The following is a 111941-nucleotide window of genomic DNA, read 5'->3' as shown; positions in this document are numbered from 1 at the left end:
GGCGATCTATCGGGGATGAACGCCGTCGTGGTGGGCCGGTCGAATATCGTGGGCAAGCCGATGGCGCAGCTTTTGCTGCGCGACAGCTGTACCGTGACCATCGCCCATTCCCGCACCCGGGAGATCGAGGCGCTGTGCCGTGGCGCCGATATTCTGGTGGCGGCGGTGGGGCGCCCGGAAATGATCACCGCAGACTGGGTGAAACCCGGCGCAACGGTCATCGACGTGGGCATCAACCGCATCCCCGCCCCGGAAAAGGGCGCGGGCAAGACGCGCCTTGTGGGGGATGTGCATTTTGAAAGCGCGGCCGCCGTTGCCGGCGCGATCACGCCGGTGCCGGGGGGCGTCGGGCCGATGACGATCGCCTGCCTTCTGGCCAACACGCTGACCGCCTGCTGCCGGGCCAACGGCCTGGCCGAACCTGCGGGGCTGACCGCCTGAGCGGCCGGCGAGGGCTCATGGTTGAGCGGGCCGGTTTCCGGGCCGCTCTGGGTTGCAACTTTTATCTGCCCGTGCGATAGGCCCGGACCGTCGGACCGGCCGCCGCCCGGCCGGTGCCTGGCAACAGGTATTGAGCATTGAATATAAGGGGAAGCAGGGCGGTCTGCTCCCCGTGATGAAAAATTTTCCATCTGTAAGATATGTTTATGGTTTCTCTGGTTAAGGAATATAAGGCAGTACTCAAATCGCCCGTGCCGGTGCTGACATGGGCGGTGGTGACGGTTCTTGTGTCCTATGCCGGCCCGTTCGGTACGTTCAACAAAATGCCCTTTCAGCTGCGCCTGGCCTATTGGGCGACGGTGGTGGCGGTTTCCATCCTGTTGGGGCTGGCGGTGCGGCTGACGATCCGGCGGTTGATGCAGGGCTACGGTTACTGGCCGATGTCCGGGGCTATCGCGGTTGCCATGGCCGCGATGCTGAGCGGGCCGCTCACCTGGTTTTCCGCCCGTGTATCCACCGGGCAGAACCATAGCTCGCCCGCGTTGCCCGAGATGTTCTTTCTGGTCCTCGTGGTCAGCCTCGGGGTCAGTGCTGTCAGGCGGATCCTCGCGGGGAATTCCGTCGCGCCCGAGATGACCCCCATCGAGCCGCGGCTGATGCGGCGGATCGCACCGCCGCTGCAGGGGCGGCTCATCCGGTGTTCGGTGTTCGATCACTATGTTCTGGTGGTCACCGACAAGGGCGAGAGCAAGCTTTTGCTGCGGTTTTCCGATGCGCTGGATGAACTTGAGGGCGCCGACGGCCTGCAGGTGCACCGCTCTCACTGGGTGGCGACGGATGCGGTGACAGGGCATGAGATGGAAAAGGGGCGCCTGATGCTGTTGCTCGAGGATTGCAGCAGGGTGCCGGTCAGCCGCAATTACCGCGGCGACGTCGAGGCGCGCGGCCTGATCTGAGCGCGCGGCATCGGGATGGCATGCGCGGCCTTCCCCGTCAGCACGGCAATCGCCCGGTCATCCATCAGCGCGCAAAGCGCCGCGTCATCGCTGCGCAGCCCGCCGGTATAGGTGCCGTAGGCCGGCAGGATCACCCGCGCCGCGTCGATCAGGAAACAGGGCCGCGACAGGCCGCCAAGCCGCGCCTTGGGGTGGTAATGGCCGGACACCTCCGCGGCCGCGCCGGGGGCGGCGATGTGGCGGAAGGTCAACGGGGGCAGCCGCAGCTCGGCCAGATGGGTGCCGCCAAAGCTTGTCGGGCCGGGGTCGTGATTGCCCTCGATCCAGATCCAGCGGCGCCCGGCCATCAGCCGGGTCAGCCACAGCGCCTCCTGCTCGGGCAGGTTTTCCATCGCGGTCAGGTCGTCGAACGTATCGCCCAGGCACAGCACGGCGGCGGGGCGCGTCGCGGCGATATCGGCCTCCAGCCGCGCCAGCGTATCGCGCACCTCATAGGGGGGCAGCATCGTGCCGCCGCGCCGGGCCAGCCGCTCGGATTTGCCCAGGTGCAGATCTGAAACGGCCAGCAACCGCTCCGCCGCCCACCAAAGCGCGCCAGAGGGCAGGGCGGCCAGATCGGCGCCGTTCAGGGTGAAATCAAACCCGTTCATGCTTCGTTCTGATCGCATTCGGCGTGGAAATGCAAGGGGTCATGACAGGCCCGCCGCCGCCATCGCGCTGGCCGCCGCCTGCGCCAGCAGCCGTTCCGCGCCCGCTCCCTTGATCGGCACGCGGCCGACCTCCTGAAACAGGGGCGCGGCCAGCGGGCTGACGCGGGGCAGGGGCATATGGTCGATCCGGCCTTCGATACGCTCCAGCATCGCCTCGATCCGCCCGAAATCGACCAGGCCTTTCAGCGCCTCTTCGCGGGTGATCCGCAGCATCAGGTGGTGGGGGTCGTATTTGACCAGCGTGTCATACAGGATGTCGGAGCTGAAGGTCGCCTGCCGCCCCGATTTGCGCTGGCCCGGCACGTTGCGCTCGATCAGCCCGGCGATGACGGCGGCGCTGCGGAAGGTGCGTTTCATCACCGCGTTTCCGGCCAGCCAGGTCTCGAACCCGTCGCGCATGGCGGCGGCGTCGAACAGGGGGGCGGGGTCTGTCACCGGGTCGAGCGCCCAGATCAGCGTGGCGTAATCGGTGGCGACAAAGCCCAGCGGGTGCAGCCCGGCCTGCTCCATCCGCTGGGTCAGCAGCAGGCCCAGCGTCTGTTGCGCGTTGCGGCCCGCGAAGCCGTAGATGCAGCTATGCGCGCGCCCCTCGTGCGGGAAGGTTTCCACCAACAGCCGGTCGCGGCGCGGAAGCTGCGACACGTCGCGCTGCAGCGCCAGCCATTCGGCGGTGTGGGCGGGCAGGCCGGGCCATCTCTCCTGCTGGAACATCGCCAGAATGCGGTCCGAAAGCTGGGTGGAGGTGGCGAATTTGCTGCCAGAGAACACGGCGATCTTCGGGCTGCCAGAGGCGCGGCGGGTCACCTCTACCGTCATCTCGCGCAGCCCCTCATAGCGCACGATCTGCCCACCGATCAGGAAAGTGTCGCCCGGGGTCAGCGTGGCGGCGAAGGCTTCCTCGACCTCGCCCAGCGGGGTGCCCCCCCGGCTGTTCTTCAGCCTGACCTTCAGCAGATCGGTATCGACGATGGTGCCGATGTTCATGCGGATCTGACGCGCCGCGCGCGGGTCGCGCAGGTGCCATTTGCCGCCGGTCTGTTGCAACCGCTGCCAGCGGTCATAGCGGCGCAGCGCATAGCCGCCAGTGGCCGCGAAATCGAGGCAGGCATCGAATTCGGCCCGGCTGAGCCCGGCATAGGCGCCGGCGGTCGTCACCTCGGCAAAAAGCGCGCCGGCATCGAACGGGCCGGCGGCGGCGGTGATCAGGATGTGCTGGCACAGCACATCGCGCGGTCCGGGCGGGCGCGGGTCGCCATCCAGATCATGGGCGCGGACGGCCTGAAGCGCGGCGACGCATTCCACCACCTCGAACCGGTTGGCAGGCACCAGCAGCGCCTTGGACGGGGCGTTGTAGCGGTGGTTGGCCCGGCCGATGCGCTGTACCAGCCGCTTGACGTTTTTCGGTGCACCGACCTGTATCACCAGATCCACATCGCCCCAGTCGATGCCCAGATCCAGCGATCCGGTGCAGACCACGGCGCGCAGTTCACCGGCGACCATCGCCGCCTCGACCCGTTCCCGCTGTTCGCGCGACAGCGAGCCGTGGTGGATGCCGATCGGCAGGGTGTCTTCGTTGGCCAGCCAAAGCGCGTGAAAGAAAAGCTCGGCCTGGGCGCGGGTGTTGTGGAAGATCAGCGTGGTCTTGTGCCGTTTCACCTGCGCCAGAATTGCCGGGATCGCGTAGCGCCCGCCGCCGCCGGCCCAGGGCGGCGGCGCGCCGGTTTCCAGCATGGCGATGTCGGGATCGGGGCCGGGGTCGGCGTGTAGAATATCGCACGGATCGGGGTGGCGGGCCAGAAACCGGGCGATGGCGGCGGGGTCTTCGACCGTGGCCGACAGGCCGACCCGGCGCAGGCCGGGGCAAAGCGTGGACAGGCGCGACAGGCACAGCATGAGCTGATCGCCCCGCTTGCTTTCGGCGAGGGCATGGATTTCATCGACGATGACCCGTTGCAGCCCGGCGAAAATGCGCGGCGCGTCTTCATAGCTGAGCAGCAGGGCCAGGCTTTCGGGTGTGGTCAGCAGGATGTGGGGCGGGTCGGCCCGCTGGCGCCGGCGCTGGCTGTGGGAGGTATCTCCGGTGCGGTCTTCGATGCGGATGTGCAGGCCCATTTCTTCGACCGGGGCGCGCAGATTGCGGCGGATATCGGCCGCCAGCGCCTTGAGCGGCGAAATGTAGAGCGTGTGCAAGCCGGAATGGGTATCGCTCGCAAGCTCGTGCAGCGAAGGTAGAAATCCTGCAAGTGTCTTGCCACCGCCGGTGGGCGCGATCAGCAGTTGGGCGGGCGCCATGCGCCGTGCCAGAATCGCTTTCTGGTGCGGATGGGCCGACCAGCCGCGCGCGGCGAACCAGGCGGCGAAGGCAGGTGGCAGCTCGTTCATGCGGCTGAATGTAGGCATGCCGCCAGGGTTTGCACAGGTCGGGCCGGTCGCGGCGGCGCGGCCGGGCGCCGTCAGTGAACGATGGCTTCCTGCTTGACGAACATGTTGGCCCAGGCGCGGTCGATCAATTCGGGGGTCATCTGATAGGGGATGCCTTCGAATTCGCAGATCGCGATCATCTGGTCGATCAGGAAGACCGGCTGATAGTTCGCATATTCATTGGCGATGGTCGGGTATTTCTTCTGCAGCAGATGAACGATCGCCCGTTCATCCAGCGGGATCTTCTTCTTGCGGGCCACCAGGGCGAAGATCTTCAGGAAATCCTCTTTGCAGGGGCCATCGATCTTGATCTTGAAAAAGATCCGGCGCAGGGCGGCCTTGTCGAAAATCTCGTTGGGGTGGAAGTTGGTGGAAAAGATCACCAGCGTGTCAAAGGGGACCTCGAACTTCTCGCCCGATTGCAGGGCCAGAATATCGCGGCTTTCCTCCAGCGGCACGATCCAGCGGTTGACCAGCGCCTGCGGCGGTTCGGCCTGGCGGCCGAGGTCGTCGACGATGAAGACGCCGCCGGTGGATTTGAGCTGCAGCGGCGCCTGATAGGTGCGCGCGGTGGGGTTGTAGACCAGATCGAGCATCGACAGCGACAGCTCACCGCCGGTGACAACCGTCGGCCTGTCGCACAGCACATAGCGCGTGTCATAGCGGCCGGCAGAGCGGCGCAGGGAGTTGGGATCATCCACCTGTTCCTGGGCGGCGGTATGCACGATCGGGTCGTAGACGGTGATGACCTGGCCGGTATATTCGATGGCGCGCGGGATATAGATCTTGTCGCCGAGCGCATCCCGGATGCCGTTGGAGATGGAGGATTTACCATTGCCCGGCGGGCCATACATCAGGATCGAGCGCCCGGCCGAAACCGCGGGCCCGAGATGATCGAGAAGCGAGCGCGGCAGGATGAGGTGGCCCATCGCGGTGGTCAGCTGGTCGCGCGTGACCTGGATGTTGCGGATCGACTGACGCTTGACCTGCTCGCGATAGACATCCAGCGGCACCGGCATCGCCCCGTAATATTCCGACTGGCTGAGCGCGTCGAGCGCGCGGCTTTTTCCGGTATCGGTCAACTGATACCCCATCTCGCCGCCCGAATTGGCGTGCAGCGTGCCTGTTGCCTCGACCAGTTTCTGGGTGCGGGCCAGATCGACAAGCTCTTGCGTGACGGAGACGGGCAGGCAGATGGAGCGTGCGATTTCGGTGACGATTTCAACGTTCTGCCGGAACATCGTTTTCAGAAGGATATCGCGCATCATGACCATGGGCAGGCGCATCTGATCGAGGCTGCGGGGGGCCGGGGGCGCCAGAACCGGGGAGGATTGCATATTCATCGTTGTGCCTTAAAGCTGCTCGAATATCTTGTGACAGAGGGTCTGCCTGAGGGGGTTACGACAAGACGCGCCGCGACCGGCCGGGTCGAAACCACGCCTGGCGGGCGAGAACTGGCTAACACCCAAATGGGGCAAAAAAATGAGCAGACCCAATCCGATCTACATGGCGGGCTTCCTGCTGCTTGTGGTGGCGATCTATGGCGCCGCGGCCCTTTTGAAAGGCGGGCTTTACGTCGGGAATTATGAGGGCGATACGGCGCATCTGGTCGATCTGGTGCTGCGGCTGGCGGCCGGCGAACGCCCGCATCAGGATTTCATGACACCGCTGGGCATTCTGGGCTATGCGCCGATTGCTCTGTTCGTCCGGCTGGGGGCGGGCGTGGGCCACGCGATCATGCTGGGCCAGGTTCTGGTGGCGCTGTGCCTGGTGCCGGCGATCTGGTGGGCCGGGGTCAGCCGCCTTTCGGGGGCGTGGCCCTATCTCTTCGGTTTTTTCGCGCTGGTGCTGGTGCTGGCGCTCAGCCAGGGGCAGGTGTCGTCTGCCACATCGATCGCGATGTATTACAACCGCTGGGCCTGGGCGGCGGCCTATGTTGCGGTTCTGGTGGCGGTGACCGAGCCGCGGCACCGGCGCAGCGCGCTGGCCGACGGGCTTTCGATCGGGATGCTCATGGCGTTTCTGGCGCTGTCGAAGCTGACCTATTTCATCTCCTTCGCGGTGCCGCTGCTGCTGGCGCTGGCGCTGCGGCGGCAATGGGCGGTGATCGGCATCGCGGCAGGGGCGGGGGCGGGGGTTGCGGCCCTCGTTACCCTGGTGGCCGGGGTCGCCTTTTGGGGCGGCTACCTGGGTGATCTGATCACGGTCGCCAGTTCCGGGGTCCGCCCCTATCCCACCGCGCCGTTTCTCGAAACGCTGCGCCTGCCCACCCATATCGGCGGCACGCTGCTGATGTTTCTGTCGGTGATCCTGCTGCGGCAGGCGGGGCAGCGGTATGAGGGGCTGATCCTGCTGGTGCTGGCGCCCGCGTTTTTCTACGTGACCTTCCAGAATTTCGGGAATGATCCGCAATGGACGGTTCTGGCCGGGTTTCTGGTGCTGCTGATGCGGCCGGGCGAAGAGGTGAAAAACCCGTTTGGCTGGGATCTGCGTCAGGCACTGAACATGGCGGCGGTGGCGTTCTTTGCCATCGGGTCGCCTGCGGCGTTCAACATGATCTACAGCCCCGTCGTGCATTTCGGCGCGGCCGATGCCGATTACACGCCGTTCCTGCCAAACCGCCCCGACCATGCCGATCTGAAGGGTGAGCTTGAGCGCAGCTATCAGTTCAAGGTCTCCTCGGCGCCCGAGTATCCGGCCGTGGCGGCGCAGGCGCGCGCCCTGCGGCCGGTGGCGGAGAAGACGGTTCTGAACGGCGAGGTGCTGAACTGGTGCGAAATCGGCAACGGCCCGGTCGGCTGGTATCGCAGCATGGCGCAGGAGCTGGACGCGGCCGGCTATGGCGGCGAGGACCGCATCATGGTGGCCGATATTCTGAACGTGCTCTGGATGTTCGGCGATCTCAAGCCGCTGAAGGGAAGCGGGCCGTGGTATTACGGCGGCGCGCCGGGGCTGGAAAACACCGACTACGTTCTGGTGCCGTTCTGCCCCTACAAGACGTCAGAGCGGCGGCGCATCCTCAAGGCGATCGAGGCGCGGGGCGTGCCCCTGACCGAGGTGTATCGCAGCGAGCTGTTCATCCTGCTGCGTCGGGGCGCCATTCAGGGATAGGTGGCCGCAATCGCCAGATAGGCGATCAGCGCGGTGCCAAGCGCCAGGCCCATGGGGAAATCCCGCCGCTCCCACGATTCCCAACCCGGCGCGGCCCGTTTGACGGCGGGCGTGGCGCGGGCGATGCGATGCGCGAGGAAAGCGAGAACCAGCACCACCGAGAACAGCATGGCGAATTTGCCCGCATCGGGCAGCGCCACGAAGGGCGCCATGGCGGCGGCGAACTTGGCATCGCCGGCACCGATCATCCGGGCCATGTTCATCACGAAGCCGACCACCAGGATCACGGCCAGATGCGCCCAACGCCACAGGAATTCCTGCATCGGCAGCACCAGCACACCGGTGACGGCGAAGGCCAGCACAAGCACCCAGACCGATTTGTTGGGGATTTTCATCGTCTTCATGTCGCTCCAGGCGGCCCAGACGCAGATCGGGGCGGCGACAATCAGAAACCACAGGGCGGGATTGGCGGAAAGCAGCATCGGCGGATCAATTGACCGTTCTGGGATCGAGCGCGCGCAGCGAGCGCACGGCAGCCTCGAAATGCTGCGGATGGGTGTCGATCGCCTCTTCCAGCAGGCCCTTGCCGATGGCGACATCGCCCTGTTTCACCGCCGACAGCGCCAGCGTGTACAAAAGCTGCGCCCGTTCCACTTGGCTCATCTGGACCACCGGCATCTGATAGTTGCGCTGCGCGCCACGCGCCAGGATCAGGTTGTTCTTGGCGGTGAACAGGTTCGGGTCATAGACGATGGCATCGACGAACAGACGCTCGGCCGCGGAATAATCGCCGCGCGACAGTTTGGAATAGCCCCAGTTGTTCAGAACGCCCGCCGGTTTCGTGGTCAGGCCCACGGCGGTTTCATAGAAGCTGTCGGACCGGCCCCATTCCTTGTTGCTGTCGGCGACCATCGCCTCCAGCTTGTAGCGCTTGAAGGTTTCGATCGTGGGCGGAACACTGTCGAGGGTCTTTTCGGCCTCTTTCCACTTCCCGGCCCGGATCAGGGCATCGGCGTAATCGATGCGGTCGTCATTGGTGGCATCGGGATCGTCCACCACCTTGGCCCAGACGGTGACCGCCTCGGCGCTGTGCCGGGCGCGGATCAGCGAGCGGGCCAGGTTGCGCTTCAGGTCGATCCGGTCGGGCTGTTCTGCGGCGGCGCGTTTGAAATAGGCCACCGCCTCGTCGGGGTCGGCCACGGTCAGCATGATGTCGTTCAGGCTGCTTTCGTCAGAGGAGATCACGTCCTGCACGGCGCGCTCGACCTCTTCGTCGGATTTTCCGGTACAGCCTGAAAGCGCAAGCGCGCCGCCCACGCACAGCACGACAAAATAACGATGGCGCATTTTTGCGTCCTTTATACTGCTCTGTCCTCAGGGTGTGGAGAGAAGCAGGTAACGCCCGTCGCCCCGCCGCACCAGATCGAAATTATTATTATCACCCTCATCATACGCGGGATTTTCCGATTTTGCGATAGCCAAGCGCAGGTTTTCACGGATTTCATCGGATTGTGCGCTGTCCAGCGCGAAGGCGTTCTGGAACACCAGCCGCGCTTCGCCCGGTTTGCCCTGTTCCATCAGCACGACGCCCAGATTGTTCCAGGCCGGCACGAATTCCTCGTCCCGCTTGATGGCTTCGCGCAACAGGATTTCGGCCTGGCCCAGACGGCCCAGCCGCAGGTTGGCCGAGCCGAGGGCCGAGAACACATCCGCGTCGGTGCCGTTTTCGGCCGCGGCGCGCAGATAGGCTTTCAGCGCCAGCTCGTATTCCCCGGCCGCCATCAGCCTGTGCCCGACGACCAGCCCGTCAACCGCCTCGGTGATACGCGGCGTGCCGGGGGGCGGGGCAAGCCCCTTGTAGACAGGCGAAAGGCCGCCCGTCGTCTGACAGGCGGCCAGAAGCCAGACCAATGTGAATACCCCCGCCCGCGCCGTGATCATGCAATCAGAATTCTACGTTGCCCATCATTTGCGCAATACCATAAACCGAAGGTCCGATCAGAATAATCAACAAAGGCGGAAGCGTGAACATCATCGTACCAAGGGTGAGCTTTGTGGGCAACTTGTTGGCCTTTTCCTCGGCCCGCATGACACGTTTGTCGCGCATTTCACCGGCATAGACCCGCAGCGCATCGGCGATCGAGGTGCCGAAGGTGGCCGATTGCACCAGCACGGTCACGAAAGAGGAAATGTCCATCACGCCGCAGCGCTCGCCCATGTCCTTGAGCACGGTGATCTTGTCCTTGCCGGCCTTGATCTCGTAAGACACGATCTCGAATTCCTCGGCCAGCGCCGGAAAGCCGGCGCGCAGCTCCTTGGACACACGGATGATCGACTGATCGAGAGATTGCCCGGCCTCGACGCAGACAAGCATCATGTCGAGGCTGTCGGGAAAGCCGTTGGTGATCTGTTCCTGCCGCGATTGAACGCGCCGCTCGACCCAGTATTTCGGCAGGAAGTATCCCGCCCCGCCCGGCACCAGGATCGACAGAACCACCTTTTGCATCGACACGTCGCTGGTGGCCGACAGGATGACCACATAGAGCACCCCCAGGAACAGGAACCCCAGCCCGAGCGCGAATTGCGCGAAGTGGAAGGTGCGCACCGCCGATTTCGAGCGGTACCCGGCACGCAGAAGCTTCAGCCGCGACGCCGTCAGTTCCTCTTCATCCTGCGGCTCGAGAAAGGTGGCGAACTTGTCGAGCTTTTCGCTCGATTTGGAGCCGTGCCGCAGGCGCACCTCGTCCGCGTCCTTCTTCTGCGTCTTGGTCTGGCGCGCGGTTGCGCCCGCGGCCTTGAGCCGGTCGAGCGGGTCGGGCTTGCGCTTGAGCAGCATCGGAAGGGCCAGCGCGATGAAGACGACGCCCAGAATGCCAACCGCATAGAGCGGCCCGAGCGGGCCCAGTTTTTCCGTCAGCAGGCGGGTGAGTGTGTTGAACATTTCCGTGTCCGTTCTCGCTATACCTTGATGTTGACCATGATCTTCATGAAGACCACGTTCATCACCAGAAACACGCCCACGGCGATGGCCGCCGGAATAAAGACCGGGGTGTCGATTACATCGTCATAATAATCGGGCTTGAGGATGTTGATCACCACGATGGCGATGACCGGGAAGGCCGACAGGAACATGCCCGACCATTTCGATTCCGCCGTGATCGCCTTGACCCTGCGAAACAGCTTGAACCGGGCGCGGATCACCTTGGCCAGACCTTCCAGGATCTCGGCCAGGTTGCCGCCGGATTGCTGCTGGATCGTCACCGCCACCGCGAGGAAACGCAGATCCTGCATATCCATGCGTTCGGCCAGATCCTTGAGGCTTTCCGACACGTCGCGGCCATAGGCGGCTTCGTCGGCGATCATGCCGAACTCGGTGCCCAGCGGGTCGGGCACCTCTTTAGCCACGATACTGACCGCCGAGGAAAACGGATGGCCCACGCGCAGGCTGCGCACCATCAGTTCGACAGCTTCGGGAAGCTGTTCCTCGACCAGGCTCAGGCGTTTCTTGGCCTTGTTGCTGACCCAGACGAACACCGCCCCCACACCCATCCCGACAGACACCAGAAGCCGCGCCGGCAGCGATGCGCTGGTGCCCACGGTCAGGCCCAGGAAAGCCAGCACCGACAACAGCCCCATGATCATGATCAGCGCCTTGGGCGAAAAGGCGATGTTCGCCTTCTGCGCCTTGTCGGCCAGGATCGAATAGAGCGGGATGCCGCGGGCGTTCAGATGCTGGCTCATCTCCTTGCGGAGCTGCTCCAGAACCTGTTCACGGTCGGCGCCCTTTTCCAGCATGTCCAGCCGGCGGTTCACGCGGCTGTTCAGACTGATGGATTTGCCGAAGACAGTCAGATACAGCCCCTCGACCAGCGCCAGAACGCCGACGAAGATCAGGCCATAGATAATCGGTTCTGCGCTGAGCACCATGTGCGTTCACTCCGCGGCGATGGGTTCAAAGATGGTTGGTGGCAGGTCATAGCCCCATTGCTTGAAGCGCTGGGAATAGTGCGAGCGCACGCCGGTGGCGTTGAAGCGGCCGATGATCTTGCCATCCGGCGCCAGCCCGAGCCGCTCGTAGCGGAACACTTCCTGCATCGAGATCACCTCGCCCTCCATGCCGGTGATCTCGGTGATCGAGACCATGCGGCGGCTGCCGTCCTGCAGGCGGCTGGCCTGCACGATCAGGTTCACGGCGCTGGAAATCTGGCTGCGCACGGCTTTCAGCGGCATTTCGATGCCCGCCATCGCGATCATGTTTTCCAGACGCGATACGCCGTCGCGGGCAGAGTTGGCGTGGATCGTGGTCATCGACCCGTCGTGGCCGGTGTTCATCGCCTGCAGCATGTCGATCACTTCCTCGCCGCGGGTCTCGCCGACGATGATGCGGTCGGGGCGCATCCGCAGGGCGTTGCGCAGACAGTCGCGCTGGGTGACCGCGCCCTTGCCCTCGACGTTGGCGGGGCGGCTTTCCATCCGGCCGACATGGGTCTGCTGGAGCTGAAGTTCGGCGGTATCCTCGATCGTCAGGATGCGTTCGGAATTGTCGATGAACGACGACAGCGCGTTCAGCGTGGTGGTCTTGCCCGACCCGGTGCCGCCCGACACGATCACGTTCAGGCGGCAGGCCACGGCGGCCTGAAGGTAAACGGCCATTTCCTCGGTGAAGGCGCCGAACCTGACCAGATCGTCAATGCCCAGCTTTTCCTTCTTGAACTTCCGGATGGAAACCAGGCTGCCATCCACCGCGATCGGCGGCACCATCGCGTTGAAGCGCGACCCGTCGGCCAGGCGGGCGTCAACATAAGGATTGGATTCATCGACCCGGCGGCCCACGGCCGACACGATCTTGTCGATGATCCGCAGCAGGTGCTTTTCATCCTTGAAGGTGATTTCGGTGAGTTCCAGCTTGCCCGAACGTTCCACGAAGATCTGTTGCGGGCCGTTGACCAGGATATCGTTGACCGTGTCGTCCTTCAGAAGCGTTTCCAGTGGGCCCAGGCCCATCACCTCGTCGAACAGATCCTGGTTCAGCGCGCCGCGTTCTTCCTTGTTCAGAACGACGCTCATCTCGGCCAGCGCTTCTGAAGAGATCGACTGAATCTCGGCCTTCAGATCGGCCTCGCTCGCCCGTTCGAGGGCGGCAAGGTTCAGGTCTTCCAGCAGGCGCCGGTGCAGCTCGACCTTGATCTCGCCCAGCCGCTCCTTGCGCTTGCGGTCCTTGTCGCTCTGGACGGGCTGGGCCGGCGGCTTGGGCTTTTGCTTGGCCATGGTCGGGCGGGGCGCCGCGGCCTGGGGGGTGGGCTGCGCCGCCGCCTGTCCGGCGGAAGGCGGGGTTCCTGCGCCCGCTGCTGGTTTTTTATAACGCGAAAACATGGCTCGACTCTCTACCTGTTGCGGCGGGTCATCCCGCCGCCGCGGCCGCCTGCAGCGCATGCTCGTGCAGCGAAACGGCCAGTTTGTGAATTTCCTTGCGCAGAAGCGCTTTCGGCGCGCTTTCGGCCAGCGGCAGGCCGTGATCGGCGGCCTGGGCGACCGGTTTGCCGCCTTCGGGCAGCATGATCTCGATGTCGATATCCAGGTTTTCGGCCATGCGCTTGGCGCGGCTCTTTCCGGAAAGATCGGTGAATTTCGGCGCGCGGTTCAGCACGTAGCGCAGTTTTTCATACGGCAGCTCTTCGCTTTTCAGCGCCCGTATCATGCGCAGCGTGTTTTGTGCCGATCGCATGTCCAGCTCCAGCAGCGCGAAATAGACTTGGGCCTGGCTCAGCGCGGTTTCCGTCCACTGCACAAGAGTCTTGGGCATATCGATGATCACGAAGTCGAAATTCGCGCGGGCGGTGTCGATCAGCCGGGCGACATCCTCCGAGGCCAGAATTTCCAGCGGCAGCATGTCGGCCGGCGCGGTCAGGACATGCAGCTTTTCGTTGAAGGTCAGCATGGCCTGCATGAAGCTTTCGTTGTCCATCGACGCGGTGTCGGCCAACAGCTCGTAGACCGCTTCGCGGCGGGGCAGGTCAAGATAGGTCGACGCCGACCCGAACTGCAGATCAAGGTCAAGCAGGCAGACCTTGGGCGCGTCTTCCTTGGTGACGGTGGCCAGCTCCCACGCCAGGTTCACCGCGAATGTGGAGGCGCCGACACCGCCCGCAAGGCCGTGAACCGGCAGCACGATGCCGTTGCGATCCGCCACATGCCCGCGCGCCTTGCTGAACTCGCCGGGATGTGTGGCGACGGGCAGCGCGGGTTGCGGCGCAGGCGCAGGTGTGCGCAGACGTTCGATCGATTCATGCAGCGCGCCCTCGGGCAGGGGGTAGGGCACGAAATCATCCGCGCCGAGACGCAGCAACTGATGCAGGGCCATGGCGCCGACGTCACTGGCGATCAGGATCACGCGGATGCGGTTTTCCTTGGCGGTGCGGATCAGCTCTCCGATGAAGCCGAGCTGCTGCTCATCCCGGTTGTCCACAGCAATGGCCACGAATTCCAGCCCGGCGGCATCAGGTTGGGTAAAGAAGGCGGCGGCATCGTCAAATGACAGATCCCCCCAGCTTTCCCCCAGTTCGGCCTCCATATCCTCGATCAGAAGGTCGAAATCCTGCACATCCCGCGACACCGTACAGGCGACGATCGGCGCCGGCTCTGGCATTAGTGCTGCACTGCCCGTCATTGCTCATGCATCCTTCCGTTGCAGGACACCGCGGCGCGTTCGAGGGACGATCTCATTTTTTTCCGTTCCCCACACCACAGCCATCCCGATACGACTCAGCGCCGTATCTGCTGCTCACTCCAGGAAAAGATGGATGGTAATCTGGGCAACATTACGGCTTAAAAACCGAAATTGTTGGGTGATCGGGGCAGGTGGAAGGGCGGCGCAGAGCCGCCTTTCCCGCATGCCTCAGCGCTCTTCGGCGGCTGCATCCGGCTCAAGCGACACATCCGTGTTGATCTCGTTGGCGCTGCGGATGTATTCGTCATACTCGAACAGGGCGTATTTGCCGTCGAGCAGCTGTTCACGCGGCTTCAGAAAACCCGACACCTCGGTCACGGTGCGGCGGTTGCGGCGTTCGCGGCCTTCGGTCACGATCAGCGGCTGGGTTTCCCCGTAAGAGACGACCGCCTCCAGCCGATCTCGGGAAATGCCCTGCGCCACGAGGAAGTTCACCACTGTGCGCGCGCGGCGCAGGCCGAGCGCCTTGTTGTAGCCGTCGGAGCCGACCTTGTCGGTGTGGCCATAGACGCGGAACTTTGCCAGCGAATATTCCTTGATCCACGCGGCCTGCAACCGCAGGGCGGCCTGTGCGTCGGCGTCCAGCGCGGCGCTGTTGAAGGCGAAATTGACCGTGCTGGGCACTTCGGCCGCGAATTTGCGCGACAGGCTGACCGCGAGGTTCCGCGCGCCTGTCATCACCTGGATATTGTTCACGGTCGAGTTTCCGAAGCTGCCATCGTCCAGCGTGGCGCCGGCGGGCGAATAGAAGCTGATCGCGCTTTGCGGCGAACAGGCGCCCAGCGTCATGAGTGCGGCAGTCGTCACAAGGGCAAAGGGCGCGCGCATGGCCATCACTCCATCACATAGCCGTAGGAGCCCGAAAAATCCTGCCGGGCGACCTCGCCCGCGGGGCCGTTTCTGGGGCGGTTGGGGGCGGCGACCTGGCCGAACAGGAACAATTCGCTTTCGGTGGGGGGGCGCACACGGTCGGTCGGCAGGGCGAATGCCTCTCCGGTGGTCGGGGTCACCAGATGCGCGGTGACGATGATCACCAGTTCACTTTGCTGCCGGTTATACTCGGAGCTGCGGAACAGCGCGCCGAGGATCGGGATGTCACCCAGCCAGGGAACCTGCCCCTTGAGCGAAGAGAAATCATCCTGCAACAGGCCGGCGATGGCAAAGCTTTCGCCATCATGCATTTCCACGGTGGTCGCCGTCGAGCGCTTGGAAAAACCGGCGATCGACACGGCGCCGTCGGTGTAGCTGACCGAGGGGTCGACGCCGCTGACCTCTGCGTTCATGCGCAGGTTGATGTTCGGCCCGACCACGCGCGGCGTGAATTCAAGCACGATGCCGAATTTGCGGAAATCGACGCTGATGGCGCCGTTTTCATTGGCAACCGGGATGGGATATTCGCCACCGGCCAGGAATTCGGCCTTCTGGCCCGACAGGGCCGTGAGGTTCGGTTCGGCCAGGGTGCGCACGAAGCCCTTGGTTTCCAGCGCTTCCAGCAGGATGGCGAATTCAACATCACCGGCGCCGATGCCGAAGGAAAAAACGCCCGTGCTCTCGCCCGTGCGTCCCACGTTGGTGGCGCTGTCGCCGTCGAACAGGTTGAGCAGATTGTCGCCTTCGGTAAAGGTGCCGTTGCCGCCGGTATAGCCGATATCGCCGCCGCTGCCGATGCCGTTGACGGCCATGCTGGCCGACAGGCTCTTGCGGACCGAGCGGTTCATTTCGGCAAAGCGCACCTTCAGCAGCACCTGCTGGCTGCCGCCGACCATCATCAGGTTGGAGACCCGCCCCGGCGCATAGCGCTGCGCCAGATCAAGCGCCCGGTCGACCACGAGCGAAGAGGAAACGGTGCCCGACAGCACCAGGCCGTCATTGGCCGGGCGCACCTCGATGGCCTCGCCCGGGATGACTTCGCGCAGCCGCTCTTTCAGTTCGCTGACATCGGCGGTCACGCGGATCTCGACATTGGTGATCAGGCGGCCGTCCGGCCCGAGCAGCGTCAGCGTGGTGCGGCCCGGCTCCCTGCCCAGTACATAGATGGTGCGATCCGACAAGGTGGAGATATCGGCGATCGAAGGGTTGGCGATGGACAATTCGGCGAAGGCCACATCGCTTTCCACGACAACGGCCTGGTTCATCGGCACGCTGAGTTTGCTGGACGCGCTGCCCTGCATCACCCGAAGCGTTTCCGCGCCCGCGACGGGTGCGTGACCAAGATTCATGGCGGCGCCGAGAAGGGCCGCCTGAAAGAACGTCTTTAAATTCATGTGATCCTGCCTCTCCGATCACGCCTCAATGCGGGTCTTTTTTGCCCTGTTACCGCGCAGAATGCGGCAATTGTCGTTTTTTTGCAAGAATCAAGCGGTTGGGCGCGGATACTTATGTGGATAAGGCGCAACAGACGGGTTTTGCCACAGAACGGAAAAGCGCGGCTCCCCATCCGGTGAAGCCGCGCCAAGCTGTTGTTCTCAGGCGTTTAGTTGGTGCAGGGGATCGGGATTTCCAGCACCTCGGATCCGCGCCGCGTCCGGATGGTGCAGACCTCGGGTTTCGCTGCCTCGACGACTTTTTGCTCTTCCTCGATGCCCAGAAGCTGGTTCTGGTCGATCTCGACAGCCGAGGAAACCGTCTCGTCCTGGGCGCCGACCAGCGACAGCGAGAGCTGCCCGGTCGATTGGGCCTGCGCCAGGGCCGCGACCTGCCGCGGGCTGGCCTCGACCGTTACGGTGCGGGCGATGGCGGGGCTGGAGCGGTTTTCGTCGGCGGTCTGGTCCACGGCGATCAGGCGCACGCCGGCCTCGATCAGCTTGGTCACCTTGGCGCGTTCCCGGACAGAGCCTGTCCAGTAGACATCGACCCGGTCGCCGGGGCGCAGAAAGCCGGAGACGCCGGATTTCACGTCGACGCTGATGGCGAAGGCACGCATGCCCTTGCTCAGGCGCGAGGTGATGCCCGCGTCTTCGCCGGGGGCAGTGACCTTGATGGCCAGAAGCGGTTCGTTGGCTTCGATCGGGCGCAGCACGGTGCGGGCATTTTCGGCGCCTTCGGGGAAAAGCTCATCCTCGGTCGCGAATGCGCCCTCGGGCACAACCTCGGCCGGCCATTTGACCAGCGTCGCGTCTTCAAGCGTGAAGGTTTCGCCATAGGCCAGGGCGCGGTTGGCGACGTAGATCTCTGTCAGCTTGATCTGGTTCGCGCGCGCCGATTTCTCCTGCGCCAACGCGACCTGATATTGCGAGATATACCCCTGGGCCATGTAAACCGCGAACCCCGCGAGCCCCAAACCGACAAGCAGAACCAAACCAAATACCAGCCGCATGATACATTCACCCTCGTAATTTTCGCATGTCCGTCGCCCGTTTCAGGCCGGTCAAAGCGATGCTTGTTTGTCGATTAAACCCTGCCCTGAAATTGCGGCAAAAGCTTGGGCCCAACGCGGCCAAAGAAAGGACTTTTGCGAAACCGTGAACAGAGCGTTGTCCGTTCGCCCCTCAGGTGGCGGGCGATCAGTCTCCCGCCTTCACCGAAATCGCGCCGACCTTCGTGGCAAAGGTCGTGGCCAGGTTGGCCGGGCCGTTGTTGAAGATCACCATGACGGCAAAGGCCATGCCGACCACGGCCGCGGTCAGCACCACCCAATCGACGGTGACGGCACCGTCTTCGGCGGCTAGAAATGTTTTCAAACTGCTGCGCATTGCGCTCTCCATAGTGCTCTTGCCGCCACGCGATCCGGTCGCAGACCTTCGACGGACCTTGCGCCCACAACCCTCTCGGCGGCGACACTGCCTGCATATTGGGGCGAAAAAATGGCCATATCCTGCTGGTTGATCGGCGATTTGGGTTTTAGCGAAACTGTTTGTTTCAAAAGGAAAATGCCGCACCCTGAGGCGCGGCATTTGATTTTCGTCGGCGGATGCCGGGGCGCGCATTAGTCGCCGGCAGCAACCGTTACACCACCAACTTCGGTGGAGATGGCGGAACCCAGAGTGGTCAGGCCGCCCTTGACGGTGCCCAGAACAGCGAAGCCCAGGCCAACGACCGCAGCGGTCAGCACAACCCAGTCAACGGTCACGGCGCCGGATTCGTCATTGTGGAAGTTTTTGATCATTTCGAACAGTTTCATTGGAAGTCCCTCTCAGTTAAGATCGTTAGCTCGTTTCAGTTCGCCTCTTTGGATCGTCTCGGGCCGGCCTCTGTGTTGGCCCGATCCCCGCCGTGGCATGGCCCTAATAAGCCGTTGGATTGGGGCAGGAGTTGGGCGCAGTTAAGACAATTTTTGTAAGCCCGGAAAAGTCGGGGTGGATCTTTATAACATACTGATTATAAACGAAAAAAAGTGATAAGATTTTTTCCGAAGGTCCCCGAGGTACAGCTTTTCCGGGTCGGGAATCGTCTGTCACCTGCCGCAGCGTCATGCTTTTGGTGGTATCAAAAGAGGAATTTTGCGATAATTTTCCAAACAACGCCGGATTGGAGCAGGATCCGATAGATGCGCCGCACAGGTTCCGTCATTCTCATTGCGGCCGCGCTGGCCGCGACGCCGGGGCTGGGCGAGGCGCCGCCGCCGTTTCCGGAGTTCACGTTCAAACGGGCAAAGCCCCCGGCGCCGGGCGCATCGCGGCGGATCACGGTCCAGATCGCGCCCAAACCCTTCACGCCGCCGCCCGGCGAAGAGGCGGCAGAGGCACCCCCGGCTGGAGGGGCGCGCTACGGCTGGTACTGGGAGGTGGTCTCTCCGGCCCGGCAGGACAGTGCGCCCGGGCGGCTGGGCCCGGCGGTGGCAGCCTTGGCAAACGGGCCGGGCGGGGCGCGCGTTCATGCGCCCCGGCTTGGGGATCTGCAGCAGATCGCCCAGGAGTTCGGGGCGGAAATCCTGATCGCCACGGCGGGCACGCAGGTGTCGCCGGCGCTGGTTCTTGCCGTGATCGGGGTTGAAAGCGGCGGCAGCGCCGATGCCGTCAGCCCCAAGGGTGCGTCGGGGCTGATGCAGCTGATGCCCGCCACCGCCGCGCGGTTCGGGATCGAGGATCCGTCGGACCCGTCGCAGAACATCCGCGCGGGTGTGGCTTATCTGGACTGGCTGATGTCGGCCTTCGAGCGCGACCCGGTTCTGGTGCTGGCGGCCTATAACGCGGGCGAAACCGCTGTCAGCGACAATGGCGGCGTGCCCGATTATCCAGAGACGCGCGACTATGTTCCCAAGGTCCTGTCAGCCTGGACCGTGGCGCGCGGCCTGTGCGCGACCCCGCCAGAGCTGATCAGCGACGGTTGTGTCCTGCGGGCGCTTGATACGCTCTGATCCTGCTCAGCCCTGCTGCGTTTACAACGTTCCAAATTTCCACAGCTTATGTGCAGATTTGAACAAATTGCTGATAATGCTCACGCTTTTGTGCGTTGAAGGGAGGAGTCATCCCACCCAACTAAGGTTCACAAGGCGGGAATATCCCCGCCATGTCGAAATTCAAAAGGATGACCGAAATGAAAAAACTTGCTCTGACAACCGCTCTGCTCGTCGGTGTTTCCGCCCCGGTCTTTGCCGGTACGTTTGACGCCTCTGGTTATGTGAATGGCACGGCCGCGCGGATCAGCACGGATATCTCGCGCCAAAGCGACGATGGCAATGACCGGCTGTTCGCGAAATCCGGGGCCGTTCTGCCGACGACTGCCGGACACTCGGGTCCCGCCAGTCGGGGTGCCGTCAATTCCTCTGCGGCCGAGATTTTCGCCAACCTCAACGCCGCGAGCGATGATGGCAATGATCGCCTGTTCGTGGGCAACACCGGCACCGTGGCTGGCAATGGCATCGTCAACGCCCGCGCCGCCGCGATCTTCGACCAGTTGAAGAATGACGCCGACGGATAAACGGGGCGAAGGCACCCGTGAAAAAAACAACGAGGGCCGGTTGGCCCTCGTCTATCGTTCCGGCGTCTGGCCGATCAGCCGACGATGGTTGCCTCGGTGGCGGCGCGCAGTTCTTGCTCGGTGACGCCCTCGGCGGTCTCGACGATCTTCAGGCCGCCCTCCACCACATCCAGAACGCCCAGATTGGTGATGATCCGGTCCACCACGCCCTTGCCGGTCAGCGGCAGCGTGCATTCCTTCAGCAGCTTGCTGTCGCCATGCTTGTTGGTGTGGTCCATGACCACGACCACACGGCCTACGCCTGCCACCAGATCCATCGCGCCGCCCATGCCCTTGACCAGCTTGCCCGGGATCATCCAGTTGGCCAGATCGCCATTCTCGGCCACTTCCATCGCGCCCAGGATCGCCATCGCGATCTTGCCGCCACGGATCATCGCAAAGCTTGTCGCGCTGTCGAAATAGGCGGTCTGCGGCAGCTCGGTGATCGTCTGCTTGCCGGCGTTGATCAGATCGGCATCCACCTCATCCTCGGTCGGGAAGGGGCCCATGCCCAGCATCCCGTTTTCCGATTGCAGCGTCACATGCACGCCCTCGGGGATGTAGTTCGACACCAGCGTCGGAATGCCGATGCCAAGGTTCACATACCAGCCGTCTTCCAGCTCCTGCGCCGCGCGGGCGGCCATTTGATTACGATCCCACATGATACGCTCTCCTTATGCCGCAGGGCGCGTGGTGCGCTGTTCGATGCGTTTTTCGTGCTCGCCCGCGATCAGGCGATGCACATAGATGCCGGGCAGGTGGATACAATCGGGGTCCAGGCTGCCGGTCGGCACGATCTCTTCCACCTCGGCCACACAGATCTTGCCGCAGGTGGCGGCGGGCGCGTTGAAGTTGCGCGCGGTCTTGCGGAACACCAAGTTGCCGGTCGCATCCGCCTTCCAGGCCTTCACGATGGCCAGATCGGCGACGATACCCTGCTCCAGTATGTAGGTCTCGCCGTCGAAGTCCTTGTGTTCCTTGCCATCGGCGATCACGGTGCCGACGCCGGTCTTGGTGTAGAACCCGGGGATGCCGGCGCCGCCGGCGCGCATGCGCTCGGCCAGGGTGCCCTGCGGGTTGAACTCCAGCTCCAGCTCGCCTGACAGGTACTGGCGCATGAATTCGGCGTTCTCGCCCACGTAGGAGCTGATCATCTTCTTGACCTGCTTGGTCTGCAGCAGCAGGCCGATGCCGAAATCATCAACCCCGGCGTTGTTGGAGGCGAAGGTCAGGTCTTTGGTTCCCGCCGTCTTGATCGCGTCAATCAGAAGTTCGGGAATGCCGCACAGGCCAAAGCCCCCCGCCGCGATGAACATGCCGTCGAACAGAAGCCCATCAAGAGCCTCTGACGCCGAGCCGTAAACCTTTTTCATGGATGTCTCCCCAAGAGCGTAATTGTCGGATGTTTTGACGCCGGTGTTCCGCAGAGTCAATGAATTGGCCCTTCGTAATTCCGAACAAGCGGCGCCGGTCGCCCCCGCAAGGGCCGGCGGCACACGGGCAGGGGGCTATTTCTTCTTTCGCCCGCCCTTCTTGGCCGCCTTTTCAGCGATCAGCCCGACCGCCATTTCCATGGTCACATCCGCCGGCTCGACGTCCTTGGGCAGGGTGGCATTCACCTTTTCCCATTTGACATAAGGGCCGTAGCGCCCCTCCATCACATTGACCGCGCCGCCCTTTTCGGGATGCTCGCCCAACTCCTTCAGCGGCTTGGCGGCGGCGCGCCCGCGCCCCGTCTTGGCGGCTTTCTGGGCCAGCACCTCGACCGCGCGGTTCATGCCGACGGTGAAAACCTCTTCGACATCGGGCAGGTTGGCGTAGATGCGCCCGTGTTTGACATAAGGGCCATAGCGCCCGATGCCCGCCTCGACCGGCTCGCCATCCTCCGGGTGCGGCCCGATCTCGCGCGGCAGGCTGAGCAGCAGCAGCGCCTTGTCCAGATCGATCTCAGCCGGCTCCCAGCCCTTGGGCAGAGAGGCGCGCGGCGGTTTGGGTACCTCTTCGGTCGGCTCGCCGCGCTGCACATAGGGGCCGAAACGGCCCATGCGCAGGGTGATTTCCTCTTCGCCGTCATGGCCCAGGATCTTGCCATCCAGCTCGGCGCTGCCGTCATCGCCGTTGGGGGCCGACAGCGGCCGGGTATAGCGGCATTCGGGATAGTTCGAGCAACCGATGAACGCCCCGCCGGAGCGCGCGGTTTTCAGGTTCAGCCGCCCGGCGCCGCATTTGGGGCAGAGCCGCGGATCGGTGCCATCTTCCTTGGGCGGGAACAGATGCGGCGCCAGAACCTCGTCGATCTTGTCCAGAACCTCGGTGATGCGCAGATCGGCGGTTTCGGCGATCGCGGCCGAAAAATCACGCCAGAACCGCGCGAGGACCTCATGGTAATCGCGCTCGCCGGCGGAAATGTCATCCAGTTCGGATTCAAGATCGGCGGTGAAGTCATAGCCCACGTATTTGCGGAAGTAATTCTCCAGAAAGGCCGTTACCAGCCGGCCCTTGTCTTCGGGGATCAGGCGGTTCTGGTCTTTCTTCACATAACCGCGATCCTGGATCGTGGTCACGATCGACGCGTAGGTGGAGGGGCGCCCGATGCCCAGCTCTTCCATCCGCTTGACCAGCGTGGCCTCGGTATAGCGCGGCGGCGGCTGGGTGAAATGCTGCTCCGGGGTCACGCTTTGCTTGGCCGCGGGTTCGCCCTGCGCGATCTGCGGCAAGCGCTTGTCGTCATCGTCGACCACCACATCGTCGCGGCCTTCTTCGTAGACCTTCATGAACCCGTCGAACAACACGACCTGGCCGGTGGCGCGCAGCTCGACCTGGCCGTCGGCGCTGCCCACGTCGACCGTGGTACGCTCCATCCGGGCGGCGGCCATCTGGCTGGCCAGCGTGCGTTTCCAGATCAGATCGTAAAGCTTGCGCTGGTCGGGCTCCGACACCTTGAGGCTGGCCGCGTCGCGGGTCATGTCGGTGGGGCGGATACATTCATGCGCTTCCTGCGCGTTCTTGGCCTTGTTCTTGTACATGCGCGGGCTTTTGGGCACGTAATCCTCGCCATAGCGATCCTTGATCGCGTCGCGCGCGGCCATCACCGCCTCGGGCGCCATGTCGATGCCATCGGTCCGCATGTAGGTGATATAGCCCGCCTCATAGAGGCGCTGCGCCGTGCTCATGGTCTGGCGCGCGCCGAAGCCGAACTTGCGGCTCGCCTCCTGCTGCAGGGTCGAGGTCATGAACGGCGCGCTGGGGTTGCGGCTGGCGGGTTTCGCCTCGACCGATTTCACCGTCAGATCGCGGCTGTTGATCGCCTGCACCGCCAGTTCAGCGGCGGTTTCGTTGGCCAGATCGAACTTATCGAGCTTCTTGCCGCCCAGTACCGTCAGCCGCGCCTCATAGCTCTGGCCGCGCGGGGTGGTCAGGATCGCCTTGACCGTCCAGTATTCGCGGGCGCGGAACGCCTCGATCTCCATCTCGCGCTCGACGATCAGGCGCAGGCAGACCGATTGCACCCGGCCCGCCGATTTCGCGCCGGGCAGCTTGCGCCACAGCACCGGCGACAGGTTGAAGCCCACCAGGTAATCCAGCGCGCGGCGGGCCAGATAGGCGTGAACCAGCGGTTCGTCGACCTGGCGCGGGTTCTTCATCGCCTCGGTGACGGCGGATTTGGTGATGGCATTGAACACCACGCGGCTGACAGCGGTGTCTTTCTTGATCGCCTTGCGCTTGCGCAGGGTTTCCTCGAGATGCCAACTGATCGCCTCTCCTTCGCGGTCGGGGTCGGTGGCGAGGATCAGGGTGTTGTCGTCTTTCAGGGCGTCGGCGATGGCCTTGACATGTTTCTTGCTGTCACTGGCCACTTCCCATTTCATCTCGAAATCATGCTCGGTATCCACCGACCCGTCCTTCGGCGGCAGGTCTCGGACATGGCCGTAGGAGGCAAGCACAGTGTAGTCGGAGCCCAGATATTTATTGATTGTCTTGGCTTTGGCTGGGGACTCAACAACGACAACAGGCATGAATTTCCTTTCGAGTCGGGCAGGGGGCCCATGGCGGCGCAAGATGTGGCGCATGCGGCGAGATTGTCAATGCGTTGGCGACACTGCCACCGGGTGCGGCCGGCCGCACCACTATAGTGGTGAATATCGGGGCATCGGGGGCGCGGCGGGGTGGCCATCGCTGTTTTGCGGTGAAAGAGCGCTTGGCGCGCCATCTGGGCGCCCTGCCCGGAGCCGGCGTCTGTTTGCCGTGGGATGGCCCCGTGGGTGTTGCGCCCGTACTCTGCCGGACAGCCTGCCGTGGCCTATATCTCTGCCCGGCCGGGCGGGTTCAGTCGGCCCGCGACAACAGGCCGCCCGCCTGCCTGGTGATCCGCCCGTCCAGCTCCAGGGTCAGCAATTCAGGCGTGACCGCCCCGGCGGGCAGGTCCAGATCGCGGATCAGCTGATCCTCGGCCAGCGGCGACGGGCCGAGCCGCGACAGGATTTCGGCGTGAAGCTGCGGGATCTCTGCCGCCGCGCGGACGCGGCGCGCGGGCCCCGGCGGGATTTCGGGAAACCGGGCCGGCTGTGCGGGCGCGGCGGGTTCCGCGGGTACGCCGAGCGCCTCGAGCACGTCACTGTCGCCGCGCACCAGTGTCGCGCCGTCGCGGATCAGCATGTTGCAGCCCGAGGCGCGCGCGTCGAACGGGTGGCCGGGCACCGCCAGAACCTCGCGCCCCTGATCGAGCGCGTTTTTCGCGGTGATCAGGCTGCCCGAGCGGGCTGCGGCCTCGACCACGATCACGGCGCGCGCCAGGCCCGAGATGATGCGGTTGCGTTGCGGGAAATGCCGCGCCTGCGGGGTGAGCCCGACGGGCTGTTCCGACAGCAGCAGGCCCTGCGCGGCGATCTTTCCGGCAAGCTCGGTATTCTCGGCCGGATAGATGACATCAACCCCGCCGGCCATGACCGCGATGGTTCCGGTGTCGAGCGAGGCGAGATGCGCGGCCGTATCGACGCCACGCGCCAGCCCCGAAACGGTGACCATCCCGGCGGCCCCCAGCCCTTCGGCCAGTTTGCGCGTCATGCGTGTGCCGAGCGAAGAGGCGTTGCGCGCCCCGACCAGCGCCACCTGCGGGCGCCGCAGCAGATCGGCCCGGCCGCGCGCCCATAGCATCGGTGGCGGGTCGGGGATATCGGTCAGCGCGGCGGGGTAGCCGGGTGTGCCGAAGGCGATCAGCCGCGCACCGGCGGCGCGACCCGCCGCAAGCTCGCGCAGGGCATCGTCACGCGGGCAGGCGCCATAGTGTTCCACGCCGGCGCTGCGGGCGAGTTCGGGCAGGGCGGCGAGGGCGGCATCGGCGCTGCCATGCTCTGCCATCAGCCTGAAAAAGGTGGTCGCGCCGACACGGCGCGACCGAATGAGACGGAGCCACGCCACCAGGTCCTCTTCCTGGGTGGGTGGTGCGAGGGGGTGGGTGGAAGAATATATGTCCACTGGCTGCACGACTCCGCTCATTCACGAGGTCAGTGTTCCGCCAAGAGGGTTAACGGGTGGTGAATCCGCCGCTGTTCAATTCAAATTTTTTCGGTCAGGCGGTCATGCCGCCGACCCGCCCACCGTCAGCCCGCCGATCAGCAGCGTCGGCTGGCCCACGCCCACCGGCACCCACTGGCCCGCCTTGCCGCAATTGCCGATGCCGGGGTCCAGCGCCATGTCATTGCCGATGGCGCGGATCTTCTGCATCGCCGCAGGGCCGTCGCCGATCAGCGTGGCGCCCTTCACCGGCGCGCCGATCCGGCCGTTCTGTACCCGGTAGGCTTCGGTGCAGGAGAACACGAACTTGCCGTTGGTGATATCCACCTGCCCGCCGCCGAACCCCACGGCGTAGATGCCGTCCTTCACATCGGCCACGATATCCGCCGGATCGGCATCGCCGCCCAGCATGATGGTGTTGGTCATGCGCGGCATCGGGACATGCGCATAGCTTTCGCGCCGCCCGTTGCCGGTGGGCTCCATCCCCATCAGGCGGGCGTTCTGGCGATCCTGCATGTAGCCGACCAGAATCCCGTCTTCGATCAGCGTTGTCTTCGAGCTGGGCGTGCCCTCGTCATCGAAGGTGAGCGAGCCGCGCCGGTCGGGGATTGTGCCGTCATCCAGAACGGTCACGCCCTTGGACGCCACCCGCTGGCCGATCCGCCCGGCAAAGGCGGAAGAGCCCTTGCGGTTGAAATCGCCCTCGAGCCCGTGGCCCACGGCCTCGTGCAGCAGGATGCCGGGCCAGCCGGCGCCAAGCGCCACGTCCATCACGCCCGCGGGGGCCGGGACCGCCTCGAGGTTGACCAGCGCGATGCGCAGCGCCTCGCGCGCGGTGGCCTGCCAATGGGCCGGGTCGATCAGCCCGGTCAGGCCCACGCGCCCGCCGCCGCCATGCCCACCGCTTTCGCGCCGGCCATTCTGCTCGACGATGACGGAGACGTTCAGCCGCGTCATCGGCCGGGTATCGTGCAGCAGCGCGCCGTCGGGGCGCAGGATGTAGACTTCCTGCAGCGAGGCGGCCAACGTGGCGGAAACCTGCACCACGCGCGGGTCCATCGCACGGGCGAAGGCGTCGATCTCGCGCAGGGTTTCGATCTTGACCGGGAATTCCGCGTCTTCCATCGGGTCGGCGTCGGAATAGAGGCGGCGGTTGGTGTGCTGAGGGGCGGGGGCCAGAACCCCGCCGCCATCGCCCACCGCCAGCCGCGCGGTTTCGGCGGCACGTTTCAGCGCGGCTTCGCTGATCTCGGTGGAATGGGCATAGCCCGCGGTTTCGCCGCGCACCGCGCGCAGGCCGAAGCCTTCGGAGGCGTCGTAGCTGGCGGTCTTGATTCGCCCGTCGTCGAAAACCAGCGCCTCGGAGCGGCGGCGTTCCAGGAACAGCTCTCCGTCATCGGCGCCGTCGGTGGCGGCGCGCAGGGTGGCCAGGGCGCGCGCCTCGTCGAGCGCGTCAGAGAAAGGCATGAATCTCGGGTGGTTCATTTATGTGTCCCAGATACGTCTTTGACTTGGATCAAGTCGCGGCCCAATGCCGCAACAGATTTGCTTGTTTCATCCGACCTAATATGGTTTTTGGGGCCGGGAACACAACGGATGCTCGAAAATCAGCTTCCGTTCAGCGGCCATGGGTCGCACTACGTACAGGGAAAGAACATGCGGATTTCAACTTTGCTTTCCGGCCTCTGGGCCGCAGGTGCGGCTTCGATGGCGGCGACTTCGGCGATGGCGCAGGACGGGCTCGAGGGCCTGAAGATCATCGGTCAGCCAGAGCCGCGCGCCCTTGGATTTCAGCCCGCGGCGACGGAACTCGCCCGTGATCTGCAGGGGCTGGACCATCTGATCCTGATCATCATCACCGCGATTACCGTCTTTGTCGTGGCGCTGCTGGCGATCGTCATCCTGCGCTACAACAGCCGGATGAACCCCAAGCCCGCCACCTTCACACACCATTCCCCGATCGAGGTGGCCTGGACGGTGGTGCCGATTCTGATTCTCGTGTTCATCGGGGCCTTCTCGCTGCCGGTTCTGTTCAAGCAGCAGGAGATTCCGGATGCGGACGTGACCGTGAAGGTCACCGGCTTTCAGTGGTACTGGGGCTATGAATATCCCGATCACGAATTCGCCTTCGACAGCTACATGCTGGAGAAGGATGAACTGGCCGATTACGGCTATGACAAAGAGCAATATCTGCTGGCCACCGACACCGCCATGGTGGTGCCCACCGGCAAGACCGTCGTTGTGCAGGTCACCGGCGCGGATGTGATCCATTCCTGGGCGATGCCGGCCTTCGGCGTCAAGCAGGACGCGGTGCCGGGCCGTCTGGCCGAGCTGTGGTTCAAGGTGGATGAAGGCATGGAAGGCATCTATTTCGGCCAGTGCTCCGAGCTTTGCGGCCAGTCCCACGCCTATATGCCGATCACCGTGAAGGCGGTCAGCCAGGCCGATTACGAAAAATGGCTCGATGGTGCCATCGAGGAATATGCCGGCAAGCCGCGCGCCGTCACGGTTGCGTCTGCCGAGTAATGCCTTCGGGGGCCGGGCCGGCGCGCCCGCCCCTGGCAGGAGGACAGAATGACCGATACAACCGCCGTCTTTGATCAAAATCCCGAGGCGAGCTTCGGCGATTACGTGGCGCTTCTGAAGCCCCGCGTGATGTCGCTCGTGGTGTTCACGGCGCTGGCGGGGCTGGTCGTGGCGCCGGTTTCGGTGCATCCGATGGTGGCCTTCACCGCGATCCTGTTCATCGCCATCGGCGGCGGCGCGTCCGGGGCGCTGAACATGTGGTGGGATGCCGATATCGACAGCGTGATGCGGCGGACCCAGGGCCGCCCCGTGCCGTCGGGCCGGGTCGCGCCGGGCGAGGCGCTGGGCCTGGGGCTGACCCTTTCGGGTTTTGCCGTTGTGATGCTTTGGCTCGCGTCGAACTGGGTCGCGGCGGGGCTGCTGGCCTTTACCATCTTCTTCTACGCGGTCATCTACACGATGTGGCTGAAGCGCTCGACGCCGCAGAACATCGTGATCGGCGGTGCCGCCGGGGCACTCCCCCCGATGATCGGCTGGGCCGTGGCGACCGGTGGTGTCAGCGTCGAGTCGGTGTTGATGTTCGCGCTGATCTTCATGTGGACGCCGCCGCATTTCTGGGCGCTGGCGCTGTTCATGAAGGATGACTATTCCAACGCCGGCGTGCCGATGCTGACCGTCACCCACGGGCGCCGCGCGACGCGGGTGCATATCCTCGTCTACACGCTGTTGCTGGCGCCGCTGGCGCTGGGGATCGCGGCAACCTCGATCGGCGGGCCGGTCTATCTGGCGGCTTCGCTGCTGCTGAACGTGGCCTTCATCCGGGGTGCGCTGCGCATCTGGCGGCGCGACGAGAGCGCGGCAGAGGCGGATGGCTACGCGGTTGAAAAATCATTCTTCAAATTGTCGCTCTATTATCTGTTCCTGCATTTTGTGGCGCTGATGGCCCAGTCGGGGCTGGCGGCTTACGGGCTGGGAGGCTGGTGATGGCTGCGTTTCACGAAGAACACGAGTTGCACAAGCGCCGCTTCGGGCGCAATCTCGGGCTGTTGGCGGTGCTGTCGGCCTTTGTCGCCATCGTCTTTGGCCTGACGATCGTCAAGGTGTCCGAAGGCGGCAAGATAGAGGCGTTCGATCACGCGGTGCGCCCCTCGCTGACGGTGCCGGAGGGCGGCGAATGACCCTGACAGGCAAATCTCGGACGGTGGTACAGCTTGTCGGCGTCGTGGTGCTGATGGGCTCGCTCGCCTGGGCGGCGGTGCCGGCCTACAACCTGTTTTGCAAGGTCACCGGTTTTGGCGGTGAAACCTCGGTCGCGGCCGAGGGCAGCGACGAGGTGCTTGAGCAAACCATCAAGATCCGGTTCGACGCCTCGAAAGAGCGGGACTTCCCGTGGGAATTCAAGCCCGTGCAGCGCGAGATGGTGTTGCGCATCGGCGAGACGGGGCTGGCCTTCTACGAGGCCTACAACCCGACCGACCGGGTCATTGCCGGGACGGCCAGCTATAACGTCGCGCCCTATTCGGCCGGCGGGTTCTTCACCAAGATCGACTGTTTCTGCTTCAGCATGCAGGTGCTGCAGCCGGGCGAGCGGGTGCAGATGCCGGTAACCTTCTATGTGGACCCTGAAATCGTGGATGACCGCGAAGGAAAATATGTCCACACCATCACTTTGAGCTATACGTTCCACGAATCCGAACTTCCGGACGACGTGGAACAGACACAGGCGGCGCTGGCGACGGGAACCGCCGGTACCGCAACACAATGACGGAACGTCACGACGAGGGAGCGTAAGACGAATGGCGCACGAAAAGAACCACGACTATCACATTCTGGAGCCGTCGATCTGGCCGCTGCTGGCCGCGGTCGGCGCGTTCATCATGCTCTATGGCGCGGTGATGCTGTTCCACGACAACGGGCCGTGGATGTTCCTGATCGGCCTGGCGATGGTGGGCTATGTCATGTACGGCTGGTGGTCCGACACCATCACAGAAGACCGGGCGGGCGATCACACGCCGGTGGTGCGGATCAGCCTGCGCTATGGGTTCATCCTGTTCATCATGTCGGAAGTGATGTTCTTCGCGGCCTGGTTCTGGAGCTTCTTCAAGCATGCGCTCTATCCGATGGGACCGGAGAGCCCGGCGGTGGACGGTGTCTGGCCCCCCGCGGGGATCGAGACCTTCGACCCCTGGCACCTGCCGCTGATCAACACGCTGATCCTGCTGTGTTCGGGCGCGGCGGCGACCTGGGCGCACCATGCGCTGGTGCATGAAAACAACCGCAAGGACATGCGCAACGGCCTGATCATCGCGATCCTGCTGGGGATGCTGTTCACCTTTTTCCAGGCCTATGAATACAGCCACGCCGCCTTCGGGTTTTCGGGCAACATCTATGGCGCGAACTTCTTCATGGCCACCGGGTTTCACGGTGCGCATGTGATCATCGGCACGATCTTCCTGTTCGTCTGCCTGATCCGGGTGATGAAGGGCGATTTCACACCGGAACAGCATGTCGGTTTCGAAGCGGCCGCCTGGTACTGGCATTTCGTGGATGTCGTCTGGCTGTTCCTGTTCGCCTCGATCTATATCTGGGGCGGCTGAGCCGGTCGGTCCTGACGGACCGATGCCTTCGGCGAGAGTATTTTTGCCAAGAAGAGGAAGGCGCGGCGGAAACCTGCGCCTTTTTCGCGAGGGGATGAGATGACACGACGCATGATTGTGCCGGTTCTGTTTGGCGTGTTCGGTATCGCCGTTCTGGTGGGGCTGGGCCTGTGGCAGGTGCAGCGGCTGGCGTGGAAAGAGGCCGTCCTGGCCGAGATCGACGCGCGTATCAGTGCCGCGCCGGTGGCCCTGCCCGCCGCGCCCGATCCTGTGGCCGACCGCTATCTGCCGGTGCGCGCCACGGGCACGCTGTTGCCGCAGGCCGTGCGGGTGCTGAGCAGCGTCAAGCAGGTGGGGGCGGGGTACCGGCTGATCCATGTGTTGGAAACCGGGGGGCGCCGGGTGATGGTGGACCGCGGTTTTCTGCCGCTGGAGGCCGATCCGGGTGCGTTGCCCGCCGGTGCCGTGACCGTGACCGGCAATCTGCACTGGCCACAGGAGACCGACAGTTTCACCCCGGCGCCGGATCTGGAAAAGAATATCTGGTTCGCCCGCGACGTGGAGGCCATGGCCGATGTGCTGGGCACCGAGCCGGTGTTGATCGTTACGCGGGGCGTCGATCCGGCCAGCCCGGCGATCCTGCCGCAGCCGGTCGATTCATCGGGCATTCCCAATGACCATCTGGAATATGCGATCACGTGGTTTTCGCTGGCTCTGGTCTGGCTGGGGATGACAGCGCTGCTTCTGTGGCGTATCAGGCGGAAAACCGTTTGAGGGCAGGGCAGATGCGCTATGTTTCCACGCGGGGGCAAGCCCCGGTTCTGAGTTTCGAAGAGGCGATGCTGACCGGCCTTGCCCGCGACGGCGGGCTTTACGTGCCCGAGACCATCCCGGCTGTGGCGCCCGGCGACATCGCGGCGCTGGCCGGGCAGAGCTATGAGGAGGCGGCCTTCCGCATCATGCGCCCGTTCATCGGTGATACCTTCACCGATGCCGAGTTCCGGGCCATCATCGCGCGGGCCTATGAGGGCTTTGGCCATGCGGCCCGTGCGCCGCTGGTGCAACTGGGGGCGAACCATTTCCTGCTGGAGCTGTTCCACGGCCCCACGCTGGCGTTCAAGGATTTCGCGATGCAGCTGATCGGCCAGCTGTTTCAGGCGTCGCTGGAACGGTCGGGCAAGCGGGTGACCATCGTGGGGGCGACCAGCGGCGATACCGGTTCGGCGGCGATCGAGGCGTTCCGGGGGCTGGACAATGTCGATGTGTTCATCCTGTTTCCGCATGGCCGGGTGTCGGAGGTTCAGCGCCGCCAGATGACCACGCCGGACGAGGCGAATGTGCATGCGCTGGCGGTGGATGGTGATTTCGATGATTGCCAGGCCGCCGTGAAGGACATGTTCAACGATTTCGAATTCCGCGATGGGGTGGGCCTTGCGGGGGTGAACTCGATCAACTGGGCGCGGGTGCTGGCGCAGGTAGTGTATTATTTCACCTCCGCCGTATCGCTGGGCGCGCCGCACCGCGAGGTGAGCTTTACGGTCCCCACCGGCAATTTCGGCGATATCTTTGCCGGCTATGTCGCGCGGCGCATGGGCCTGCCGATCGCGCAGCTTGTGGTTGCCACCAACCAGAACGACATTCTGCACCGCGCGCTCAGCACCGGGGGCTATGTCACACGGGGTGTCACCCCGTCGATCAGCCCGTCGATGGATATTCAGGTGTCGTCGAATTTCGAACGGGCGCTGTTTGACGTTTATGACCGTGACGGCGCCGCCGTGGCGCAGCTGATGGCCGAGTTGAAAGAGCAGGGCGGGTTCCGGATCAGCCAGGGCGCGCTGCAGCGGTTGCAGGATACCTTCGCCTCGGGCCGCGCGTCGGAGGAGGAGACCAGCGCCACGATCCGCGGCACATATGCCGCCACCGGCGAGGTCTTGTGCCCGCATTCCGCAGTTGGCGTGAAGGTGGCGCAGGAGCATCTGTCGGGTGCCACGCCGATGATCACGCTGGCCACGGCCCATCCCGCGAAGTTCCCCGACGCGGTCGAAGCGGCCACCGGCATACGCCCCCCCCTTCCAAATCGGATGGCGGGCCTGTATGAGCGGACAGAACGTTTGTCGCGCGTCGCCAACGACTTGGCCGCGATCGAAACGCTGATCAAGGAAAGGCGTACCGCTTGAGCGTAGAACTGCACCGGCTTGCCAATGGTTTCCGCATCGTCACCGAGGCGATGCCCGGCCTGAAATCCGCAGCCCTGGGCATATGGGTCACGGCGGGGGGGCGCCACGAACGGGTCGAGCAGAACGGCATTGCCCATTTCCTGGAACACATGGCCTTCAAGGGCACCAAGCGGCGCACGTCGCTTCAGATCGCCGAGCAGATCGAGGATGTGGGCGGCTATATCAACGCCTATACCAGCCGTGAAATGACCGCCTATTACGCCCGCGTGCTGGAGGCCGATGTGCCGCTGGCGCTGGATGTAATCGCCGATATCGTGCTGAACCCGCTGTTCGACCCGACCGAGATCGAGGTGGAGCGCGGCGTGATCCTGCAGGAAATCGGGCAGGTGATGGATACGCCAGACGATGTGGTGTTCGACTGGCTGCAGGAAGCGGCCTTTCCGGAACAGGCGCTGGGGCGCACCATCCTGGGCCCGACGGAACGGGTCAGCAGCTTTTCGCGCGATGATCTTTACGGGTTCGTGCAGGAACATTACGCGCCCGATCAGATGATCCTGTCGGCGGCGGGCGCGGTGGATCATGACGAGATCGTGCGCCTGGCCGAGGCTCTCTTTGGTCATCTCGAGCCCGCCGGGCATACCGATGCCAGCCCCGCGCAATTCGCCGGCGGCGAGCGGCGCGAGGTGAAGGCGCTGGAACAGGTGCATTTCGCGCTGGCCTTCGAAAGCCCCGGCTATCGCGATCCGGGCATCTATGCCGCGCAGATCTATGCCAGCGCCCTGGGCGGCGGCATGTCTTCGCGCCTGTTTCAGGAAGTACGCGAAAAGCGCGGGCTGTGCTATTCGATCTTCGCCCAGGCCGGCGCCTATGCCGATACCGGCATGATCACCATCTATGCCGGTACCTCCGAAGGCCAGATCGCCGAGCTGACCGATCTGACCATGGCCGAGTTGGCCCGCGCCGCCGAAGACATGACCCCGGCCGAAGTGTCACGCGCGCGGGCGCAGATGAAGGCGGGCCTGCTGATGGGGCTGGAAAGCCCCTCGTCGCGGGCGGAACGCCTGGCGCGGCTGGTTGCGATCTGGGACAGGGTGCCCGAACTGGAGGAAACCATCGCCCGGATCGACGCGGTGACAACGGGAGATGTCAAGGATTTTGCCGGTGGTTTGGTGACCGGCGGTCAGGCGGCGCTGGCGCTCTACGGGCCGGTCGGCAATGCGCCCGATCTGATGGCCCTGCAAGGCAGGCTTGCCGCCTGATGCTCAGCCGGCGGCGAAAGGTCAGGATCGAGACCGAACGCATGACCCTGCGACCGCCGCAGCACACCGATTTCACGGCCTGGACCGCGCTGCGCCGCAACAGCCGCGATTTTCTGATCCCGTGGGAGCCGTCCTGGGCCGATGATCACCTGTCGCGCAAGGCCTTTACCAACCGGGTCTATTGGGCGCAGCGGGCCTTGTCGTCGGGCACTGCGGCACCGCTTTTCCTGATCCGCCGCAGCGACAGCGCCCTGGTGGGGGCGATCACGCTGGACAATATCCGGCGGGGTCCGGCGCAGGCGGGCACGCTTGGCTATTGGGTGGGCGCGCCTTTCGCGCGGCAGGGTTTCATGCGCGAGGCGATTCAGGCCGTGGTGCATCACGCCTTCACCCAGCTCGATCTCAGCCGGATCGAGGCCGCCTGCCTGCCGGAAAACGTGGCCTCACGCGGGGTTCTGGAAAGCTGCGGCTTTAAATACGAGGGCGTCTCGCAAAGCTATCTGCAGATCAACGGGCGCTGGCGCAACCATGTGCTGTATGCCAACCTGCGCGGCGACCGGCGCGGGCGCACCGATATCGGCTGATCCCGTCACTTTCTTGTGAGCGGCGATGGTGGTTTCCGGGCGGCGGAACCTGCACAGAATCGTGCTAGGCTTCGGCAAAAGGAGCGTTTGCCGATGATCCGCCTTGCCCTTTTATGCCTGGTCCTCTTCCCCGTCTTGGCCACCGCGCAGGAGCGCCGGCCCAGCCATTGCATCGCGCTGGCCAATGCCGCGCCGGGGCTGGAATATGTTCAACTCGCCGCCTACGGCGCGCCGCTGGATGAGCATACGGTGCGGATCAACTATGTGGATCATTCCATGTTCCTGATCGAGACGCCGGGCGGGCTGACCGCCGCCACGGATTTTACCGGGTTCATGGGGCCGACGACACTGATCCCCGACGTGGTGACGATGAACAACGCCCACAACACCCACTGGACAGCGGCGCCCGATCCGGCGATCCCGCACGTGCTGCAGGGCTGGGCGAAGGGCGGGGTGGCGGCCGACCACTATCTCGACCTTGGCGAGATGCTGGTGCGCAACGTGCCCACCGATGTGCGCGGCTATGACAGCGGATCGGTCCGCGAGAACGGCAATTCCATCTTCGTGTTCGAGGTGGCGGGCCTGTGCATCGGCCATCTGGGCCATCTGCACCACGAACCCGATGCCGCGCAATATGCCGCGCTGGGGCGGCTGGATGTGGTGATGGCGCCCGTCGATGGTGGCCGGACGCTGGATCTGCCCACCATGATCCGGGTGGTGACGCGGCTGCGCTCGTCCATCGTGCTGCCCATGCACTGGTTCAGCGGCCATTCGCTGGAGCGGTTTCTGGAGGGGATCGCGGGCGATTTCGCGGTAGAACGGCCGGGCAGCGGTTTTATCGAGGTGTCGTTGCGCAGCCTGCCATCGCGGCCCACGGTGGTGGTGCTGGAGCCGACATTGCTTCGGGATGCGGAGTGAGCGTCTGGATTGCGCTGCTGCGCGGGGGGAAAGTGGGCGGTGCCACAAGCTGTCGATGGCCGGGGCTTCCGGGCGCTGTTGTCGGCGCAGGGCTTTGGGGATGCTGCGACTTACATGCAGTCGGGCAATGCCGTTTCCCCGGCTGACGGCACGCCGGATGGGCTGTCCGGCAGCATTCGTGAAGGCCGCGCGGCGCAGTTCGGCTTTCGCCCCGACGTGATCGCGCTGTCCCTCGACGGCGCCCTTGCGGCCAACCCGTTTCCGGAGGCTGACGACGCCCCCAGCCCGCTCCACCTGTTTTTTCTCCGCAGGCCCGACACGCTGGATATCGCACCCCTTCAGGGGGGGGCGCCACGGCGGACGAGCGGGTGGCGCAACGGGGGGCCCGTGCTGTATCTGCACATGCCGAGTGGCTTCGGGCGTTCGAAGCTGGCGGAAAAGTTGGCGCGCCACTTCAGCAGCGGTCCCAAGACGGGGCGCAACCTGCGCTCATGCCGGAAGATCGCCGAACTGGCGCGCGGGATCGGCTGAGCGGCCTTGCGCCGTGACCGGCGGACGGGCAGGAATAGCGCATGATGTTGAACCCCGTGACCGACGCCTTCGCCGCCACCCTGCGCGCGCGCCTGCCCGAGGCGGCATTCCGCCCGCTGACACCGGCCTATCTGCAAGAGCCGCGCGGGCGGTTTCACGGCAGTGGCGGCCTGCTTGTCTGCCCGGGCAGCACGCCCGAGGTGGTGGTGCTGATGCGCGCCTGCGCTGCGGCGCGGGTGGGCATCGTGCCCTATGGCGGCGGCACCGGCCTTGTCGGCGGGCAGATCATGACCGACGGCCCGGCGCCTGTGATCCTGTCGCTGGAACGGATGCGTGCCATTCGCGGCGTCTTTGCGCAGGAAAACGCGCTGGTGGCCGAGGCGGGCGCGATTCTGGCCGAGGTGCAGGCGGCGGCGGCGGCGCAGGGCCGGCTGTTCCCGCTGACGCTCGCGTCCGAAGGGTCGGCGCGGATCGGCGGGTGCCTGTCGACCAATGCGGGCGGGGTGAACGTGCTGCGCTACGGCAATGCGCGCGACCTGTGCCTGGGGCTCGAGGCGGTGCTGCCCGACGGATCGGTGCTGAACGGGCTGACGCGGCTGCGCAAGGACAACACCGGCTATGATCTGCGCAACCTGCTGATCGGGGCCGAGGGCACGCTGGGGGTGATCACCGCCGCCGCGCTGAAGCTCTACCCGCAGCCAGAGGCCGAGGGCGCGGCGCTGATGGTGGTGGAGAGCCCGGCGGCGGCGCTGGCGCTGCTCTCGATGGCGGGGCGCCGGATCGGCGGTGGCGTGTCGGGGTTTGAACTGATCGGGCGGATGGGTTTGCAGTTTCTGGCCGAAAAGATGCCGGAAATACGCCAGCCTTTTGCGGAAATGCCGGGCTGGATGGTTCTGATCGATCTTGGCCTGGGCGCCGGGCAGGATCCGGCCGCAGCGCTGGAAGGGCTGTTTGCCGAGGCGGCGGAGGCCGGACTGGTCAGCGACGGGGTGATCGCGCAGTCGGTGGCGCAGCGCGCGGCGTTCTGGGACATCCGCGAGCGCATACCGGAGGCGAACCGCAAGATCGGCTCGGTCTCGTCGCATGACATCTCTTTGCCGCTGAGCGTGATCCCCGAGTTCATCGCGCGCGGGGGGCCGGCGCTGGCGCGGATCGGCGATTTCCGTATCAATTGTTTCGGCCATCTGGGCGATGGCAACCTGCATTATAATGTCTTTCCGGCAGCGGGCAAAACCCGCGCCGCGTATGAGCATCTGCGCGGCGCGGTGAAGCGCTGTGTACATGATCTGGTGCATGACATGGGCGGTTCGGTCAGCGCCGAGCACGGGGTGGGGCGGTTCAAGGTCGAAGACCTGGAGCGCTATGGCGATCCCGCGAAGCTTGCCGCGATGCGCGCGATCAAGGGCGCGCTCGATCCGCTGGGCATCATGAACCCCGGCGCGGTGCTGCGGCAGGGATGAGTGCCGTGCCCGCGGAAAAATCTTCACGAAGATTTTTCAGGCCAAAGAATTTTCGGGAAAATTCTTCTTCACGCCCCCTCGAACGCGCATAGCGCATGCACATCCATCCCCAGCTCTTCCAGCCGTTTGCGTCCACCCAGCTCCGGCAGGTCGATGATGAAGGCACAACTGACGATCTCGCCCCCCAGCCGTTCGATCAGCCTGATCCCGGCCTCGGCCGTGCCGCCGGTGGCCAGCAGGTCATCGACCACCAGGATACGCTCGCCCGGCTGGATGGCGTCATCGTGGATTTCCACGATCGCCTCGCCATATTCCAGCTTGTAGTCCTGGCTGATCGTGGTCCCGGGCAGCTTGCCTTTCTTGCGGATCGGCACGAAGCCGACGGTCAGCTGATGCGCGATGGCGCCGCCCAGGATGAAGCCGCGCGCCTCGAGCCCGACAACCTTGTCGATGGGCTGGCCGGCGAAGGGGTGAAGCATCTGGTCCACCGCCATGCGAAAGCCGCGCGGATCGGCGAACAGGGTTGTGACATCGCGGAACATGATCCCTTCATGGGGAAAGTCGACGATGGTGCGGATATAGTCCTTGACGGTCGGGCGGTTGATCATCGGTGGCGGCTTTCAGTAGCGGTCGGGCTGAAAACTGTTTGGCCGATGGGCGCCCCGCGCGCAAGAAGCTGCAGGGGGCGGGCACCGGATTTACCGGCGCCCGATGGTCATTTCTTCACGTTTCGGAACAGGCGATAGTTCCAATCGGGAACCCATGACAGATGCGGCTTGTGCCAATCCATCCGGTCCCGCACGAGCATGGTTTTTGCGGCCTGTAAAATCATTTCAATTTTTCCCTTTGTTGACTGTAATTATTTTGGTACTGCTCTTGCATAGGAAATGTATATACAACGCATCTCCAAATATCAAGTGCCACGGGAAGATCGCTGGTGAACAAGAAGACCGAAAAGAAATCCGCAAAGAAGAACAGCCAGCTCGTTTTGCGTCTGGACAAGGATGAGCGCGACGCGTTCGTTCAGCTTTGCAACCAGATGGATACAAGCGCCGCGCGGGAAATTCGCGGCTTTATCCGCCAGTTTCTGAAAGACCATCAGGCGGAGTGAGAGGGGGCGCTACAGCACCCGCCCCGCCACCGCATCCAGTTTCGCCACAACCTCGGGGTCGCGGGCATCCGGGCCGGTCAGGATGGCATAGTCCAGCGCCCTGTCGCAGCCATCGGAACAGGGCACATGCGCGCCCAGCAACGCCGGCAGGCGGGTGACAAGCGCGCGGGCCTTGTCGGCATTTCCCTTCAGCGTGGCGACAATATCGGTGATGTCGACCGCGCCGTGGTCGGGGTGCCAGCTGTCGTAATCGGTGATCATGGCGACGCTCGCATAGCAAAGCTCGGCTTCACGGGCCAGTTTGGCCTCGGGCATGTTGGTCATGCCGATCACGTCGCAGCCCCAGACATCGCGGTAGAGCCGCGATTCCGCAAGGCTGGAAAACTGCGGCCCTTCCATCGCCAGATAGGTGCCGCCGTCATGCATGGTGATGCCCGCGTCGAGGCCCGCGCTCAGGCAGGCGCCAGACAGCCGCGGGCAGGTGGGATGCGCGACAGACACGTGCGCCACGCAGCCGGTGCCGAAGAACGATTTCTCACGTGCGAAGGTGCGGTCGATGAACTGGTCGATTACCACGAAATCGCCCGGTGCCAGCTCCTCGCGAAACGATCCGCAGGCCGAGACAGAGACAATATCGGTCGCCCCCAGCCGCTTCAGCACGTCGATATTGGCGCGGTAGGGCACGGTCGAGGGGGAGTGCACGTGCCCCCGCCCGTGGCGCGGCAGAAACACCATGGCGGTGCCATCCAGCGTGCCGGTCAGAACCTGATCCGACGGCGTACCCCAGGGCGAGTGCACCGTCTTCCACTCCGCGTCCTGCAGACCGTCAATATCATAAACGCCCGAACCGCCGATTACCGCGATCTTCCGTGCCATGCAGACTCACCCCATGTTTTCCATTCCCCTCCGTTTTAGGGTGCGGGCCGGATTTGGGAAACCTTCCGGTTGAAGTTATGCGGTGTGGTCATGGCAGGCATGCGTAATCGGAGCGGTTTTCACAAAGCCCCGCGTCCGCTATGGACCTGTGGCGCATTCATCCGACCCCAATCACAGGATTCCCCCGTGGCCCGATCCCTTCTCGCCGCCTTTGCGGAGCGTTACTCGCCCGCCAGCCTTTCGATGTCGCCCCGCGGCCTGACGCCCGCGGGCGTGAAGACAGAGGTCCTGGCCGGGCTGACCGTGGCGCTGGCCCTGGTGCCTGAGGCGGTGGCCTTTGCCTTCGTGGCCGGGGTGCACCCACTGGTGGGGCTTTACGCGGCGTTTCTCGTCGGGCTGATCACGGCGCTGATCGGCGGGCGGCCCGGCATGATCTCGGGCGCGACCGGGGCGCTGGCGGTGGTCATGGTGTCGCTGGTCGCCGATCACGGGGTGGAATATTTGTTCGCGACGGTGGTGCTGATGGGCATCCTGCAGATCCTCGCCGGCATCTTCCGGCTGGGCAAGTTCATCCGGCTGGTGCCGCATCCGGTGATGCTGGGCTTTGTCAACGGGCTGGCCATCGTGATCTTCCTCGCCCAGCTCACCCAGTTCAAGGTGCCGGGCAGCGCCGAGGCATCGGGCCACGGCATGTCGGGCGGCACCTGGATGACGGGCTGGCCGCTCGTCACCATGCTGGCGCTGGTCGGCGCGACCATGGCGATCATCTGGGTGACCCCGCGGCTGACCCGGGCGATCCCGGCACCGCTGGCGGGGATCGGCATCGTGGCGGCGCTGGTCATCCTGTTCGGCATCGACGTGCCGCGCGTGGGTGACCTGGCCTCGATCGAGGGCGGCCTGCCCCGGTTCCACATGCCGGGCGTGCCGCTGAACCTCGAAACGCTGCAGATCATCTTTCCCTACGCGCTGATCCTGGCCGCGATCGGGCTGATCGAAAGCCTGCTGACCCTGAACCTGGTGGGCGAGATCACCGGCAAGCGTGGCGGGGCCAGCCAGGAATGCGTCGCGCAGGGCACGGCCAATGTGGTTACCGGCTTCTTTGGCGGTATGGGCGGCTGCGCAATGATCGGACAGTCGATGATCAACGTGAAATCCGGCGGCCGGATGCGCCTGTCGGGCATCTCCGCGGCGCTGTTTCTGCTGCTGTTCATCGTCGTCGCCTCGCCGCTGATCGAACAGATCCCGCTGGCGGCGCTGGTGGGGGTGATGTTCATGGTGGTCATCGGCACCTTCGCCTGGCAGTCCTTCAAGATCATGCGCAAGGTGCCGGTGGCCGATGCGCTGGTGATCGTGCTGGTGACGATCACGACGGTCTTCTACGACCTCGCCATCGCGGTCGTGGTCGGCGTCATCGTCTCAGCGCTGGAATACGCCTGGACCAATGCCAAGCGGATCCATGCCAAAACCTATGCAACCCCCGAAGGCGCCAAGGTCTATCAGATCCAGGGCCCGCTGTTCTTCGGCTCTGCCGAAGGGTTCGCCGAACTGTTCGATCCCGCCAATGATCCATCGCGGGTGGTGATCGACTTTGCCGACAGCCGCGTGGCAGACCAGTCCGCCCTGACGGCGATCGAAGGGGTGGCCGCGAAATACGAGGCCGCGGGCAAGCAGATCCAGCTGCGCCACCTCAGCCGCGACTGCCATCAGCTTCTGACCAAGGCGGGGCAACTGATGGTGGATTCCGATGACGACCCCGACTATCAGATCGCCACCAACTATTCCGTGCGTACCGGGGTGCTGGGCGGCGGCCACTGAACGGGCCTTCCGAAAAAGAGCGCCTGTGGCGCATTCCATTTGTTACGGCCCTGCGGGCCGGGATGCCTCCGGCGGGGATATTTTATCCAAAGCAAGGGTGTATGCGGCGCTGCCGATTGCTTTGGTGCAAATATCCCGGGGTTTGGGGCAGAGCCCCAATGAAAAATCCTTTGCGCCGCAGGCGCTCCTTTCCGCGAAGGGTTATTCCCCGGGCCGTTTCAGGGTGAACACTTCGGTCACCCGTGCGTAATCGCGGTAGCCCAGCCGTGCGAGCGGCTGAAAATGCGTGACATCGAATTTGCCCTCCTTCAGGCAATCGTCACGCAGGTGGATGCCCACGACTTCGCCGAACACGGCGAAGTTGCTGCGGCCTTCCAGCGGTACCACCCGGGTCAGCCTGCATTCCAGGCCCGCAGGCGCGCGCGCCACGCGCGAACAGGCGATGCTCTCGCATTCCGCCTTTGCGATCCCGGCTTTTTCGAATTCGTCCACGTCCTTGTCCCAGGGGCCGGAGGTGACGTTCATCGCGTCGCGCATCGCGTATTCGACGATATTCACGCAGAATACGCCGGTTTCGCGGATGTTGCCGAGGCTGTCCTTGGTATCGCCCCGGTCGGGCTTGGCCGAGGTCGTGGCGAACATCACCTGTGGCGGCACATAGGCCACCGCGTTGAAGAAGGAATAGGGCGCGAGGTTGTCCTGCCCGCTCGCGCCCCGGGTCGAGATCCAGCCGATCGGGCGCGGGGTCACGATGGCGTTGAACGGATTGTGCGGCAGGCCGTGGCCGTCTTCGGGGCGATAGAACATAGGCGCTCCTTCTGGGTCCTGTTTGCTCCAGACCTAGACCCGTGCTAGGGGCGTTTCCAGCAGGAAATCGAGAGGCAGGCTGTGATCCGGCTGGAACAGGAACGGGCGGAAGACTGGTGGGAGGTCGAGGCGCTTTATGACTTGTGCTTTGCGCCGGGGCGCGAGGCGCTGTCGTCCTATCGGCTGCGTGACGGGGTGCCGCCGGTGGCACCGCTGTGCCTTGTGGCGCGCGATCCGGACAATATCGTTGCCGGGGCAATCCGGTTCTGGCCGGTGTGTGTGGGCGGGGCCGATGCCCTGTTGCTGGGCCCTGTCGCCGTTCACCCGACCCATCAGGGCGAGGGGCTGGGTGCGCTCCTGATCCAGGAGGGGCTGCAGCGGGCCCGCGCCCTAGGCTGGGCGCGGGCGATGCTGGTGGGTGATGCGCCTTACTACGGGCGGTTCGGGTTCGCACGGCTGGAGGGGGTGGAGATGCCGCCGCCCACCAACCCGGATCGGATCCTGGGCGTGGCGCTTGTGCCCGGGGCGTGGGACGGTGTGGCCGGGCAGGTGGAGCGCCACGCGCAAGAGGCGGCTTGTTCGGCGGGGCGGGCCACCCCATCTTGATCGGGAAACCATGCTGGAGGCCCGATGACTGCGACGATGCTGAGTGTTGTTCCGACCGATCATGATGCCGCGCTTGATGCGCTGGCGCTTCGCTATCGTGCGGCGGGCGGGGTGGGCATGCAGGTGCTCAGCCTTGTGGGGGGCAGGGCCGAGAACCTGCTGGAGCGGCTTCCCGACCGGGTCAAGCTGCGGCTGGAGAGCGCGACGGAGCGCGCGCTTTATGTGGCGCTGGATGCGGCGGGGCGGTCTCGCGGCGGCAGGATTCCCGATGGCGGCAAGTGGCTGACCACCGCGGCGACCACGGCGATGGGCGCGGCGGGCGGCTTTGGCGGGCTGCCCTCGGCGCTGGCCGAACTTCCGGTGACGACGACGGTACTGCTGCGCGCCATTCACGGCATCGCCGAGGCGCATGGTTTCGATCCGGTGCAGGATCAGGTGCGGGCCGACTGCATTCAGGTCTTTGCCACGGCGGGGCCTCTGGCGCATGACAATGGCGCCGATCTGGGCTTTCTGGCGGCCCGTGTCACCCTGACCGGCCCGGCGATGCACGGGGTGATCGCGCGGGTGGCGCCACGGCTGGCCACGGCCCTGGGCCAGAAGCTGGCGGCGCAGACCGTGCCGGTGATCGGCGCGGTGGCGGGGGCGGCGACGAATTTCGCCTTTACCAGCTACTATCAGGAAATGGCCCATGTGCAGTTCGGGCTGAAACGGCTGAGCCTGGAAAGCGGCGTTGCCGAGGGCCTGCTGGTCGAGCAACTGCGCGCCCGGATGGCCGCGTCGCGCCGTCTGCGCCGGTAGGGGGCTAGACGGCCCAATTCTGGCTGCGCATCCAGTCCATGATCGCGGGGCGCACCGATTGATCGCCGCGTTCGCGCGCGGTTTCGATGATCGCCCGCGCCTCGCGCAGATCGCTTTTGCGCAGCAGGTGTTTCACCGGCCCGACCGAGGCCGGGCGCATCGACAGGGTGCGCATCCCGATCGCCGCAAAGCACAGCGCCTCGATCGGGCGGCCGGCATCCTCGCCGCAGAAGGACAGGTGGGTGCCGGTATCGCCGCAGCGCTTCACGATCTGCTCCAGGAAGGTCAGGAAGCTGACGTTCAGCGTGTCATAGCGGCGGCGCACACGCTCGTTTTCGCGGTCGGCGGCGAAGAAGAACTGTTTCAGGTCATTGCCGCCGATCGATATGAAATCGGTCAGCTCGAAGAACTGGCGCGGCGCATAGGCCAGGCTGGGCGTTTCCAGCATCGCCCCGATCTCGACCTTTTCGGGCAGGGGGCGGCCCAGCTTTTCCTCGCGGTCCAGTTCGCGCATCAGGTGATCGCGGGCGGCGGTGAATTCCTCGAACTGGGCGACGAAGGGGAACATCACCGTCAGCGGGCGGCCGTTCGCCGCCCGGATCAGCGCCTGAAGCTGCATCCGCATCACCCCGACCTTGTCCAGCCCGACGCGGATCGCGCGCCAGCCGAGGGCAGGGTTCGGTTCGTCTTCGCGCTTCATGTAGGGCAGCACCTTGTCGGATCCGATGTCGAGCGTCCGGAAGGCCACACGGCGCCCGCCCGACGCATCCAGAACCCGCGCGTAAAGCGCGGCCAGTTCGGCCCGGCGCGGCACCTTGTTGCGGACCAGAAACTGCAGCTCGGTGCGGAACAGCCCGACCCCTTCGGCGCCCGATCCTTCGAGTGACGGCAGATCGGCCATCAGGCCGGCATTCATGTGCAGCGAAATGCGCGTGCCGCACCGCGTTTCGGCGGGCTTGTCGCGGATCGAGCTGTAGCGTTCCTGCGCCTTGGCCTGCATCGCGATCTTGTCGTTGAAGGCGGCGGCCACGGTATCTTCGGGGCGCAGATGCACCACGCCCTGTTCGCCGTCCACCAGAATGGCATCGCCGTTCAGCGCCTCGGTGGTGATCCGTTCGGCATTGATGACCAGCGGGATTGCCAGCGCCCGGGCGACGATGGCCGCATGGCTGCCGACAGAGCCCTCTTCAAGCACGATCCCCTTGAGGCTCCGGCCATAGGCCAACAGCTCGCCCGGGCCGATGTTTCGGGCGATCAGGATCGGATCGGGCGGCATTTCGGCGCCGGTGTCCTGGCCCTGTCCGGTCAGGATACGCAGAAGGCGGTTCGACAGATCGTCAAGATCGTGCAGCCGTTCGCGCAGATAGGCATCGGGGACGGTCTGCAGCCGGGCGCGGGCGGTGGATTGTTCTTTCTCGACGGCGGCTTCGGCAGACAGGCCGCGGGCGATATCCTCTTCCATCCGGCGCAGCCAGCCGCGGGAATTGGCGAACATGCGATAGGCTTCCAGCACATCCTTCTGCTCGCCGTCGATCGTGTCGGCGCTGCTGAGCATGTCGTTCACCGATACCCGCAGCGCGTCCACCGCGGCACGCAGACGGGCCTGCTCGGACACGGGATCATCGGCGATCGGGTTGGTCACCACCACGCGCGGTTCGTGCAGCCAGACATGGCCCGCGGCCACGCCTTCCTGGCCGACACCGCCGCGGAACATGGCCGTGCGCTGATGCAGCGGCGACAGGGCCGCGCCCTCGCCGATGAAGGCGCCAAGCTCTGTCATTTCGGCCAGCACCATGGCGACCACTTCCAGCGCGTAAACCTCGTCGCCGGAAAATTCGCGGGCCTCCTTGGATTGCACGACCAGCACGCCCAGCCGTTCGCCCAGCCGCTGGATCGGCACCCCCAGGAACGAGGAATAAACCTCTTCCCCGGTTTCCGGCATGTAACGAAACCCCTTTGCGGCGGGGGCGTTGCCGGTGTTGATGGGCTGCGCGCTTTGCGCGACGCGGCCGACCAGGCCCTCGCCCACCCGCATCCGGGTCTTGTGGACGGCGGCGGCTTTCAGCCCCTCGGTGGCGCACAGCTCCAGCGTCTCGGCATCGCGGAACAGGTAGATCGAGCACACTTCGGTGCGCATGGAATCAGCGATGATATGGGTGATCCGGTCGAGCCGTTCCTGCCCCTTGCCGGGCTCGGCAAGAGTATCACGCAAACGCCGGAGCAGTTTGCGGCTTTCGCTTTCGGTCCGATCGGGCATCTGCCCCCGCTGTTCAGGCTGCTTTGTCCAGTCCGAACGCATCATGGAGGGCTTGCACGGCAAGTTCCATATATTTCCGGTCGATCAACACCGAAATCTTGATCTCGGAGGTTGTGATGACCTTGATGTTGATCCCCTCGGAGGAGAGTGCCTTGAACATCTGGCTGGCAACGCCCGCATGGCTGCGCATGCCGATCCCCACGACCGACACCTTGGCGACATCGGTGTCGGCGACCAGATCGTGAAAGTTGATCTCGCCCTTTTCCTTTGCGTCCTGCATCGCCTTTTCGGCGCGCGCGACCTGATTGACCGGGCAGGAAAAGGTCATGTCGGTGCGGCCTTCCTCGCTGATATTCTGCACGATCATGTCCACATTCACGCCCGCGTCGGACAGCGGGCCGAAGATGGCGGCGGCGATGCCAGGGCGGTCGGCGACCGAGATCAGGGTCATTTTGGCCTCGTCGCGCACATAGGCGACACCGGAGACGACGTTCTTTTCCATGATATCCTCCTCGTCACAGACGAGCGTGCCGGAGTTTTCGGTGTTTTCCTCGAAGCTGGACAGCACCCGCAGCCGCACCTTATAGCGCATCGCCAGTTCGACGGAACGGGTTTGCAGCACCTTCGCGCCCAGGCTGGCGAGTTCCAGCATTTCCTCGAAGGCGATCTTGTCGAGCTTGCGGGCCTTGTCCTCGATGCGCGGGTCGGTGGTATAGACGCCGTCCACGTCGGTGTAGATGTCACAGCGTTCGGCCCCGAAGGCGGCGGCAAAGGCCACGGCGGTGGTGTCGGAGCCGCCCCGGCCCAGCGTGGTGATCCGGCCCTCGGGGCTGATGCCCTGAAAGCCCGCGACCACGGCCACGCGCATGCCTTCGGCGAATTTGGCGTCGATATTGGCGCGCGGGATTTCCTCGATCCGGGCGGCGGAATGGGCGCTGGTGGTTTTCAGCGGCACCTGCCAGCCCTGCCAGCTGCGCGCCGGCACGTCCATTTCCTGAAGCGTCAGCGCCATCAACCCGGCGGTCACATTCTCGCCCGAACTGACCACGGCGTCATATTCACGCGCGTCGAACATGGGCGAGGTCTGCTCGACCCAGCCGACCAGCTCGTTGGTTTTGCCCGACATGGCCGACACGATGACGATCACGTCATAGCCGCGCTCGACCTCGCGGCGCACTTTTCCCGCCGCATTCCTGATGCGGTCAAGATCGGCCACCGAGGTGCCGCCGAATTTCATCACAAGAAGCGGCATCCGCGCCCCTCCGCCCGTTCAATTGCGCCGCTTCCTAGGTCAAGGGCGGGGGAAGGGCAAGTGGCAGTTGGTTTCGCCACAGCCCCGTCAGTAGGCGTGGGGGTGGCCATCCCAGGTTTCGAAACAGCCCGTGGTTTCCAGGCGCAGCGCCGCGAACCGGGCGCGCAGCCCCGCGCTCGCCTGTTCGGCGGTGATCTCGGCGCTTTCGCCGCCCATTTCGGTTTTCACCCAGCCGGGATGATAGATGCCCACCGCGATGCCCAGAGGCTTGAGGTCGGTGGCCAGGTTCCGGCCCAGGTTCAGCGCCGCCGCCTTGGAACTGCGATAGATATACGAGCGGCCCGGCGCGCGGGTGTGCGATGCCATCTGGGATGAGATGATCGCGATTTTCGGCGCGGCAGACAGTTGCAGGTTGGGCAGCAGGCTTTGCACCGTGAGGAACACGCCGGTCACGTTGGTCGCGAACATCTGCGCCCACATCTCCGGGGGGTAGCCGCCGGCGAGGTTTTCGCCGCCATCAAGGTAAAGGCCGGCGTTGCAGACCAGCAGGTCGATCGGGTGCGCCGCCAGCGTATGGGCCAGCGCCGCCTGCGAGGCCGGTTCGGCAACGTCGAGCGTTTCCCAGCGCACGCCCGGCACCTGCGGCGCGGCGCTGCCGCGGTGGGTGCCGATGGGGCTGTCACCGTCGGCGGCATAACCGCGGACGAGTTGCAGGCCGATGCCGCGATTCGCGCCGGTGACAAGGGCGGTCAGCGGCATCTCAGTTCGCCTTGCGGCCGGGCAGGAAGGGCAGGGGGGCCACCGGCACCCCGTCGTCGATCAGCTTGCGGGCCTCTTCGAGCCTGGCCTCGCCATAGATCGACCGTGCGGGGGCGTCGCCCTGATGCATGCGCCGCGCCTCTTTCACGAAATCACCACCGACGTAGTCAGAGGTTTCCTCGATCTTGCGCCGAATCTCTGCCAGGGCCTGTTCGGCGGGGCTGGCCGGTGCGCTGAGCGGGCGTTTGCGATCGGGCTGATCGGGTTCGGCCACGCTCGCGCCGATCCTGGGCGCCATCAGCTCCTTGCGAACGCCGCCGCCGCCACACACCGCGCAGGATACCATGCCACCCGTCTGAAGCTTTTCGAAAGCCTCAGCCGACTGGAACCAGCTTTCGAACTGGTGACCATCCTTGCAAGACAGGGCATAGCGGATCATGTGCGCTCCACAAATCGGGTATCTGACCAAGAAATAGGCAAAACCTCGGGGAAATCAATGCCCAAGCCGGATCACCAGCGCAGGCGATGGGGGTCGAACCCGGCGATGATCTGCGCCAGTTCGGCCTCGTTCACCCGTGCGGCGGCTTTCTTGAGCGAGTGCCATTTGCGCTTGCGCTGGCCTTTTTCGGGATAGTTCGCGGCCAGCCGCTTTACCCGCAGCGGGAACACGGCGACAACGCAGGGAAGGGCGGCTTCGTTCGGCATGATCTTGTCGTAGGAATAGACGCCCAACACCAGGTCGTGGGTGCGCCCTTCGGCGCCTGCCTCTTCCCACGCTTCCTGCGCGGCGGCCTTTGCCGGGCTTACCCCTTCCATCGGCCAGCCCTTGGGGATGATCCAGCGCCCGGTATCGCGGCTGGTGATCAGCAGCACCTGGGGCTTGTCCTTGACGATGCGGTAACACAGGGCGGCGAACTGTGTGCGTATGTCACGCTTCGCCGCTTGCCCGATCGAGATCGGCAGATGTGTCGTTTTCTGCACCGTCAATGTCTGCTCATCCCATGTTCGCGCTCTGTCTTGTCGCGACTTTATGTCCAATGTTCATAGTCGAAAATCACTTTTGGCAATAGCTGCGCGCACTGTTATCAGTAAAAATGTCCTGCTGCCCGCGCTTGACCTGCCTGCCTGAAGGGTTAACTGCCCATGCGGCGGATGATGCACGACAGAGGCCTTCCGATGCGAATTTTGCTTGCGCTGCTCCTTTTGCTTACCTTGGGTCATCCCGCCGCCGCGCGCAACGGGTTCGTCTTTGCATCCATCGATGGCGGCGAGATTGCGCTGGATGATTTCACCGGGCGCCCGGTTCTGGTGGTCAACAGCGCCTCGCTTTGTGGGTTCACGCCCCAGTATGAGGGGCTGCAGGCGCTGTACGACAGCTATCGAGACCGCGGGCTGGTGGTGCTGGCCGTGCCGTCGAACGATTTCCGGCAGGAGCTGGGAAGCGCCGAAGAGGTGAAGGATTTTTGCGCCACCACCTTTGATCTGGATCTGCCGATGACCGAGATCACTCATGTGCGCGGAGATCGGGCACATCCGTTCTATCAATGGGTGGCGGAAACCACGGGCTTTGTGCCAAGCTGGAATTTCAACAAGGTGCTGATCGGCACCGATGGCACGGTGGTAGAGGCATGGGGATCGCTGACCAGGCCGCAGGCGCGCGCGATCACCCGCGCGATCGAGGCGCAACTGGCGCCGTGACCGCCGAACCGCCGCGTTTCATAGGATCGGAGATATACCGCAAATCCAGCTTCGGGCCCTGGCATCCGCTGCGGATCCCGCGGGTTTCCACGGTGATTGATCTGACCCGCGCGATGGGATGGCTGCCGCCGGCGCGCTATGTCGCCAGCCCGCGCGCCAAGCCCGCGGCGCTGGGCATCTGGCATGACCCTGCCTATCTGGCGGCGCTGCAGCGGGCCGAGGCCGAGCAGGTGGTGAGTGACGAAACGCGGGCACGGTATCATATCGGCACCCATTCCAACCCGGTCTACCCCGAGATGTACCGGCGCCCCGCGACGGGGGCCGGCGGATCGCTTCTGGCGGGCGAGTTGCTGGCGGACGGCGGCGTGATCTATCACCCGGCGGGCGGCACCCATCACGGGATGCCGGACCGGGCCAACGGGTTCTGCTTTCTCAACGATCCGGTGCTGGCGATCCTGTCGCTCCGGCGGGCGGGGGCGCGGCGGGTGGCCTATGTGGATATCGACGCGCATCACCCCGACGGGGTCGAGCTGGCCTTCGCCGGCGATCCCGAAACGCTGCTGATTTCGGTGCATGAGGAGAAACGCTGGCCCTTTACCGGCGCACTTGGCGATGACGGGGGCGGCAATGTCTTCAACCTGCCGGTGCCGCGCGGGTTGAACGACAGTGAAATGGCCGCGGTTCTGGATGCGCTGATCCTGCCGCGCGTGGCGGCGTTCCGGGCTGATGCCATCGTGCTGCAATGCGGGGCCGACGCGGTGGAGGAAGACCCGCTGTCGCGTCTGTCGCTGTCGAACAACGCGCATTGGGCGGTGGTGGCGGCGCTGCGGCCCTTGTCGCCGCGCTATCTGGTGCTGGGCGGGGGCGGGTACAACCCGTGGTCGGTCGGGCGGCTGTGGGCCGGGGTCTGGGCGACGCTGGCGGGGCATGACATCCCCGACCGCCTGCCGAAGCCGGCCGAGGCAGTGCTGCGCTCCCTGAGCTGGGAGGGAAACAGGCGCGGCCGCGACGTGCCCGAACACCTGTTCACCACCCTGCGCGACGCGCCCCGCGCCGGTGCGGTGGGGGCGGAACTGCGGGCGCGGCTGGCGGTTCTGGGGCGGCGGGCCGCGCCGTGATCCGCGCCTTTGTCGCCCTGTCTCTGCCGGAGCCGGTGCTGGACGCTCTTGCCACGCTTCAACAGGGCATGCCCGCGCCCCGTGTGGTGCCGGTGGAAAACCTGCACCTGACACTGGCTTTTCTGGGCGAGGTTGACGAGACCGCGCTGGAAGAGGCGCATCACGCATTTCAGCATATCGCGGCGCCGGGGTTCGACCTGCGGCTTTCGGGGCTGGGAATGTTCGGGGGCGCCAGGCCGCGCGCCCTCTATGCCGGGGTGGTGGAAAGTGCGCCGTTGCGGCATCTGCAGGGCAAGGTTGAAACGGCGGCCCGAAACGCCGGTATCGCGATCGACGCGCGGCGGTTCGTGCCCCATGTCACGCTGGCGCGCCTCAATGCGGCCCGGCTCGACAAGCCCCGGATGGCGCATTTCATGGCCGGCCGCATGGGCTTTTCCTCGCACGCGATGACGGTAACGGATTTCCGGCTGTTACGCTCGCATCTGGGCCCGAGCGGCGCCAGCTATGAAGAGCTTGCACGCTATCCGTTGCAATAGCGCGGCCGCGGGGATCAGCTGCTCTGGCCGGGCGCCTGCAGGGCCACGCCCCTGGTCAGATCCGCGATCTTGTCCGCGATGGCGGTGAGCCCGGCGTCGCCCTGCAGCCCGGCAATCACCCTGTTCGCGCGCGCCGCCATTTCCGCCCGGTCTGCCGCACTCAGCGACAACAGTGCGTGGGCCAGCTCGGCCGATCCGGTGATCCGGATCGACGCGCCGTTTTCCTGCAACGCCGCGTAGACTTCGGCGAAATTGTCCAGATGCGGCCCGTGCAGCAGGGCGCTGCCATGGGCGGCGGGCTCAAGCGGGGTATGCCCCCCCCGCGTGACCAGAGAGCCGCCGACGAAGGTTGTCGCGGCCAGTTCGTACCACAGTGGCATCTCGCCCAGCGTATCGGCAAGATAGACCTGCGTCTGCGCATCCGGTTCCTCGCCCAGAGAACGCGTGGCGAAGCGCATGTCGTGGCCGGCCAGCAGCGCGCGAATTTCGGCGCTGCGCCGCGGGTGGCGCGGGGCGAGGATCAGCTTCAGGCCGGGCTGTTGTGCCTGCGCCTCTTTGAACCCGCGGATCAGAAGCGTTTCCTCTCCCTCGTGGGTAGAGGCGGCCAGCATGGTCTTGTCGCGGCTGAACACGCCCGACAGCCGGGTTTTCTCGGCCTTGTCAAACGCGCCTTTCCGCCCCTGAAGCTTCAGGTTCTGGGCCTCGCCGATCTGCGCGTCAGACAGGCCGAGTGTCACGAAACGCGCCTCTGATGCCGCGTCCTGCGCCGACAGAAAGCTGATGGTTCCCATCACCCGCCGCGCCAACCCCGGTAGCCGGCGCCAGAACGCGGCGCTTTTCTCCGACATCCGCGCCGACACGATCACCACCGGGCGTGACAGTTCGTTCATCGTCACCATCCGGTTCGGCCACAGCTCGCTTTCCACAAGGATCAGCGCATCGGGCTGCCAGTTGGCGATGAACCGGCGCAGGGTCAGCCGGTAATCCAGCGGCGCCAGCCGGGCGGAAACCCGGCCCAGCCCCCAGCGTTCGACCAGGGCACGGCCACTGTCGGAATTGCAGGTGACGACCAGTGAAAGGCGCGGATCGCGGGCCAGAAGCGTGTCGATCAGCGGCCGGGCCGCGGTCAGCTCGCCGTTCGAGGCGGCGTGCAGCCAGAAAACAGCCCCTGCGCGTGCACCCCCGCCATCGCCGCCGAGCCGCTGCTGCACGGCGCCCTCGGGCGCACCGCGCCACAGCTTCAGGGCGAAATAGGGGGCGGCGAGGCAAAGAAGAAGGCGATAGACAAACACGCGGCACGCTCTTGCGAAGGGTGGCCTAGGCTTACGCGGGGGGCGAGACGCAGGCAAGGGGCGGGTGACGCGCGATAAGTTAGAATGTTTCTAATAAAAATGATCTGGAGCAAGGCCGCCCCCTGAGGCGCAGGCATCCTGTGGCTGGACGCGCGAGAAATTCGAACACGAACGATAGGTGATCCTATGAAACGTCTTCTTGCGTCCTTCCTTGTGACAACCGCGATGACGGGCGCCGCTGCGGCCGACGATTTGCGCGACGCGGCGCTCGATTTTTTTCAGCCGCTACCCTCTACCGTGCCGCAAATCGCGGACAACCGGGTCACGCCCGAAAAGATCGCGCTGGGCAAATCGCTGTTCTTCGATCCGCGGCTGTCGGCCTCGGGCGTGTTCAGCTGTTATTCCTGCCACAACCTGGCCACCGGCGGGGATGACAATCAAGAAACCTCGATCGGCCATGGCTGGCAGAAGGGGCCGCGCAATTCGCCGACCGTTCTGAACGCGGTGCTGAACGAGGCACAGTTCTGGGACGGCCGCGCCAACGACCTGAAGGCGCAGGCCAAGGGGCCGATCCAGGCCGGGGTCGAGATGGCGAACACGCCGGAAAACGTGGTGCTCACGCTGAATTCGATGACCGACTACGTGGCCTGGTTCAACGCTGCCTTCCCTGATGACGCCGAGCCGGTCTCGTTCGACAACATGGCCCGTGCGATCGAGGCGTTCGAGGCGACGCTGATCACCCCCGCGCCGTTCGACGCCTTCCTGAACGGCGATGACATGGCGCTGACCGAGATGGAGCGCGCGGGGCTGGAACTGTTCATGGACAAGGGCTGCATCGCCTGCCACAGCGGCGTGAATGTGGGTGGTGAGGGCTATCACCCGTTCGGCCTGATCGAGAAGCCCGGCGCCGATATCCTGCCGGTGGGCGATAAGGGCCGGTTCGCGGTGACCGACACCGCGGATGACGAATACGTGTTCCGGGCCGCACCTTTGCGCAACGTGGCCGTGACCGCGCCCTATTTCCATTCGGGCAAGGTGTGGGATCTGAAGGTCGCGGTGCAGATCATGGCCGAGTCGCAGCTGGGCGAGGAACTGGCCGACGAAGAGGCCGATCAGCTGGTGGCGTTCCTGGACACGCTGACCGGCACGGTGCCCGAGGTCACGGTACCTGTGCTGCCGACCGAAACCGCAGCCACGCCGCGCCCGACGGCCGAAGTGATCATCGAATAGCGCGGCCCGAAGCGACCCGTGGGAAAGGCCGGCCAGTGCGCCGGCCTTTTTCGCGGCGGACCGGCGCCGGGATCGTCAGGTGCGCGATCTTGTTGGAATAGGGAAGGTGGGACGACGGAGGAAGCGTGTCTCTTCAGGGCGGCTATCCCAGTTCCTCGGCGATAGCGCGTCGGACATGTTCCATCGTGTATGGCTTCCTGACCACGACTTTCTGTGGAAAGTCGGAAACCGCATTGCCGCTGCCGCCATACCCCGTGGCCAGAATGGCCGGAATACCCCGCGCGGCACACTCCTTTGCCGCCTTCAGAGACAGCTCGCTGCCCAGATTCACGTCCAAGAGCGCGAATGCGATATCTTTCGTCTCGAGAACCCGCAGCGCGTCGGCCACATTGCTGACCGCGTTCACATCACTTGCGCCCAGATCGCGCAGCATGTCCGAGGCATCCATCGAGATGATCATATTATCCTCGACCAACAGCACAGCGCCATGAAGGGTCACATCGGCCGGAGGCGTGTTCTCGGCTACAGCGATCTCGGCAGCCGACGGCGCCGCGAGCTTTGCGACATGGGACGCCGGCAGAACGAAATCCGCCTCCAGCCCGGTGATCTTGTACCGCGCTTGCGCGCTGCCTTTCAGCTCGAACGGGATGGAGCGCTCGATGATCGTGGTGCCGAAGCCCTTGCGCTTGGGGGGCTGGACAGGAGGGCCGTCAACTTCGCGCCAGGAGATGGAGCAGGCCCCATCCCGGTTGAGCGTGATGTCCAGATGCACCACCCCCGAACCGTCGCTGAGCGCGCCATATTTGGCGGAGTTCGTCACAAGCTCGTGGACGACAAGCGCCATCGTCGTGAAGGCGGCGGGCGAAAGAGAGATCTCATCCCCGCCGATGATAACGCGTTCGGCTTTGTGCGACAGGAACGCCTCGGTTTCGGTGCGGATCAATGACGTGAGCGACACCCAGCCCCACTCTTTCTGGGTCAGTTGATCATGCGCGCGGGCGAGCGAATGGATGCGGTGGTCAAGCACGCTGCTGTATTCCTCGATCGTCAGGGCATCGCCCTGTCCCTGCGAGATCAGGCCCCGGATCAGATTGAGGATGTTGCGGACCCGGTGGTTCAGCTCCGCGATCAGCAATTCTTGCTGCTCTTCCGCGCGTTTGCGGCTTGCGTTGGCCTCGTCGGCGAGTTTCAGGACGACTTCCAGAAGCGTGACACGCAGGGCGTCGGCGGCCCGCAGCTCGTTCACCTTCCAGGGGGCCGACTTGCCGCGCACGACTTCCTGCCAGGCCTCAAAGCTTTTTCGCGGTGTCAGCCGCACCCCGTTGGGCCCGGGCTCGACGGGCTTCTGGGGGTTGCCCGCCCAGTTCACGGACTGGGCGATCTCGCGTCGGAAAAGAACCAGGTAATCGCGAGGCGTGCGCGAGATCGGCAGGGCGAGAAGCCCGCAAGCACGATCAGCGAAGCCATTCGCCTTGTCATAGCGCGAGCTAATGCAGTCGAGCGCGTACACTTCCGAGCTTTGGGCGGTGTTCAGAAAACGCGCCAACCCCAGGAATTCTTCCTCTGTCGGAGTCGCACCCTTCGCGCGGAAGACCCCGTTTGAGAATATGACGATGCCGTCAAACGGGATCACCGCCGAAATCTCCGTGGCAACGGAGTCGAAGATGTCGACCAGGGTGACGCCCGCCGAGATCTGCGGCATGAGCCTGTCGTGAAGCGCACGTGCGCTGTCCACATCGGCCAGTTCGCGGTTTGTCTCGAGTTGGGCGAGTTCGTAGTTGAACAACTGCGCGAACAGCTCGACCGCGCTGCGGCGCTCATAGTCGATATGGAACGGTGTTGGGTTGTGGCAGGCAAACAGCCCCCACAGCTTGCCCCTGCGCAGGATGGATACCGACATGGACGACCCGACCCCCATGTTTCGAAGATATTCCAGATGGATCGGGGAAACCGCGCGCGTTGTGGCGAGTGACAAGTCGAGGGGTGCGCCTGCCGGGCTTTTTTCAGGAATGATCGGAAAGGTCTCGCCATCTGCATCCGGGATGATGCGCAACAGGCTGCGTTTGTAAAGCTCACGGGCCTGTTTCGGAATATCGCTCGCCGGATACCGAAGGCCAAGATAAGGTTCGTCCGCGCCGTACAGAGCCTCGGCGATCACGGTGCCCGTTCCGTCTTCCTCGAAGCGATAGACCATGACCCGCGACATGCCGATCAGGGCCTGCAAGGCGCGCGCCGCTTCTTGCGAAGCCTTTTCTACCGTATCATGGCGTTGCACACGGGCGATCAATGCCTGAACCAGGCCTGAGTCGTCGCGCTGGTTTTCGGCGTGGTGCCGCTCTTCGAATTCGAACACCAGATAGCGACCGGCCCGGTGGATCGATATGTCGAACAGACGACCGTCGCCGTTGAGATCATAGCGGAACACCCGCGCCACGCCGGTCTGATGCGCAAGGGTCTGAATCCGTGTCCGGAGATGATGCACGGTCTCTTGGTTGAAAAAGTCGATGAACCGCTTGCCGATCAGGTCCTCGGCGTCGCATCCCAGCAGGTCGGTACAATTGGTTGACGCATGCGCGATCATCCAGTCCGACGAAACGGCAAGCAGGCAGCCAAAGCCCTGAACGCGCCCCGGAATGTGGATCGGTTCGCGATCGCAGTTCGACAGATCGACCGTCTCCATCTGGCTGTCGGTTTTTGGGTCAGACATGTTGTGGCGTTTCCTGATGGGCCTTTTCGGCGGATGTCATGAAGAGGGCGAATATGTCTGCCGCGTCTCGCACGACATTGTCGGCGTAGGGCGTATCCGCAGCAAGCGTCAGCGCGTGTTCGCAGAAACTGCGCCAGGCGTCGAGATGACGTGGCGCGTTCATATACGCCGTGCCCGAGCCGGAGCGGGCGGTCGCGGATGCTTGCCACCGTCGCTTCAGAACCTCGGCGCCCAAGCGCGAACCACCGATGACATAGTCCACGGCGAGCGGCTGGATATTCCTGTTCAAGGGCCGGTCCAGGACCATCGGGCGCACCCCGAGAGTGGCAAGATCCAGGCGCGCGCGTTGCAAGAGGTCGCCAATAGCAGTCGCTGAGGCGGAGCTGAGATGCGTCATCGGTATGTTCTTCAAAGCTGCTTCGTGCATAAGCAGGAACGCTTTCAGACCGCCGTTTTCGCCAAGATCGAACCGCGAAACCAGCCCATCAAGGCCGTCATGGGCGGACTTCAGATCACGCAGCAACCTTTGCCGCAGATTTTCGGGGGATTTCAAAGGCGTGGTTCCTTAAATCACATGCGACTCGGATGTCGGATGTGCAGGCCGAGTCATAAAAAATGGGAGAGTTGACCGCAGCCATTCCCTTCGCGGAAAGAGAATGGATCACCAACAGGTGAACCACAAGCCCCCCAGGCATGTTTCCGGCGCGGACTTGCGCAGCGGCATGGAACACGCGACAAAACCCGCGACGCTTTGCGAGGGAGGGGCACGATGACAGGGACGACGCGCCGGATCGCGATCATCGGGTTCGGCCCCCGCGGCCTTGGCGCACTCGAAGCCCTTGTGCGATACGCCAGGCGTTCGTGTGCGTCATTCTCGGTCGATATATTCGATCCTGAGGCGTGGCCGGCAGCCGGCCCGAATTTCAGCCCTGACGAGCCGGAGGTTTGCCTTCTCAACCTGCCGCTCCGCATCATTGATCTCCCACCGCCCACCGGACAAGGGATCGCTGATTTCAGCAAATGGGCGGGCGCTGAGGGTGAAGAGCCCGAGGCTTATCTGCCCCGTGCCCGCCTGGGCGCCTATCTCAATACGCGTTTCTCCACCCTGTTGGCCTCTTTGCCGGCCGGTGTGACTGTCTCTCTTGATCAACGTCGGATCGACGCCGCGACGCGCAAGGACGGAGCGTGGCGGCTGGAGAGTGAAACTGCGTATTTCGGACCCTATGACGATGTGTTGTTGTCGCTCGGCCAGCCGCAAACCCGCCGCGATGAGCAAATGGCGTCATGGGAGACCCACGCCGGGAAACATCGCCTCGACATATTGCCGGCCTATCCTGGTAGGGCCGTGGTCGAGGCGGCGTCCGGTTGGCAGGGGAAGGTTGTCGCTATCCGCGGACTTGGCCTTTCGGCGATTGATGTTGTGCGCATGCTGACCATCGGCCTTGGTGGACAGTTTCAAGACGGATCTTATGTGCCCAGCGGGCGAGAGCCCGGAACCATCGCGCCCTTTTCGCTTGACGGACACGCCCCCGCGCCCAAACCCCAGACCGCCGCCATTGATGCCCGGTTCGAACCGTCGAAGGGCGAATGTGAAGCCTTCCGGGCCGCTCTGGTCGCGGCGCTGTCGAGCGATGCAGACGAACCCCTGACGGTTTTGACAGACGCCCTGATCGCACCGGCCCGGCGGATCCTCACAGAGACGAGGGCCTTCAGGCGGGCCGACGAGGTCGAGAACTGGCTCGCTGCCGAACGGAAGGAGCCTGGCAGTCAGGAGACCCGCGCCACCGTCGAGGCAATCAAGGGCAACATCGCTGAAGCGGAAGGCCGCGTGGCCCCGTCGCCCGGATATGTGATCGGGCAGCTCTGGCGCAAATGGCAGCCGCTGTTGCGAGAGATCTTCGATAGGGTACAGGCCGCGGCCGAAACGGCGGAGGCGATCGTCAAGTTCGACGAGGGGCTCAAACGCTACTCCTATGGCGCGCCTGTCGATACGCTTTACCAGATGCTTGCGTTGATCGATGTGGGGCTGGTTTACCCCTGCGCCACGGCCGATCCCGATATTACCCTGTTACCGCAGGGGTGGCGCCTACAGTCGGGGGGCCGGTCGGTGGTTGCGCAGGTGATGGTGGACAGCGTGCTGCCACCTCCCGTTCTCGAAATGGTCTCGGAACCGCTTCTCACCGGACTGCGGGAACGGAACATGCTGTCGCCCTTGAAGGGTGGCCTCGGAGTGCGCTGTGCACCCGATGGGGCGGTGATCCGACAAGATGGCGAACGGGTGCCGGGCCTTTGGCTTGCCGGCAGGCTGGCGAGCGGTAGCACCATTGCGAATGACTCGATCCACGACTGCTTTGCAGAGACCGTGGAGCGATGGTCTCAAGCGGTGTTCAAGGCCTGACGGATCATTGCCGTCGGGGGGCAACGCCGGGCAGGGGCGCGGCCCCGGAAGCGCGTTCTTCTGGTGCGGATGCTGCGAAACACGCGCAAGCAGATGCTTTCGTTCTAAAACCCCTGCTGTGCTTTCCGACCTGTCGCACGAAAGGTTCGCCGCGACCAGAGTATGACCACAATCCCGAACAACGCATAAAAACTCGGGAGAATCACAGATGAACAAATCGATCGCGGCGAGTGCATGGTCCGGCATGATCGCCATGATGTTTATGTTTGGCGCTATTATCTCCTGGCAGATTTTTCCGCCGCCCTCTCCTTCGTTGCCCATGGCCGAATGGGCCGCGCACTTTACTGAAAACCGCACCGGGGTTTTTGTGGGCTCGGTGTTGATGTGTATCGGGTCGAGTTTGTTCTTCCCGTTCTTTGGCGGATTTTATGGGTGCCTGAAAGTGGCCGAGGGCAAGCATACGCCGTTGACCTACGGCATGATGATGATTGTGCCGTTTGGTTTCCTGCCCTTGTTTCTGGTTATGATCTGCTTTGTGACCGCGGCCTATCGCCCCGAGATGAGCACCGAAATGACCGCTGCTCTGGCCGATGCGGGAATGTTCCTGCTGGTTATTCCGGGCTTTATTGGCCTGGCACAGTGGGTGGTGACGGGCATTATTATTTTGCGCGATGTGAACCCGCAGCCCATTTTTCCGCGCTGGCTTGGCTATGCGAACATCTGGGTGGGTATCTTGGCGGCGCCCGGCTCTTTCATTCCCTTCTTCAAAACAGGTCCCTTCGCCTGGAATGGCGTGTTCGCTTTCTGGGTTCCGGTATTCACCTTCGGCATGCTGCTTACCGCCGTGCTTTGGGCCATGTTGCGCGCGGCCAAGCACCCTGCCATGCAGCAGGATCAGTCGTGATCGCCGTGCCGATCAAGCAGCCGGCTGAGCGGCCCGCGAAACATATCCCCGGAGAAGAAGGCATTTGGGTGCTGATCTTCGGGGATATGGTCGTGTTCGCGATCTTCTTTGTGACCTTCCTGGTGTACAAAGCCGGCAATCCGGCCGCCTATGAAGCGGATCAGGCGCTTCTGAATCCCCATCTGGGATTGCTGAATACGTTGCTGTTGCTGACCAGCTCGTTGTTCATGGCGCAAGCGGTGCGCCTTGCGCGGCTGGGCGCGAAAGAAGCACCGGCCATGATCACCGCCACGATTGTGCTGGGGCTCGGGTTCGTGGTGGTCAAGGCTTTTGAATGGGGCGAGAAAATTCGAGCGGGGCTCACCCTTACGCACAGTGAGTTTTTTACCTACTACTACATGTTCACCGGAATTCATCTGATGCATGTATTGATTGGTCTGGGGGTGTTGCTGTGGTTGCGTTCAAGTTGCAAGCCGTCTGAACAATACCCTGTCGCCACCTTTGAGGGGTGCGGTGTGTTTTGGCACCTTGTCGATTTGCTTTGGGTGGTTCTTTTTGCGCTGCTCTACCTGATGAAATGACCATGCTGATAGCTCTGTTCAAAAATCGACTGACGGCCATTTGGGCGTTTCTGGTGCTGGCGACACTCATCTCGGTGGAAAGTGTGGGTTTCGGCGCGAACAGTCAGCGATTGGCAACGGCGTTGATTACCCTGATTGCCTTCGTCAAAGTACGCTTTATCGGGCTGGAATTCATGGAGCTGCGCCATGCGCCATTGTGGTTGCGCCTTGCCTTTGAGGGCTGGACGCTGGTGGTGTGCGTGGCGTTGGTTGTCTTGAATTACGTGGTGGCGAGTAACAGCGCGCCATAGGATGCGTGATCTCATGCGCCGCCGCGTCTGTCGCTGACAAGATATGCCAGCAAGCCCGCCGCAAAAGCGGCGGGCTGAGGGACAAGATAGTGCTCGATCACTCCGGCTTGCGAATGATCGCCTTCAGGCTGTCGATGCCGACCACGAAATTCGAGAAGCGGCGCTCGGGCTCGCCGGTGGTCTCGATGACCCATCCGCGCTTCAGGATCTCTTCCCACAGCACGCGAAGCTGAAGCTCGGCCATCCGGTTGCCAAGGCAACGGTGGATGCCGAACCCGAACGACACATGCTGGCGCGGGTTCTTGCGGTCGATCTTGAACGTATAGGGGTCTTCGATCACCTCGGGGTCCCGGTTGCCCGAGCAATACCACATGATGACCTTGTCGCCCTTCTTGATCTGCTGGCCGTGAAACTCGATATCTTCCAGCGCTGTGCGGCGCATATGCGCCACCGGGGTCACCCAGCGGATGATTTCCGGCACCATGCTTTCGACCAGCTCGGGGTTCTCGCGCAGCTTCTTGTATTCCTCGGGGAACTTGTTCAGCGCGTCCAGACCGCCGGAAATCGAGTTGCGGGTGGTGTCGTTGCCACCAACCATCAGCAGCACCAGCATGCCCACGAATTGCTGCGGCTCCATGTTCGCGGTTTCCTGCGAATGGGCCAGCATCGAGATCAGGTCGTTCTGCGGCGGCATGCCGGTGCGCTCGGCGAACAGTTCCTTGAACTTGATGATCATCGGCTTGAGCTTTTCAAGCTTGACGTATTCGTCGGTGATCTCGGTGCCGGCGTCGACATCGGTGTTCACGATATCCGACCAGGTGGTCAGATCCATGCGTTCCTCGACCGGGAAGTCCATCAGCTCGCACAGAACACGGCCGGTCACTTCGACCGAAACACGCTCCACCCAGTCGATCTCTTCGTTCAGCGGCAGATCATCGAGCACCAGCGTAACGATATCGCGGACTTTCTGCTCCATGTCGTTGAGGTTGGAGGGCGACACGATCGGGTTCACCACCTTGCGCTGCTGGTCATGCTCCGGCTGATCGGCGGTCATGAAGCTTTTGCGGATGGTGTCTTTCGGCTGTTCCTTGATCCAGATGCCGCCATAAGCCGCATCCGAGGAAAACACCTTCGGGTTTGCTTCGACCTCGATGATGTCCTTGTACTTCGAGATCGACCAGAAGGGCCCGTATTGGGTGGTCTCGTGGAAATAGACCGGGGCTTCGGCACGCAGGCGGTCGAAGACCTCGAAGTGTTCACCGCTTTGAAAACGGGTTTGGACCGACGGGTCCAGATCGCTCAGCGGGATATCCTTGATGCTTGTCATGGCTTTCTCCTTCACGCGACAATCAGAATTGTTCGATCGGCAAGTGCACAACCAGGCCATCCAGTTCGTCGGTGATCTCGATCTGGCAGCCCAGACGCGCTGTTTCGGCAATCTCGGGCAGGAAGGTCAGCATCGACTCTTCGTTTTCCGAACGGGCACCGGTCTTGGCAAACCACTCGGGGTCAACGGTGACGTGGCAGGTTGCGCAGGCGCACATGCCGCCGCAATCGCCATCGATGCCCTCGATGTTGTTGTCGACAGCGGCCTGCATCACATTGCTGCCGACCGAAGCTTCAACCTCGTGTTTGGTGCCGTCGTGGTCCACAAAGATAATCTTAGCCATGTTTCCTCCTCCAAAGCTGCGGCAGTTTGGTGCCGCCTTGTCGGGTTGATCCGGTTGCCGGGAAACCCGAAGTGATATTTGGCCTGATATACTAATGGCCGGACCATTATGTCAATTCAAGCCCCTGAGAGATCCTGCGGCACAACCTTGCTGAAATGCCGCAGGAAAAGGGTGATTTTGGACTTTCCGAGCCGGTCAGAAGGTCCAGCCGTAGGTGACGGCATAGGTGTCGATTCGGGTGTCCAGGTCGGTGCCCGTCGACGCGCCGGTGCCGGTCTGCTTGCGTGCGATGGCGCGGTTGAAGGCAAAGCTCCACTCGCGACCCTCGCGGGGTTTGTAGGTTGCGCCGATGGCGACGTGGGTGTCGGGCGTAACCGGGGTGAAATAGTTCAGGGCGTTATCGTCGGTTTCCCACAGGCGGTTCGATTTGCTGACGCCGCCGCGAACCGTCCACTTGTCGTTCAACGTGTACTCTGCGCCCAGCTTCAGGATGTTCTGCTCGTTCCATCCGGTGCCGGGGCCATCGGCCGCACCCAGAACAAAGCTGCCGGGGAAGCCGTTGCCCAGCGGCGTGACGTCTTTCCAGTTGATCCAGTGGTAGTCGGCCAGCAGGGTCAGCCTTGGGGTCGCATCCACGGCGATGCCCAGAATGGCCCGGGCGGGCAGGTCGACATCGGTCTCGTCCGCGAGGTGGCCTTCGTATCCTTCGAGGTCGCCCAGGTGGATCTGGCTGAAATAGCTGGCGGAGAGCCGGACCGTATCGCTGAGCCGGCCCATGTAGCCGAGGCTGAACCCGGCCCCGAACGAGCCGGTATCGCCGGGATCGGCAACGCCGTAGGCCTGCAGGCCGGTCAGATCGAAATACTGGCCCGCGAGCAGAAGCGAGGCACCGATCGCGTGATCCTCGTTCAGCTTGTACGAAACCGACGGCGCCACAACCAGCTGCATCAAGGTTGCGCCGGTATCGGTGACGCCGGGGGCAGGCGGGATCGGTTCGCCATAATCCACAAGGACGCCGACGCCATAGGACGACAGGCCGAAGGCCCATTTGTCATTGTACTGGTAGGAGACGCTGGGCAGCACTGCGGGCAGCAGCGGCTCGTCGCCATAGGGCGCGCCCAGCACGGTGGAATTGATGTCGACCGACAGCAGGGTGCCGGTGATATCGACGCGGTTGCCGGTAAAGGCGAAACCGGCGGGATTGACCGCCCCGATCTGGCTATCCGTCGGATTGGCGGCCCCGGCACCGGCCATGCCCAGAGTGGTGGCGCTGTAGCCCGAGAACATCAGGCCGTCATTCGCCTGGGCGGCCAGCGGCGCCAGAGCGGCCACGCCGGCGGCGGCGGCAATGCGTTTTGCGTGTGAAAAAGTCATGAGTTCCTCCCCTCGTGCGTGATCCCCCGGGCCGTTTCCTCCCCGGCCCGGGGCACACATCTTTTGTTGTTTGTTACTGGCTGAAGAAGATGCCGCCATCGACGATGATGTTCTGGCCGGTGATGTAACCGCCTTCATCAGACGCGAGGAAGGCCACCACATTGGCGATATCCTTGGGCTCGGACGCGCGCTCGATCAGCCGCATGGAGCTTGCGACACCTTCAAAGGCCTCGTGCTGGTCCGCGTTGGCCTTGGCGTTTTCCGAGTGGGTGTAGCCCGGCGAAACGGCATTCACGAGCACGCCGCTCTTGGTCACCGACATTTCGCGGGCCATGGCGCGGGTCATCGCGGCCACGGCACCTTTGGAGCTGACGTAGTGCAGCATCATCGGAATACCCAGATGCGCGATCACCGAGGCGATGTTGACGACACGGCCATAGTCCGATTTGCGCAGCGCGGGCAGGCAGGCCGAGGTGCAGATCCACGGGCCCATGACGTTCACGTCCATCAGCTTGCGCCAGTCGCTTTCCTCGATGGCTTCCATCGGGGTGTAGTTCAGGCCGGTGAAGATGCCGGCGTTGTTCACCAGGATGTCGATCCCGCCGAACTTTTCCTCGGCTGCTGCTGCTGCGGCGGTCATCGACTCCTTGCTGGTGACGTTGGCTTCGACACCGATGGTGTTGCCACCCATCTCGGCCGCGGCTTCGGCGGCGCCTGCGATGTCGGCGATGACGACGTTGGCGCCCTCTTTCTGGAACAGTTCGGCGATGGCGCGGCCGATGCCGGTGGCGGCGCCGGTGATGATGGCGGTTCTACCCTGAAGTTTCATGTAGTCTTCTCTCCTTGGAATTCTGTGGTGACTCAGCCGAACTGCTGATCTTCCAGTGCTGCGACGACCGATTTGGTTTCGGTGTAGAGGCTGATGCCCTCTTCCGAGACTTCGCGGCCCCAGCCGGAAGACTTGAACCCGCCGAAGGGCATCGACGGATCGACGATGCCGTGGCAGTTGATCCAGACCGACCCGGCATCCAGCTTGGCCGCGCTGGTGTGGGCGGTGCGCAGATCGTTGGTCCAGATGTTGGCGGCGAGGCCATAGACCGAGTCATTGGCCTCTTTGATCACGGCATCCATATCGTCGAACGGGGTGACGGACAGGACGGGGCCGAAGATCTCTTCCTTGACGATGGTCATGTCCTTGGTGGTGTTGCCGAAGATGGTGGGTTTGACGAAATAGCCCTCGTCGCCCACGGTTTCGCCGCCGCAGATCAGATCGGCGCCCTCGGCCTTGCCCTTTTCGACATAGCCCATCACGCGATCCTGCTGGGCCTGCGAGACGAGCGGGCCGAGCATGGTGGTCGCCTCGCGGCCATTGCCCATGGGGAAGCTTTCCACCACCTGGGCCAGGCCGCCCACGACCGCGTCATAGACCGAGCGGTGCACATAGAGCCGGGTCGCGGCGAAACAGATCTGGCCGGAGTTGAAGAAACAGGCCAGGGCGGCGCCCGGGATGGCCTGCGCCAGATCGGCGTCGGCGCAGATGATCGACGGCGACTTGCCGCCCAGTTCCAGGCTGACGCGCTTCATGTTGCCAAGGGCGGCGGTGGCGATCTTCTTGCCGGTGGCGGTCGAGCCGGTGAAGGCGATCTTGTCGATGCCCTCATGCGCGGCCATGGCCTGGCCGGCGATATGGCCAAAGCCGGTGACCACGTTGACCACACCTTCGGGCAGGCCGGCCTCGTGCATCAGCTGAACCAGCCGCAGGGTCGACAGCGAGGTAACCTCGGACGGTTTGAGCACGACGGTACAGCCGGCGGCCAGCGCCATGGCGAGTTTCCAGGATGCCATGGCCAGCGGATAGTTCCAGGGCGTGATGGCACCGACAACGCCGACCGGCTGACGCAGGGTATAGGCGTGGAACGCGCGGCCATCGCCACTGACCGGAATGGTCTTGCCGCCCAGTTTCGAACACCAGCCGCCCATGTAGCGGAAGATCTCGGCCGAGGCGGGCAGGTTGACCATCATCGCCATGCTGGCGGGCATGCCGTTGTCATAGCTTTCCAGCAGCGCCAGTTCCTGTGCGTGCTCTTCGATCTTGCGCGCGATATCTTCCAGCAGCTTGCCGCGGTCGATCGGGCGCATCCGGCTCCATGCGGCACCTTCAAAGGCGGCGCGGGCGGCGGCGACGGCCCGGTCGACATCTTCTTCGGTCGCTGCGGCAAGCTGGGCGATCGTGGCGCCGTTCGACGGATCCTCGACAGGAATGGATTCTTCCGATGCGGCGTTGACCCACTTGCCGCCGATCAGCATTTGGCCGGTCGGCGTGTGGATCAGATCCTTGATGTCTGTCATGTTTCAGGTGCTCTCACAGGTGATGTTCCGTACCGTTCAGACACAGCTTCCCAACCCCCTGCATGTGATGAAGAGATCGGTTCGCGTGAATGGCGAAACAGGTGTTGGCCAACCCCTCGGGGTGACCGTCAGGTCAGATTTTCGGCAATTTGTTTGATTGTCGTCGCGCGCCGGTTCGAACCGGGTCGGTCATGATGGCTCCTCCCTCTTGTGGCTGCGTACCTGACATCCCGCGCGCCCTCCCTTGGCGTTTGATGGCGGAATGCACAGCTCGTGTACGCTGCTGTATCGGCGAGCAAGGTAGGCGGGGCAGGGCAATACTGTCAATAAAAATGCGTATCAGCAGAACGCAAACCATCCCTATGCCGTGGCCCGGTGGGATCGTGGCTTGGGGCAGATTTCACCAACTTATTGAAAGAAATTAATTATTTCTGTTTCGAGGGGTGGTTTTGGTGTGAAAGGCCATCCAAAACAGCGCTTTTGCCTGATTTATGGCGGCATGACAGGGGCTGTACTGTCGATTCCTGACGCGCCGAATCGGCCGTGGTTCCACGGCGACCTTTTAAAGGATGATCCATAAGCCATGAGGGATGAGGGGTGGAACGAGCGATGCGATCGAGATCGGAAATGCTGCAAGCGCAGCGCTTGATGGGGCCAAATCTTGAAAAAATAAATTAAAACAACAAGAAATCGTGTTCTCGGCTTGAGTTTCGCAGCGTGCCTGGAGGGGGATCTGGCGGCAATATCCGCCGGAGGCCGGACCCCTCTGAAGGCGGCGTCAGGCCAGAAATACGGGAAAAGTTAAGCACTATGTTGACGAAAGCCGATTTTGCCGCGTATTTTGCGTATATTGAATGCGCAAAATGGGCAGGGAGGTCCAGCGCGTCGATGGGAGGAGAAATCACATGAATACCGCTACGAGTCTGAGCGGCGCCTGGTGGACCAGGGGTCGGACGATCAGGTGAAGCCGTTGATTTCGCTTCTTGAGTTACCTGCAATCAGCGGTCGCCGCCTTCACCGGTGCGTGGCCTCTTCAGACATGGAGTTGAAATGTCTCAGACGATGATCCCCGCCGAGCTTGTGGCACCTTTGTTCAATCCGCTGACCTTTGGCATTGGCAAACGTGACCAGGCGCACGAAATCCTGAAAACTCTGCGCCAGGACTATCCGCTGGGCAAAGCCGAGGTGCCGGGTTTCGATCCGATGTGGATCGTGTCGCGCTACAGCGACGTGCGCGAGGTGCTGCGCAAGGATGACGTGTTCCGCTCGGCCATCGAATCCAAGACGCTGGTGCCGCAAAGCGGCAAGGAGCTGGTGGCGCAATACACGGGTGGCAAAAAGAACATTCTGCGCACGCTGGTGCATATGGATGGCGAAGACCACATCAAGCACCGCAACCTGACCGCGCCCCAGTTCACCCCCGAGGGGCTGAGCAAGTTCAAACCGATGGTCGAGGAAAGCGCGGACCGCTGGATCAAGGTCATGGACGAGCAGGCGCCCGAGATCGACTTCGCCAAGGAGGTCGCGTTCCGCTACCCGCTCGAGGTCATGATGGATATCGTCGGGGTCGACCGCAAGGATCACCCGCGCATCCTGGAGCTGGTGCAGTGGTTCTTCAACTTCGCCGACCCCGATCTGATGCGCCCCGGCGCCGATCCGACCGACCCCACCGAGGTGGTGAAAACCTGGGATCTGGTGAACAACGAATTCGGCAAGATGTATTCCGAGGTGATCGCCGATCGTCGCGGCTGCCCGAAAGACGACGTCGCCACGATCCTGGCCAACAGCGAAAAGCATGGCTGCCCGATGGATCCGAATACGATGATCTCGTATTTCCTGATCTTCTCGTCGGCGGGGCACGATTCCGCGGCGGCCACCACCGCCACCGGTATGTGGTATCTGGCCGAACACCCCGAGCTTCTGGCGGAACTGAAGGCCGATCCCAAGCTGATCTCCGCCTTCGTGGAAGAAGCGATCCGCTGGACCTCGCCGGTGCAGCAGTTCATCCGCACCGCGAATGAGGATTACGAGCTGAGCGGCCAGCAGATCAAGAAGGGCGATCAGATGTATGTCTCGTACTTCTCCGCCAACTTCGACGAGGACATGTTCCCCGAGCCCTTCACCTTCAACATCCACCGCCGCCCGAACCGCCACATCACTTTCGGCGCCGGCAACCACATCTGTGTGGGCGCCAACCTGGCGCGCATGGAACTGAAGGTCTTCTGGGAGAAACTGATCCCGCGGCTCGAAAGTGTCGAGCTGGCCGGCGAGCCCAAAATGGCGAATTCCGAATTCGTCTGCGGGCCGAAAAGCGTGCCGATCCGGTACACGCTGACGGCCTGACCGGGTTTCCCGGGCTTCGAAGAGGCCCGGGAGTCTTCTCGTCGGCGGTAGTGGCCGCCGGCGGATTTTTAAGGGCGCGTGACGCCCGTTCACGCGCACAGACAACGAGACACGACATGGAAAGCTCGAACGAACAGAAAATTGTCATTCTTGGGGCAGGTCAGGCCGCAGGCACCGCCGTTGTGACGCTGCGCCAGATGGGGCACGAAGGCCCGATCACCCTGGTGGGTGACGAGGCCGCGCCGCCCTATCAGCGCCCGCCGCTGTCCAAGGCCTATTTCAAGGGCGAGCTTCCCGAGGCGCGGCTCTATGTGAAGCCCGCCGGCTTCTACGATGAGAAGAATGTCACGCTGAAGCTGGGGCAAAGGGCGGTTTCGCTGGATCGCACCGGAAAGGCCGTGACGTTGGAAAGCGGCGAGGTGCTGCCCTATGACAAGCTGATCATCGCCACCGGGTCGCGCCCGCGCGTGATCCCGGTTGCGGGGGCTGACCTCGACGGCGTCATGGTGCTGCGTACGCTCGAGGATGTCGACAAGCTGCAGCCGCTGGCCACCCGGGGCAAACGCCTGGTGGTGGTCGGGGCCGGCTATATCGGGCTGGAGGCAGCCGCTGTCGCCCGCCAGCTCGGGCTGGAGGTGACCGTGCTCGAGGCGATGGACCGTGTGCTGGCCCGTGTGACCAGCCCGGTGATTTCCGAGTTCTATCAGGAGGCGCATCGGAGCGCTGGTGTGGACGTACGGCTCAACGCCCGGATGAAGGGCTTCGTCGGCGAAGGCGGCCATCTGACCGGGGTCGAGATGGAGGATGGCGAGGTCATTCCCGCCGATATCGTGTTGGTCGGCATCGGCATTCTGCCGAACCAGGAGCTGGCGGAAGAGGCCGGGCTGACCTGCGAGAACGGTATCAACACCGACGCGCAGGCGCGCACCTCCGATCCCGATATCTATGCGATCGGCGACTGTGCAAACCGGGTCATCGTGCAATACGGTCATCGCGGGCGGCTGGAGAGCGTGCACAACGCCATCGAGACCGCCAAGATCGCGGCCGCGTCGATCTGCGGCAAACCGGCCCCGGCGCTGGATGCGCCTTGGTTCTGGTCGGATCAGTACGACATGAAATTGCAGACCGCGGGCCTGTTGGCGGGCTTCGATCGGGCGGTGGTGCGTGGCGACATGAGCGCGCGCAAGTTCTCGGTCTGGTACCTCAGGGACGGCGAGTTCCTGGCGCTGGACGCGGTGAACATGCCGGGCGAGTTCATGGCGGCCAAGCGGCTGGTGGGCAAGGGTGTCAGGCTCGATGCCGAGGCGCTGAAAGACCCGTCTTCGGACCTCAAGCTCATGATTGCCGGCGCTATGGCCTGACCGGCCGGCACCTCCTCCCACGGCAATCATGCGCGGCGCTCCTTGGGGCGCCGCGTTTTTATTCGGGCTTCCGGGGGGCTTCTGGGCCAATCTTCTTGAGGAAGCTCTTCAGGCGCAGCAGTCCGAAGAACTCGAGCATCAAGGACAGTGCCTGTTCCAGCATATCGACCGCCTTGTGCTCATCAATCCGGCCTTCCACGCGCTCACGGAAGAGGTGGGATTCATGGGTGGCGACATATTCCGCCGCATGGCGATAATAGCTGAGGATATCGGCTGAAAATCCATGCGCTTCGTCGAACCCCGCGGCCCGCATCTGCGACCACAGCTGAAGCATGCGCGCGTCGGACAGGCTGACGGTGGGGCCGTCCTTGCCGTCGATCAGCGTCACAAGCCCCTGGTTGGCCATCAGATGCGCGTCGCTAAGGGCCATCGGGTTCCGCTCGGCCAGGCTGTCGAGCGAGACGTTCCCGGTGCTGTCATATTCCACCCGCGTGGCCAGCAGCGTTTCCAGATTCTGAAAGGCGCGTGCGTCCAGCCGGCGGTTCATTTGCTTGCCGCTCAGCACGTCGCGGATCTGCGGCAAGGTCATGCCGGATTGTTTCTGCAGATTGCGCACGGCGCGTATCGTCTCGACATGGGTTTCATCATAGTCGGCGACATTGCGCTTGGGGCGCGACGGTTCTGGCAGCAGGCCGTGCCGGAAGTAGACTCGAATAGTCTCGCGATTTACGCCAGTTTGGGCCTCGAGATCACGCATTTTCATGAGATGTATATAGAAATTAACAGCGTACTGCGCCAGTCTTTTTCGCCTGTGCGCGCGCTGTAATGCGGCGCTCTGCCCGGTGCGGCCCGGGGTGATGTGCTGGCCCTGCAATGCCATCACAATTTGCAAAGGGGGTGCCATAGGCGGATGCGCATGAAAAAGCTGTTTCTGCCCAAATAAATGGCAGTTTTGAGGTGTTAATTGCGCTTGACGTTTGCTGCTTTGCCAATGGTACTACCAATTGAGCAATCTGCAAGGGGAGGAGCGGGCATGGCTGTCGCGGAAGTTTCACAAAGGAAAAAGGCGGAGGCCGGGCGGGCCGTCGCCGAGGCGCCCGTGGGCCTGATCCGGCGGGCACAGTTGAGCGTGGGGCTGCTGCGCAATTTTGCGTATGATGCATTGCGGTTCTGGCACCATTCCTACCTGCTGGGGGCAACGCGCCGCCAGCACCTGGCCGCGCGCATCCTGGCCGACGCCCATTTCCTGGAATACGGGATGGCGCTGAGCGATGCGCAGCCCGGCTTTGGCCGGGCACGGGCGGTAAGGCTGGCGCGGGATTTGTCCCGTTACGCCCCGCAGGCGGGCGAAGACGTGACGGTCACGACGGGTCTGGGCGTGCTGGAAGCCTATCTGGCGTTCAACGCCCCGGTGCCCGAAGGGCTGGGCCCCATCCGCGACGCCATGGCGGGTCTGAAGGCCCGCGGGGCCGAAGAGGTTCAGACCGGTGTTGAAACGGTGCGGCGTGCGCAGGTGCAGGCAGCGGCGAAGGTTGATTTTCTGGAATTTGTCCGCGCCCGCCATAGCGTGCGCAGCTTTGTACCCGGGCCCAGGCCTGACGAGGAAATCCGCCGGGCGGTGCTTGCCGCACGCGAGGTGCCCTCCAGCTGCAACCGGCAGACCTGCCATGTGCATGCCTATACCGACCCCGATTTGCTGAATCGGGTGCGCAAACTGCAGGCGGGCAACCGCACCTTCGGCCATCAGCTTTCGGGAATTCTGGTTGTCACCAGCGATCTTGGCCGGTGGGAAACCATCGGCGAGCGCTATCAGCCCTGGATCGACGGCGGCCTGTTCGCCATGACCTTGGCCTACGCCCTGCATGCCGAGGGGCTGGGCACCTGCATGCTCAACTGGTCCGTCGAGCGACAGCAGGACCGCAAGCTGCGCAAGCTGATGGGGCTGGACGACAGTCGGCTGGTGGTCGTGCTGATAGGAATCGGCTGGATGCCCGAAGAATTCTCGGTCTGCGCCTCTCAGAGGCTGCCGGTTTCAGAAATCCTGTCCTTAAACCAGCGCCTTGACGGATAATCCTGATATGCCCGGCGCGGATGAGCAAGGGGAATTGACATGCCTGCTCTGTTTTGTGTCTAATGGTTCGGCCATTAAAAAGAATGGACCTTGGGAGGGGAAATGTCGGACATCCAATTTGACTATGTTGTAATTGGCGCCGGTTCGGCCGGCTGTGTGATCGCAAACCGCCTGTCGGCGGACCCGAACCTGCGCGTCGCACTGATCGAGGCGGGGGAGTCCGACAAGCGTTTCCCCTTGAACCTGAAGGTCAAATTGCCGTTCGGAAACATCTTCCTGCTGCCCGATGATCGCTACAACTGGAAAGATGAATTCATCGCCTCCGAGGCGAACCCGGACAAACGCATTCCATGCCCGCGCGGCAAGCTGGTGGGCGGATGTTCGGCCGTGAACGGAACCGTCTACATGCGCGGCCATTCGTCGGATTATGACGAATGGGAGGCACAGGGGAACCCGGGCTGGAGCTATGACGAGGTGCTGCCCGCCTTCATCGCGCATGAAAACTGGGGCCTCGACGTCAACGACGGCTACCACGGCCGCGGCGGCGAGTTGAACGTGGGCCCGGTGCCCACGCCCAACGTGATTTCCGGCGCGATCATGGCGGCGGGCGAAGAGGCGGGCCACGCGGCCGTCGAAGATTTCAACGGGCCGGAGCAGGACGGGCTCGGCCTGTTTTCGGTGAACCAGAAAAACGGCATGCGGATGAGCAGCGCGCATGCGTTCCTGCATCCCGCCATGGGGCGGCGCAACCTGACGATCCTGGATCAGTCTCTGGTCGAGCGGATCAATGTTGAAAACGGTCGGGCCACGTCCCTGACCATTTCGCGCAAGGGCAAGCGCCAGACCGTGCGCGCCGCGCACGAGATCATTCTGTCCGCAGGAACTGTGAATTCCCCGCATTTGCTGATGCTCTCGGGCATCGGTCCGGCGGCCGAGTTGCAGAAACACGATATTCCGGTGGTCGCCGATCTTCCCGGCGTGGGCCAGAACCTGCAGGACCACCCCGCCGTTGGCGTCGCGTTCGAGGATATCTCGGGCAACACGCTGGCACTGTCGTGGAAGACCTTGCCGAAGCTGGCCGCGCAGGCGATGCGCTATGCCTTCACCCGCACCGGCGTCTTTGCCTCGAACGTGGCCGAGGTGGGCGGGTTCCTGCGCTCCAAGGCGGGGCTGAACCGCCCCGACGTGCAGGTCACCTGCCTGATGGGCCTGAAAACCGCCGCCTCTTTCATTCCGCGCCAGCACGGGTTCGTGACGCTGATCAACATCTGCCGGCCGGAAAGCCGCGGCCGGATCGAGCTGAAATCGGCCTCGCCGACGGATCGGCCGACGCTCATCGCCAATTTCCTCGACAGCCAGAATGACGTCGATACGCTGGTGCGTGGCGTGCGCGAGGTTCGCAAGATCATGCGCAAACCGGCCATGGCGGCCTATGCGGGCAAGGAGTTGGTGCCCGGTGCCCAAGTCGAAAGCGACGAGGCGCTTGAGGCTTATGTGCGCGAAACCGTGGCCACCGTCTATCACCCCGTGGGCACCTGCAAGATGGGCCCCGACACCGATCCGACGGCGGTCGTCGATGCGCGCCTGTGCGTGCGCGGGGTCGGCGGGTTGCGCGTGGCCGATGCCTCGATCATGCCCTCGATCGTGGCCGGCAACACGTCGGCGCCCGCGATGATGATTGGCGAGCGGGCGGCGGCCTTCATTCTGGAAGACCGCCAGGCCATGCGCCAGGTGGCCTGAACGCCATACTATTTTCCCCGCACTCATGCCGGGGCAGCATTCCAGGGAGAGACTCATGGGAATTCACGATCAACGCCTGCAGGATACGATCGCGCTGGCAAAATCCAAGCCGGGCCAGTTGCTGATCGACGGACAGTGGGTGAACGCGCTGTCGGGCGAGACCTTTACCACCGCGACGCCTGCCACCGGCCAGGTCATCCGCGAGGTGGCCAAGGGCGGCCCGGGTGACATCGACCTCGCTGTTGCCGCGGCCCGCCGCGCGCTGGAAGAGGGGCCGTGGTCCAGATTCTCGCCCTTCGAGCGGCAGGCGGTGTTGCTGAAACTGGCCGATCTGGTCGAGGAGCATTGGGACGATATCGCCAAGCTGGACTCGCTCGATCTGGGCAACCCGATCACGCGCACCGCAGCCGGCAAGCGCCGGTCTGTCGGCCTGTTGCGCTATTACGCCGGGCTTGCGACCGCGATCCACGGCCACACCATCGAAACCTCGGCCCCCGGCAACCCGCTGGCTTATACGCTGAAAGAGCCGGTGGGCGTGGTCGGTGCGATCAACCCGTGGAACGGCCCCTTCGGCATGAGCGTGTGGAAAATTGCGCCCGCGTTGGCCACCGGCTGCACCGTGGTGCTGAAACCCGCCGAACAGGCGCCGCTGTCGCCGATCTATTTCGGGCAACTGTGCCTCGAGGCCGGCGTGCCGCCCGGCGTGGTCAACGTGATCTCGGGCATGGGCGACGCGGGCGCGCATCTGGCCGCGCATCCGGGCGTCGACAAGGTGGCCTTCACCGGGTCGACCCATGTGGGGCAGCGCATCATCGAAGCTTCGGCCGGGAACGTGAAGCGGGTGACCCTGGAGCTGGGCGGCAAATCCCCCAACATCGTTTTCGCCGATGCCAACCTTGACAAGGCCGTGCCCGCCGCCGCGATGGCGGTGTTCCTGAACTCGGGCCAGATCTGTTCGGCCGGAACGCGCCTGTTTGTCGAAGAAGCGGTGTATGACGAATTCATCGAAAAGGTCGCCGCCTTCACCACGTCGCTGAAAGTGGGCGATCCGCTGGATCTGGAAACCCAGCTTGGCCCGGTGGTGTCGCAAGAGCAGATGGAGCGTATCATCGGCTATCTCGACATCGGGCGCGAGCAGGGCGCGACGGTTTCGGCCGGGGGCGGCCGTATTCTGGAGGACGGTCTGGAGAAAGGTTATTTCCTGCAGCCGACGGTGTTCAGCGGCGTCGATGACGATATGAAGATCGCCCGCGAAGAGATTTTCGGCCCGGTCCTGTCAGCCTTGAAATTCACCGATATCGACGATGTCGTGCGCCGTGCCAACGATACCAGCTTTGGTCTGGGCAGCGGTGTTTGGACCCGCGATATCAGCAAGGCCACCCAGATGTCGCGCCGCCTGAAGGCGGGCAGTGTCTGGGTCAATTCCTATCAGTTGATGGATCCCGCGGTGCCCTTCGGCGGCTACAAGATGAGCGGCTACGGGCGCGAATCCGGGGTCGAGCACATTGAGGAGTTCCTCAATACCAAGGCGGTCTGGATTGCCGAGGGATAAGCCAAGCGGGCGGCGCACTGGGAGGTGCGCCGCCCGTTGAATTTTTGATTTCCATATGAGGGAGGTATTGGAAATGCTCACGAACAAACTGCTGCGGGCCCCGGCGCGCGTTCTGGCCGCCGTCGCGTTTTGCGCCGGCATCATTCTGGGCGGCGCGGCCTTCGCGGCTGACGACAAGACAACCCTGTCGGTCTCGATCTTCACCCCGCCCAGCAGTGACCTGAACAAGCTGTTCCGCGTGATCGAAGAGCAGCTCGATGCCGAAACCGACGGGAAACTGGATCTCGAACTGTTCGAGGCCAGCCAGATGGGCCCGGCCCCGCGCCAGTTCGATCTGGTGCGCAAGGGTGTGGCCGATATCTCGGTCGCGCTGCTGGGCCTCACGCCGGGCCGCTTCCCCAAGATGGAACTGCTGGACATGGCCGGTGTGGTCGACACCGGTGTTGGCGTTGATGTTGCCGCGCCTGCCTCTGCCGCGGTTCTGGATCTGGCCGACAGCCACCTGAAAAAAGAGCTGGCCGGCGTCAAGCTGCTGAACATCGCCGTTCTGCCCAACCCGATCATCCTGACCAAGGAAGAGATCACCGGGCTGGACGAGCTGAAGAACAAGCGCATCCGCCACCCCGGCCCGGCCCATTCGAAAACGCTGGAGGCGCTCGGCGCTGTCCCGACCTTCGTGCCCTCGACCGAAATGTCCGAGGCCCTGGCGCGGGGCGCCGTTGATGGCATCCTGACCGGCTATGCGGGTATCCGCTCGTTCAAGCTTATGGACAGCGCGAAATATGTGATCGAGCTGGCCTCGGGTGGCATGACCTTTGCCGTGGTGATGAACCAGAAGGCCTATGACAAGATCCCCGCCGATCTCAAACCCGCCTTCGACAAGCACTTCGGCCCGCAAGGGCAGGGGGAATGGGGCCGCGTTCTGGCCCGTGCCGAGGTCGAAGTCCGTGACGAACTGATGGGGCAGGGGCTGGTCGTGAAAAGCCTGTCCGAGGCCGATACCGCAGCCTTCGCCGAGATGTCGGCAAAGCTGCGCGCCGATACGGCCCAGGCGTTGGACGCCAAAGGCCTGGATGCCACCGAGTTTCTGAACGCGCTGGATGTTGCAGCGGCCGCCTATCGCTAGGGGCAGGCACGGCCTGCGGGGAAGCACTCTGCGGGCCGTTGTCATGCCGGAGAAAATCATGTTGCTTCTGACCAAAATCAACCGGGTCATGCAGATCGGTGCCGCGCTGGCGATGTTCGCCATCATCGGGGTGACCCTGTATGACGTGATCCTGGGCGCGCTGACCGGGCGGCCCGTGAGCGGTGTCTATGACATCGTGGAAACCTGCCTGGCCTTCGTGATCTATCTCAGCGTGCCCGAGATCTTCCGGACCGAGGGCAACATCCGCATCGATCTGATCGATTTCGCGCTGCCGACGCCCGTGCTGCGGGTCGTCATCCTGTTCGGGCGGGTGCTGACGCTGGCCTTTGCGTTGCTGATCGCCATCGCGATCGTGGCCCCGTTTCGCGATGCGATCGTATTCGGAGATGCGAAATTCGAGACGGGCATCCCCGTCTGGTTCATCTGGCTGCCGATCCTGGCGGGCTCGTTCATGGCCGTGCTGGCCGCAATAGCCGTGCTGCTGTGGCCCAGCCACGACGCCAGAATTCAAAAGGACTGATCCAATGAGCGTTCAGATGATCGGCCAGCTTGGCATGCTGGTGCTAATCGCCCTTGTGTTTTTGCGGGTCCCGGTGGCCGTGGCCATGGGGCTGGTCGGCTTTGTCGGCTATGCGCTGATCAATGGCACGCAAAGCGCGCTGCTGGTCACCGGGCAGGTGCCTTATGACATCGCCACCAACTATACGCTGTCGCAGTTGCCCCTGTTCGTGCTGATGGGCGATCTGGCCGTGCGCTCGGGCATGTCGGGGCGGCTTTATTCCACGGCGCATGATCTTTTCGCGGGGCTGCGCGGCTCGCAGGCCTATGCGACGCTGGGCGCCAGCGCGGGCTTCGGCGCGGTCAGCGGTTCGTCGATCGCCACAGCGGCGACAATGACCCGGGTCGCGGTGCCATCGATGCGCGCGGCCAATTATGACGACCGTCTGTCGGCCGGCAGCATCGCGGCGGGGGGCACGCTGGGCATCCTGATCCCGCCCTCGATCGCGCTGGTGGTCTTTGCCATGATCGCCGAGCAATCGGTGCCGCGCCTCTATGCCGCCAGCCTGATCCCGGGCCTGCTGCTGTGCCTTCTCTATATCCTGATCGTGGTGATCCTGGTGCGGATATCGCCCGAATGGGCCCCCGAGCAAGAGGAACGTAGGGGGTTCCTCGCCCGGTTCCGCTCCATCTGGCAGGTGTGGGAAATCGTGCTGTTGTTCATCGTGGTGATCGGCGGGCTTTATGCCGGCATCCTGACCGCGACCGAGGCCGCCGCCGTCGGCGCCTTCGGGGCCTGGTTTCTGGGGGTGATCACCCGGCGGCTCGGCTGGGCCGACACTCGCGACGGGATCTTCGAGACGATCCGCACCACGGCGATGCTGTTCGTCATCCTTTGTGCAGCCCACATCTTCACCTATTTCGTGGTGCTTACCCAGATCCCGCAGGGGCTGGTGGGCGTGGTCGAGGGGCTGAACCTGAACCCCATCGTGCTGTTGCTTCTGATCGGTCTGTTCTATCTGATTCTGGGCTGCTTTCTGGAGGCGTTCGGCATGATCCTGATCACCGTGCCGATCCTGCTGCCACTGATCGAACAGGCCGGGTTCGATCCGATCTGGTACGGTGTCTTTCTGGTGATCATGATCGAGACCGGCATGATCACCCCGCCGGTGGGCATGAATATCTTCGTGATGCAAAGCCAGCTGCCGACGATGTCCTTGATGCGCCTCTATCAAAGCGTTCTGCCCTTCGTTCTGGCACCGGTCCTTCTGGGTGCGCTGATCATTTTCGTGCCCGAGATCGTCACCTGGCTGCCATCGACCCTGTTCGATTGACGTCATGGCGCCTGCGCGGCAGGGGGCCGTTGCCGCGCAGGCCCGGCGCTGACGGTTGCAAAGGAGACAGAAAACATAAAGATTGAATGGCCCGATCTATTTGCAAGGAATCTGTGGCGTGTCAGACAAGCAAGCGTTCAAGCCGGTTCGCACCAAACGCGCGTTCGAAGAGATCTGCGATCAGATTCGCCGCGAAATCCAGTCCGGCACATTGTCGGCGGGAGACAAGCTTCCCTCCGAGCGTGAGCTGGCCGAACAGTTCGAAGTCAGCCGTTCGACCGTGCGCGAGGCGTTTCGCACCCTGGAAATCGGCGGTGTTCTGTCGCTGCAGAAGGGGGTCAAGGGCGGGGCCGTCGTGATGCAGGGCGACATCAAGCCGATCACCCAGACGATGGAAGACCTGCTGTCTCTGGGCGGGTTGTCTTTGGAAGATTATACCGAGGCGCGTGTCATCCTGCAGCGTGAAATCATTCGCCTGGCCTGCGAGCGCGGCACCGAAGAGGATTTCGCCGCCATCGAGGCCAATATCGCCGAGCTGCGCGCCGCCGGCGCGGGGATCAGCAGCGATGAGCGGACCCGCCTGACGCAGGAGTTCTATCATCTTCTGGCCCTGGCCACGAAGAACCGTGCCATTTCCGTGGTCATGAGCGCGTTTACCGAGCCTTTGGTGTATTACATCCGCAAGATCGGGCCGGACAGGAGCTGGGATGTGGCCGCCTCACGCGCCAAATTCCTGGGCCATCTGAGGGAGCGCGACGTTGACGCCGCGATTGCCGAAATGGTGGACCACATGCAGCGCCTGCACAGTTATATACTGTCGCAAAACGCGGCGCCCGGCGCAGAGGCCTAGGGCCAGAACACCAGAAAACTGATGATCGCCACGGCCAGCGTGCCCAGGCAGAACAGGCCGTTCCACCGCAGCCCGATGGTGGCCGGTGTCTGATGCGCCGCCGACGACGTGATGGCGACGGTCGATGTCGCGGGCGACACGATCAGCGCCAGGGCCCATCCGGTCAGTGCCGAGAGCAGCAGAAGCGGCGGGTCGATCGCGATCTGGGCCGAGACGATGGCGCTGACGCAGACGGTGGCGGCGATCATCGGGTTGAGACCGGCGATGGATGTGACGAAAATCAGCAGGCTCAGAACGCAGGCCAGCCGCGCGCCCTCCAGCCCCGTGAGCAGGGCGAACTGGACGACGGCCTCGTTCGGGATCAACAGAGCGATCACCAGGCCGAGATAGCCGGCCGAAGCGATGATGGCGATCTCGTTGACCGCCACCGGGCCCTGTCGCAGGGTTTGAACGCCCAGAGCCGCGATGGCCCGCTGCGGGGAAAGCCCCGTGGGGCGCGCAATCGCGGCCCAGCCGATGGCAAACACCGGCACGATCATCAGGATCGCGCCGCGCAGCGGCAGGCCGAATGCGGTTTCCAGCGCCGAGGCGCCGCCGCTGATGGCCGCCAGAACCGCCAGCAAACCCAGCAATCCCCAAGGGCGCCCGGGGGTGTCCTTGGGGTGCGACTGGCGACCGGTGGGACTTTGCAGCCGGTCGAAAATCCAGCCGAGGCTCATGAAAACGGCGCTCGCGGTCAGGCCATAGGGCAGGAACTCTGTCCAGCTCAGCGCCGGCACCAGCGTCAGCAGCAGGTTGAGGCCCAGCCCCAGCGGCGACCAGAAAATGTTCGCGCCAAATCCGCGCAGAACGGCGTTCGTGATCCGGCGGATCTGAATCTGCGCGACCCGCTCGTCCGGGTTGCCCAACGGCCCGCGCAGGGCCACATGCAACAACAGCATGAGTCCGCCGATGTTCAGGAGAACACCGAAGACATGGCCGCCGGTGGCCAACAGCGCAAAGCGACGGGCCGGGGGTTGATGCACCACGAAACGCCCGGCCTGATCGACCATTGCGCTGCCCATAGCCGAAATGCGCAGGGGCAGCAGCACGGTGATCAGCGCCGGCAGATAGGCCGCGCGGCTGGCGACCCCGGTCAGCGCGCCCGGCGCCCGGCCGAGGATCAGATATGCGGCGGTGGCCGCGACAGCCGCCCCCAGCATCACCCGCGCGGCAAGGCCGGTTTTCCGCAGGCCCAGCAGGATATAGAAGGCAACCAGCGCCATGGCGGCGACGGCCCATTGGGGATTGCCCGTCAGGATCTCGAACAGCGACAGCACCGCCGCCGCGAAAATGGATAGTGCCGATATCAAGGTGGTCAGGGGCACGCGGTGGACTCCGGGTATTTCGCATTGGTTCTACCAACTGTGGCGATTTGAACAATGCCAAGTTTGGGCTGAGTTCTGGAATGGAGCCGGGAGACTTGGTAAGAAATGAAGTGAACAGAGCCGAAGGGGCAGCGCTGTGCCTGTAAAAGAAGAAGACAATCTGGATGTCGCGTTCAAGCCTGTCCAATCCCACCGGACCTTTGAACTGGTGTGCGAACGTGTGCGCGAAAAGCTGTTGCGTGGCGAACTGACGCCGGGCGACAAGCTGCCACCCGAGCGGGATCTGGCCGCGCAGCTTGGCGTCAGCCGCAATGTGGTGCGCGAAGCATTGCGCAGCCTGGAGATTGCCGGGGTCGTGGCGCTGCGCAAGGGGGTGAAGGGCGGCGCGTTCATTCAGGAGGGCGCGGCAAGCCGGATCACCCAGGCGCTAAGCGATCTGATCACGCTCAATGCCATCTCACTCAAGGATTTGTTCGAGGCGCGGATCATGATCCTCGAGATGGTCATCGACCACGCCTTCAAGGACGGCGTGCAACCGGATTTCTCGGGCCTCGAGGCGGTGATCGAAGATACGAAGAAGGCCACGTTGTCGGGAGATATCCCGCACAGAATCAAATGCGCATACCTTTTCTATCATGAGCTGGCGGCGCTCACCGGGAACAGCGCGATCATCTTTACGGTCGATTCCCAGACCGAGCTCGTGCAGACATTCCTGCGCTATCGCGTGTCCGACATGTCGGCGCAGACCCTGATTTCTTCGCGTGAGATTTTCCTTAAGCTGTTGAAAGCCGGAGAGATTGAGGCCGCGAAGATCGAGTTACGGGCGCATATGACACGGGTTCACACCAACCTCTGGTAGGGGAGGGCCGCTTTCTGGCATGCGCCGAGGGAGGGGTGGGTTTCTTACGCTTGACGCAAAAAGGTAGTACCTTTAATCCTTTCTTAAAGGGGAGGAGCGCACATGCTTGATTCACACGACCAGACCGCCGAGTTGGAAATGTTCCGGAGCGAGGTGCGCAAGCTCGCGCAGAAGGAATTCGCGCCCATCGCCCAGAAAATCGACGAAGAGGACGCGATGCCCGAGCACGTCGAGAAGCTGCTGGGGGATTTCGGCCTGATGCAGATCCAGGTGCCCGAGGCCTATGGCGGCCCCGGCGGCAGCCTGACCATGACCTGCGTCGCCAAAGAGGAAATCGCCCGTGCCTCGTTCTCGGTGTCGCATCTGGTGGGCAGCTCGGATTTTGCCGTCGTGCTGCCGCTGCTGCATTTCGGAACCGAAGAGCAGCGCCAGAAATACCTGCCCGATGTCGCCACCGGCACGATCTGTTCGGCCGTGGCGATGACCGAACCGGGCACCGGCTCGGACGTTTCGGGGATCAAGACAACTGCCCGGCGTGACGGGGACGACTGGGTCATCAACGGGCAGAAAACCTATATCACCAAGGGCGACAAGGCGAAGTATTTCATGATCTACGCCCGCACGTCCGAGGGTAAGGGCGGTGACGGGATTTCGACCTTCATCGTTGAATCCGGCACCCCCGGTCTTACCATTGGCAAGAGCCCCAGGAAGATGGGCCTGCGCGGGATCAAGAGCGTCGATCTGTTCTTCGACGACCTGCGGGTGCCTGCCGATACGTTGGTGGGCGAGGAGGGCAGGGGGTTCAAGAACGCCATGACCTGTCTGAACTACAACCGCCCGACCGTCGCGGCCTCGGCCCTTGGTGTGGCGCAGGGCGCCCTGGATATGGCGCTGGCCTATGCCAAGGAGCGGGTACAGTTCGGCAAGCCGATCGGGCACCATCAGGGCGTCGGCTTCCTGCTGGCCGACATGCGGATCCAGATCGAAGCGGCGCGGGCCCTGCTCTACAAGGTCACGGCCATGGCCGATGCCGGGGAAACGGCGCAACTGCCCGAAATGGCCTCGGTGGCCAAGGCGTTTTGCAGCGACACGGCGATGAAGGTGACGACGGATGCCGTGCAGGTCTTCGGCGGCGCGGGCTATCTGGTGGAAACCGGGATCGAGCGGCTGATGCGCGACGCCAAGGTGACCCAGATCTACGAGGGCACCAGCCAGATCCAGCGCATCGTCATCTCGCGCGCGATGATGGCTGATTGAGCGGGTCGGGGGAATGACGGACGAACCCGCCGACCGCCCGCTGCGCGTGATTGATTTCACGCTGGTCATGGCGGGGCCTTTCTGTACCCGGATGTTCGCCGATATGGGTGCCGAGGTGATCAAGGTCGAGCCACCCACCGGCGATACGATGCGGGGCCGCCCGCCGATGGAGGATGGCAAAAGCCGCTATTTCGGGCATCTCAACTGCGGCAAACACAGCCTTGCCGCCGACCTGAAAGACCCCGACGACCTGGCGCTGGTACGCGATCTGATCGCCACGGCCGATGTGGTGGTCGAAAACTATCGCCCCGGGGTGATGGAGCGGCTGGGGCTGGGCTATGAGACCTTGTGCGCGACCAATCCGCGGCTGATTTTCTGTTCGATCTCTGGCTTCGGGCAAGAGGGGCGTGCCGCGAAACAGCCCGCCTATGCCCCGATGATCCATGCCGCCAGCGGCTATGATCTGGCGTTGATGGGCTTCTCGCCCGATGCGGACCGCCCCGCGCCCACCGGCATGTTCGTGGCCGACGTCATGGCCGGCGTCTATGCCTTTGGCGCGGTTCAGGCGGCGCTCTATCAGCGCGAGAAAACCGGGGCGGGGCAGCAAATCGACGTGGCGCTGATGGACAGCATCTTGTCGATGATGGTCTATGAATGCCAGGAGGCACAGGCCCCACAGCCGCGCGCGCGCCACGTCTATGGGCCGCTTAAGGCAAGTGATGGTTTTGTCATTGCCGCGCCGCTGAGCCAGAAGAACTTTGACTGTCTGGGCGTGCTGCTGGGCGGGCCCGACTGGATCGCGGATGAACGCTTTGCCAGCGCGGCAGGGCGCGAGGCCAACTGGGCCGAGATCATGCGCCATATCGAGGGCTGGACCGCCACCCGCAGTGCGGCGGACTGTGAACGGCTGATGTTGGAGGCCGGCGTGCCCTGCGCGCGCTACCGCACCGTGGCCGAGGCCATGGCCGACCCGGCGCTGGGCGACCGCGGGTTGTTGCAGACGATCGGCGACGCCGGGGCCAGCTATCAGGTGTTCAACCCGCCGTTCCAGATGTCGGGTTGCGATGTGCGCGCGCGTGACCGGGTGCCAGAGCTGGATGGTGCGCGGGCGCGGCTGCAGCGGGAAATCAATGCGGCCTCTGTAGACGCGACGCTTGTGAAATCTACGTAAAGGAAGCTTATGACAACCCAATTTGACGCGATCGTCATCGGCTCGGGCGCTGGCGGCATAAGTGCCGCCGCCCGGCTGGCGCATGCCGGTTACAAGGTGCTGGTGGTCGAGGCGCTGGACCGGATCGGCGGGCGGGCGTCGACACGGGATGTGGACGGCTTCCTGCTCAACACCGGGGCGCTGGTGATCGAGCGCGGCGGCATGGTCGATCTGACGCTTCAGCACATCGGCAAATCGATGGATCTGTATATCGCCAAGCCCGAAACCTCTCTGATCTGGGGCAAGCGCGAAATCGCGATGGACAGCGGGCTGCCAGCATTCGCGCGCGATAAGGTGCCGGGCCTGTTGAAATTTCTGACCCGGGTCATTCCGGCAATTCGCCCGAAGCCTGGTCAGTCCACCCGTGAGTGGCTGAACAAATTTACCCGCAGCAAGACGATTCACGATCTGGTCGACAATGTCATCGGTGCAATGTTCGCAGCCACCGCTGACGAGTTCCCGGCGGATGTATTCTTGCTCTATTTCACCGAAGGGTCGGCCTATAAGCAGATCGGCCTGCCGCGCGGGGGCACCATCAAGGTGTGGGAGCCGATGGCGGATGTGGTCACGGCCAATGGGGGTGAGGTTTGGTTGAATGCCACAGTCAAACGCCTGACCTTTGACAACGAAAAGAGGGTCAATGGCGCCGAGATCGCGCGTGATGGCGAAGCGGTCAGCGTGTCCACCAAGCTTGCGATCAGCAATGCCGGGCCGCTGGCGACGGTGAAGATGTCCGGTGCGGATGCCTTCCCCGAGGGCTATGCCCAGGATGTCGCGGACAAGACCGACCCTGCCGCCATCATCACCGTGCATTTCGCGGCGCAAAAGCCTTTGGCAAGCTTTCAGGGGCTGGCGCTCTACGCCAAGACCCGGCGCATGGTGTATGCCGCCAACTTCTCGGAGCCTTCGCTGCGCCGCTGTCCGCCGGGTTGGTATTTGTACAGCGCGGCCTCGGTCCCGCGTCCGGCGACGGGCGCGTTCGACGAGGCGGCCGAGAAAAAGCTGCTGCTAGACGATATCCGCGATTATTTCCCCGGCTTCGACGACAGCATGGTCAAGGCGATCGACGTGACCGCCCATGACTGGCCCGCCCAGCGGGCGATCACCGGTTATGACCTGCCGAACGAAACCCCGGTTGCCAATCTGTGGAACGTGGGCGACGGGGTCAAACCCTATGGCCAAGGCGGCACCGCATCCTGTTCGGAAACCGCGCGGCTGGTGGTGGAGCAGATTTTCAAAACCTATCCACTGGCCCGGTTGAGGGGCTGAGCCGGTAAAATTCAAGGGAGACTGCCATGAAGGTAGCTGTGATCGGGGGCGGGCCAGCCGGTTGTACCGCCGCGTACAAACTCTGCAAAGCGGGGCATGAGGTGCATCTGTTCGAAGCGCAGGACCACGTCGGCGGGCGCACCAGTCAGGTGCAAAAAGAGGGATTCAATCTGGGCTCTGGCGCCTTGTTTCTCATGGGGGGCATCTATCCGCGCACGAATGCGGTGATCAAGGAGCTTGGCAAATACGACGAGCTTGTCGGCTGGGACGCCAAGACGCATATCATCGACGCGGATGGCAAACGCTACACGGTTGATTTCGATCAGGTTCTGAGTTTTCTCAAGATGCCGGTCTTTAACTGGGGCGATCGCATTCGCATTGCCTGGGGCGTTTTGAAACAGCTTCTGTCCAAAGGGGCGGGGGACTGTTTCGACGGGGAAAAGCTGGCGAAATTTGATGATGAAAGCGACACGCTCGAGGCGTGGTCCGAACGGGTGCTGGGCAAGAAGGGCACCAACTACATCACTTATCCCTATATGGGGTTTCTTTACGCGGTGCCGCTGCACTGGCTGTCGATGTCGATGTTCAAGACGATCATCCAGCAGTTCTACAAGCTTGCGCTGGCCGTCCCGCCCAAGGGGATGGGTCAGATCAGTGATTGGCTGGTCGAGGGCAGCACCGGGCTGAGCCTGCACCTGTCCAGCCCGGTCGAGGCGATTGCCCGTCAGGGGCAGGGCTATCGTGTGACGGCCAATGGCCAGAGCGTCGATGTCGACAAGATCGTGGTATCCTGCGAGCCGGGCGTGGCCGCCAAGCTGCTGCGCGGGCTGATCCCGGCCGAATCCGAGACCAAGCTGAAAGAGTGCCTCTATAGCGAATACGCCCATGTTCAGGTCTGCTACAAAAAGAACCCGTGGCCGGATTCCCCTGTCAGCGTGGCGTTGCCCGCGACCAAGCTGCGCGACTGGGGCGCCTGTGTGCTGCAAAGCCGACGCCACCCGGATGCCGTGCCGCCCGGAGGCGAGGCCGTGGGCGTCTATTTCTACACCCCCCCGCTGAGCAACATGAGCGATGACGAGATCAGGGCCGAGGCCGTATCGGCCGTGACCGAGGTGTTCGGAAAGGCCCCCGATCCCGATTTTGTCGAGCTTTTCCGTTATCGCCGTGGCCTGTCGATCGCGTCACCCGGTCATTACCGCACGCTGAATTCTTTGCATGCGGAAATGCCCGAAGGCATCTGTCTGGCGGGCGATTACTTTGCCCACGCCGGGGTGGAGGCCGCCGTGCTCAGCGGGGAGCGCGCCGCAAATACCCTGATGGGGAAGCCGTCCTAAGCCCGAGACGATCAACTGCCATAGAAAAAGGCCGGTGAGCATATGCTCGCCGGCCTTTTGATGTTCATGCCCGGATTTGGATCAGAGATCCAGCACCAGCCTCGGCGTTTTCGACCCGGAGCAGCACACCATCATGGTATCACAGGCGGCGCGCTCCTCGTCGGTCAGGATGGAATCCCGATGATCGGGGCGGCCTTCCAGCACGCGGGTTTCGCAGGTGCCGCACACTCCGTCGTTACAGGCAAAGGGCACGGACACGCCGTTTTCGATCAACACATCCAGGATGGACTTGCCAGCCGGGATCTCCAGCACCATGCCCGATTGCTCAAGCACGACCTCGTATCCGCCTTCCAAAGCGGCCTCTTCGGTGGCCGAGAAGTATTCGACATGCACCTGGCTGCGATCCACCGCGCGGCCGGCCTTTTCATAGGCCGCCAGCATCGGCTCGGGGCCGCAGCAATAGAAATGCGCGTTCGGGGCCGACGCGAAGATCGCGGCCAGATCCATCAGCGCGCCGCCCTTTTCATCGTCGAAATGGGTGATCACGGTGCCGCTGTCGGCGATGGCGGCGATGGCGTCCAGAAACGCCGCGTTCGCGCGGCTGCGCGCGCCGTAGTGCAGCTCCCACGGTTTGCCCAGCTCGGCCAGGCGCGTCAGCATGCACACCATGGGCGTGATGCCGATGCCCCCCGCGATGAAGATCGACTTTTCGGCATCTTCCTTCAGCGGAAAATTGTTCTTGGGCGTCGAGATCTTGATCTTCTGCCCCACGCGCAGCGTGTCGTGGATGTATTTCGATCCCCCACGGCTGTCGGGGTCCTTGTGCACCGCAACCGAATAGCTCTTGCCATCGGTATAGGGTTTATACAGCGAATAGCTGCGGCGCAGATCGTCCTTCAGGATCAGGTCGATATGCGCGCCAGCGTCGAAAGCGGGCAGGGTGGTGCCATCCGTCGGCGTGACCTCGACCGACACGATCGTCGCTGCCTCATAGCGGATCTGAGAGACCCGGACGGGAATTTCCTTGGCGGACATGGTTCTCCTCCTCTTGTCCTTGGCCCCCGGCGCATCACGCCGGGGGCAGTCGCCGGGTTACTGCAACAGACCCCTGTCGCGGAAACTGGCCAGATCGTCGGCGGTGAAGCCCAGGATCTCTGTCAGCACCTGATCAGTGTGTTCCCCAAGGCGCGGCGAGGCGGAACGCAGTTTGGCCGGGGTCTTGTTGTGGCGATAGGCGGGGCCGTTGTATTTCAACGTGCCCATCTCTTCGTGATGCAGCGGCCAGAAGTGATCGCGCGCCTCCAGGATCGGGTCTTCCAGCAGGTCCGAGCCCTTGTAGGCCACGCCGGCGGGAACCCCGGCTGCGCGGCAGGCTTTCATCAGCTCGAAGGCGTCCACCGGTGCCGTCAGCTGCGCCACGCGGCTGTCAAGGGCGTCGCGCCCCTGGGCCCGTGCAGCGTTGAGCCCCTCGGCATCGTTCAGAAGCGCGGCCAGCGCCTCCCACTGCGTTTCGTCTTCGCATTCGAGCGTGATCCAGCGTTCCTCGCCCGCGCAGGGATAGACGCCGTGCAGGATGGCCCCGGGTTTGAAGTTGCCGGCACGCTGCGCCTCGGTGCCTGTCACCTGCAGATCAAGCAGTTGCGGGGCGACCAGTTGCGCGGTGGCCTCGATCTGGCTCATCTCGACATACTGGCCTTCGCCGGTCTTCTCGCGATGGATCAGGGCCGCGGTCAGGGCCGCAAGCGCGTAGCGGGGCGAGACCGAATCCGAATAGGCGCCCTTGGGCACGGCCGGCGGCATGTCGGGCCAGCCGGTCATGTGCTGGATACCTGCAAGCGCCGCGCCCTGCGCGCCATAGCCGGGGTGCTGCGACCACGGGCCATCGGCACCATAAAGCGACGATGACAGCATGATGATGCGCGGATTGATCTTGCGCAGGCTGTCGTAATCCAGACCCCATTTCTTCATGATCCCGGGGCGGAAGCTTTCGGCGACGATATCGGCCCATTCGATCAGGGGGCGGATGATCTCCAGCGCTTCGGCGTGGTTCATGTCGACACCGATACCCAGCTTCGAGCTGTGGAAATCGGCGAAGAAGCCGGAACGGTTGATCCCCGGCTTGTCATCGATGAACGGCCCGCCCAGGCGGATCGAATCCGGATGCCTGAAGCTTTCGATCTTGACCACGGTCGCGCCGTTGTCGGCCAGTTGCTTGGTGGCGATCGGGCCGGCGGCGGCCCAGGTGAAATCGGCCACCTTCAGGCCCTCGAAGATACCTTTGGTCATGACGCCTCCTTTACCTTGCTCACGTCGGCCAGCAGGGCGTCCGTATCGGCGCCCACGGCCGGGGCCGGGGACATTTCCGCCAGGCCGGTTTCCGACATGCGCACCCAGTTGGCGGGCAGTTCGATATCCAGGCCCCGCGCTTCGTCATGCAGCGGTTTGAACAGGCCGCGGTCGCGGAACTGGACGTTCTCGTGGATGTCCTTGATCGAGTTGATCGGGGCCATCAGGATACGGTCGCGCACCGCGCGCGCGATCAGATCACCCGAGGTCTTGGTCTCGATGAAGCCTTTGATCACCTCGGTCACCGCATCGTAATCCTCTTGCGGGATCGCGAACTGGCCGTCGCCGTTCCAGTCGTGGCGGGTGAGGATTTCGTCGGTCACCCCCTCTTCGGCCATCCATTTCAGCAGTGCGGCATAGGATTTCATCCGCGCCGAGCCGCCGCCGCCGCCCACCGGGCCAAACACGACATAGCCATCCTGGCAGGGCCAGACGAGGCGGGTGTAGAACCGGTTGGCGCGTTCCTTGCGGATGGCGCCGCCGCGCATTTCGTTCAGCGACAGGATTTGCCAGGCCATGGTGGTGTTGAGCAGGGTCCAGATCACCACTTCCTGCACCGAAACGTCCACACGCTGGCCTTCGCCAGTGCGCAGGGCATGGTAATAGGCCATCAGCGCCGCGTTGCTCGCCTCGGCCCCGGCCTGGATCAGGCCAACGGGCAGGCCGACGCGAACCGGCGGGCGATCGACCTCGCCGTTCAGGTAGAGGTGGCCGCCCAACGCCTGCAGCGTCGTGTCGGTGGCGGGCATGTCTTCATATTCATGGCCGCGGCCGAACGGCAGGATCTCGGTCCAGATCACGGCGGGGTTGGCCTTGCGGGCTATGGCTTCCAGCCGGTCCATGTCAGCCAGCGACAGGCGCTGGAAATCCGTCACGATGATGTCGGCCGTCTTCGCCAGACAGGCGAAATCCGCAACGCCGGCGTCGCTGTCCAGCTCGGCCACAACGCTTTTCTTGCCGAAGTTGTAGGCCAGCCAGCTTGCGCTTTCCTCGCCATTCGCCGTCGGGATCAAAGGCGCGTCAAAACGCGCCTTTTCACCGCCCGGCGGCTCGAGCTTGATCACCTCGGCCCCAAGGTCCGCGAGCACACGCCCGCAGACCGCGCCGGACAGCGAGGAGACCTCCAGCACGCGCACCCCCTGGAGTGCGCCGCCGGAATTCACTGTATCCTTGCTCATAGGGCGTAACCGAAGTCCTTGCCAATCTCGGCCTTCATGTGTTCGCTGCCGGATTCAGTCCACTTTTCTTCCTTGGGAAGGGTCAGCGAAACGGCGCGCACCATGTAGAGATCGGGATCGTCGAACCGGTCGGGAAGTTCACCCGTCTCGGCAAAGGCGCCTGCCACTTCCAGCAGCATCCGGCGGGTCATGGCGATGCCGGTATCGGAGGTGCAGAGGTTTTCCTTGCTGCGGTCATAGACCTGGGCAACCCCGGACTGACAGGCGGCATCCTGCACCCACAGGCCCGGCAGACCCGAGAACCACTGGGTCTTCTGCAGCTCATAGTCGAAATGGTAGCCGGTTTCGCGGCGGAATTTCGAAACGTAGCGGCCGAAAGGAACCTCGGGGCCCTGGTTGTCGTGGGAATCTTTCGAATGATGCCCACCGTCACGGCCCTTGTAGCCTTCGTTGAAGACCTTGATCGATTTCGGATGCAGCGGCTCGACCGGGCGGTAAGAGAACATCAGGCAGATCGAGTTCTCGTCATCCATCGGCACCCAGGCATGGCCCGACAGTTCGTGGAACTCGCCGGCCTGCGGCGGGACCATGCTGTAGAAGGGCATGACGAACTGGTTCACACGCCAGTACAGGTTGTCCTCGTCAACGACGCGGCGCGACGCGATGGACATGCCGAAATCCTGACGGACGGATTCAAACGTCGGGCGCAGATCGCGGGCGGCAACCCAATCGTTGATGTAGCCGCTGCCGTCGATACGGCCATGCAGGATCGGCGCGTGGGCGGAGTCGATCTCGCCTTCGAGCGCCTGCAACCAGTTGCATTCCTGAACGCGGAAGGTGACGACCACGTTTTCCTCGGGAACCATGTTCCATTCGAAATTGGGCAGCGGCGGGCGGCTGGCCTCGTCTTCCTTGCCCATATAGGTCCAGACCACGCCGTTACGCTCGACGCAGGGATAGGACTTGATCTTGACGCGCTCTTTGAGGCGCGAGCGTACGGGCTCGGCGGGCATGTCGGTGACGTTGCCTTTGGTGTCGAATTTCCAGCCGTGGTAGACGCAGCGCAGGCCGCAATCTTCGTTCCGGCCATAGATCAGCGGCGCGCCGCGGTGCGGGCAGACATTGTCAACAAGGCCAACATTGTCTTCGCTGTCGCGAAAAACGATCAGGGTCTCGCCCAGCAGTTTCACGGTCTGCGGCTGGGCATCCTTTTCCAGATCCTTCGAGGCAAAGAAGGGGATCCAGTAGTTGCGGAACAGGTCGCCCATCGTGGTGCCGGGGCCAACCCGGACCAGGGTTTCATTGTCTTCTTTGGAAAGCATGTGTTTCTCCTCTCAGTTTGTTGGTTCGGCCGCCTCCTCGGCGCCGGGAAGGGGTCAGGCGCTGGCCAGTTCCGTGGCGTCCTTGTCCAGAAGCCCGTCGACCAGATCGGAAATGCCCAGGAACGCGGCCCACCAGGCCGGATCGGCTGTTTCGAGCGGGGCGCGGGGCACGGGCGGCGGATCGCCGGCCTTCAGACGCTTGACGATCTCGGCGTAGCGCAGGCGCTCGATTTCTAGGTAGACCTGCTCAACGTCCTGGCCTTCGGCCACGAAGTCACCCAGCTCTGGATAGGCCAGACGGCGCACCCATTCGCCTTCGCTGACTTCATAGGGTTGCGCCTGAATGATGTAAGGAATTGAAAGATACTCTTTCAGTTTCATAGTGTTACCTCCTCATAACGTCGGGGATGTGCGGCGCCGCGGCTCGGGCGTGAGCATCACGAAGGCCGAGTCGTCGAACGGGCCGATCTGCACCAGGCAGGGCCCCGATTTCGCGCCCTGACGCGCGCCCGCCTTGCCTGCGGTTTGCAGATAGGCCTCGCGCAGGTGGCCCATGCCGTGCATGCGCCCCTCACCCAAACTGCCGCCAAAGGTGTTCAGGGGCAGGTCGCCATCCAGATTGGCGCGACCGTCGCGGATGAAGGCGGGCGCTGTGCCCTCGGCACAAAATCCGAACCCTTCGAGCCACTCGTAGACCATCGACGAGAACCCGTCATAAAGCTGCGCCTGCGTGACATCGGCGGTGCTAAGCCCGCTCATGTCAAAAACCGTTTTCGGGTTCTGAAACCCGGCCCAGCCGGACACATAGGCCGGGGTGGCACCTGCGGGCAGATCCTCGGCCCGGCACATTATAAATGCCGCGGCCCCGCAAACCGGCATGTCGCAATCGAACAGGCAATGCGGCGTCGCGATCATCTGCGCGTCCAGATAGGCGTCACGGGTGACCGTGCGGTCCTTCCAGATGGCATCGGGGTTCAGGGCGGCATGGCGGCGGGCCAGCGCCACGACCTCGTAAAGATCATCGCGGCTGATGCCGTGCTGGGCCATGTAACGTTGCGCGCGGGCGGCGAAGCGGGCCCCGGCAATGTTATAGGCGAAGGGCTTGATGAACTGGTCATTGCCATAGGCCACCGGCACATCGGCCGTCGCATAGTTGATGCCCTGAAGGTTATAGAGCGCGCGGAGGCCGACGATATAGCGGCAATCGCCCGCGATCAGCGCGTGGGCAGCGCTGGCGACCATATCGGCGGGATAGCGGCGGTAAAGGTCGGTGCCATAGCGCAGCCCCTTGAACCCCATCGCCGCCGCCATGGTCTTGACCGAAACCTCGTCCCCGCCTTCGGCATGGGGTGAGCCGGCATTGGTGGCAAACGGCGCGCCGATATAGCCGTCGATATCGTCACGGCTCAGCCCGGCGTCCGCAAGCGCGGCAAGAATGGCGTCCTGCGCGAAGGCGATGATGCCGCGGTCGGATTTGCGTTCGACCGCCGAAGAGCCGAACCCGGAAATAACGATGTCCTGGCTCATGACGTGGCCTGCGTATCGACAGTGGCCTGCGGGTATCCCCAGCCATTGGAATCCATGCGCATCGAAATCGTCAGCGGCGTGTCGGGCGCGTGGCCGTGCACCGAGCCGGTTTCGTCGAGCATGGCGATCACGGTGCGCGGGTCTTCGGCCAGGGCGCATTCGACGATGCAGATCGGGCCTTCGCGCCCCGGCAGGGCGGGCAGGTGAACGTCGGTCCAGCCCCTAAGGAAGGCCTTGCCTGACATGTCGATCCATTCCAGCCTGTCCGACAGGCAATCAGGGCAACGCGGGCGCGGCGGATAGGGGATGCGGCCACAATCGCGGCATCTGGCAAGCGTCAGCGTGCCAGCCTTTGCGCCTTCCCAAAATGGCCTCGTCTCGGCGCTGGGTGCGGGAATGGGTCTTTGTGCTGTACTCATCGATGCCGTGTCTGTTTGACTTCCTGCGGTCCTGTATATAATGGTCAGACCATTAGATCAATAACAAGTCCAGCCATCCGAAAGCGGGGGAGTTGACAGCATGAAACCGCTTGAAAACCTGCATATCGTTGAGTTTTCCGGGTTGGGGCCGGGGCCGTTCGCCGCGATGGCTCTGGCGGATATGGGGGTGTCGGTTACGCGAATTACCCGCCCTGGATCATCGGCGCCGAATCCCGGGTCTGGCACGTTTCTGAACCGCGGGCGCCGCGATGTGCCGCTTGATCTGAAAACCCCCGAAGGCTTGGCTGCCGCGCGCGATCTGATCCGCGGGGCCGATGCGGTGATCGAAGGGTTCCGCCCGGGCAAGATGGAAAGCCTGGGGCTGGGCCCCGACGACCTTTTGCCGCTGAACCCGCGTCTGGTTTATGGCCGCATGACCGGCTGGGGCCAGACCGGCCCGATGGCGCATCTGGCCGGGCATGACCTCAATTATCTGGGCCTGACCGGGCTGCTCAGCCTGATGGGCGAAGAGGGTCGCCCGCCGATGCCACCGCTCAACCTGATCAGCGATTTCGGCGGCGGCGGTATGTATCTGGCCTTTGGCCTGATATGCGCGATCTGGCGGGCGCAGAGCACGGGGCAGGGGCAGGTGGTGGACGCCGCGATGATCCATGGTACCACCCATCTGGCCAGTTTCATCCACGGCAAGCGGGCGCAGGGCGCCTGGCATGAGGGGCGCGAAAACAACGCGGTGGATGGCGGCGCGCCGTTCTACCGTGTGTATGAAACCCGCGACGGGCGCTATATGGCGGTGGCGGCGCTGGAGCCGGTCTTTTTCGCCACCATGATCCGCACCCTGGGCCTGGACGCGCGGTTCATCGCCGGGCAGGGCGACCGCGCGCTTTGGCCCGAGATGGCCGAGGTTCTGCGCCAAACCTTCCTGACCCGCGATTTCGATCACTGGGTGGCGCTGTTTGCCGATGTCGATGCCTGCGTCACCCCGGTTCTGAACATGGACGAGGCGCAGAACCACCCGCAGATGGCGGGGTGCTTCACCACGGCGGGCGGCGTCACCCAGCCCGGCCCGGCCCCGCGCATAACCCCTTGGGCGCCCAAATCGTGAGCCGCCCGCTCCTTGACGCCTGCCTTGTGCTGGCGTTCGGCTATGCCACCGGGCTGGAGTTGGGAAAGATCGCCCCCTACGCGGTGCGTATCGCCGACAATTACGGAACCGGGCTGGCCTTCAGCGGGCTGCTGACCTCGGTGATAACATTGTTCGTGGCGATTTTTGCCGCGTTTCTGGGGCGGCCCCTGGTGCGGATCGGGCTGCTGCCATGCCTGCGGGCGGCGGTGCTTTTGATCGTGGCGGGGGCGGGGCTGTTTGTCTTGCCGCTGGGGCCTGCGGGCATGATGGTCGCGCGGCTGATCGAGGGGGCGGGCTATGTTCTGGCCGCCGTCGCCGCCCCGGCATGGCTGGCCAATGCGCCGATCGGATCAGCCCGGCCGATGTTCATGGCGCTGTGGGGCAGCGTGGTGCCGGTGGGGTTCGCGGCCGCCGCAGCCCTGGCGGGCGCTCTGCCTGCGCAGATGCCGATGGGGGCGCAGCTGGCCGTTTTCGCCGTGCCGGTCGCGCTGCTGTCTTTGCCCGTGCTGGCGGTGCGCGGGGTCGCGCCCATCCGCACGGTTCAGGCCGATGTCGCCAGATGGGGCGATGTCGCGTGGTCGCTGGCGGTGGCCTTCGGCCTCTACGTCTTTCTATCCATGGGGTTTTTCTCTTTCCTGCCCGCCTTCGCACAGGAAACGGGGCTTGCCGGATCGGGCCTTGTGCCGCTGATGGTGCCGTTGGGCAGCTTCGCCACCGCCGCCTTGCTGCCGGTTCTGCGGCGTGAAAACGGGCCGGCACTGGCGGTCGTGGGGTTCGCGATGGCCGCCCTCGGCGCGTTCTGGATGTTTTCCCACGGCAGCCTGGCGGCGCTGTTTCTCTATGCCTTTGCCTGCGGGGTCAGCTCCTCTGCGACGCTCGCGTCGGTTCTGGTGGCCGCGCCCGGCGAACATGCCTCGGCCCGCACCCTGGGCGTGATGGCCCAATGCGGCGGCGTGATTGCGTTTCTGGGGGTGCCCTTCGCCGGGGCGTTGCTGGACCATCTGGGATGGGAGGCGCTGGGCCTGGCGCTGGCTCTTGCGGCAGGGGGTGCGGGGGCGATCCTGCTGGGCGCGCGGCGGGCGCGCTAGCGCGCGCTATCAGCGACTTCGCGCAGAGCGTCGGCCATGCCGTGGTGCGCGTCCGACATGACGGTGTTGTCGCGCAGGCTCAGCCCCACGGGGCCGGCCAGAATTTCGGTGGGCAGAGTGATTTCGGCCAGTTGCCCGGTGCTGATTTCATGGATCACCACCCCGCGCGAGATGAACCAGACGCAATCCGACATCTGCAATATCCTGCGGCCAAAGGCGAGCGACACGTTCTGATAGGCTGGCGTCAGGCCCTGCGCACCGATGCTGAGCAGGAAATCCCGCACCACAGGCCCGATCAGCGCGCCCCTGGGGGGCAGCATCAACGGATGGTTCGCCAGTGTTTCGGGCGTGATGGGCTGGCCGATCAGCGGATGCCCCGGGCGCACGGCCAGCACCACGCGGTCGGAATAAAGATGCCGGAACGACAGGCCCGCCATATCTTCGGTCGGGGCCATCCGCCCCACGACCATATCCAGCGCCCCCTCGCGCAGCTGGGTCAGCAGCAGCCAGTTCGGGCCGGTCATCACCCGCAGGATGCAATGCGGGTTCTGCGCGCGGAATTTCATCGCGGCCAGCGGAAACACCTCGGACGCGACCGAGGGCAGCACGCCCACCGCCAGCTGCGTGCTTTCCTGCGCGCCCTTGCGCACGCTGCTCTCGGCCCGCGAAAGCGCCAGCATGGCAGCGCCGGCGTGTTGCTGAAACAGCTTGCCGGCACGATTTGTCACCATGCGGCGCCCGCTACGGTCAAACAGGGAGGTGCCCAGGGCCTCCTCCAGTTCCCGCAGGGTTTTCGAGGCGGCGGGCTGGCTGATATGCAGGCTTTCGGCGGCGGCGGACACGCTGTTCAGCCGGGCCGTTTCCAGGAAGCAGCGAATATGGCGCAGACGGATGCGAGGGTCCATGTATATCCTGAGGGTTATTGGTCAGGTCACTATAGATATTTGTCGGGAGGAGGAAATCCACTTATTCAAGGCGTCGAGGAGGATTCTATGCAGACCATTACGCATAACGATGCGGTGTTTCACATCGCCGTTCAGGGCGCCGAGAATGGCAGGCCTGTGGTGTTCGCCAACTCTCTGGGCACCGACCTGCGGGTGTGGGACGCTCTGCTGCCGCTGCTGCCGCAATCCCTTCGGTTTCACCGGTTCGATCTGCGGGGTCATGGCCTCAGCGACACGCCGCCGCCGCCCTACCGCATGGAAGATCTGGCCGATGACGCCGCGGCGCTGCTTGATGCGCAAGGGATCCGTGGTGCGGTTTTCGTGGGGCTTTCGATCGGCGGAATGATTGGCCAGATGCTGGCCGCGCGCCGGCCGGATCTGGTGTCGGCGCTTGTGCTGATGGATACGGCGGCCAAGATGGGCAGCGCCGAGATGTGGCAGGCGCGGATGGATGCGGTGGCCGCCGGCGGAATCGCCGCCCTGGCCGATCCGATCCTGGAGCGCTGGTTCGGCCCGGAGTTCCGGTCGCAGGAGAAAGGCCCCCTGGCCGCGTGGCGCAACATGCTGACCCGTACCCCGGCCGAGGGCTATATCGGCTGCTGCGCGGCCATTGCCGGCGCGGATCTGACCGATGAGACGCGCAAGCTGCGGCTGCCCGTTCTGGCCATCGTCGGCGCCGAGGATGGCGCCAGCCCACCCGAAATCGTTCAGGCCACCGCCGATCTGATACCGGGTGCAGAGTTTCATGTGATCGCGGGGGCGGGGCATCTGCCCTGCGTGGAGCGCCCCAAGGAAACCGCCGAGCTGATCACGGCCTTTCTGGAGAAGCACGACTATGTCTGACCGTATCGCAAATGGCATGAAGGTGCGCCGCTCGGTTCTGGGGGATGCCCATGTCGACCGGGCCGAGGCCGCCAAGACCCCGTTCGACGAACCGTTTCAGACCCTCATCACCGAAGGTGCCTGGGGCACGGTCTGGGCCAGCGACGGCATCAGCCTGCGCGAGCGGTCGATGCTGACCCTGGCGCTGCTGGCCGCAACCGGAAACTTCGAGGAAATCGCGATGCACGTCCGCGCCACCGCCAACACCGGCGCCAGCAAGCGCGATGTGCTCGAGGCGTTTCAGCATGTCGCCATCTACGCCGGTGTGCCGCGCGCCAACCACGCGCTGAAGATTGCCAAGCAAACCTATGCTGAAATGGAGGAGGCTACCGATGACTAATCTGGGCCCATTGATCCCGCGCAACCGGGAAATCCATCCCGTTGCCTATGACCCCGACTATAAGACCAGCGTCGCGCGCTCGCCGCGGCTGCCGCTGATCTCGATGGAATCCACGCCGGGCGAGGAAACCGGGCCGCGTTTTGGCCACGGTCTGATCGGACCGCTGGACAACAACCTGATCCTGAACTGGACCGGCGGCAAGGCCCCTGCCGTGGGCGAACGCGTGCTGATGCACGGTCGGGTGCTGGATGAAAACGCCCGCCCCGTGCCCAATACGTTGATCGAGATATGGCAGGCCAACGCCGGCGGTCGGTATCGCCACAAGAAAGACGGATACCTTGCCCCGCTCGACCCGAATTTCGGCGGCTGCGGGCGCACAATCACTGATGAGAACGGCTATTACGAATTCCTGACCGTCCGCCCCGGTGCCTATCCGTGGCCCAACCGCGGCAACGACTGGCGCCCGATGCACATCCACGTCTCGATCTTTGGCAACAGCTTTGGCCAGCGCCTGATCAGCCAGATGTATTTCGAGGGCGATCCGCTGATCGACCGCTGCCCGATCGCCGCGACGATCAAGGATCGCGGGCAGCTTGAAAGCCTGGTCGCGCCGCTGGATATCAACCGCTCACGGCCGCTCGATTTCCTCGCCTACAAATTCGACATCGTTCTGCGCGGTCGCCGCCAGACCATGTTCGAGAACAAGCTGGAAGGGATGTAAGTCATGGTACAAAAACTGGAAGCCCTGGTGGAAACCCCGTCGCAAACGGCGGGCCCGTATGTCCATATCGGGCTGATGCCCACCTATGCGGGCAACCCCGGCTATTACGATCAGGAGGTCGGAACCTCCCCCATCGCCGCTGGCGCGAAAGGCGAAATCATCGAGATTTCGGGCGAGGTGTTCGACGGAACCGGCTGGGCCCTGCGCGATGCGTTGCTGGAAAGCTGGCAGGCCGATGCCGCCGGCAAGTTCGCAGGTCAGGAGGGCGCCGATCCGGCGGTCTCGGGCCATTGCCGGTTCGCCGCCGATGCGGTCTCGGGCGAGTTTACCCTGCGCACGGTCAAACCCGGCGCGGTGCCCGCGCGCGGTGGCAAGATGCAGGCGCCGCATATCTGCCTGTGGATCGTGGCCCGCGGCATCAATATCGGCCTGCAGACCCGCATCTATTTCGACGATGAGGATAACAGCGCCGACCCGGTTCTTGCGCGGATCGAGCAGAAACCGCGGATCGACACGCTGATCGCCCGCAAGGTGGGGGATGGCAAATACCGCTTTGATATCCGCTTGCAAGGCGACGGCGAAACTGTCTTCTTCGATATGTAACCCCCTTTCCCTCCGTTCGGCCCCCGGGCCGGGCGGGGGCTTTCACGGAAGTACCATGACTGAAAAACCCTGTATCATCTGCGTTGCCATCACCGGCTCGCTGCCTACCAAGGCAAACAACCCCGCCGTGCCGATCACGATCGAGGAACAGATCGAAAGCACGCAGGAGGCGTTCGAGGCCGGCGCCACCATCGCCCATTGCCATGTGCGCAACGACGATCAGACGCCGACCTCGGACCCCGAGAAATTCGGCCGTCTGCTCGAGGGGTTGCGCAAGCATTGCCCGGGCATGATCGTGCAGCTTTCCACGGGCGGCCGTTCGGGGGCAGGGCGCGAGCGTGGCGGCATGCTGCCGCTGAAACCCGACATGGCCTCGCTCTCGGTCGGGTCGAACAACTTCCCCACCCGGGTTTATGAAAACAGCCCCGATCTGGTCGATTGGCTGGCCTCGGAGATGCTGAAATACGGCGTCAAGCCCGAGATCGAGGCCTTTGACCTCAGCCATATCGTGCAGGCCACACGGATGCAGGGCGACGGCCGGCTCAAGGGGCCGCTTTACGTGCAGTTCGTCATGGGCGTGAAGAATGCGATGCCGCCCGACGAGCCGATTTTCGACTTTTACATCGAGACGCTGAAACGCCTTGCGCCCGATGCGCAATGGTGCGCTGCCGGGATCGGGCCGGCGCAGCTTCTGATCAACGAATGGTCGATCGCGAAGGGCGGGCATACCCGCACCGGGCTGGAAGACAACGTGCGCCTTGACCGTGACACCCTTGCCCCGTCGAATGCGGCACTGGTTCAACGCGCTGTCGATATCTGTGCGAAATACGATCGCCCCGTGGCCACGTGGCAGCAGGCGCGCGAGATACTCAATCTTCCGGCGCAGGTCTGATCGCGAGAGGCAATGACAGTTTCCGCCTTTGAAAACCCGCTGCTTTCCGGCCTGTTCGGCGATGCCGAGCTGGCCGATTTACTGTGTGCCGAGGCTCAGGTTGACAGGATGATCGCGGTGGAGGCGGCGCTGGCGCGGGCGCAGGGCCGCACGGGTGTTATCCCCGTGCGGGCCGCGCAGGAGATTTCCGATGCGCTGGGCCTGTGTTCCGTGGCGCCCGCCGATCTGACACGCGGCACCGCATCGGCTGGCGTGCCCGTGCCGGCGCTGGTGGCTGCATTGCGCGGCCAGATCGGCGGCGAGGCGGCGCATTGGCTGCATTGGGGCGCCACCAGCCAGGATATCGTCGATTGTGCGACAGTGCTGCAACTGCGCGACGTGCTGGCCGTGATCGAAATCCGCCTGAGCGGTGTGATCGACGCTTTGCAAGCCGCCAGTCAGCAGCATGCCGGCCAGTTGATGGCCGCGCGCACCCGCAGCCAGATCGCCACGCCCATCACCTTTGGCCTGCGGATCGCGCGCTGGGCGCAACCTCTGATCGCCATAATGGGTGAGCTTCCGGCGTTGCGCGCCCGGCTGCTGCGCGTGCAGTTTGGTGGGGCCAGCGGGGCGAATACGGCGGTTGCGCCGCACGGGGCCGCCATCAGCGCGGCCCTGGCCGAAGAGTTGGGGCTGGCCGACAGCCCGTCCTGGCATGGCGACCGTTCCGCGATGATAGCCCTGTCCGCCTGGCTGGGGCAGATCGGCGCGGCTTTGGGCAAGCTGGGCCGGGATCTGATCCTCATGGGCCGCAGCGAGGCGGGCGAGGCCTTGGCCGGCGCCGGGGGCGGATCGTCCACCATGCCGCAAAAAGCCAATCCGGTTCAGGCCGAGGCGATCGTTTCGCTCGGCGGGTTCCTGGCGGCGCAGCAGGGGGCGATGGTCATGGCGGCCTCTCCCGCCGAGGAACGCGACGGCGCGCTTTGGGGGCTGGAGTGGCTGGTGCTGCCCAACATGCTGCTGGCCACCGGCGCCGCGCTTCGCCACGCCGTGGATCTGGCCGAGACGCTGAGGGCGCGCCCGGAGAACATGGCCGCGATGCTCGATCTGGGGAATGGCACTGTCTGGGCGGAGGCGTTGAGCTTTGCCTTGATGGCCCACATGCCCCGCGCCGAGGCGCAGGCGTGTATGAAGCAGGCCATCGCGCAGGCACGAACCACCGGAACCGGGCTGCAGCAGGCCCTCGCGGCCTTGCCCGAGGTCCGGCGTCTGAGCATCGATTGGGCGGTCTGGACCAGTCCTGAAACCGTGGCGGAGCCGTCGCGCCGCATGGCGCAAAGCGTGTTCGCCGACTGGCGCCCGGATCACGAAAAGACCTAGGTCAAGGCCGGCGCCCGCTGGAAAAGGTCACCGGGCCCGGCTTGGCAACCCCGTCAGGCGCTGCCGCGTGATCCGCCGGGCGTGCGGCCCCTTGGTCAGACCTTCTTCACCAGCTTGATCAGCACCAGCAGGATCACCGCCCCGATCGTGGAGTGAACGATTGCGTCGAAAAGGCCGCCGTCCAGATTCAATCCGATCCGGGGGAACAGGAAACCGGCGATAACCGCGCCGACGATGCCGATGGCGATGTTGCCCAGCAGGCCAAACCCATACCCCTTGACGATCAGCCCGGCCAGCCAGCCGGCAATCGCGCCGACGAACAGCATTGCAATGATGCTTTCGATACCCATGCTCTCGACACCCATAATCACCTCCAAAGGGTTGTTGCCGCGATGGTAGAGCCCTGCGGGCTGGCCGCAACCTGTTTTCGGCCGATGCGCGCGGGCGCCCGCGCCGGCGCGGTCAGGCGGGCAGGGGGCTTCATCGGTCGAATCCCGCCGCAAGCGGGCCCGGGCGCCGGCGATTTCCCGCGCTGCGGCATTCTGGCCGGTACGCCGGCGCGGTGGGCTGCCTGATACCGGCATTCGCGCGAACATTGTCCCAAGACCCTATCGAGAGGAAAACCAATGAAGAAACTGCTTGTCTGCCTGGCCCTGTCCGCGCCGATCGCTACACCGTTGTTCGCGGGCCATAACAACCCGTGGTCGTCCGAGACAGACACGATCCAGGAGCAGTACCACGACGAGAATCTGCAACAGAGCGTCGATACCCCCGGCGAGGATGAAATGAACGGCGTGATGGACCGCAACGCCCGCGGCAAGCTCGATGCGGATGTGCAGGAAGCAGACGCCAGCGGCGGGCGCGACGCTTCGGGCGGAAAGAAGCGCTGAGGCCCCGTGGCGGGGCGCCTGCCGGGCCCCGCCGCAAACGATTTTGCTTGCAATCGAGGCGGGAAAGCCCCATCTGACGGGTGCGACGTTATCTCTATCGACCACTGTCTTCCCTCACACGGCCGTCAGTCCTTCGATCTAGCCCTGACTAAGCCGGGCTGCCGCACCACCGCGGGCAGCATTGTAAAGGAGACTACGGATGGCTACTGGCACCGTAAAATGGTTCAACGAAACTAAAGGCTTCGGCTTTATCGCACCCGATGGCGGCAAGAAAGACGTGTTCGTGCACATCACCGCACTCGAGCGCGCCGGCCTGCGCACGCTGGCCGACAACCAGAAGGTGACCTTCGATATCGAAGCTGGCCGTGACGGCCGCGAGAGCGCGACCAATATCGCTCTGGCATAAGTCGCTGAACATATTCTCGGAAAAGGGCGCCTTGGGCGCCCTTTTTCATGCGCCGGGCGCGGCCCGTTCAGCGGCCCAGACCCAGCGGGTGGACAGCGCCGGCACCGGCGTGAACCCCGCCGCCCGCAGCAGATCCTTGCACCGCCGCATCCCGCTGACCTCATAGGCATTCGGGTGGAACTCGATCACCATCGCGCGGACCCGGTCCAGCACGGCGTGTTCCAGAAGTTCCAGCTCTCCGCCCTCGATATCCATCACGATGACGTCCGGCTTCAGCTCCGCGCAGATTGTCGCAAAACCGGCCGTGGGCACATCGACCGTCTCTTTCACCCGCACCGCCGTGGGGTTCAGGGATGATCCCAGAAAGCTTCTGTGTACATGGAACGGTAGCGTTTCCGGCCGGTCGGGCGCGCTGACAGCCACCTGATTCCGCACCGAAATCACATCTTCCAGGCCGTTCATCCGGTAAAGGGCGCGTATCGGTTCGATCAGCTCCGGGTTGGCCTCGAACGACAGCACCCGTGCGGGCGCGCAATTCCTGGCGATCACTGCCCCCACCAGCCCCAGCCCGGCCCCCAGCTCCAGCACCCTGTCGCCCTCGCGGATCAGATGCAGCGCACCCTGGATCTCTTCCGCCTCATATCGGCCACCATCGATTCTCGCGATCCGCGTCGCGTCGAGAAAGCGCGACTCGGGCACATTGATCCCCATGTGGCTGGCGGCCGCGCTCTGTTCGGTTTTGGGCATGTTTCTTCCGTCGGATGCTCCTGCCGTCAAACTCATGGCGGGCGCGGGCACGCGCCGCAAGAAGCCCGGCGCCCTATTCGGGCCGGCGCGGCTTATGGGCCACGCCGGATACTGGCGCAACGCCGTCGGCTCACCGCATGTGGCATATTTCCGACAGAGACGGCTAGATTTCCGATAAAAAAAATCAAGTTAAATAAAAATAAGTTGATAATTTTTGTCGCCTAAATACCCTAAGAGACGCCCCTCCCGGCAATACCCTTATTTTGTTGGCGCCGCGGCGGGGCGTAGCCAAATCCTTAGGGAAGAGAAGCCATGAAAATTTATGCATTGCCAATTACGGCAACCGTTGCTCTGCTATCCGCCCCCGTCAGCGCGGCTGAGCTGACCCCGATGGAGCAACTCGGCCGCGACTTGTTCTTTGACGCAGACCTTTCGCTGAACGGCAACCAGCCCTGCGCCTTCTGCCACGATCCGGGGATGGGCTTTTCCAGCCCGCACGGGCATTTCAACGAATCCGGCGCGGTGGTCGAAGGATCGGTTCCGGGCCTGTTCGGCAGCCGCAAGCCCCCCTCTGCCGCCTATGCCAGCCCCGCGCCTGTCTTTCACCACATGATCGAGGACGGCGATTACCTGTTCGTCGGGGGCGCCTTCGTGGACGGCCGCGCGACCGGCCATCAGCTTGGCAATGCCGCCGCCGACCAGGCGATGGGCCCGCCGCTGAACCCGGTGGAAATGGCCATGCCGCATCAGGCCTGCGTGGTCCGGGCCGTCTGCGAGGGCGAGAAAGAGCATAAATACGCGGTCTCGCTGAGCGATGTCTGGGGCGCCGGAATCTGCGACATCGCCTTCCCCGCGGCCCTGGCCGAAAGCTGCGGCACCCCGGGTGCGCATATCGTGGTGGAAGACGAGGAACTGGCCGAAAAGATCGAGACGGCCTTCGCCATGATCGGCCTTTCGCTCGGCGCTTTCGAAGCCTCGGCCGAGGTCAACCGCTTCAGCTCGCGCTACGACCGGTATCTGTCGGGCGCCGATACGCTGAGCGCGCTGGAGCTTCAGGGGCTCGAGCTGTTCGAGGGCAAGGCCCTTTGCGCCGAATGCCATGTCACGTCGCCAGGGCCGCGCGGCGAACCCGCGCTGCTGACCGATTTCACCTATGACAATCTGGGTGTTCCGCGAAATCCCGAAAACCCGATCTACACCCAGCCCGACAATCCCGACGGGCTGGCCTTTGCCGATCTGGGGCTTGGCGTGTTCCTGCGCTCTGATCCGCTCTACCGAACGGTGGCCGCATCGCAGGATGGCAAGTTCAAGGTCCCGACCCTGCGCAACGTCGATGCGCGGCTCTACCCCGAGATGCCGAAAGCCTTCATGCACAACGGCTATTTCAAGACGCTGGAGGGGGTCGTGAAATTCTACAACAAGCGCGACGTCTGGCCGCGCTGCGACAGCGATATGGTGACAGAGGCCGAAGCGCTCGAAAAACAATGCTGGCCCGGCCCCGAGGTTGCCGCGAACGTCAATACCGATGAGCTTGGCGACCTGAAGCTGACCGACGCGGAAGAACTGGCGCTCGTCGCCTTCATGCAGACGCTGACCGACGAATGAGCGCCCCCAGGCGGGGCGGCCCTGTTCGCCCCGTCGCCCCTGGCCGCGAAAACGGCTGTTCCGCTCGGGGCTGCCCCGCATTTTCGACGCTGAGAGAGAATGGTGGGCGACCCTGGAATCGAACCAGGCGTGCGTCTCCGCGAGGGAGTTACAGTCCCCTGCCACACCTTGCGGCCTGTCGCCCATCTCTTGCGGCTGAGCCGTTTCGAGTGACGGGTGGATACAAGCGCGGCCCGGACCCGTCAACAGGAAAATATCTTGCGGAGCACTGCCCGAGGCGGCATGGTCCGCGCTCTGTCAACGAAGGGGGCCGGGCGATGAAAAAGCCGACATGGGTGATCGACAAGGAGCGCGCGAAACGGGCGGCCGCGGCCGAGACCGTCTGGCTCTTCGGCCTGCATGCGGTGCGCGACGCGCTGATGAACCCGGCGCGCGAACGCCTGCGTCTTGTCCTCACCCGGAACGCCGCCGACCGGCTGGCCGACGCGATCGCGCAAAGCGGGATGGAGCCGGAGATTTCCGACCCCCGGAAATTCGCCGCCCCTCTGGATCCGGGTTCGGTGCACCAGGGCGCGGCGCTCGAGGTGAAACCGCTGGACTGGGGCAAGCTGGCGGATCTGTGCGAGCCGGGGCAGGGCGCGCCGCGCGTGGTGCTGCTGGACCGCGTCACCGATCCGCATAACGTGGGCGCGATCCTGCGCTCGGCCGAGGTGTTCGGCGCGCGCGCCGTCATCGCCCCCCACCGCCATTCCGCACCCGAGACCGGCGCATTGGCCAAGACAGCCTCGGGTGCGCTGGAGCGTCAGCCCTATCTGCAGGTGCAGAACCTCGCCGACGCGATGGAGACGCTGCGCAAGATGGGCTATATCCTGCTCGGGCTCGATGGCGAGGCTGACGAGACGCTGGAGACTGCCCTGGCCCGTGTCGGCAACCTGCCGGTGGGGCTGGTGCTGGGGGCCGAAGGGCCGGGCCTGCGGGAACGCACACGCAATACCTGCGACGCGCTGGTCAAGATCCCCTTTGCCGGCGCCTTCGGCTCGCTCAACGTCTCCAACGCGGCGGCGGTGGCGCTCTATGCGGCGGCCGCGACCGGGGCGGAGTAACCGGCGGGGTTCCCCATGTGTTCACATAATTATTACATGGGGTGGTAATGCGCCGCGCAGTGCCTAACTCTGAAGAGGAAGCGAGAATACGGAACTCTCTCGCTTCATTTCACTGTCCCTCGTTCCGTGACTGGCGCCCGGCCTTTTGGCCCGGGCGCTTTTTTGTGATTGGCTGCGACTCATGGAAAATATCAGCGACGTGATTCTCAAAGATGTGCTGACACGCACCCGCGTGGTGGCCGTGGTCGGCATGTCGCCCAATCCGGCGCGGCCGAGCCACTATGTCGCGCAATTCCTGCAATCAAAGGGAATGCATGTGATCCCGGTAAACCCGGTTCATGCCGGAAAGAAGTTGCTGGGAGAGGCGATCTACCCGGATCTCGCGTCGATCCCGCCACGGATCCCGGTCGATATGGTCGATATCTTCCGGCGCTCCGAATTCGTGCCGTCGATTGTCGAACAGGCGCTGGCGCATCTGCCGGCATTGCGCACGATCTGGATGCAGCTCGGGGTGCATCACGCCGCGGCGGCCGCCCGCGCCGAAGCCGCCGGCATCGCCGTGATCCAGAACCGCTGCCCCAAGATCGAATACCCGCGCCTCATCGGCGCATGAGCCGCTTCTTTTTCGCCTAAATATCCCCGCCGGAGGCACCTGAGCACCCGCAGGGTGCGAGGCGGGAAAACTGGCCCGGAACGGGCTGCGAGTGCCTCAGCGCGCCGCCTTCTCGGCAAGGCCCGAAACACCCTCGCGCCGCGCCAGCTCGTCCAGAACATCGCTCAGCGTCACGTCCCGCGCGGCCAGCATCACCAGCAGATGATAGAGCACGTCCGCCGCCTCCGCCGTCAGCTTTTGCCGGTCGCCCTTCACCGCCTCGATGATCGCCTCGATGGCTTCTTCCCCGAATTTCTCGGCGCATTTCTCGGGGCCGCTGGCCAACAGCTTCGCCGTCCATGAGCTGTCAGGCTCGGCCGTCTTGCGCGCCGCGATGGTGGCGGCCAGCCGCTCCAGCGCGCTCATGTCAGCCGTACCGGGATGCCGGCCCGGGCCATGTGCCGCTTGGCCTCGCCAATGGTGAATTCCCCGAAATGAAAGATCGACGCGGCCAGTACCGCGCTGGCCCCGCCCTTGGTCACGCCCTCGACCAGGTGGTCCAGCGTGCCGACACCGCCGCTCGCGATCACGGGGATGTCCACCGCGTCCGAAATCGCGCGGGTCAGGTCCAGGTTGAACCCGGCGCGGGTGCCGTCGCGGTCCATGCTGGTCAGCAATATCTCGCCCGCGCCCTTGGCGGCGACCGTTCTGGCAAAGTCCACCGCGTCGAGCCCCGTGGCCTTGCGCCCGCCATGGGTGAAGATCTCCCACTTGCCGGGCGCCACGGTCTTGGCGTCGATCGCGACCACGATACACTGGCTGCCGAATTTCTCGGCCGCTTCGCGCACCACATCGGGGTTGGCCACGGCGGCGGAGTTGAAGCTGACCTTGTCGGCGCCCGCCAGCAGCAGGGCGCGCACGTCTTCGATGGTGCGCACGCCGCCGCCCACGGTTAGCGGCATGAAACACTGCTCGGCGGTGCGGGTCACCAGGTCAAACATGGTGCCGCGGTTTTCATGCGTGGCGTGGATATCGAGGAAACACAGCTCGTCCGCGCCGGCGGCGTCATAGGCCTTGGCCGCCTCGACAGGGTCGCCCGCGTCGATCAGGTCCACGAAATTGACGCCCTTGACCACGCGGCCATCGGCCACGTCGAGGCAGGGGATGATGCGGGTTTTCAGCATGGTCAGCCCTTCAGAACCTTCAGCGCCTCGGCCAGATCAATCGCCCCGTCATAAAGCGCGCGCCCCGAGATTGCACCGTTCAGCGCCGCGCCGCAATCGCGCAGCGCGATCAGATCCGTCAGTGACGACACCCCGCCAGAGGCGATCACCGGGATTGTTACCGCGCGCGCCAGCGCCGCTGTCGCCGCCACGTTGGGCCCCTGCATCGCGCCATCGCGGTTGATGTCGGTATAGATGATCGCGGCCACGCCGGCGTCCTCGAACGATTTCGCCAGGTCGGTGACCATCACGTCGGTCTCTTCCGCCCAGCCTTTGGTGGCCACCCGGCCGTCGCGTGCGTCGATGCCCACGGCGATCTTGCCGGGAAAGGCCCGCGCCGCCTGCCGCACCAGATCGGGGTTTTCCACCGCAACCGTGCCAAGGATCACCCGCGCCAGCCCCTTTGCAAGCCAGGCTTCGATCGTGGCCATGTCGCGGATGCCGCCGCCCAACTGGGCGGGCACGGACGTTTCGGCCAGAATGGCCTCGACCGCCGCCGCATTGACAGGCTCCCCCGCGAAAGCGCCATTGAGATCCACCAGATGCAGCCACTCGCAGCCCGCATCCTGAAACGCGCGCGCCTGCGCGGCGGGGTTGTCGCTGAACACGGTGGCCTGATCCATCTCGCCTTTGTAAAGGCGCACGCATTGCCCGTCTTTCAGGTCGATGGCGGGGTAGAGGATCATCGCGGCTCTCCTGTCATTCATTGGGGGGCTCTTATGCACCTTCGGCACCGGAATGCAACGCGCCTGCGCCCGCAACCTGCCTGCCGCCGGAACGCCAGGCAAAGCTGACGCTACTGCGGGGAGGAACATAGTATATGAAGAAATTCGGCGCTCTCGCCGCGCTCAGGACAGAACCGCCCGCTGCGCGCTCAGGGCGCCCATGCCAGGAAATTGGCGATCAGGCGCAGCCCTGTCGCCTGGCTTTTCTCGGGGTGGAACTGGGTGCCGATCATGGTGCCCTTGCCGACGATCGCGGTAATGTCGCCGCCATAGTCGCAATGGGCCAGCCTGTCGGCCGGATCCGCGACCCTGAAGTGATAGGAATGCACGAAATAGGCGTGATCGCCGGTGGCAAGCCCCTCCAGCACCGGGTGGGGGTGGTCGATCACCAGATCGTTCCAGCCCATATGCGGCACTTTCAGCGCGGGGTCGGAGGGGGTGATGCGCACGACCTCTCCGCCGATCCAGTCAAAGCCGGGGGTTTCGCGGTATTCCAGCCCGCGCGTGGCCATCATCTGCATGCCGATGCAGATGCCCAGAAACGGCTTTCCGCCACGCACGACGGCCTCTTCGATCGCCTCGAACAGGCCGCGGTGATCGAACAGCTCTTCGCGGCAGGCCGGAAAGGCGCCATCGCCGGGCAGCACGATGCGGTCGGCGCCCCGCACGGTGTCGGGGTCCGACGTGACAGTGACAGTGCCCGCACCGGTTTCGCCCGCCACGCGTTCGAATGCTTTCTGGGCCGAATGCAGGTTGCCGGATTCGTAATCGACGATGGCGGTCAGCATGGTTTGTCCTCACGGCGTGTTCGTTGGCGCGGGCGCCCGCGCCCCGCTGACTAGGCGAGTTTCACGGGAAATCCAAGCCTGCTTCGCCCGCCGTGCTGGCCGGGTCGGTTCCGATACGCTCGAGCAGCGCTATCACCTGATCGAACAGCTCCCGTCCGGCCCCGGATGTGTCGCCGCTTTGAAATCGTCCCGACAGGTAAACTACGCCAAAGCCGTGGATCAGCGACCAGGCCCGGGTTTCCACGGTCGCGGGATCCAGGCCCGTGGGCACTTGGCGCGCGCAGGTCTGGTGCAGCACGTCATAGGCAACGGCCGTGTCCCGAACCTTCTGCCGGCCGAATGGATGCTGCGCAACCGGGCGCCCGCACGGTCTGACCGGCAAAGGCGCGCGTCAGAGCGCGCCCTTGGTCGAGGGGATGGCATCCGCCTTGCGCGGGTCGGTCTCGACCGCCTCGCGCAGGGCGCGGGCCACGGATTTGAACACGGCCTCGGCGATGTGGTGGCTGTTGAACCCATGCAGCGCATCCACATGCAGGGTGATCCCGCCATGGGTGCTGAGCGCCTGAAAGAACTCGCGCACCAGTTCGGTATCGAACGTGCCGATCTTCGCCGTGGGCAGATCGACGTTCCAAACCAGAAACGGACGGGCGGAAAGATCCAGCGCGCAGCGCACCAGCGCATCATCCATAGGCAGCAGGCAGGCGCCATAGCGGCGGATGCCCTTCTTGTCGCCCAGGGCCTGCGCCAGCGCCTGACCCAGCGCGATGCCGGTATCCTCGACCGTGTGGTGATCGTCGATATGCAGATCACCCTTGGCGCGGATGGTCATGTCGATCAGCGAATGGCGCGCAAGTTGATCCAGCATATGGTCGAAGAACCCGATACCGGTCTGCATGTCATACATGCCGGAGCCGTCGAGATTGACCTCGACCGAAATCTCCGTTTCCGCCGTTTTGCGCGTGATCTTTGCCGTCCGCATCCGCGGGCCTCCGCCTTGTTGCCTGGTGGCTTATATGCCGCACGCGCGGAGCTTCCAAGTGGGGCGGTGGCACGGGGTGGGGCCTGTCACCTTTTTGCAGAGGCGCTGCGGGGGTTTCCCCTGAAAGGGTACTGTCGCAATCTATATTCATGGCAGCACGTATTACCTATGATTGTGTCATTTTCTATTTACTCTCCAAAATTGACGGGTTCGGGATTGATGCAGGACGAATATTATCCGACACTGAACGCCGCAGAGGCGGGGGACAAACAGAAATTGACACGCGAAGACACCCGGGCGTTTTTCCAAGGCGTTGTCAGGAAAAATGCCAATTCCCTGTTTTTGGTCTATCTGATCGTGTCCCTGGTGATCATCGGGGTTGCCGTCGACCGGCTTCTCGCTGGCCGTTACCTGAGTGAGCTTCGGTTCTCGCTCAGCGACAAGACCAACACGATCCGCGCAGAGATCGAGGGCAATATCGTAGCCAAATCGCTTCTGACGCGCGGGCTTGTCGCATCGATCGAAGCGAACCCGGATATCACTCAGGAAGAATATGCCAACCTGGCCGCCAAGCTGATGCGCGACGATCCCGAGATCCTGAATATCGCGGCGGCCCCCGGCCTGGTCGTGCGCTATGTCTATCCGCTGGAGCCGAACAAGGGTGTGCTCGGGTTCGATTACCGCACCTCCCCCGAACAGCTCGAGGCGGTCGCCCGCACGCGGGCCAGCGGGCAAACCGTGGTCGCCGGTCCGCTCGAGCTGGTGCAGGGCGGGCAGGGTTATATCAGCCGGTCGCCTGTTTTCGTTACCGACCGGGTGACAGGAGACACGGAGTTCTGGGGCATCGTTTCTGTCGTTGTCGATCTGCAGGAATTCTACCGGAACACCGGCCTGCTGTCGCCGGATCTTCCGCTGGAGGTTGCGATCCGCGGGCGCGACGGGCTGGGCGCGCAGGGCGATGTGTTTTTCGGTGATGAGCGCGTATTTGCAAGCAACCCGATCATCGCAGAGGTGAACCTGCCGTTCGGATCCTGGTATCTCGGGGCGATCCCGAAGGGCGGCTGGCCGACCCAGGCCGAGAATTTCGTGATGTTTCGCATGGGCTTTCTGGTCGTTTCCGTCGCGTCGATCCTGTTCGCGCTCTATATCGTGCGCTTGATGGACAAGCGGCGCGAGGCGGAAAACAGGCTGTTCAGCGCGATCGAGGCGATCGACGACGGCTTCGCGCTTTACGATGCGAACGGGAAATTCGTGACATGCAACCAGAACTACAAGGAATTCTACAAGCTTTCCGAGGATCTCTTCGTGCCGGGCAATTCGTTCGAGTATATCATCCGCGAAGGCGTCCGGCGCGGGCAATATCCCGCAGCCGCCGGACAGGAGGAAAAGTGGATACGTCAGCGCCTGAGGGCACATAAAACGGCAGACACTCAGCTGGAACAACAGATCGCTGACGGTCGCTGGCTGAAGATCGCGGAGCGCAAGACCGACGACGGCAGCACCGTGGGATTCCGTGTCGACATCACCGAGTTGAAAAACGCCAAGGAGGCTGCGGAAAAGGCCAACAAGGCGAAATCCGATTTCCTGAGCGTCCTCAGCCACGAACTGCGGACACCGCTGACGGTGATCCTCGGCTATACCCGCATCATCGCCAGCAGCCGCATGCTG

111 protein-coding genes and 1 tRNA gene (2 of these 112 cut by a window edge) are annotated in these 111941 nt (G+C 64.0%); 57 read left to right on the top strand and 55 right to left on the bottom strand.

The window, feature by feature from the left end; translation table 11 throughout:
• Together folD and GGR17_RS01900 are read left to right on the top strand one after the other, a co-directional pair.
• Positions 1-441: the 3' end of a bifunctional methylenetetrahydrofolate dehydrogenase/methenyltetrahydrofolate cyclohydrolase FolD gene (gene folD / locus GGR17_RS01905; RefSeq protein ID WP_054538316.1), read on the top strand. Its footprint begins 462 nt before the window's first position; only the last 441 of its 903 coding nucleotides appear in the window; its start codon lies beyond the left edge, outside the window; it ends in the stop codon at positions 439-441.
• 206 nt (positions 442-647) lie between these two features.
• The gene (locus tag GGR17_RS01900) at positions 648-1397 is read left to right on the top strand and encodes a LytTR family DNA-binding domain-containing protein (protein WP_162231808.1); all 750 of its coding nucleotides are present in this window, start codon (positions 648-650) and stop codon (positions 1395-1397) included.
• Here the strand turns inward: GGR17_RS01900 and pdeM are convergent.
• From pdeM to GGR17_RS01885, 3 genes are all read right to left on the bottom strand, one after another.
• Positions 1361-2047, bottom strand: a complete 687-nt coding sequence (pdeM, locus tag GGR17_RS01895) for a ligase-associated DNA damage response endonuclease PdeM (protein WP_037209702.1) — start codon at positions 2045-2047, stop codon at positions 1361-1363. The two genes, GGR17_RS01900 and pdeM, sit on opposite strands and share 37 nt — an antisense overlap.
• Positions 2048-2086: 39 nt before the next feature.
• Entirely contained in the window at positions 2087-4489 is a 2403-nt protein-coding gene (locus GGR17_RS01890; RefSeq protein ID WP_054538318.1) for a ligase-associated DNA damage response DEXH box helicase, read from the bottom strand.
• 71 nt (positions 4490-4560) lie between these two features.
• Positions 4561-5871, bottom strand: coding sequence for a P-loop NTPase family protein (locus tag GGR17_RS01885; RefSeq protein WP_037209698.1), 1311 nt, complete (start codon positions 5869-5871; stop codon positions 4561-4563).
• Positions 5872-6010: 139 nt separating this feature from the next.
• Between GGR17_RS01885 and GGR17_RS01880 the strand changes: the two genes are divergently transcribed.
• Positions 6011-7639 (top strand): hypothetical protein, encoded by a 1629-nt coding sequence (locus GGR17_RS01880; RefSeq protein ID WP_157445517.1) that lies wholly within the window; start codon positions 6011-6013, stop codon positions 7637-7639.
• On the opposite strand, the gene GGR17_RS01875 is transcribed toward GGR17_RS01880, so the two are convergent.
• From GGR17_RS01875 to GGR17_RS01820, 12 genes are all read right to left on the bottom strand, one after another.
• Positions 7630-8121, bottom strand: coding sequence for an A24 family peptidase (locus GGR17_RS01875; protein WP_054538320.1), 492 nt, complete (start codon positions 8119-8121; stop codon positions 7630-7632). The genes GGR17_RS01880 and GGR17_RS01875 overlap by 10 nt on opposite strands.
• A 7-nt stretch (positions 8122-8128) precedes the next feature.
• Complete coding sequence (locus GGR17_RS01870; RefSeq protein ID WP_054538321.1) at positions 8129-8986, bottom strand: tetratricopeptide repeat protein; 858 nt, start codon at positions 8984-8986, stop codon at positions 8129-8131.
• Between the two features lie 27 nt (positions 8987-9013).
• Positions 9014-9580 (bottom strand): tetratricopeptide repeat protein, encoded by a 567-nt coding sequence (locus tag GGR17_RS01865; protein WP_054538322.1) that lies wholly within the window; start codon positions 9578-9580, stop codon positions 9014-9016.
• Positions 9581-9584: 4 nt separating this feature from the next.
• Complete coding sequence (locus GGR17_RS01860) at positions 9585-10580, bottom strand: type II secretion system F family protein (RefSeq protein WP_054538323.1); 996 nt, start codon at positions 10578-10580, stop codon at positions 9585-9587.
• Positions 10581-10597: 17 nt separating this feature from the next.
• A complete protein-coding gene (locus GGR17_RS01855; protein ID WP_054538324.1) occupies positions 10598-11566 on the bottom strand; it encodes a type II secretion system F family protein in 969 nt (322 codons plus the stop codon).
• 6 nt (positions 11567-11572) lie between these two features.
• The gene (locus GGR17_RS01850; RefSeq protein ID WP_037209682.1) at positions 11573-13012 is read right to left on the bottom strand and encodes a CpaF family protein; all 1440 of its coding nucleotides are present in this window, start codon (positions 13010-13012) and stop codon (positions 11573-11575) included.
• A 28-nt stretch (positions 13013-13040) separates the two neighbouring features.
• Entirely contained in the window at positions 13041-14306 is a 1266-nt protein-coding gene (locus GGR17_RS01845; RefSeq protein WP_054538325.1) for an AAA family ATPase, read from the bottom strand.
• Positions 14307-14534: 228 nt separating this feature from the next.
• Positions 14535-15194 (bottom strand): OmpA family protein, encoded by a 660-nt coding sequence (locus GGR17_RS01840; RefSeq protein ID WP_054540333.1) that lies wholly within the window; start codon positions 15192-15194, stop codon positions 14535-14537.
• Positions 15195-15199: 5 nt separating this feature from the next.
• A complete protein-coding gene (locus GGR17_RS01835; protein ID WP_054538326.1) occupies positions 15200-16630 on the bottom strand; it encodes a type II and III secretion system protein family protein in 1431 nt (476 codons plus the stop codon).
• 209 nt (positions 16631-16839) lie between these two features.
• The gene (gene cpaB / locus GGR17_RS01830) at positions 16840-17682 is read right to left on the bottom strand and encodes a Flp pilus assembly protein CpaB (protein ID WP_054538327.1); all 843 of its coding nucleotides are present in this window, start codon (positions 17680-17682) and stop codon (positions 16840-16842) included.
• Between the two features lie 187 nt (positions 17683-17869).
• Complete coding sequence (locus tag GGR17_RS01825) at positions 17870-18058, bottom strand: hypothetical protein (RefSeq protein ID WP_037209672.1); 189 nt, start codon at positions 18056-18058, stop codon at positions 17870-17872.
• A gap of 233 nt (positions 18059-18291) precedes the next feature.
• Positions 18292-18486, bottom strand: coding sequence for a Flp family type IVb pilin (locus GGR17_RS01820; protein ID WP_054538328.1), 195 nt, complete (start codon positions 18484-18486; stop codon positions 18292-18294).
• Positions 18487-18852: 366 nt separating this feature from the next.
• Between GGR17_RS01820 and GGR17_RS01815 the strand changes: the two genes are divergently transcribed.
• Both GGR17_RS01815 and GGR17_RS01810 read left to right on the top strand, forming a co-directional pair.
• The gene (locus tag GGR17_RS01815; protein WP_054538329.1) at positions 18853-19662 is read left to right on the top strand and encodes a lytic transglycosylase domain-containing protein; all 810 of its coding nucleotides are present in this window, start codon (positions 18853-18855) and stop codon (positions 19660-19662) included.
• A 179-nt stretch (positions 19663-19841) separates the two neighbouring features.
• The gene (locus GGR17_RS01810; protein ID WP_157445518.1) at positions 19842-20225 is read left to right on the top strand and encodes a hypothetical protein; all 384 of its coding nucleotides are present in this window, start codon (positions 19842-19844) and stop codon (positions 20223-20225) included.
• 74 nt (positions 20226-20299) lie between these two features.
• Here the strand turns inward: GGR17_RS01810 and GGR17_RS01805 are convergent, their stop codons facing one another.
• From GGR17_RS01805 to tldD, 5 genes are all read right to left on the bottom strand, one after another.
• Positions 20300-20929: a 3-oxoacid CoA-transferase subunit B gene (locus GGR17_RS01805; RefSeq protein WP_054538331.1), complete on the bottom strand. Its 630-nt coding sequence runs from the start codon at positions 20927-20929 to the stop codon at positions 20300-20302.
• Positions 20930-20938: 9 nt separating this feature from the next.
• The gene (locus GGR17_RS01800; protein WP_054538332.1) at positions 20939-21637 is read right to left on the bottom strand and encodes a CoA transferase subunit A; all 699 of its coding nucleotides are present in this window, start codon (positions 21635-21637) and stop codon (positions 20939-20941) included.
• Positions 21638-21772: 135 nt separating this feature from the next.
• Entirely contained in the window at positions 21773-24280 is a 2508-nt protein-coding gene (gene topA / locus GGR17_RS01795; protein ID WP_054538333.1) for a type I DNA topoisomerase, read from the bottom strand.
• Positions 24281-24590: 310 nt separating this feature from the next.
• Complete coding sequence (gene dprA / locus GGR17_RS01790; protein ID WP_255353391.1) at positions 24591-25682, bottom strand: DNA-processing protein DprA; 1092 nt, start codon at positions 25680-25682, stop codon at positions 24591-24593.
• 159 nt (positions 25683-25841) lie between these two features.
• Entirely contained in the window at positions 25842-27263 is a 1422-nt protein-coding gene (gene tldD / locus GGR17_RS01785; RefSeq protein WP_054538334.1) for a metalloprotease TldD, read from the bottom strand.
• Positions 27264-27434: 171 nt separating this feature from the next.
• Here tldD and coxB point away from each other — a divergent pair, with 171 nt between their 5' ends.
• From coxB to GGR17_RS01725, 12 genes are all read left to right on the top strand, one after another.
• A complete protein-coding gene (gene coxB / locus GGR17_RS01780; RefSeq protein WP_054540335.1) occupies positions 27435-28304 on the top strand; it encodes a cytochrome c oxidase subunit II in 870 nt (289 codons plus the stop codon).
• Positions 28305-28352: 48 nt separating this feature from the next.
• Entirely contained in the window at positions 28353-29288 is a 936-nt protein-coding gene (cyoE, locus tag GGR17_RS01775) for a heme o synthase (protein WP_054538335.1), read from the top strand.
• On the top strand, positions 29288-29482 hold the full coding sequence (locus GGR17_RS01770) for a hypothetical protein (protein ID WP_054538336.1): 195 nt from the start codon (positions 29288-29290) through the stop codon (positions 29480-29482). Before cyoE ends, GGR17_RS01770 begins: the two co-directional genes overlap by 1 nt.
• Positions 29479-30069, top strand: coding sequence for a cytochrome c oxidase assembly protein (locus GGR17_RS01765; RefSeq protein ID WP_054538337.1), 591 nt, complete (start codon positions 29479-29481; stop codon positions 30067-30069). Before GGR17_RS01770 ends, GGR17_RS01765 begins: the two co-directional genes overlap by 4 nt.
• A gap of 31 nt (positions 30070-30100) precedes the next feature.
• Entirely contained in the window at positions 30101-30901 is an 801-nt protein-coding gene (locus GGR17_RS01760) for a cytochrome c oxidase subunit 3 (RefSeq protein WP_037204314.1), read from the top strand.
• A gap of 99 nt (positions 30902-31000) precedes the next feature.
• Entirely contained in the window at positions 31001-31675 is a 675-nt protein-coding gene (locus GGR17_RS01755; protein ID WP_054538338.1) for an SURF1 family protein, read from the top strand.
• An 11-nt stretch (positions 31676-31686) separates the two neighbouring features.
• The gene (thrC, locus tag GGR17_RS01750; protein WP_054538339.1) at positions 31687-33078 is read left to right on the top strand and encodes a threonine synthase; all 1392 of its coding nucleotides are present in this window, start codon (positions 31687-31689) and stop codon (positions 33076-33078) included.
• Complete coding sequence (locus GGR17_RS01745) at positions 33075-34337, top strand: M16 family metallopeptidase (RefSeq protein ID WP_054538340.1); 1263 nt, start codon at positions 33075-33077, stop codon at positions 34335-34337. The genes thrC and GGR17_RS01745 overlap by 4 nt, the downstream gene beginning before the upstream one ends.
• On the top strand, positions 34337-34921 hold the full coding sequence (locus GGR17_RS01740) for a GNAT family N-acetyltransferase (RefSeq protein ID WP_037204324.1): 585 nt from the start codon (positions 34337-34339) through the stop codon (positions 34919-34921). Before GGR17_RS01745 ends, GGR17_RS01740 begins: the two co-directional genes overlap by 1 nt.
• Positions 34922-35014: 93 nt before the next feature.
• Positions 35015-35839 (top strand): MBL fold metallo-hydrolase, encoded by an 825-nt coding sequence (locus tag GGR17_RS01735; protein WP_054538341.1) that lies wholly within the window; start codon positions 35015-35017, stop codon positions 35837-35839.
• Positions 35840-35878: 39 nt separating this feature from the next.
• Positions 35879-36370: a DUF1697 domain-containing protein gene (locus GGR17_RS01730; RefSeq protein ID WP_162231809.1), complete on the top strand. Its 492-nt coding sequence runs from the start codon at positions 35879-35881 to the stop codon at positions 36368-36370.
• Positions 36371-36414: 44 nt separating this feature from the next.
• Positions 36415-37830 carry an FAD-binding oxidoreductase gene (locus GGR17_RS01725; protein WP_054540336.1) on the top strand — a complete coding sequence of 472 codons (1416 nt, stop codon included), beginning with the start codon at positions 36415-36417 and terminating at the stop codon, positions 37828-37830.
• Positions 37831-37898: 68 nt separating this feature from the next.
• Here GGR17_RS01725 and GGR17_RS01720 read toward each other — a convergent pair whose 3' ends face one another.
• Positions 37899-38438, bottom strand: coding sequence for an adenine phosphoribosyltransferase (locus GGR17_RS01720; protein ID WP_054538343.1), 540 nt, complete (start codon positions 38436-38438; stop codon positions 37899-37901).
• Between the two features lie 329 nt (positions 38439-38767).
• Here GGR17_RS01720 and GGR17_RS01715 point away from each other — a divergent pair, with 329 nt between their 5' ends.
• A complete protein-coding gene (locus GGR17_RS01715; protein ID WP_173585954.1) occupies positions 38768-38941 on the top strand; it encodes a hypothetical protein in 174 nt (57 codons plus the stop codon).
• Positions 38942-38950: 9 nt separating this feature from the next.
• On the opposite strand, the gene GGR17_RS01710 is transcribed toward GGR17_RS01715, so the two are convergent.
• A complete protein-coding gene (locus GGR17_RS01710; RefSeq protein WP_054538344.1) occupies positions 38951-39817 on the bottom strand; it encodes an S-methyl-5'-thioadenosine phosphorylase in 867 nt (288 codons plus the stop codon).
• Between the two features lie 243 nt (positions 39818-40060).
• On the opposite strand from GGR17_RS01710, the gene GGR17_RS01705 reads away from it, so the two are divergent.
• On the top strand, positions 40061-41632 hold the full coding sequence (locus tag GGR17_RS01705; protein WP_082386730.1) for a SulP family inorganic anion transporter: 1572 nt from the start codon (positions 40061-40063) through the stop codon (positions 41630-41632).
• 201 nt (positions 41633-41833) lie between these two features.
• On the opposite strand, the gene GGR17_RS01700 is transcribed toward GGR17_RS01705, so the two are convergent.
• Positions 41834-42439 carry a flavin reductase family protein gene (locus GGR17_RS01700; RefSeq protein WP_054538346.1) on the bottom strand — a complete coding sequence of 202 codons (606 nt, stop codon included), beginning with the start codon at positions 42437-42439 and terminating at the stop codon, positions 41834-41836.
• Between the two features lie 81 nt (positions 42440-42520).
• Here GGR17_RS01700 and GGR17_RS01695 point away from each other — a divergent pair, with 81 nt between their 5' ends.
• Together GGR17_RS01695 and GGR17_RS01690 are read left to right on the top strand one after the other, a co-directional pair.
• Positions 42521-43045 (top strand): GNAT family N-acetyltransferase, encoded by a 525-nt coding sequence (locus GGR17_RS01695; protein ID WP_054538347.1) that lies wholly within the window; start codon positions 42521-42523, stop codon positions 43043-43045.
• Between the two features lie 24 nt (positions 43046-43069).
• A complete protein-coding gene (locus GGR17_RS01690) occupies positions 43070-43843 on the top strand; it encodes an EcsC family protein (protein WP_054538348.1) in 774 nt (257 codons plus the stop codon).
• 4 nt (positions 43844-43847) lie between these two features.
• On the opposite strand, the gene ptsP is transcribed toward GGR17_RS01690, so the two are convergent.
• The 5 genes from ptsP to GGR17_RS01665 form a co-directional block, all read right to left on the bottom strand.
• Positions 43848-46100, bottom strand: coding sequence for a phosphoenolpyruvate--protein phosphotransferase (ptsP, locus tag GGR17_RS01685; RefSeq protein ID WP_054540337.1), 2253 nt, complete (start codon positions 46098-46100; stop codon positions 43848-43850).
• Between the two features lie 13 nt (positions 46101-46113).
• Positions 46114-47352 carry an aspartate kinase gene (locus tag GGR17_RS01680; protein WP_037204349.1) on the bottom strand — a complete coding sequence of 413 codons (1239 nt, stop codon included), beginning with the start codon at positions 47350-47352 and terminating at the stop codon, positions 46114-46116.
• A gap of 87 nt (positions 47353-47439) precedes the next feature.
• Entirely contained in the window at positions 47440-48105 is a 666-nt protein-coding gene (locus tag GGR17_RS01675) for an SDR family NAD(P)-dependent oxidoreductase (RefSeq protein ID WP_235974423.1), read from the bottom strand.
• A 7-nt stretch (positions 48106-48112) separates the two neighbouring features.
• Complete coding sequence (locus tag GGR17_RS01670; RefSeq protein ID WP_054538350.1) at positions 48113-48550, bottom strand: DUF1178 family protein; 438 nt, start codon at positions 48548-48550, stop codon at positions 48113-48115.
• Between the two features lie 71 nt (positions 48551-48621).
• Entirely contained in the window at positions 48622-49092 is a 471-nt protein-coding gene (locus GGR17_RS01665; protein ID WP_144244512.1) for an NUDIX hydrolase, read from the bottom strand.
• A gap of 195 nt (positions 49093-49287) precedes the next feature.
• Between GGR17_RS01665 and GGR17_RS01660 the strand changes: the two genes are divergently transcribed.
• Genes GGR17_RS01660 through thpR form a run of 3 tightly spaced genes read left to right on the top strand, consistent with a single transcriptional unit; the run spans position 49288 to position 51463 of the window.
• A complete protein-coding gene (locus GGR17_RS01660; protein ID WP_054540338.1) occupies positions 49288-49809 on the top strand; it encodes a glutathione peroxidase in 522 nt (173 codons plus the stop codon).
• Positions 49806-50927 (top strand): acetoin utilization protein AcuC, encoded by a 1122-nt coding sequence (locus GGR17_RS01655; protein WP_054540339.1) that lies wholly within the window; start codon positions 49806-49808, stop codon positions 50925-50927. The genes GGR17_RS01660 and GGR17_RS01655 overlap by 4 nt, the downstream gene beginning before the upstream one ends.
• Entirely contained in the window at positions 50924-51463 is a 540-nt protein-coding gene (gene thpR, locus GGR17_RS01650) for an RNA 2',3'-cyclic phosphodiesterase (RefSeq protein ID WP_054538351.1), read from the top strand. The genes GGR17_RS01655 and thpR overlap by 4 nt, the downstream gene beginning before the upstream one ends.
• Before the next feature lie 14 nt (positions 51464-51477).
• On the opposite strand, the gene GGR17_RS01645 is transcribed toward thpR, so the two are convergent.
• A complete protein-coding gene (locus tag GGR17_RS01645) occupies positions 51478-52755 on the bottom strand; it encodes a 3-deoxy-D-manno-octulosonic acid transferase (protein WP_054538352.1) in 1278 nt (425 codons plus the stop codon).
• A gap of 186 nt (positions 52756-52941) precedes the next feature.
• Between GGR17_RS01645 and GGR17_RS01640 the strand changes: the two genes are divergently transcribed.
• A complete protein-coding gene (locus tag GGR17_RS01640) occupies positions 52942-53985 on the top strand; it encodes a cytochrome-c peroxidase (protein ID WP_054538353.1) in 1044 nt (347 codons plus the stop codon).
• A 142-nt stretch (positions 53986-54127) separates the two neighbouring features.
• On the opposite strand, the gene GGR17_RS01635 is transcribed toward GGR17_RS01640, so the two are convergent.
• A complete protein-coding gene (locus tag GGR17_RS01635) occupies positions 54128-56692 on the bottom strand; it encodes an HWE histidine kinase domain-containing protein (protein ID WP_054538354.1) in 2565 nt (854 codons plus the stop codon).
• On the bottom strand, positions 56685-57245 hold the full coding sequence (locus tag GGR17_RS01630; protein WP_054538355.1) for a heme oxygenase-like domain-containing protein: 561 nt from the start codon (positions 57243-57245) through the stop codon (positions 56685-56687). The genes GGR17_RS01635 and GGR17_RS01630 overlap by 8 nt, the downstream gene beginning before the upstream one ends.
• 216 nt (positions 57246-57461) lie before the next feature.
• On the opposite strand from GGR17_RS01630, the gene GGR17_RS01625 reads away from it, so the two are divergent.
• The 4 genes from GGR17_RS01625 to GGR17_RS01610 all read left to right on the top strand — a co-directional run bounded on the left by GGR17_RS01625 (position 57462) and on the right by GGR17_RS01610 (position 60865).
• Complete coding sequence (locus GGR17_RS01625; RefSeq protein ID WP_054538356.1) at positions 57462-59090, top strand: FAD/NAD(P)-binding protein; 1629 nt, start codon at positions 57462-57464, stop codon at positions 59088-59090.
• Between the two features lie 208 nt (positions 59091-59298).
• Positions 59299-59994 carry a hypothetical protein gene (locus GGR17_RS01620; protein ID WP_054538357.1) on the top strand — a complete coding sequence of 232 codons (696 nt, stop codon included), beginning with the start codon at positions 59299-59301 and terminating at the stop codon, positions 59992-59994.
• Positions 59991-60575 carry a cytochrome c oxidase subunit 3 gene (locus GGR17_RS01615; protein ID WP_207642696.1) on the top strand — a complete coding sequence of 195 codons (585 nt, stop codon included), beginning with the start codon at positions 59991-59993 and terminating at the stop codon, positions 60573-60575. Before GGR17_RS01620 ends, GGR17_RS01615 begins: the two co-directional genes overlap by 4 nt.
• Positions 60576-60577: 2 nt before the next feature.
• Entirely contained in the window at positions 60578-60865 is a 288-nt protein-coding gene (locus GGR17_RS01610; protein WP_207642697.1) for a cytochrome C oxidase subunit IV family protein, read from the top strand.
• A 97-nt stretch (positions 60866-60962) separates the two neighbouring features.
• On the opposite strand, the gene GGR17_RS01605 is transcribed toward GGR17_RS01610, so the two are convergent.
• From GGR17_RS01605 to GGR17_RS01585, 5 genes are all read right to left on the bottom strand, one after another.
• Positions 60963-62192: a cytochrome P450 gene (locus GGR17_RS01605; protein ID WP_157445519.1), complete on the bottom strand. Its 1230-nt coding sequence runs from the start codon at positions 62190-62192 to the stop codon at positions 60963-60965.
• A 22-nt stretch (positions 62193-62214) separates the two neighbouring features.
• Positions 62215-62535 carry a 2Fe-2S iron-sulfur cluster-binding protein gene (locus tag GGR17_RS01600; protein WP_037204381.1) on the bottom strand — a complete coding sequence of 107 codons (321 nt, stop codon included), beginning with the start codon at positions 62533-62535 and terminating at the stop codon, positions 62215-62217.
• Positions 62536-62730: 195 nt separating this feature from the next.
• The gene (locus tag GGR17_RS01595) at positions 62731-63909 is read right to left on the bottom strand and encodes an OmpP1/FadL family transporter (RefSeq protein WP_054538359.1); all 1179 of its coding nucleotides are present in this window, start codon (positions 63907-63909) and stop codon (positions 62731-62733) included.
• A gap of 73 nt (positions 63910-63982) precedes the next feature.
• Positions 63983-64738 (bottom strand): SDR family NAD(P)-dependent oxidoreductase, encoded by a 756-nt coding sequence (locus tag GGR17_RS01590; RefSeq protein ID WP_054538360.1) that lies wholly within the window; start codon positions 64736-64738, stop codon positions 63983-63985.
• A 32-nt stretch (positions 64739-64770) separates the two neighbouring features.
• Positions 64771-66258 (bottom strand): aldehyde dehydrogenase family protein, encoded by a 1488-nt coding sequence (locus tag GGR17_RS01585; RefSeq protein WP_207642698.1) that lies wholly within the window; start codon positions 66256-66258, stop codon positions 64771-64773.
• Positions 66259-67308: 1050 nt separating this feature from the next.
• Between GGR17_RS01585 and GGR17_RS01580 the strand changes: the two genes are divergently transcribed.
• Both GGR17_RS01580 and GGR17_RS01575 read left to right on the top strand, forming a co-directional pair.
• Complete coding sequence (locus GGR17_RS01580; RefSeq protein WP_054538361.1) at positions 67309-68601, top strand: cytochrome P450; 1293 nt, start codon at positions 67309-67311, stop codon at positions 68599-68601.
• A 116-nt stretch (positions 68602-68717) separates the two neighbouring features.
• On the top strand, positions 68718-69962 hold the full coding sequence (locus GGR17_RS01575) for an NAD(P)/FAD-dependent oxidoreductase (protein WP_054538362.1): 1245 nt from the start codon (positions 68718-68720) through the stop codon (positions 69960-69962).
• A 58-nt stretch (positions 69963-70020) separates the two neighbouring features.
• Here the strand turns inward: GGR17_RS01575 and GGR17_RS01570 are convergent, their stop codons facing one another.
• Positions 70021-70842 (bottom strand): MerR family transcriptional regulator, encoded by an 822-nt coding sequence (locus tag GGR17_RS01570; RefSeq protein WP_162231810.1) that lies wholly within the window; start codon positions 70840-70842, stop codon positions 70021-70023.
• Positions 70843-70995: 153 nt separating this feature from the next.
• Between GGR17_RS01570 and GGR17_RS01565 the strand changes: the two genes are divergently transcribed.
• From GGR17_RS01565 to GGR17_RS20460, 7 genes are all read left to right on the top strand, one after another.
• Positions 70996-72033: a nitroreductase family protein gene (locus GGR17_RS01565; protein WP_054538365.1), complete on the top strand. Its 1038-nt coding sequence runs from the start codon at positions 70996-70998 to the stop codon at positions 72031-72033.
• A gap of 102 nt (positions 72034-72135) precedes the next feature.
• Positions 72136-73773 carry a GMC family oxidoreductase gene (locus tag GGR17_RS01560; RefSeq protein WP_054538366.1) on the top strand — a complete coding sequence of 546 codons (1638 nt, stop codon included), beginning with the start codon at positions 72136-72138 and terminating at the stop codon, positions 73771-73773.
• Between the two features lie 55 nt (positions 73774-73828).
• Positions 73829-75325: an aldehyde dehydrogenase family protein gene (locus GGR17_RS01555; protein WP_054538367.1), complete on the top strand. Its 1497-nt coding sequence runs from the start codon at positions 73829-73831 to the stop codon at positions 75323-75325.
• Between the two features lie 73 nt (positions 75326-75398).
• A complete protein-coding gene (gene dctP, locus GGR17_RS01550; protein WP_054538368.1) occupies positions 75399-76451 on the top strand; it encodes a TRAP transporter substrate-binding protein DctP in 1053 nt (350 codons plus the stop codon).
• A gap of 58 nt (positions 76452-76509) precedes the next feature.
• Positions 76510-76992, top strand: coding sequence for a TRAP transporter small permease (locus GGR17_RS01545; RefSeq protein WP_162231811.1), 483 nt, complete (start codon positions 76510-76512; stop codon positions 76990-76992).
• A gap of 4 nt (positions 76993-76996) precedes the next feature.
• Positions 76997-78304, top strand: coding sequence for a TRAP transporter large permease (locus GGR17_RS01540; RefSeq protein ID WP_054538370.1), 1308 nt, complete (start codon positions 76997-76999; stop codon positions 78302-78304).
• A gap of 118 nt (positions 78305-78422) precedes the next feature.
• A complete protein-coding gene (locus GGR17_RS20460; protein ID WP_162231812.1) occupies positions 78423-79154 on the top strand; it encodes a FadR/GntR family transcriptional regulator in 732 nt (243 codons plus the stop codon).
• Here the strand turns inward: GGR17_RS20460 and GGR17_RS01530 are convergent.
• The gene (locus tag GGR17_RS01530; protein WP_054538372.1) at positions 79151-80521 is read right to left on the bottom strand and encodes a hypothetical protein; all 1371 of its coding nucleotides are present in this window, start codon (positions 80519-80521) and stop codon (positions 79151-79153) included. The genes GGR17_RS20460 and GGR17_RS01530 overlap by 4 nt on opposite strands.
• Positions 80522-80657: 136 nt before the next feature.
• Here GGR17_RS01530 and GGR17_RS01525 point away from each other — a divergent pair, with 136 nt between their 5' ends.
• The 5 genes from GGR17_RS01525 to GGR17_RS01505 all read left to right on the top strand — a co-directional run bounded on the left by GGR17_RS01525 (position 80658) and on the right by GGR17_RS01505 (position 86450).
• Complete coding sequence (locus GGR17_RS01525) at positions 80658-81380, top strand: FadR/GntR family transcriptional regulator (protein ID WP_052071210.1); 723 nt, start codon at positions 80658-80660, stop codon at positions 81378-81380.
• Between the two features lie 102 nt (positions 81381-81482).
• Positions 81483-82637 (top strand): acyl-CoA dehydrogenase family protein, encoded by a 1155-nt coding sequence (locus GGR17_RS01520; protein ID WP_054538373.1) that lies wholly within the window; start codon positions 81483-81485, stop codon positions 82635-82637.
• Between the two features lie 13 nt (positions 82638-82650).
• Positions 82651-83808, top strand: a complete 1158-nt coding sequence (locus GGR17_RS01515) for a CaiB/BaiF CoA transferase family protein (protein WP_054538374.1) — start codon at positions 82651-82653, stop codon at positions 83806-83808.
• A 9-nt stretch (positions 83809-83817) separates the two neighbouring features.
• A complete protein-coding gene (locus GGR17_RS01510) occupies positions 83818-85116 on the top strand; it encodes a phytoene desaturase family protein (RefSeq protein WP_054538375.1) in 1299 nt (432 codons plus the stop codon).
• A gap of 26 nt (positions 85117-85142) precedes the next feature.
• Positions 85143-86450 carry a protoporphyrinogen/coproporphyrinogen oxidase gene (locus GGR17_RS01505; RefSeq protein ID WP_054538376.1) on the top strand — a complete coding sequence of 436 codons (1308 nt, stop codon included), beginning with the start codon at positions 85143-85145 and terminating at the stop codon, positions 86448-86450.
• 81 nt (positions 86451-86531) lie between these two features.
• On the opposite strand, the gene GGR17_RS01500 is transcribed toward GGR17_RS01505, so the two are convergent.
• The 7 genes from GGR17_RS01500 to GGR17_RS01470 are packed head-to-tail and all read right to left on the bottom strand — an operon-like array spanning position 86532 to position 93242.
• Entirely contained in the window at positions 86532-87485 is a 954-nt protein-coding gene (locus GGR17_RS01500; protein WP_054538377.1) for a PDR/VanB family oxidoreductase, read from the bottom strand.
• A gap of 57 nt (positions 87486-87542) precedes the next feature.
• Positions 87543-88736 carry a CaiB/BaiF CoA transferase family protein gene (locus tag GGR17_RS01495; RefSeq protein ID WP_054538378.1) on the bottom strand — a complete coding sequence of 398 codons (1194 nt, stop codon included), beginning with the start codon at positions 88734-88736 and terminating at the stop codon, positions 87543-87545.
• The gene (locus GGR17_RS01490; protein ID WP_054538379.1) at positions 88733-89974 is read right to left on the bottom strand and encodes a CaiB/BaiF CoA transferase family protein; all 1242 of its coding nucleotides are present in this window, start codon (positions 89972-89974) and stop codon (positions 88733-88735) included. The genes GGR17_RS01495 and GGR17_RS01490 overlap by 4 nt, the downstream gene beginning before the upstream one ends.
• Positions 89971-91296 (bottom strand): Rieske 2Fe-2S domain-containing protein, encoded by a 1326-nt coding sequence (locus GGR17_RS01485; protein ID WP_054538380.1) that lies wholly within the window; start codon positions 91294-91296, stop codon positions 89971-89973. Before GGR17_RS01485 ends, GGR17_RS01490 begins: the two co-directional genes overlap by 4 nt.
• Positions 91297-91350: 54 nt before the next feature.
• The gene (locus GGR17_RS01480; protein WP_054538381.1) at positions 91351-91677 is read right to left on the bottom strand and encodes a hypothetical protein; all 327 of its coding nucleotides are present in this window, start codon (positions 91675-91677) and stop codon (positions 91351-91353) included.
• A 12-nt stretch (positions 91678-91689) separates the two neighbouring features.
• A complete protein-coding gene (locus tag GGR17_RS01475; protein WP_054538382.1) occupies positions 91690-92823 on the bottom strand; it encodes a thiolase family protein in 1134 nt (377 codons plus the stop codon).
• Positions 92820-93242 carry a Zn-ribbon domain-containing OB-fold protein gene (locus GGR17_RS01470; RefSeq protein WP_082386545.1) on the bottom strand — a complete coding sequence of 141 codons (423 nt, stop codon included), beginning with the start codon at positions 93240-93242 and terminating at the stop codon, positions 92820-92822. Before GGR17_RS01470 ends, GGR17_RS01475 begins: the two co-directional genes overlap by 4 nt.
• A gap of 100 nt (positions 93243-93342) precedes the next feature.
• Here GGR17_RS01470 and GGR17_RS01465 point away from each other — a divergent pair, with 100 nt between their 5' ends.
• A complete protein-coding gene (locus GGR17_RS01465; RefSeq protein ID WP_054538384.1) occupies positions 93343-94365 on the top strand; it encodes a CaiB/BaiF CoA transferase family protein in 1023 nt (340 codons plus the stop codon).
• Entirely contained in the window at positions 94362-95474 is a 1113-nt protein-coding gene (locus GGR17_RS01460) for an MFS transporter (RefSeq protein ID WP_157445521.1), read from the top strand. The genes GGR17_RS01465 and GGR17_RS01460 overlap by 4 nt, the downstream gene beginning before the upstream one ends.
• On the opposite strand, the gene pcaQ is transcribed toward GGR17_RS01460, so the two are convergent.
• On the bottom strand, positions 95471-96379 hold the full coding sequence (gene pcaQ / locus GGR17_RS01455; protein ID WP_054538386.1) for a pca operon transcription factor PcaQ: 909 nt from the start codon (positions 96377-96379) through the stop codon (positions 95471-95473). The two genes, GGR17_RS01460 and pcaQ, sit on opposite strands and share 4 nt — an antisense overlap.
• An 87-nt stretch (positions 96380-96466) precedes the next feature.
• On the opposite strand from pcaQ, the gene pcaD reads away from it, so the two are divergent.
• Genes pcaD through GGR17_RS01425 form a run of 6 tightly spaced genes read left to right on the top strand, consistent with a single transcriptional unit; the run spans position 96467 to position 101215 of the window.
• Positions 96467-97261, top strand: coding sequence for a 3-oxoadipate enol-lactonase (gene pcaD, locus GGR17_RS01450; protein WP_054538387.1), 795 nt, complete (start codon positions 96467-96469; stop codon positions 97259-97261).
• Positions 97254-97640, top strand: a complete 387-nt coding sequence (gene pcaC / locus GGR17_RS01445) for a 4-carboxymuconolactone decarboxylase (protein ID WP_054538388.1) — start codon at positions 97254-97256, stop codon at positions 97638-97640. Before pcaD ends, pcaC begins: the two co-directional genes overlap by 8 nt.
• Positions 97633-98361, top strand: a complete 729-nt coding sequence (pcaH, locus tag GGR17_RS01440) for a protocatechuate 3,4-dioxygenase subunit beta (protein WP_054538389.1) — start codon at positions 97633-97635, stop codon at positions 98359-98361. The genes pcaC and pcaH overlap by 8 nt, the downstream gene beginning before the upstream one ends.
• 3 nt (positions 98362-98364) lie before the next feature.
• Complete coding sequence (pcaG, locus tag GGR17_RS01435) at positions 98365-98964, top strand: protocatechuate 3,4-dioxygenase subunit alpha (RefSeq protein ID WP_054538390.1); 600 nt, start codon at positions 98365-98367, stop codon at positions 98962-98964.
• Between the two features lie 55 nt (positions 98965-99019).
• The gene (locus tag GGR17_RS01430; protein WP_037204448.1) at positions 99020-99856 is read left to right on the top strand and encodes a BKACE family enzyme; all 837 of its coding nucleotides are present in this window, start codon (positions 99020-99022) and stop codon (positions 99854-99856) included.
• Positions 99857-99868: 12 nt separating this feature from the next.
• Entirely contained in the window at positions 99869-101215 is a 1347-nt protein-coding gene (locus tag GGR17_RS01425; RefSeq protein ID WP_054538391.1) for a lyase family protein, read from the top strand.
• Between the two features lie 95 nt (positions 101216-101310).
• Here GGR17_RS01425 and GGR17_RS20535 read toward each other — a convergent pair whose 3' ends face one another.
• Positions 101311-101811 (bottom strand): GlsB/YeaQ/YmgE family stress response membrane protein, encoded by a 501-nt coding sequence (locus GGR17_RS20535; protein ID WP_328705641.1) that lies wholly within the window; start codon positions 101809-101811, stop codon positions 101311-101313.
• A gap of 30 nt (positions 101812-101841) precedes the next feature.
• On the opposite strand from GGR17_RS20535, the gene GGR17_RS01415 reads away from it, so the two are divergent.
• Both GGR17_RS01415 and GGR17_RS01410 read left to right on the top strand, forming a co-directional pair.
• Positions 101842-102105, top strand: coding sequence for a hypothetical protein (locus GGR17_RS01415; RefSeq protein ID WP_037204453.1), 264 nt, complete (start codon positions 101842-101844; stop codon positions 102103-102105).
• A gap of 199 nt (positions 102106-102304) precedes the next feature.
• Positions 102305-102511 carry a cold-shock protein gene (locus GGR17_RS01410; protein WP_037204456.1) on the top strand — a complete coding sequence of 69 codons (207 nt, stop codon included), beginning with the start codon at positions 102305-102307 and terminating at the stop codon, positions 102509-102511.
• Positions 102512-102556: 45 nt separating this feature from the next.
• Here GGR17_RS01410 and GGR17_RS01405 read toward each other — a convergent pair whose 3' ends face one another.
• Positions 102557-103258, bottom strand: a complete 702-nt coding sequence (locus GGR17_RS01405) for an FkbM family methyltransferase (protein ID WP_054538392.1) — start codon at positions 103256-103258, stop codon at positions 102557-102559.
• Between the two features lie 312 nt (positions 103259-103570).
• Here GGR17_RS01405 and GGR17_RS01400 point away from each other — a divergent pair, with 312 nt between their 5' ends.
• The gene (locus GGR17_RS01400; protein ID WP_157445522.1) at positions 103571-104863 is read left to right on the top strand and encodes a cytochrome-c peroxidase; all 1293 of its coding nucleotides are present in this window, start codon (positions 103571-103573) and stop codon (positions 104861-104863) included.
• 100 nt (positions 104864-104963) lie between these two features.
• Here GGR17_RS01400 and GGR17_RS01395 read toward each other — a convergent pair.
• Positions 104964-105047: transfer RNA gene (locus GGR17_RS01395), tRNA-Tyr, on the bottom strand.
• A gap of 133 nt (positions 105048-105180) precedes the next feature.
• On the opposite strand from GGR17_RS01395, the gene rlmB reads away from it, so the two are divergent.
• Positions 105181-105966: a 23S rRNA (guanosine(2251)-2'-O)-methyltransferase RlmB gene (gene rlmB / locus GGR17_RS01390; protein WP_054538393.1), complete on the top strand. Its 786-nt coding sequence runs from the start codon at positions 105181-105183 to the stop codon at positions 105964-105966.
• A 181-nt stretch (positions 105967-106147) separates the two neighbouring features.
• On the top strand, positions 106148-106579 hold the full coding sequence (locus tag GGR17_RS01385) for a CoA-binding protein (protein ID WP_054538394.1): 432 nt from the start codon (positions 106148-106150) through the stop codon (positions 106577-106579).
• A gap of 96 nt (positions 106580-106675) precedes the next feature.
• Here the strand turns inward: GGR17_RS01385 and GGR17_RS01380 are convergent, their stop codons facing one another.
• The 6 genes from GGR17_RS01380 to hisB all read right to left on the bottom strand — a co-directional run bounded on the left by GGR17_RS01380 (position 106676) and on the right by hisB (position 110273).
• Positions 106676-106984 carry a phosphoribosyl-ATP diphosphatase gene (locus GGR17_RS01380; protein WP_037204466.1) on the bottom strand — a complete coding sequence of 103 codons (309 nt, stop codon included), beginning with the start codon at positions 106982-106984 and terminating at the stop codon, positions 106676-106678.
• Positions 106981-107742, bottom strand: a complete 762-nt coding sequence (gene hisF / locus GGR17_RS01375) for an imidazole glycerol phosphate synthase subunit HisF (protein WP_054538395.1) — start codon at positions 107740-107742, stop codon at positions 106981-106983. The genes GGR17_RS01380 and hisF overlap by 4 nt, the downstream gene beginning before the upstream one ends.
• 2 nt (positions 107743-107744) lie before the next feature.
• Positions 107745-108467, bottom strand: coding sequence for a 1-(5-phosphoribosyl)-5-[(5-phosphoribosylamino)methylideneamino]imidazole-4-carboxamide isomerase (gene hisA, locus GGR17_RS01370; protein WP_054538396.1), 723 nt, complete (start codon positions 108465-108467; stop codon positions 107745-107747).
• A 188-nt stretch (positions 108468-108655) separates the two neighbouring features.
• Positions 108656-109294: an imidazole glycerol phosphate synthase subunit HisH gene (gene hisH, locus GGR17_RS01365; RefSeq protein ID WP_054538397.1), complete on the bottom strand. Its 639-nt coding sequence runs from the start codon at positions 109292-109294 to the stop codon at positions 108656-108658.
• Positions 109295-109355: 61 nt separating this feature from the next.
• Positions 109356-109676: a hypothetical protein gene (locus tag GGR17_RS01360; RefSeq protein WP_157445523.1), complete on the bottom strand. Its 321-nt coding sequence runs from the start codon at positions 109674-109676 to the stop codon at positions 109356-109358.
• A 9-nt stretch (positions 109677-109685) separates the two neighbouring features.
• Complete coding sequence (gene hisB / locus GGR17_RS01355) at positions 109686-110273, bottom strand: imidazoleglycerol-phosphate dehydratase HisB (protein ID WP_054538399.1); 588 nt, start codon at positions 110271-110273, stop codon at positions 109686-109688.
• Between the two features lie 276 nt (positions 110274-110549).
• Here hisB and GGR17_RS01350 point away from each other — a divergent pair, with 276 nt between their 5' ends.
• A protein-coding gene (locus GGR17_RS01350; protein WP_162231813.1) for an ATP-binding protein crosses the window boundary here: on the top strand, positions 110550-111941 show its 5' portion. 654 nt of this gene lie beyond the right edge of the window; 1392 of the gene's 2046 nt are visible here — the first part of the coding sequence; the start codon lies at positions 110550-110552; its stop codon lies beyond the right edge, outside the window.

Source organism: Actibacterium naphthalenivorans (assembly GCF_014196965.1).
GTDB lineage: Bacteria > Pseudomonadota > Alphaproteobacteria > Rhodobacterales > Rhodobacteraceae > Actibacterium_A > Actibacterium_A naphthalenivorans.
The sequence above is the reverse complement of the archived record's forward strand: the minus strand, read 5'-3'. Positions and strand labels throughout refer to the sequence as shown.

Excerpts from the sequence above, each read along its gene's own strand:
- GGR17_RS01670 (WP_054538350.1), bottom strand. The coding sequence starts at position 48,550 with ATGATCCGCTATGCCCTGTCTTGCAAGGATGGTCACCAGTTCGAAAGC.
- GGR17_RS01600 (WP_037204381.1), bottom strand. The coding sequence starts at position 62,535 with ATGGCTAAGATTATCTTTGTGGACCACGACGGCACCAAACACGAGGTT.
- GGR17_RS01620 (WP_054538357.1), top strand. The coding sequence starts at position 59,299 with ATGAACAAATCGATCGCGGCGAGTGCATGGTCCGGCATGATCGCCATG.
- GGR17_RS01810 (WP_157445518.1), top strand. The coding sequence starts at position 19,842 with ATGAAAAAACTTGCTCTGACAACCGCTCTGCTCGTCGGTGTTTCCGCC.
- ptsP (WP_054540337.1), bottom strand. The coding sequence starts at position 46,100 with ATGCCCGATCGGACCGAAAGCGAAAGCCGCAAACTGCTCCGGCGTTTG.
- GGR17_RS01485 (WP_054538380.1), bottom strand. The coding sequence starts at position 91,296 with ATGCTTTCCAAAGAAGACAATGAAACCCTGGTCCGGGTTGGCCCCGGC.
- GGR17_RS01540 (WP_054538370.1), top strand. The coding sequence starts at position 76,997 with ATGAGCGTTCAGATGATCGGCCAGCTTGGCATGCTGGTGCTAATCGCC.
- GGR17_RS01465 (WP_054538384.1), top strand. The coding sequence starts at position 93,343 with ATGAAACCGCTTGAAAACCTGCATATCGTTGAGTTTTCCGGGTTGGGG.
- GGR17_RS01735 (WP_054538341.1), top strand. The coding sequence starts at position 35,015 with ATGATCCGCCTTGCCCTTTTATGCCTGGTCCTCTTCCCCGTCTTGGCC.
- pcaD (WP_054538387.1), top strand. The coding sequence starts at position 96,467 with ATGCAGACCATTACGCATAACGATGCGGTGTTTCACATCGCCGTTCAG.
- pcaH (WP_054538389.1), top strand. The coding sequence starts at position 97,633 with ATGACTAATCTGGGCCCATTGATCCCGCGCAACCGGGAAATCCATCCC.
- GGR17_RS01860 (WP_054538323.1), bottom strand. The coding sequence starts at position 10,580 with ATGTTCAACACACTCACCCGCCTGCTGACGGAAAAACTGGGCCCGCTC.
- GGR17_RS01700 (WP_054538346.1), bottom strand. The coding sequence starts at position 42,439 with ATGTTCTATCGCCCCGAAGACGGCCACGGCCTGCCGCACAATCCGTTC.
- GGR17_RS01415 (WP_037204453.1), top strand. The coding sequence starts at position 101,842 with ATGAAGAAACTGCTTGTCTGCCTGGCCCTGTCCGCGCCGATCGCTACA.
- GGR17_RS01515 (WP_054538374.1), top strand. The coding sequence starts at position 82,651 with ATGACGGACGAACCCGCCGACCGCCCGCTGCGCGTGATTGATTTCACG.
- GGR17_RS01490 (WP_054538379.1), bottom strand. The coding sequence starts at position 89,974 with ATGAGCAAGGATACAGTGAATTCCGGCGGCGCACTCCAGGGGGTGCGC.
- GGR17_RS01765 (WP_054538337.1), top strand. The coding sequence starts at position 29,479 with ATGACCCTGACAGGCAAATCTCGGACGGTGGTACAGCTTGTCGGCGTC.
- coxB (WP_054540335.1), top strand. The coding sequence starts at position 27,435 with ATGCGGATTTCAACTTTGCTTTCCGGCCTCTGGGCCGCAGGTGCGGCT.
- GGR17_RS01625 (WP_054538356.1), top strand. The coding sequence starts at position 57,462 with ATGACAGGGACGACGCGCCGGATCGCGATCATCGGGTTCGGCCCCCGC.
- GGR17_RS01495 (WP_054538378.1), bottom strand. The coding sequence starts at position 88,736 with ATGACCAAAGGTATCTTCGAGGGCCTGAAGGTGGCCGATTTCACCTGG.
- GGR17_RS01425 (WP_054538391.1), top strand. The coding sequence starts at position 99,869 with ATGACAGTTTCCGCCTTTGAAAACCCGCTGCTTTCCGGCCTGTTCGGC.
- GGR17_RS01605 (WP_157445519.1), bottom strand. The coding sequence starts at position 62,192 with ATGACAAGCATCAAGGATATCCCGCTGAGCGATCTGGACCCGTCGGTC.
- GGR17_RS01820 (WP_054538328.1), bottom strand. The coding sequence starts at position 18,486 with ATGAAACTGTTCGAAATGATCAAAAACTTCCACAATGACGAATCCGGC.
- GGR17_RS01870 (WP_054538321.1), bottom strand. The coding sequence starts at position 8,986 with ATGCGCCATCGTTATTTTGTCGTGCTGTGCGTGGGCGGCGCGCTTGCG.
- cyoE (WP_054538335.1), top strand. The coding sequence starts at position 28,353 with ATGACCGATACAACCGCCGTCTTTGATCAAAATCCCGAGGCGAGCTTC.
- GGR17_RS01565 (WP_054538365.1), top strand. The coding sequence starts at position 70,996 with ATGGCTGTCGCGGAAGTTTCACAAAGGAAAAAGGCGGAGGCCGGGCGG.
- GGR17_RS01430 (WP_037204448.1), top strand. The coding sequence starts at position 99,020 with ATGACTGAAAAACCCTGTATCATCTGCGTTGCCATCACCGGCTCGCTG.
- GGR17_RS01825 (WP_037209672.1), bottom strand. The coding sequence starts at position 18,058 with ATGCGCAGCAGTTTGAAAACATTTCTAGCCGCCGAAGACGGTGCCGTC.
- GGR17_RS01890 (WP_054538318.1), bottom strand. The coding sequence starts at position 4,489 with ATGAACGAGCTGCCACCTGCCTTCGCCGCCTGGTTCGCCGCGCGCGGC.
- GGR17_RS01475 (WP_054538382.1), bottom strand. The coding sequence starts at position 92,823 with ATGAGCCAGGACATCGTTATTTCCGGGTTCGGCTCTTCGGCGGTCGAA.
- GGR17_RS01560 (WP_054538366.1), top strand. The coding sequence starts at position 72,136 with ATGTCGGACATCCAATTTGACTATGTTGTAATTGGCGCCGGTTCGGCC.
- GGR17_RS01885 (WP_037209698.1), bottom strand. The coding sequence starts at position 5,871 with ATGAATATGCAATCCTCCCCGGTTCTGGCGCCCCCGGCCCCCCGCAGC.
- GGR17_RS01385 (WP_054538394.1), top strand. The coding sequence starts at position 106,148 with ATGGAAAATATCAGCGACGTGATTCTCAAAGATGTGCTGACACGCACC.
- GGR17_RS01705 (WP_082386730.1), top strand. The coding sequence starts at position 40,061 with ATGTCGCCCCGCGGCCTGACGCCCGCGGGCGTGAAGACAGAGGTCCTG.
- GGR17_RS01900 (WP_162231808.1), top strand. The coding sequence starts at position 648 with ATGGTTTCTCTGGTTAAGGAATATAAGGCAGTACTCAAATCGCCCGTG.
- GGR17_RS01580 (WP_054538361.1), top strand. The coding sequence starts at position 67,309 with ATGTCTCAGACGATGATCCCCGCCGAGCTTGTGGCACCTTTGTTCAAT.
- GGR17_RS01400 (WP_157445522.1), top strand. The coding sequence starts at position 103,571 with ATGAAAATTTATGCATTGCCAATTACGGCAACCGTTGCTCTGCTATCC.
- GGR17_RS01575 (WP_054538362.1), top strand. The coding sequence starts at position 68,718 with ATGGAAAGCTCGAACGAACAGAAAATTGTCATTCTTGGGGCAGGTCAG.
- GGR17_RS01865 (WP_054538322.1), bottom strand. The coding sequence starts at position 9,580 with ATGATCACGGCGCGGGCGGGGGTATTCACATTGGTCTGGCTTCTGGCC.
- GGR17_RS01710 (WP_054538344.1), bottom strand. The coding sequence starts at position 39,817 with ATGGCACGGAAGATCGCGGTAATCGGCGGTTCGGGCGTTTATGATATT.
- GGR17_RS01855 (WP_054538324.1), bottom strand. The coding sequence starts at position 11,566 with ATGGTGCTCAGCGCAGAACCGATTATCTATGGCCTGATCTTCGTCGGC.
- GGR17_RS01380 (WP_037204466.1), bottom strand. The coding sequence starts at position 106,984 with ATGAGCGCGCTGGAGCGGCTGGCCGCCACCATCGCGGCGCGCAAGACG.
- GGR17_RS01850 (WP_037209682.1), bottom strand. The coding sequence starts at position 13,012 with ATGTTTTCGCGTTATAAAAAACCAGCAGCGGGCGCAGGAACCCCGCCT.
- GGR17_RS01410 (WP_037204456.1), top strand. The coding sequence starts at position 102,305 with ATGGCTACTGGCACCGTAAAATGGTTCAACGAAACTAAAGGCTTCGGC.
- GGR17_RS01555 (WP_054538367.1), top strand. The coding sequence starts at position 73,829 with ATGGGAATTCACGATCAACGCCTGCAGGATACGATCGCGCTGGCAAAA.
- GGR17_RS01815 (WP_054538329.1), top strand. The coding sequence starts at position 18,853 with ATGCGCCGCACAGGTTCCGTCATTCTCATTGCGGCCGCGCTGGCCGCG.
- GGR17_RS01505 (WP_054538376.1), top strand. The coding sequence starts at position 85,143 with ATGAAGGTAGCTGTGATCGGGGGCGGGCCAGCCGGTTGTACCGCCGCG.
- GGR17_RS01590 (WP_054538360.1), bottom strand. The coding sequence starts at position 64,738 with ATGAAACTTCAGGGTAGAACCGCCATCATCACCGGCGCCGCCACCGGC.
- GGR17_RS01500 (WP_054538377.1), bottom strand. The coding sequence starts at position 87,485 with ATGTCCGCCAAGGAAATTCCCGTCCGGGTCTCTCAGATCCGCTATGAG.
- pcaQ (WP_054538386.1), bottom strand. The coding sequence starts at position 96,379 with ATGGACCCTCGCATCCGTCTGCGCCATATTCGCTGCTTCCTGGAAACG.
- GGR17_RS01660 (WP_054540338.1), top strand. The coding sequence starts at position 49,288 with ATGCGAATTTTGCTTGCGCTGCTCCTTTTGCTTACCTTGGGTCATCCC.
- GGR17_RS01835 (WP_054538326.1), bottom strand. The coding sequence starts at position 16,630 with ATGAATTTAAAGACGTTCTTTCAGGCGGCCCTTCTCGGCGCCGCCATG.
- GGR17_RS01800 (WP_054538332.1), bottom strand. The coding sequence starts at position 21,637 with ATGAAAAAGGTTTACGGCTCGGCGTCAGAGGCTCTTGATGGGCTTCTG.
- GGR17_RS01740 (WP_037204324.1), top strand. The coding sequence starts at position 34,337 with ATGCTCAGCCGGCGGCGAAAGGTCAGGATCGAGACCGAACGCATGACC.
- GGR17_RS01585 (WP_207642698.1), bottom strand. The coding sequence starts at position 66,258 with ATGACAGACATCAAGGATCTGATCCACACGCCGACCGGCCAAATGCTG.
- cpaB (WP_054538327.1), bottom strand. The coding sequence starts at position 17,682 with ATGCGGCTGGTATTTGGTTTGGTTCTGCTTGTCGGTTTGGGGCTCGCG.
- GGR17_RS01480 (WP_054538381.1), bottom strand. The coding sequence starts at position 91,677 with ATGAAACTGAAAGAGTATCTTTCAATTCCTTACATCATTCAGGCGCAA.
- GGR17_RS01840 (WP_054540333.1), bottom strand. The coding sequence starts at position 15,194 with ATGCGCGCGCCCTTTGCCCTTGTGACGACTGCCGCACTCATGACGCTG.
- GGR17_RS01680 (WP_037204349.1), bottom strand. The coding sequence starts at position 47,352 with ATGCCGCTTCTTGTGATGAAATTCGGCGGCACCTCGGTGGCCGATCTT.
- GGR17_RS01595 (WP_054538359.1), bottom strand. The coding sequence starts at position 63,909 with ATGACTTTTTCACACGCAAAACGCATTGCCGCCGCCGCCGGCGTGGCC.
- thrC (WP_054538339.1), top strand. The coding sequence starts at position 31,687 with ATGCGCTATGTTTCCACGCGGGGGCAAGCCCCGGTTCTGAGTTTCGAA.
- GGR17_RS01405 (WP_054538392.1), bottom strand. The coding sequence starts at position 103,258 with ATGCCCAAAACCGAACAGAGCGCGGCCGCCAGCCACATGGGGATCAAT.
- pcaC (WP_054538388.1), top strand. The coding sequence starts at position 97,254 with ATGTCTGACCGTATCGCAAATGGCATGAAGGTGCGCCGCTCGGTTCTG.
- GGR17_RS01545 (WP_162231811.1), top strand. The coding sequence starts at position 76,510 with ATGTTGCTTCTGACCAAAATCAACCGGGTCATGCAGATCGGTGCCGCG.
- pdeM (WP_037209702.1), bottom strand. The coding sequence starts at position 2,047 with ATGAACGGGTTTGATTTCACCCTGAACGGCGCCGATCTGGCCGCCCTG.
- GGR17_RS01760 (WP_037204314.1), top strand. The coding sequence starts at position 30,101 with ATGGCGCACGAAAAGAACCACGACTATCACATTCTGGAGCCGTCGATC.
- GGR17_RS01690 (WP_054538348.1), top strand. The coding sequence starts at position 43,070 with ATGACTGCGACGATGCTGAGTGTTGTTCCGACCGATCATGATGCCGCG.
- GGR17_RS01725 (WP_054540336.1), top strand. The coding sequence starts at position 36,415 with ATGTTGAACCCCGTGACCGACGCCTTCGCCGCCACCCTGCGCGCGCGC.
- GGR17_RS01755 (WP_054538338.1), top strand. The coding sequence starts at position 31,001 with ATGACACGACGCATGATTGTGCCGGTTCTGTTTGGCGTGTTCGGTATC.
- GGR17_RS01875 (WP_054538320.1), bottom strand. The coding sequence starts at position 8,121 with ATGCTGCTTTCCGCCAATCCCGCCCTGTGGTTTCTGATTGTCGCCGCC.
- hisH (WP_054538397.1), bottom strand. The coding sequence starts at position 109,294 with ATGCTGACCGCCATCGTCGATTACGAATCCGGCAACCTGCATTCGGCC.
- dctP (WP_054538368.1), top strand. The coding sequence starts at position 75,399 with ATGCTCACGAACAAACTGCTGCGGGCCCCGGCGCGCGTTCTGGCCGCC.
- GGR17_RS01880 (WP_157445517.1), top strand. The coding sequence starts at position 6,011 with ATGAGCAGACCCAATCCGATCTACATGGCGGGCTTCCTGCTGCTTGTG.
- tldD (WP_054538334.1), bottom strand. The coding sequence starts at position 27,263 with ATGAACCACCCGAGATTCATGCCTTTCTCTGACGCGCTCGACGAGGCG.
- GGR17_RS01510 (WP_054538375.1), top strand. The coding sequence starts at position 83,818 with ATGACAACCCAATTTGACGCGATCGTCATCGGCTCGGGCGCTGGCGGC.
- hisF (WP_054538395.1), bottom strand. The coding sequence starts at position 107,742 with ATGCTGAAAACCCGCATCATCCCCTGCCTCGACGTGGCCGATGGCCGC.
- GGR17_RS01845 (WP_054538325.1), bottom strand. The coding sequence starts at position 14,306 with ATGACGGGCAGTGCAGCACTAATGCCAGAGCCGGCGCCGATCGTCGCC.
- topA (WP_054538333.1), bottom strand. The coding sequence starts at position 24,280 with ATGCCTGTTGTCGTTGTTGAGTCCCCAGCCAAAGCCAAGACAATCAAT.
- hisA (WP_054538396.1), bottom strand. The coding sequence starts at position 108,467 with ATGATCCTCTACCCCGCCATCGACCTGAAAGACGGGCAATGCGTGCGC.
- GGR17_RS01520 (WP_054538373.1), top strand. The coding sequence starts at position 81,483 with ATGCTTGATTCACACGACCAGACCGCCGAGTTGGAAATGTTCCGGAGC.
- hisB (WP_054538399.1), bottom strand. The coding sequence starts at position 110,273 with ATGCGGACGGCAAAGATCACGCGCAAAACGGCGGAAACGGAGATTTCG.
- GGR17_RS01570 (WP_162231810.1), bottom strand. The coding sequence starts at position 70,842 with ATGGCATTGCAGGGCCAGCACATCACCCCGGGCCGCACCGGGCAGAGC.
- GGR17_RS01635 (WP_054538354.1), bottom strand. The coding sequence starts at position 56,692 with ATGTCTGACCCAAAAACCGACAGCCAGATGGAGACGGTCGATCTGTCG.
- GGR17_RS01770 (WP_054538336.1), top strand. The coding sequence starts at position 29,288 with ATGGCTGCGTTTCACGAAGAACACGAGTTGCACAAGCGCCGCTTCGGG.
- GGR17_RS01720 (WP_054538343.1), bottom strand. The coding sequence starts at position 38,438 with ATGATCAACCGCCCGACCGTCAAGGACTATATCCGCACCATCGTCGAC.
- GGR17_RS01610 (WP_207642697.1), top strand. The coding sequence starts at position 60,578 with ATGCTGATAGCTCTGTTCAAAAATCGACTGACGGCCATTTGGGCGTTT.
- pcaG (WP_054538390.1), top strand. The coding sequence starts at position 98,365 with ATGGTACAAAAACTGGAAGCCCTGGTGGAAACCCCGTCGCAAACGGCG.
- GGR17_RS01640 (WP_054538353.1), top strand. The coding sequence starts at position 52,942 with ATGAAACGTCTTCTTGCGTCCTTCCTTGTGACAACCGCGATGACGGGC.
- GGR17_RS01470 (WP_082386545.1), bottom strand. The coding sequence starts at position 93,242 with ATGAGTACAGCACAAAGACCCATTCCCGCACCCAGCGCCGAGACGAGG.
- rlmB (WP_054538393.1), top strand. The coding sequence starts at position 105,181 with ATGAAAAAGCCGACATGGGTGATCGACAAGGAGCGCGCGAAACGGGCG.
- GGR17_RS20535 (WP_328705641.1), bottom strand. The coding sequence starts at position 101,811 with ATGTTCGCGCGAATGCCGGTATCAGGCAGCCCACCGCGCCGGCGTACC.